The following is a 108,667-nucleotide window of genomic DNA, read 5'->3' on the forward strand; positions in this document are numbered from 1 at the left end:
CCCAGGATTTTTGGGGCCGCTGCGCAGCCCAGCGGGAGCAAGCTCCCTCGCCACAGCAAGCTGCCTCACCACAGCAAGCTCCCTCACCACTAGGAAGCCTTGCAGCAGGTCAGGCCGGTGGCTGGGTCTGGAGCATCGACGGGCGCTGACTCACCTCGGCATACCAGGCAGCCAGTCGTGGATGGCTCGACCGCCACTGCATGTCCGGGTGGCGGAAATCCAGATAAGCCAGCGCACAGGCCACGCTGATTGCAGCCACGTCAAACGGCCCGGCCAGTTCGGCGATGGCGTCCTGTTCCAGCATGTCGAGCGCGCGGCGGATCTTGTCGCGCTGGCCTTCCAGCCACAGGTCCCAGTGTTTTTCCACCGGGCGCATGGCAGTTTCATAACGCACCAGCACGGCGGCATCCATGATCCCGTCGGCCGTCGAGGCCAGGGTCAGGCGGCGCCAGCGAGCCGGGCCGTCGCGGGGGATCAGCGGCGTGCCGGTATGTTGGTAGTCGAGGTAATCGAGGATCACCCGGCTGTCATGCAGTGCATTGCCGTCGGCCAGGCGCAGCGCGGGGATCTTGCCCAGCGCGTTGTCCAGGATCACATCGGCGTCGGGCGCGACCGGCGTCGGCACGCACGCATGCAAGGTCACGCGGTCCAGTTGGCCGGTCTCGTGCAACAGCACCCGTACTTTGCGCACAAACGGCGAGGCAGGGTTGTGGAACAACGTCATGCTGGGGGTGGACATGGGCATTCCTCGGAAAAGGGCAGCGCTAATCTATCTCAACGCTTGAGCAACGCCCAGCTGCCAATGACCGCTGGAATGCCCAGCCCGACCCAGCTCAACGAATCCCACAACCCGTCCCCCAGCAACGCCGCAAACAACCCGGCCGCGCTCAGCAGCCCGATGGCCAGCGGAATGCCGAAGACCTTCCAGAAACTCGACTGTCTCGGCTTCATGACTTGCCCGCCTTGCGCCGCACCCGCCACAGGTACACGCCGCTGCCCAGGACGATGATGGTCAGCACGTCCAGCACCGCCCAGAGGATCTTCATCGGCATGCCGCCGTAGTCACCGAAGTGCAGCGGCTGGGACATGCCCATGGCGTCCATGTACCACGGGCGTTCGGCGATGGCGGTGACCTGCAGGTTGCTGGCGTCGATCAACACGGGTGTCAGCAGGTGCGACGTCAGGTGGGTGCTGCCTTTCATGAACACCGCGTAGTGATGCTCGCTGGAAAAGCGCGTGCCGGGGAACGCGATAAAGTCCGGCTCCATGCTCGGCGCGGCCTTGGCGGCAATCGTCAGCAGGTCGGTGGCGGGCGCACGCAAGGTCAGCGGCGGGGCGTTCCTGTAGGGTTCGATCATCGCGCTGAGGCTGTCGGTGCGCCAGGCGGCGATGATCAGGTCGGCGCAGGCGCTGATCACGCCGGTTACGCCGACCACCAAGGCCCAGGTCAGGGTCACCACGCCGATCAGGTTGTGCAGGTCGAGCCAGCGCAGGCGCGTGGACTTGTCCTGGCGCACCGTGGCGAACTTCAACCGGCGCATGAACGGCAGGTACAACACCGTGCCGGAGATGATCGCCAGCACAAACAGAATGCCCATGAACGCCAGCAGCAACTTGCCCGGCAGCCCGGCGAACATGTCGACGTGCAGGCGCAGCAGGAACATCGTCAGCCCGCCGTTGGCCGCGGGTGTTTCCACGGCCTCGCCGGTGCGGGCGTCGAGCATGAAGGTGTGGGAGGCGTTGGGTTCGGTGCCGGCGGTGGCGGCCATGATTGCGATCACGCCGTTCTTGTCGTCTTCGTCCCAGGCCAGGTATTGCATGGCTTCGCCGGGGCGATGGGCCTGGGCCTTGGCCACCAGCTGTTCGAGGTTCAACTGTGGGGTGTCGGCGGGCATCTGTGCCAGCTCGGGCTCGTTGCCCAGCAGGTGATCGATCTCGTGGTGGAAGATCAACGGCAGGCCGGTGAGGGCGAGCAGCAGCAGGAATACGGTGCAGACGAGGCTGGTCCAGGTGTGGATGAAGGACCAGCGGCGGATGGTTTTGCTTTTCATTTTCTAGCCTTCAGACACACCGAAGCCGCCCATGGGGCGGCCTGGTTGTTAGCTCAGTCGATTACCACTGGTAGGTGGCACTGGCGACTACGCTGCGTTGGTCGCCGTAGTAGCAGTAGGACGCATCACAGGTGGAAATGTAGTCCTTGTCGAACAGGTTGGTGGCGTTGAGTTTCACCGATGCGCCTTTGAGGCTGTTGTCCAGGCGGCCGAGGTCGTAGTGCACGGAGGCGTCGAACACGGTGTAGGCGTTGGCCTTGCCCAGCCAGGTATTGCCCTGGTCTCCATAGGTGTTGCCGGTGTAACGGGCGCCCGCGCCAATGCCGAAACCGTCGAGCACGCCGGCGTGCCAGGTGTAGTCGGTCCACAGGGACGCTTGCTGGTTGGGCATCAGTTGCAGGCGGTTGCCTTTGTATTGGCCTTTTTGTACTTCGGATTTGGCCAGGGTGTAAGCGGCGATCACCTTGAGGTTCTCGGTCACATCAGACACCGCTTCAAGCTCCAGGCCCTTGACCTTCACTTCGCCGGTCTGGTTGGTGATCGACTGGCCACCGGCCCCGAAGCTGGTAACCAGCACGTTCTTTTGGGTCAGGTCATACACCGCAGCACTCAGCAGGGTATTTGAGCCGGGCGGCTGATACTTGACCCCCATTTCCCATTGCTTGCCTTCAGTGGGTTTGTACGACTCGGTCGGCGAGACGCTGGCGTTGCTCGCGGGCTGGAACGACTCGGCGTAGGAGAGGTACGGAACGAAGCCCGAATCGAACACGTAACTCAGCGCAGCGTTACCGCTGAAATTCTTGCTGCGGTCGGTATTGGTCGCGTCGTTCTTGTTGAAGTACGTGGTGCCTTGGTGCACCCAGTCTTCACGGCCACCGAGGGTCAGGCGCCACTTGTCCAGGGCCATCTGGTCCTGGGCGTAGAGGCCAGTCTGGATGGTTTTCTGGTTGTAGTCGTAATAAGCGGTGGAGCGCGCCGGGCGCACCACCGGCTGGGTGTTGACCGGGTTGTAGAGGTTGACCGTCCCGCCGTCACCGAAGATCGACAGGTACGAGGTGTCGGTGCGCTGATGGTCCAGGCCGAGCAGCACGGTGTGGGTGATGTCGCCGGTGGCGAAGTCAGCCTGAAAATTGTTGTCGACGGCGAACTGGCCGATGTTTTCGTCCACATTGGTCGACGAGCGGCTGGTGTTGCCCTCGGCATCAATGGTCGAGAAACCGTAGGACCCCACGGTCAATTGCTGGAAGGACAACTCCGATTTGGTGTAGCGCAGGTTCTGCTTGAACTGCCAGGTATCGTTGAAGCGATGCTCAAAGGCATAGCCCAGCGCGTAGTAGGTGCGGTCGTAGTACTCGTAGTCGGGATCGCCCAGGTTCTTGTGATGAGACACGTCGCCCAGCGGCGATTTGATCTTGGTGCCGACAATCGGCAGGAACTGGCTGGTGGCGCCGGTATCGTCACGAGTGAACTGCGACAGGAAAGTCAGCTTGGTGTCGGTATCAATATTCCAGGTCAGGCTGGGGGCGATGTTGTAGCGCTTGTTGTCGATGTGATCGACCTGGGTACCGGCATCGCGCACTACACCGCTGAGGCCGTAGAGAAATTTACCTTCATCATCAATCTTGCCGGTGCTGGCGAAGTTGATCTGACGATAGTTGTCGCTGCCGTACTGCACCTGAATGGCGTTGCTCGATTCAGCGCTTGGGCGGCGGCTGACCATGTCCAGCAGGCCGCCCGGTGGCGTCTGGCCGTAGACCGACGAGGCCGGGCCACGCAGCAGGGCGAGGCGGTCGAGGTTCCAGGTTTCCGCCTTCGGGTTGGCGTACACGCCGCGCGGTAGTGGCAGGCCGTCGAGGAATTGCGTGGGTTCGAAGCCGCGCACACGCATCCAGTCGTAGCGGGTGTCGCTGCCGTAGCTGGCGGACACGATGCCGGGCATGTACTTCACGGCGTCATCCAGGTTCTGGACGTTGCGGTCCTGCATTTGCTGACGGGTGGCGACAGAAATCGAGCGCGGGGCTTCCACCAGCGCGGTATCGGTCTTGGTGCCGGCGGCGGTGCGAGACGCCAGGTATCCATCAACCGGCCCCCAGGCACTTTCCGCATCGGCTTGCCCGGTAATACTGGTCTCCGGCAACGCCACAACCCCATCCGGAATCGCTACCAGGCTGAACGTGCCTGCACTGCTCTGCTCCAGTTGCAGCCCGGTCCCACGCAACGCCTCGCGCAACGCGCCCTGTGCATCGAATTGGCCCTTCACCGGTGCGGAAGTCTTACCCGACGCCAACCCAGGATTCAGCGTCAGCGCCAAACCCGCCTGGCTGGCGATCTGGTTCAGCGTGGTGGCCAATGGTGCTGCCGGCAGGTTGTAGGCGCGCACGCTGGAGGCCTGTTCGGCGGCAATCAGCTGGGTGCTGGCCAGCGGGGCGCTGAGGGCTATGGCCACGGCTAACAGGCTGGGGCGCAACAAGGTGTCTAGCGTGCGGGACATACGGCGGCTCCTGAATGGAAATATTTCTCAATTGCCTATGTGCCGAACGAGATGCAAAAAGTGATAGGGCCCAATGAAAATAATTTCTATTTGGGTCCGCATCGGTGGCTCCAGGCGCTATTTCCCGTAGCAGCTGTCGAGCCTGAGCGAGGCTGCGTTGGCAGCGCTGCCGAACCTTCGCCTGGCATCGCACTGAGTCGCGCCCGACGCAGCCTCGCTTAGGCTCGACAGCTGCTACGTGGCTATTGCGTGGGCGGCTTGGCCTTTACGGTGACCCACCACGGTGTGTGCTGCTCGATTTGCACCGGCAAGGTCGGCAGCAACGCGTTCAGCGCCAGGTTGGTGTCGTGCAGCGGGAAGCTGCCGGTGATCCGCAGGTCGGCCACCTGTTTATCCACACCCAGGTACCCGCTGCGGTAGCGGCTCAGTTCCTCAACCACATCGCCGAGGCGGGCGTTGTCCACCACCAGCATGCCGCGGGTCCAGGCGTCGGTGCCGGGGTTTACGGCCAGCATCGGGCCGAGGCCGTCGCGGCGCATCAGCACTTGCTGGCCTTCCTTGAAGACCTGCTCCTGGTGCAGCGCCTCGGGCTGCGCGCCGACGGCAGACTGCAACACGCTCAGGCGCGTGCCGTCGTCTTCGCGCTTGACGATAAACCGCGTGCCCAGGGCCCGCAGGCTGCCTTCGCGGGTTTCGACAAAAAACGGGCGGGCGTCGTTGTGGCCGGTCTCGACGAGGATCTCGCCTTCCTGCAACACGATCAGCCGGCGTTTCTCGTCGAAGCGTACGTCGATGGCGCTGTGGGTATTGAGGTTGATCACCGTGCCGTCGGCCAGCTTCAGGGTGCGCTGTTCGCCGGTGGCGGTGCGCTGGTCGGCCAGCCAATAGTTGAGCGGCAGGTAGCGCTGGCCGGCGAACAACACCAGGCCGCACACCAGCACCACACTGGCCAGGCCGCTGCCGAGCTTGCGCACACGGCGGCGAATGCCTTCGCGGGACTGCAACAGCGCCGCCCGGGCCGGGCCCGAGGCCGCGCTGAAACGCTGATCGAGCATCCCCAACTGGCGCCAGGCCCGGGCATGTTCTTCATCGCTGGCCAGCCATTTGGCGAACTCTTCCTGCTCCACGGCGCTGCCGTCGCCCGAATCGAGGGACAGTTGCCAGGCAATGGCCGCGTCGAGCACCCGTGCCGACACCGGCCTGGAACTGACCGGGCTCACAGCGGCTCGCCATACAGGGCGATGTAGCACTGGCGAATGCCCTGGGCCAGGTACTGCCGCACGCGGGGCACGGAAACCCCCAGGCGCTGGGCGATTTCGGCGTGGCCCAGGCCATCGAGGCGGTTATAGAGGAAGGCCGCACGGGCTTTGCTGGAGAGTTTGCCCAACAAGCGGTCGATGGCCTTGAGGTCTTCGAGGATCAGTTGCTGATCTTCCGGGGACGGGTGTTCGCTTTCCGGGATCAGCATCAGTTCGGTGAGGTAGGCCTGTTCCAGCGCGGCGCGGCGGAAGTAATCGAACAGCAGGCCCTTGGCGATGGCCACCAGGAAGGCCCGGGGCTCGCGGGGTTCGCGCAGTTCTTCACGGCCCAGCAGGCGCATGAAGGTGTCCTGGCTCAGGTCTTCGGCACGGCTGGGGCAGGCCACGTTGCGTCGCAGCCACGCCAACAGCCAGCTGCGATGGTCGCGGTACAACGCGCCAACAAGCTCACTGTGGGGACTTTGGATTGACGACAAGGCGACACCGATCGGAAAGTTTAAACTAACGAGAATTATTCGCGATTGTGGCAGAGGCGTCGTACGGGTGCAATTGGCGTTGGTCGGGTGGCGGCGTAATGACATCTTTTATGATGATGCAGCTTGTTGTGGCGAGGGAGCTTGCTCCCGCTCGGCTGCGCAGCGGCCGCAATCCAGGCTATGCATTCACTCAGTAGGAGAGCGGTCGGCTGGTTTTGGGGGCGCTTCGCACCCCAGCGGGAGCAAGCTCCCTCACCACGATTATAAGGAGGGGGCCTGTTTGCGACGTTTCCATTGACCAAGGCGCTCCTGCAAGGCCTTGGGGCTGTCGATCTGCTGCTGCCGGGCCCGGTTGAACAGAATCAACATCAACTCTGCCGTCGCCAACGCATCTGCACTCGCATGGTGACGCTCGCCCACCTGCAGTTTGAAATGCCCGATCCAGTCATCCAGCCCGGCCTCGCGGATGTTCGCGTCGGGGCACAGCAGCGGGGCGATGTCGGCCACGTCCAGGAATGGGTGGTTCAGGCGATAGCCCAGGCTGTCCTTGAGGGCCCGGCACAGCATGTGTTGATCGAAGGGCGCATGGAACGCCAGCAACGGGCTGTCGCCGACAAACTCCATAAAGTCCATCAACGCTTCAGCCGGATCACTGCCCGCGGCAATGGCGCTGGGGCCTAGGCCGTGGATCAGCACGCTGGGGCTGAGCTTGGTCTCGGCCCGGTGCAGGGTGCGTTCGAACAGTTGGGAGAAGTCCACCGCGCCGTCCTCGATCACCACGGCGCCAATCGACAACACCAGGTCGCGATTGAGGTTCAGGCCGCTGGTTTCCAGGTCCACCACCACCCAGCGCTGGGCCCGTAGCGATCCGCCTGCCAGTTCCCGTGGCTTGGGCAGTTGCTCGACACGCCGCTGTTGCGCCGCGTCCAGGCCCGGTTTGGCTTTGCGCAACCAGCCAAACAAACTCACAGCTGATACCGCAGGGTCAGGCTGCTTTGCAGGCGTTGGGCCTGGCGCAGGGATTCGCGCAGGATGCGGCGGTCGAGGTGGTTGAGGCTGTCGGGGTCGACGCGGTTGGAGTAGGGCAGGTTCTCGCGGGTTTGCAGTTGGTGCTGCTGCATGCGGGTTTGCTGGATGAAGTGGTAGGCCTCTTCGTAGGCCGCACCGTCGAGACGTTCGATGACTTCCCTGGCCACCAGTTGGCGCAGGCGCTCCAGGGTGTTGTTGGCGTGGATGCCATTGGCCAGGGCCAGCAGCCGGGCACCGTCGACAAAGGGCGTGAGGCCTTGCACCTTGAGGTCGAGTGTCGCCTTGTCGGCGCCTTTGCGTGTCAGCACGAAATCCCGGAAACGCCCCACCGGCGGGCGCTGGCGCAACGCGTTCTCGGCCAGCATGCGCTGGAACAGGCGGTTGTCTGCGACTTGATCGAGAATGCCCTGGCGCAATTGCTCGCACCCTTGTTCGTCGCCCCACACCACCCGCAAATCGAAATAGATGCTCGAGCCCAGCAGATTCTCCGGCGTGGCCTCACGAATAAACCCGGCAAACCGGCGCGCCCATTCGGCCCGGGACAGGCACAGCTCCGGGTTGCCGGCCATGATGTTGCCCTTGCACAGGGTAAAGCCGCACAGCGCCAGGCTCTGGTTGATCTGTTGCGCCAGGGGCAGCAGGCGGCCACGAATCTCGGCAGCCTCGGCGGCGTCTTTGGCTTCAAACAGAATGCCGTTGTCCTGGTCGGTATACAGCGTTTGCTCGCGGCGGCCTTCGCTGCCGAAGCACAGCCAGCTGAACGGCACGCCGGGGTCACCCTTGTCAGCCAGGGTCAGCTCGATGACGCGGCACACGGTGTGGTCGTTGAGCAAGGTGATGATGTGGGTGATCTGGGTGGACGACGCCCCGTGGGCCAACATGCGTTCCACCAGCTGGCCGATCTCCCCACGGATCGCCACCAGGTTGTCCACCCGTGGCGCATTGCGGATGGTGCGGGCCAGGTGCACCAGGTCGACCCGTTGCAGGGAAAACAGGTCACGTTCGGACACCACCCCACACAGGCGCTGATCCTTGACCAGGCACACGTGGGCAATATGCCGTTCGGTCATGGCAATCGCAGCATCAAAGGCACTGTGGTCCGGCGTGAGGAAGAACGGCGCCTGGGTCATGTGACGCTCAATGCCCTGGCTGAAATCGCTGGTGCCGTCGGCCACCACCTGGCGCAGGTCCCGCAGGGTGAAAATCCCCAGGGGTGCCTTGTGCTCATCGACGATCACGATGCTGCCCACTTGCTGCTCGTGCATCTGCGTGACCGCTTCGCGCAGCGGCGTCAGCGGGCTGCAGGTCACCGGGTGACGCATGGCCAACTCGCCCAGGCGAGTGTTGAGCGAATACTGGGTGCCGAGGGTTTCCACGGCTTTTTGCTGGACCTGCTGGTTGACCTGATCCAGCAGGCTGCTCACCCCGCGCAGGGCAAAGTCGCGAAACGCGCTGGAAAGGGCGAACAGCTTGATAAAGGCCGGCTTGTTCAGTTGCAGGCAGAAGGTGTCTTCGGCGGCTTTGTGCTCGGTGCGGGTCGCCCGCTCGCCCAGCAGCGCCGCCAGCGGGAAACATTCACCGGTGGTGATTTCAAAGGTGGTTTCTGCTGAATCCGGTCGCTCGCCCACCACGCGGCCCTGCTTGACGATGTAAAAGTGTTCCACCGGCCCGCCCGAGGGCTTGAGGATGCTCTCGCCGGGGCCGTAGAAGCGCAATTGGCACTGCTCTACCAGAAAAGCCAGGTGGGCGTTTTCCATCTGGTTGAACGGCGGGAAACGTTGCAGGAATTGCAGGGTGCCGTGGATGTTCTGCAACACAGCGGTTTTCCCCGCTTGTGTGAAAGCATCAGCTTTACTCATACCTATGACCGCAGTTTTTTTGTCGTTATCGTGCCTCATGGTCGACTCCTGCGCTGCGGGTGCCCATTGGACGTAAGTCTAGGTAGCGAATTGCCCTCAACTACTAGGGAAAAACCTTACATGAATATCGTCCAAACCCCGTAGAACGCCCACTAGGCAAACTTTCCGACGAAGTGCACATTGTTCGCCCTTCCGGCGATGTCTGACTTCTGTGCTGGGAGATTGATTAGAACTGCCGAGAAACGTATGTCCGACCACGATATTTTGAGTGATGCCGAGCGCGAGGCCCTGAGCGCTGTTATGCAGGAGCCGGATTTGCCGCCACAACGTGTACTGATCGTGGATGACGACAAGGACGCGCGCGAACTGCTGGCGGAAATTCTTGGCCTGGACGGCATTCGCTGCATGACCGCCGACAGCGGCGAGGCGGCGTGGGACTTGTTGAGCTCCAGCAGCTCCATCGGCTTGCTGATCACCGACCTGCGCATGACGCCGAGCAACGGGCTGCAATTGATTCGCCAGGTACGGCAGTCTACTCGGGCGGCGTTGCCGATCATCATCATGTCGGGGGACGCTGAAGCGCCGGACGTGATTGATGCGATGCATTTGAGCGTGGTGGATTTTTTGCTCAAGCCGATTGATAGCGTGAAGCTGGCGAAGATGGTGAAGCGGGAGTTGGGGATGGTGCAGTAACGGATCCTCTCGATGATGAGCCAGGCACCGAACCGAGTCGCGCCCGACGCAGCCTCGCTGGCGCTCGACAGCTGCTACGAGATGCAAAAAAAGCCCTGATCATTTATTGATCAGGGCTTTTTCGTTTTCAGCGTTTAGTTACAAGCCATTCTTGGCCTTGAACTCCCGACGCCGACGGTGCAACACCGGCTCGGTATAACCATTGGGCTGCTTGGTCCCTTCAATCACCAACTCCACCGCCGCCTGGAACGCGATGTTGCTGTCGAAATCCGGTGCCAGCGGACGGTACAGCGCGTCCCCGGCGTTCTGGCGGTCTACCACCGGCGCCATGCGCTTGAGGCTTTCCATCACCTGGGCTTCATTGACGATGCCATGGCGCAACCAGTTGGCGATGTGCTGGCTGGAGATACGCAGGGTGGCGCGGTCTTCCATCAGGCCGACGTCGTTGATGTCCGGCACTTTCGAGCAACCCACGCCCTGGTCGATCCAGCGCACCACGTAACCGAGGATGCCCTGGGCGTTGTTGTCCAGTTCGTTGCGGATTTCTTCGTCAGACCAATCGGTATTTTGGGCCAGGGGAATGGTCAGGATGTCGTCCACCGAAGCGCGCTCGCGCTTGGCCAGTTCGGCCTGGCGGGCGAAGACGTCAACCTTGTGGTAATGCAGCGCGTGCAGCGCAGCCGCCGTCGGCGACGGAACCCACGCCGTGTTGGCGCCGGCCAGCGGGTGAGCAATCTTCTGCTCCAGCATGGCGGCCATCAGGTCGGGCATCGCCCACATGCCTTTACCGATTTGCGCGCGACCTTGCAGGCCGGTGCTCAAGCCGATATCGACGTTCCAGTTTTCGTAGGCGCCGATCCATTTTTCAGCCTTCATCGCGGCCTTGCGCACCATCGCGCCGGCTTCCATGGAGGTGTGGATTTCGTCGCCGGTACGGTCGAGGAAGCCGGTGTTGATAAACACCACGCGCTCGCTGGCCGCCTGGATGCAGGCCTTGAGGTTGACCGTGGTGCGGCGTTCCTCGTCCATGATCCCGACTTTGAGGGTGTTGCGCGGCAGCTTCAGCACGTCTTCGATGCGGCCGAACAGCTCGTTGGTGAACGCGGCTTCTTCCGGGCCGTGCATCTTCGGTTTAACGATGTAGACCGAACCGGTGCGGCTGTTCTTGCGGCTGGTGTTGCCGTTGAGGCTGTGAATCGCCGACAGGCTGGTGAGCAGGCCGTCGAGAATGCCTTCCGGCACTTCGTTGCCGTCTTTGTCGAGAATCGCGTCGATGGTCATCAAGTGGCCAACGTTGCGCACGAACAGCAGCGAACGACCGTGCAGGGTCACCTCCTTACCGTCGGCACCGGTGTAAACGCGGTCGGCGTTCATGGTACGGGTAAAGGTCTTGCCACCCTTGGCGACTTCTTCCGACAGGTCGCCCTTCATCAGGCCGAGCCAGTTGCGGTAGATCACCACTTTGTCATCGGCATCGACGGCGGCGACGGAGTCTTCGCAGTCCATGATGGTGGTCAGGGCGGCTTCCATCAGCACGTCCTTCACGCCGGCGGCATCGGTCTGGCCGACCGGGGTGCTGGCGTCGATCTGGATTTCGAAGTGCAGGCCGTTGTGCTTGAGCAGAACTGCGGTCGGCTTGGCGGCATCGCCGTGATAGCCGATCAACTGTGCATCGCTGCGCAGGCCGCTGTTGCTGCCGCCTTTAAGGCTGACCACGAGCTTGCCGTCGACGATCTTGTAGCCGGTGGAATCCACATGGCTGCCGGCAGCCAGTGGCGCGGCTTCGTCGAGGAAGGCGCGGGCGAAGGCAATGACCTTGTCGCCACGGACCTTGTTGTAGCCTTTACCCTTTTCGGCACCGTCGGCTTCGCTGATGGCGTCGGTGCCATACAGCGCGTCATACAGCGAGCCCCAACGTGCATTCGAGGCGTTGAGGGCGAAACGGGCGTTCATCACCGGCACCACTAGTTGCGGGCCGGCCATGTGGGCAATTTCTTCGTCGACGTTTTGGGTCGATGCCTGGAAATCCGCGGCTTCTGGCAGCAGGTATCCGATATCTTGAAGGAAGGCTTTGTAGGCCACCGCGTCGTGGGCCTGGCCGGCGTGTGCCTGGTGCCAGGTGTCGATCCGCGCTTGAAAATCGTCGCGTTTGGCGAGTAGGGCTTTGTTCTTCGGCGCCAGGTCGTGGATGACCTTGTCGGCACCGGCCCAGAACTGGTCGGCGGTGATGCCGGTACCAGGAATGGCTTCGTTGTTCACGAAGTCGAACAGGACTTTGGCGACCTGCAGGCCACCGACTTGAACGTGTTCAGTCATTGCTTGCCTCACTCTGCGGAGCTTATGCGCTTTTCAGCTTTTCAATTTACCAATGAAGCCTCTGGCCATGTAAACCGCGAACACGCCGCACCAGTACATGCCGTTGAAGGCGGCTGGGCGGGCTGCGTCGCGGTGCGTGGTTGCCTTGGCAGACATCGACCTAACGTTATGTAGTGCGCGATTGGGCATACTACATGATGAGTTGCGGTTGTGAAAATTAGACTAAATACGTCGTTTAGCGACCCACTTTGGTCGTACGGTCACAGTGGGGTACAGGATGTTCTCAAAAAACTATTGGATTGTTCCAGATAAATATAAAAATGGTACACGATTTGTTTTCGTGCCTACCTGAGTCCACCTTGGTAGGTGCGAGGGGAACGCCGGGTTCCTACCTGATTTTCATAAGAAGAGGACGACACCATGGACCATCTCGTACTGACTGTCATCGCCCCGGATAAACCCGGCGTGGTTGAACGCATCGCCCAATGCATCGCCTCACACGGCGGCAACTGGCTGGAAAGCCGCATGGCGCACATGGCCGGGCAGTTTGCCGGGATCTTGCGCGTGAGCGTGCCGGCGGAAAATCGTCTGGATCTGATTGGGGCGCTGGAGGACTTGTCCACCCATGGCATTCGCGTGCTGCTGGGGGAAAGCAGTTCGGTGGCGGCCAGCGAGTCGCAACCGATCGCGATGACGCTGGTGGGCAATGACCGGCCGGGGATTGTCCGTGACATCACCGCGCTGCTGAGCAAGCAGGGCGTCAACCTGGAGCGCTTGATCACCGACGTGCGCCCTGCGCCCATGAGCAGTGACCCGCTGTTCCACGCCGAGGCGCTGCTGGCGGTGCCATTGACGCTGCCGTTGGAGACCTTGCAGGCCGCCCTGGAAACCCTGGCGGATGACTTGATGGTGGAACTGGAGCTACGCAGCGAGGAATAGTTGCCCACAAGGTTATGCATGGAAATCTTGCATGGGCCTGTGGATAACCTGTAGAGACCCGCGTCCAGCCCAAGCGGGCCGTGGTTCTTCGCCGGCTGGCTAAAAAACGAACAGTTTCAAGGGCTTGTGCACAAACGCCGGGGATCAGGCTGTGGATAACCTTGGGGTTAATGCCTGCAAGCCACGCCGGCTGTGGCTTGCAGAGGTTTGTACGTTATTTGATCAGCTTTTGCGCACGGTCAGCCAGGCGTCGAGGCTGTAAACCACCAGGCCGGCCCAGATAAAGCAGAAGGCGATCAAAGTGGCGGGCGCCAGGTGTTCGTTGAACAGTAGCACGGCCTCCAGCAGCACCAGGGTGGGCGCCACGTATTGCAGGAAGCCCAGGGCGGTGTAGGGCAAATGCCGCGCGGCGGCGTTGAAACATACCAGCGGGATCAGCGTCACCGGGCCTGCGGCCACCAGCCACCAGGCTTCGGAAGTGCTCCAGAACTCCATCTGTGCGCTGTGGGCGGACGGGTTGAACAGCAGCCACGCGATGGCAATCGGCACCAGCATCCAGGTTTCCACCACCAGCCCGGGCAGCGCCTTGACCGGCGCCTGCTTGCGGATCAAGCCGTAGAAACCAAAGGTGGCCGCCAGTACCAGGGACACCCACGGCAAGCTGCCGACCTGCCACACCTGTTGCGCCACACCCAATGCCGCCAGGCCCACGGCCACCCATTGCAGGCGGCGCAGGCGCTCGCCCAGGATCACCATGCCCAGCAGCACGTTCACCAGCGGGTTGATGTAGTAACCCAGGCTGGCCTCCAGCATGCGGCCGCTGTTCACCGACCACACATAGGTCAGCCAGTTACCTGCGATCAAGGTACCGCTCAGGGCCAGGATCGCCAGGCGCTTGGGGTTGTCCCGCAGTTCCTGGAACCAGCCGGGGTGCTTCCAGACCATCAGCAGCAAACTGCCGAACAGCGCCGACCACAGCACGCGGTTGACGATGATTTCTGCGGCGGGAACGCTGGCGATGGCTTTGAAATACAGCGGGAACAGGCCCCAGATGACGTAGGCGCTCAGGCCCAATATGTACCCGCGACGCGGGTTGGCGGCTTGCATGCAGAATCCTTGCTTAGGCAGCTAACAAAGCCGCGATTGTAAGGATATTTGTCAGCCAGTGGGATCTGCTTTTCTGTAGGAGCTGGCTTGCCGGCGATGCAGGCGCCTCGGTTCTGCAGGAATACCGAGGTGATGCTATCGCGGGCAAGCCCGGCTCCTACAAGGGTGGTGGTGTGGGTTAGAACAGTTTCAAGGGTTCTTCATTGAGCGCCGACAACTGCTCGCGCAGCGCCAGCACCTGGTCGCCCCAATAACGTTCGCTGCCAAACCACGGGAAGCTGTGGGGGAACGCCGGGTCGTCCCAGCGGCGTGCAAGCCAGGCGCTGTAGTGCATCAGGCGCAGGGCCCGCAGTGGTTCGATCAACGCCAGTTCGCGCGGGTCGAAGTCGTGGAACTCCTGGTAGCCGTCCATCAATTCCGACAGTTGCCCCAGGCATTCCTGACGGTCACCGGCGAGCATCATCCACAGGTCCTGAACGGCGGGGCCCATGCGGCAGTCGTCGAGGTCGACGATGTGGAACATCTCGTCGCGGCACATCATGTTGCCGGGGTGGCAATCGCCGTGCATGCGGATGTTCTTGTGGGGCGTGGCTTTGTAGACCTCTTCCACCCGCTTGAGCAGGTCGCGGGCCACGGACTCGTAGGCCGGCAGCAGGCTTTTGGGAATGAAATTACCTTCCAGCAGGGTGTTCAGGGAGTCGTGACCGAAGTTCTTCACGCCCAGGGCTTCGCGGTGTTCGAAGGGGCGGGTGGAGCCGACCGCGTGCAAACGGCCGAGCAGTTGGCCCAGGCGATACAACTGGTCGAGGTTGCCCGGCTCCGGCGCGCGGCCACCGCGGCGCGGGAACAGGGTGAAGCGGAAGCCGGCGTGTTCGAACAGGCTTTCGCCGTTGTGAATCATCGGCGCCACCACGGGCACTTCGCACTCGGCCAATTCGAAGGTGAAGCTGTGTTCTTCGAGGATCGCTTCGTTGGTCCAGCGCTGGGGCCGGTAGAACTTGGCGATCAGGGGCTCTGAGTCTTCGATGCCGACCTGGTAGACACGGTTTTCGTAGCTGTTGAGCGCGAGGATGCGGGCGTCGCTGAGGAAACCGATGCTTTCGACAGCGTCGAGCACCAGATCAGGGGTCAGTGTTTCAAACGGGTGTGCCATGCGAACTCCTGCGCGCAGCAGGGCGCCGCGTCCGGCCGGGTATGGTAACGCACCGGGGTCGAGATAGGTGGTGGCTGATAGTCCGCTATCGCGGGCAAGCCCGGCTCCCACAGTAATACTCGGTCAACTGTGGGAGCCGGGCTTGCCCGCGATGAGGCCCTGTCAGGCGCCGACGATCCCGCCATCATCCCGACGAATCGCCATCACCGATGAGCGTGGCTTGCCATTCGGCAGATGTTCCGGCCAGGTCGAGCCACCGGTTTCCCCCGGATGCTGAATCCCTACAAACAGGGTTTTCTGGTCTGGCGAGAAGCTGATCCCGGTCACTTCACAGGCCACCGGCCCTACCATGAACCGGCGAATTTCCCCGGTCGCCGGGTCGGCGCACAGCATCTGGTTGTTGCCCATGCCGGCAAAGTCGCCGCCGTTGCTGTAGTCGCCATCGGTGAGGATCCACAACCGCCCGGCCTTGTCGAAGCCCAGGCCGTCCGGGCTGTTGAACATGTTCTGCGGGTTGATGTTGGATGAGCCGCCCTTGGGCGTCCCGGCGTGCACGGTCGGATTGCCGGCCACCACGAACAAATCCCAACTGAAGTCCGGCGCGCCATGGTCGTTGGCATTGGCCTTCCAGCGCAGGATCTGCCCGTAGACGTTCTTCTCCCGCGGGTTCGGGCCGCCCACCGGCTGGCCGTCTTCGCCGCGCTTGGCGTTGTTGGTCAGGGTGCAATACACCTGGCCGTCGGCAGGGCTGACCACGATCCATTCCGGGCGGTCCATGCGGGTGGCTTTCACCACGCTGGCCGCCAGGCGTGCGTGGATCAGCACTTCGGCCTGGCTGGCGAAACCGCTGTTGACGTCGATGCCGTTCTTGCCGTAGGTCAGTTCGACCCATTGGCCCTGGCCCTTGGGATGGTCGGCATTGCCGTCGCCCGCGTCGAAGATCGCCACGTACAAGGTGCCGTGGTCCAGCAGGTCCTTGTTGGCCTTGGGGCTCTTGTGGTTGATCTTGTCGCGGCTGATGAACTTGTAGATGAACTCGCCGCGCTCGTCGTCGCCCATGTACACCACGGCGCGGCCGTCGCGGGTTTGCGCCAGGGCAGCGTTTTCGTGCTTGAAGCGGCCCAAGGCGGTGCGCTTGACCGGCGTGGATTGCGGGTCGAACGGGTCGATTTCCACCACCCAGCCATGGCGGTTGAGTTCGTTGGGGTTCTTGGCCATGTCGAAGCGCGGGTCATGCGGGTGCCAGTGGATGTCTTTGCTGGCGGCCACCACACCGTAGCGTTTCTGCCCGGCGTCGAAGGTTTGTTGCGGGTTGCTGCTGCCGAAGCAGTCGGTGAAGTTTTCTTCGCAGGTGAGATAGGTGCCCCACGGCGTCTTCCCGTTGGCGCAGTTCTGGAAGGTGCCGAGGACTTTCTTGCCGGTTTTGTCGGCACTGGTTTTCAGCCAGGCATGGCCCGCCGCAGGCCCGCCAAAGCGGATCGGCGAGTTGCCGTGGATGCGTCGGTTGTATTTCGAGTCCTGGACGAACTGCCAGGTATCACCTTTGCGCCGCACTTCGATCACCGACACGCCTTCGCTGGCCTGGGCCTTGCGCACGTCTTCGGTCGATTGCGGCGCGCCGCCGTGGGCGTAGAGGTAGCGGTAGTTGGTGTATTCGTTGTTGATCGCCATCAGCGCGCGGTTCTCGTCACCGGGGAAGGCGAACAGGCTCATGCCGTCGTTGTTGTCGCCGAACTGCTGTTCCTGGGCCTTGGCGGTGCCGTTGCCGCTGGGGTCGAAGGCCGGCGCGTTCTTGTGCAGCGGCTGGCCCCAACTGATCAGCACCGAGGCGCTGTAGCCGGGCGGCAGGGTGATGGCGTCGCTGGTGGCTGAGGCGATGCTGGCGAAACCCAGCAATGGGCTGTTGGAGGCGGCGTTCACGGCCAGGGCGCTGCGGGTCAGCAGGTTGCCGCCGAGGAACATCGCCGCACCGCACAGGGCGCCGGCGCCGATAAAACGCCGACGGGTGAGGCCGACCATCTGTTCCAGGTCGGTGGCTTGGTTTTCTTCTAATAGGCTCATTTCAGGCTCCCTGCGGGTTTTTGCAGACACCTTAGGGAGCGGTCGTGACGAAATTGTTGCAGTTTGAAGCGCTACACCGGGGTGCCTAGCAGCACGTTGCTGGGGGAGAACTGCACCTTCACCGGGTGGCCTTCGGCGGCATTCATCTGCGCAAGCGCCTCGGGCCGGGCCAGGGCACACAAAACCTGGCCGTTGGGCAGGGTGATACGCACCTCGCTGGGACCATCCTCGGCGTCGAGAATGGCCTCGATTTTCCCTTCCAGGCAATTGTGTCCAGGTGTTGCTGGCTGCGAGACGGCCAGCACTTCAAGCCAGCCGGCCTTGATCAGGGCGACGACTTCCGTGCCGATCTCCAGCTCCAGGCGCAACGTGCTGTCGTGGGTAATCTGCGCCTCCAGGCTCAACCCGGCGGCCAGTTCCAGGCGAATCAGATCGTTGCGGCCGTGGCTGTCGATGGCAATCACCCGGCCGTGCAATTGGTTGCGTGCGCTGGTGCGCAGCATCAGGCGGCCCAGCAGGTTGAAGTCGCTGGCGTCTTCGGCGGAGTCCAGCACCTGGGCTTGCAGCACCTGCAGGCGCTGGTAAAGGCGCAATACCCGTTCGCCTTCGGACGTCAGCTTGGCGCCGCCGCCGCCCTTACCGCCCACGCTGCGTTCTACCAGGGGCTTTTGCGCCAGGTTGTTCAGCTCGTCGATGGCGTCCCACGCGGCCTTGTAGCTCAAGCCCGCGCTTTTTGCGGCGCGGGTGATGGAGCCCTGTTCGGCAATGTGTTGCAGCAACGCAATGCGCTGGGGGCGACGGACGATGTGTTGGCTCAAGAGGGTTGGCAGGGACATGGCTACACGCTTCGATGGAATGCGCAGACGTTGCGGGCAGGGCGCTCCCGAGTCAAGTCATGTGCCCGGCTTGGGCGTGCGCGCCAGGCAATACACGTCGACTTGCCGGGCGCCGGCGTCCATCAGCAATCGGGCGAGGCTGTTGGCGGTGGCGCCGGTGGTAAGCACGTCGTCGATCAGCGCCAGGTGCCGGCCTTTGACTTGGGCACCTTCTGCCAGGGCGAAGGCCTGGAGCAGGTTGCGCTGGCGGGTTTTGGCGTCCAGATCCTGCTGCGCCACGGTTTCATGAGGCCGTAACAGCAGGTGCTCATCGTAAGGGATATTCAGGTAATTGCTCAGCCAGCGGGCGAGCATCGCCGCCTGGTTGAAACCCCGTTCCCGCAGGCGTTTGCGGGCCAAAGGCACGGGCAGCAGGCAGTCGGGGCGCATGAGTTCGGCATCGTCATAACGGTGTTGCAGAAATTGCCCCAGCAGATGCGCGAGCAAATGCCCCAGCGGCCAGCGGGCCTGATGCTTGAAACGGCTGATCAGGCTGTCGACGGGAAAGCTGTAAGTCCAGGGCGCAACCACGTGTTTAAACGCCGGCGGTCGCTTCAGGCATTGGCCGCACACCAGGCCCGCCATGGGCAACGGCAGCGCGCACACTTCGCAGTGGTCCATCAGCCAGGGCAGCTCGGTTTCGCAGACGTTGCAGACAGGATGGGCGGTTTCGCTGAGTTCATCGCAGACCAGACAGGTCTGGTTGCTTTTTAACCAGATGTAAACCTCGTGTTTGTTATCAAGTTGACAGTGCATGAATCTTCCTTAAATATGCCGAGCATCCGTGTCGTGCCTGTGGGTATTACTCCCCGCAGGGCTTGCCAAAGCATAATCAAGGAATCGCCCATGAGCGCCAGCATCACTGCCAACCTGCGTCACGATTGGTCTTTAGCCGAAGTCAAAGCGCTGTTTGTGCAGCCCTTCAATGACCTGTTGTTCCAGGCGCAGACCGTGCACCGCGCGCATTTCGACGCCAACCGCGTCCAGGTTTCCACGCTGCTGTCGATCAAGACCGGCGCCTGCCCGGAAGATTGCAAATATTGTCCGCAGTCGGGCCACTACAACACGGGCCTGGAAAAAGAAAAGCTGATGGAAGTGCAGAAGGTCCTCGAAGAGGCCGCCCGCGCCAAGGCCATCGGTTCGACCCGTTTCTGCATGGGCGCCGCCTGGAAGCATCCGTCGGCCAAAGACATGCCCTACGTGCTGGAGATGGTCAAAGGCGTGAAAGCCATGGGCCTGGAAACCTGCATGACCCTCGGCCGCCTCGACCAGGACCAGACCGAAGCCCTGGCCCAGGCCGGCCTCGACTACTACAACCACAACCTCGACACCTCGCCGGAGTTCTACGGTTCGATCATCACCACCCGCACCTACGGCGAGCGCCTGCAAACCCTGGCGTACGTGCGTGATTCGGGGATGAAGATCTGCTCCGGCGGCATCCTCGGCATGGGCGAGTCCCTGGACGATCGCGCCAACCTGCTGATCCAGCTGGCCAACCTGCCGGAGCATCCGGAATCGGTGCCGATCAACATGCTGGTGAAAGTGGTGGGTACGCCGCTGGAAAACGCCGAAGACATCGACCCGTTCGACTTCATCCGCATGCTGGCGGTGGCGCGCATCCTGATGCCGCAGTCCCATGTGCGGCTGTCGGCCGGGCGTGAGGCGATGAACGAGCAGATGCAGGCCCTGGCGTTTTTTGCCGGTGCCAACTCGATTTTCTACGGCGACAAACTGCTGACCACCGCCAACCCGCAGGCGGATAAAGACATGCAGTTGTTCTCGCGCCTGGGCATCTTGCCGGAGGCCCGTGAAGAGCACGCCGATGAAGTGCACCAGGCGGCGATCGAGCAGGCGCTGGTAGAACAGAAAAGTAGCGAGCAGTTCTACAACGCGGCTGTTTAAGCCATATCTCTTGTCGAAGTGCGGTCCAGTGTGGGAGCTGGCTTGCCTGCGATAGCGGTCTGTCAGGCACATTGATGCTGAAAGTGCCGCCGTCATCGCAGGCAAGCCAGCTCCCACAGGGTTGAGCGCTAATCGAGGTCTGCATGTCTTTCGATCTCGCCGCGCGTCTTGCGGCCCGTCGTGCCGAGCACCTGTACCGTCAACGTCCACTGCTGCAGAGCCCTCAAGGCCCTGAAGTGGTGGTCGATGGCCAGCCGTTACTGGCGTTCTGCAACAACGATTACCTGGGCCTGGCCAATCACCCGCAAGTGATTGAAGCCTGGCGCGCGGGCGCGGCACGCTGGGGTGTGGGCGGTGGCGCTTCACACCTGGTGATCGGCCACAGCACGCCGCACCATGAACTGGAAGAAGCCCTGGCCGACCTGACCGGCCGCCCGCGGGCGCTGCTGTTCACCACCGGTTACATGGCCAACCTCGGCGCGGTCACGGCGCTGGTGGGGCAGGGCGATACGGTGCTGGAAGACCGTCTCAACCACGCTTCGTTGCTGGATGCCGGTTTGCTCTCGGGAGCGCGCTTTAATCGTTATCTGCACAACGACGCGGCCAGCCTGGCCAAGCGCCTGGAGAAGGCCACCGGCAATACGCTGGTAGTGACCGATGGCGTGTTCAGCATGGACGGCGACCTGGCCGACCTGCCGGAGCTGGCCCGTGAAACCCGGGCCCGGGGCGCGTGGCTGATGGTGGATGACGCCCATGGCTTCGGGCCTCTGGGCGCCAATGGTGGCGGGATCGTCGAGCATTTTGGCTTGAGTCAGGAAGACGTGCCGGTATTGGTGGGCACCCTGGGCAAGGCCTTCGGTACTGCCGGGGCATTTGTGGCGGGTAGTGAGGAACTGATCGAAAGCCTGATCCAGTTTGCCCGCCCGTATATCTACACCACCAGCCAACCGCCGGCGTTGGCCTGCGCCACGCTGAAAAGCCTGGAACTGCTGCGCACCGAGCATTGGCGGCGGGAGCATCTCAAGGGGTTGATCCGCCAGTTCCGCCAAGGCGCCGAGCAGATCGGCCTGGAGCTGATGGACAGTTTCACGCCGATCCAGCCGATCATGATTGGCGACAGCGCCCGTGCCGTGCGTTTGTCGCAGATGCTCCGTGAGCGCGGGCTGATGGTGACGGCGATCCGCCCGCCAACCGTGCCCGCCGGCAGCGCCCGCCTGCGGGTGACCCTGACGGCGGCCCACAGCGAAGCCCAGGTGCAGCTATTGTTAAACGCATTGGAAGAGTGTTTCCGCTTGTTAGGCCAGGAGCCCGACCATGCGTGATCGACTGATACTGCTGCCCGGCTGGGGCCTTGGCGTGTCGCCGCTGGAACCGCTGGCGGCGGCGCTGCAAGGGCTGGATGAACACCTGCGGGTGCATATCGAACCCTTGCCGGTGCTGGCTTCCGGCGACCTCGACGAATGGCTGGACGAGCTGGACGCCAGCCTGCCGGACAACGTTTGGCTGGGTGGCTGGTCCCTCGGCGGGATGCTGGCTTCTGAGCTTGCAGCGCGCCGCGGCGATCGTTGCTGTGGCCTGGTGACCCTGGCCAGCAATCCGTGTTTTGTCGCCCATGACGGCTGGCCGAGCGCAATGCCCGGCGAAACCTTCGATGCGTTTCTCGCCGGGTGCAATGCCGATTCCCAGGTCACGCTCAAGCGCTTCGGCCTGCTGTGTGCCAAGGGCGCGGAAGACCCTCGCGGGCTGGCGCGCTTGTTGGTCAGTGGAGCGCCGAATACGCCTTCTCCGGTCCTGATGAATGGCCTTGAATTACTCGCTCAATTGGATACCCGTGAGGCGTTGCTGGCCTTTCGTGGCCCACAGTTGCACCTGTTTGCCGGCATGGACGGCCTGGTGCCCGCCGAGGCGGCCAGCGACTTGCTGACGTTGCTGCCCGATGTTGAAATCGGCCTGATTGAACAGGCCGGTCACGCTTTTCTACTGGAGGACCCCCACGGTGTGGCGGGGGCCATCCAGGCTTTTTTGCATGAGTGCGGTGATGACTGATTTATCCCTTCCGGTGCTGCCGGGCGGCTTGCCAGACAAGCGCCAGGTAGCGGCCTCCTTTTCCCGCGCAGCCGCCAGTTACGACAGCGTTGCCGAGTTGCAGCGTACGGTGGGCAGTGAGCTGCTGCGACGTGTGCCGGCAGATATCTCGCCGCAACGCTGGCTGGACCTGGGCTGCGGCACGGGTTATTTCAGTCGTGTGCTGGGCCAGTCATTTCCGGACACCCAAGGCGTGGCCCTGGATATTGCCGAAGGCATGCTCAACCACGCCCGGCCGTTGGGTGGTGCGCAACATTTTATCGCTGGCGATGCCGAGCGCTTGCCGTTGCAGGACGCCAGTTGCGGGCTGATCTATTCGAGCCTTGCTGTGCAGTGGTGTTCGGACTTTGCCGCCGTACTCAGCGAGGCGCGGCGGGTGTTGCAGCCTGGCGGCGTGCTGGCGTTTGCCAGCCTGTGCGTGGGTACGCTGGATGAGTTGCGCGAAAGCTGGCGTGCGGCGGATGGCATGGTCCACGTCAATCGCTTCCGGCCATTCAGTGCTTACCAGCAACTTTGCGCCGCCAGTGGCTTGCGGGTGCGCAGCCTGGAGCAGCGTCCCCACGTGCTGCATTACCCCGACGTGCGCAGCCTGACCCACGAATTGAAAGCCTTGGGTGCACACAATCTGAACCCGGGGCGCCCCGGAGGCTTGACGGGCCGGGCGCGGATTGTTGCACTGGTGCAAGCCTACGAGCAGTTCCGCCAGGCCCAGGGCCTGCCGGCAACTTATCAAGTGGTGTACGCCGTCCTGGAGAAACCTCTATGAGTGCCGCTTACTTCATCACGGGGACCGACACCGACGTCGGCAAGACCACCATCGCCGCGGGCCTGCTGCATGCCGCGCGTCAAGCCGGCAAAAGCACGGCGGCGGGCAAGCCGGTGGCCTCGGGCTGCCAACTGACGCCCAAGGGGCTGCGCAATTCGGATGCCCTGGCGTTGCTGGCCGAGTGTTCTTTGCCCTTGACCTATGCCGAGGTCAACCCGGTGGCGTTCGAGCCGGCCATCGCACCGCATCTGGCGGCCCGTGAAGCCGGAGTGGCGCTGACGGTGCAGTCGTTGCTCAAACCCATGCAGCATATTCTGGCCAAGCAGGCCGACTTCACCCTGATTGAAGGTGCGGGCGGCTGGCGTGTGCCCTTGGCGGATCAGGACAACCTGTCGGACCTGGCCCAGGCGCTGAAGCTGCCGGTGATCCTGGTGGTGGGCGTGCGGCTGGGTTGCATCAGCCACGCGCTGCTGACCGCCGAAGCCATCGCCCGGGACGGTTTGCCGTTGGCAGGTTGGGTGGCGAATATCATCGACCCCAAGACCTCTCGTCTGGAAGAAAACCTCGCCACCCTGGCTGAACGGCTGCCCGCGCCATGCCTGGGCAGGGTGCCAAAGCTCAAGCATCCCGGCGCTGAAGCGGTGGCGGAGTACTTGCAACTGGACCTGCTTGACTAGTTTTGCCTATCAATAAGGCATTATGCCATTAGTGTTTTTGACGGGCGTTTTGCCGGTATGTCTGCTTCAATAACGGTTCACGATTCTCTTATAGGCAGGTTCACGCCATGGAAATCTCTGGTAGCAGTGCGTTTTACTCGGGGCTGAGCGCGATTCAGACCGGGCAGAACCGTGTCGACCAGGCCGCCGGCAAGATTGCCAGCGCCGCCACTACCCAGCCTTCGGATGCGCAGAACGATCGCTTGCGTGCAGCCGATGCCAATCAGGCGTCGAACTCGGCCAGCAATATGGTCGAGATGGCCCAAGGCAAGTTCCAGGTCGAACTGGGCGCCAAAGTCGCCAAGGCTTCCGACGAAATGCTCGGCACGTTGATCGATACCTACGCCTGAATGTTGCGCTCTCCAGCTTCTCTGTAGGAGCTGGCTTGCCTGCGATAGCATCACCTCAGCCATCCTGATACACCGCGGCGCCTGCATCGCAGGCAAGCCAGCTCCCACATTGATCTCCATCTCCCTCAGGTTTTGAATCTTCATGCGGCATTTCGCTGCAGGCCTTGCCGTGCCTGACGTTGACCCACGTCATGACAAACGGCATTTGCGCGACGCTTGACAAGGATTGGTCGTAAACGTATGTTTCAAACAACTGTTTGACCGCCATAACACATCCACGCGGTTGTTCATCCCAGATACATCAGCAGAGGTTTATCGCTATGCCTGACTACAAGGCCCCCTTGCGTGATATTCGCTTCGTTCGTGACGAACTGCTTGGCTATGAAGCGCACTATCAGAGCCTGCCGGCTTGCCAGGACGCTACCCCGGACATGGTTGACGCCATTCTCGAAGAAGGCGCCAAGTTCTGTGAGCAGGTACTGGCACCGCTGAACCGCGTGGGTGACATCGAAGGTTGCACCTGGAGCGAGTCAGGCGTTAAGACCCCTACCGGTTTCAAAGAAGCCTACAAACAATTCGTTGAAGGCGGCTGGCCAAGCCTGGCCCACGACGTGGCGCACGGTGGCCAAGGCTTGCCGGAGTCCCTGGGCCTGGCAGTCAGCGAAATGGTCGGCGAAGCCAACTGGTCGTGGGGCATGTACCCGGGCCTGTCCCATGGCGCGATGAACACCATTTCCGAGCACGGCACTCCCGAGCAGCAAGAGGCTTACCTGACCAAACTGGTGTCGGGCGAGTGGACCGGCACCATGTGCCTGACCGAGCCGCACTGCGGCACCGATCTGGGCATGCTGCGCACCAAGGCCGAACCTCAGGCTGATGGTTCCTACAAGGTTTCCGGCACCAAGATCTTCATCTCGGCCGGTGAACACGACATGGCCGACAACATCGTCCACATCGTGCTGGCCCGCCTGCCGGACGCACCGGCTGGCACCAAAGGCATTTCGCTGTTTATCGTTCCCAAGTTCGTACCGAACGCCGACGGTTCGATTGGCGAGCGCAACGCGGTGTCCTGCGGTTCCCTGGAACACAAGATGGGTATCCACGGCAACGCCACCTGCGTGATGAACTTCGACGCGGCCACCGGTTTCCTGATCGGCCCGGCGAACAAAGGCCTGAACTGCATGTTCACCTTTATGAACACCGCTCGCCTGGGTACCGCGCTGCAAGGCCTGTCCCACGCTGAAATCGGCTTCCAGGGCGGCCTGAAATATGCCCGTGACCGCTTGCAAATGCGCTCCCTGACTGGCCCGAAAGCGCCGGACAAGGCCGCCGACCCGATCATCGTGCACCCTGACGTGCGCCGCATGCTGCTGACCATGAAAGCCTTCGCCGAAGGCAACCGCGCGATGGTGTACTTCACCGCCAAGCAGGTTGACGTGGTCAAGTACGGCACCGACGACGAAGCCAAGAAACAGGCTGACGCACTGCTGGCCTTCATGACCCCGATCGCCAAGGCGTTCATGACCGAAGTCGGTTTTGAATCCGCCAACCACGGCGTGCAAATCTACGGCGGCCACGGCTTCATCGCCGAGTGGGGCATGGAGCAGAACGTTCGCGACAGCCGCATTTCGATGCTGTACGAAGGCACCACCGGCATCCAGGCCCTCGACCTGCTGGGCCGTAAAGTGCTGATGACTCAAGGCGAAGCGCTGAAGGGCTTCACCAAGATCGTCCACAAGTTCTGCCAGGCCAACGAAGGCAATGCAGCCGTGCAAGAGTTTGTTGCACCGCTGGCTGCACTGAACAAAGAGTGGGGCGAGTTGACCATGAAGGTCGGCATGGCAGCCATGAAAGACCGTGAAGAAGTCGGTGCCGCTTCGGTGGATTACCTGATGTACTCCGGTTATGCCTGCCTGGCCTACTTCTGGGCCGACATGGCCCGCCTGGCCGCCGAGAAATTGGCTGCGGGCACTACCGAAGAAGGCTTCTACACCGCCAAGCTGCAGACCGCGCGCTTCTACTTCCAGCGCATCCTGCCGCGCACCCGCACCCACGTTGCAACCATGCTGTCGGGCGCCAACAACCTGATGGACATGAAAGAAGAGAACTTCGACCTGGGCTACTAAGCCTCGGCGAGTTCATTTAAAAAGCCGCCGCTTCTTCGGGAGCGGCGGTTTTTTTATGCGCGATAAAAAACCACATCGCAGCACTCAGGGATTGCGCCGCGCGGCCGTTAAAGTGATGGCAATGTGATACGCATCACATCGAATGTGCTTAACTGTGATCAGTGAAGGCACTGTGCCATCTTTTTTAGTGGGTCGGAGCTTTACCCTTGTCTCGCGCGTCTGCTGTACGTTTCAGTCATTTTTTACCTTCACTGCTGTTGTTGCTGGCGGGGCTGTCGGCTGCGTACGTGAAGGATCTCAATGTGTTCTTCACTTCACTGTTCAACGTGCTGCCAACCCTGGTTTTGCTGTTGGGCGGCTCGTACTGCGCGGTCTACCGCAGGCAGCGCGAGCTGTTCCTGATGATCACGGTGTACGTCGTCTATTTCCTGCTGGACACCCAGACCGATTACTACCGCGACCACGGCCGTGTTCGTGAAGACGCCGCCGTGGTCTTCCATCTGTGTTGCCTGTTGTTGCCGCTGCTGTTCAGCATCTATGCGCTCTGGCAGGAAAAAACCCACCTGTTTCGCGACTTTGTCGCACGGTGCGCGGTGCTGTTTGCGGTGGGCTGCGTGGCGCTCGCCCTTGAACAAAGTTTCCCACAGGCCTTGTTGAGCTGGCTCGCCGAGATTCGCTGGCCTGCCTTGCATGGCCGTTGGATGAGCCTGATCCAGCTGTCGTATCCGATGTTCCTGATCGGCTTTGTCACCCTGGCCGCGCAGTACTGGTACCAGCCCAGGCCGCTGCACGCCGCGCAACTGGTGGGGCTGCTTGGGTTGTTCTGGATGTTGCCGCAAACGTTCATCCTGCCGTTTACCCTGAACATCATGTGCAGCCAGGTGATGCTGATGATTGCTGCCGGTGTGGCCCACGAGGCCTATCAAATGGCCTTCCGTGATGAGCTGACCGGGCTGCCCGGCCGCCGCGCGCTCAACGAGCGCATGCAGCGCCTGGGGCGCAACTACGTACTGGCCATGAGCGACGTCGATCACTTCAAACGCTTCAACGATACCCACGGCCATGATGTGGGCGATCAGGTACTGCGCCTGGTGGCCAGCAAGCTGTCCAAGGTCAATGGCGGTGGCCGGGCCTACCGCTACGGCGGTGAAGAGTTTGCCGTGGTGTTTGCCGGCAAGACCCTGGATGAATGCCTGCCGCACCTGGAAGAGATCCGCGAAATCATCGCCAACTACGACATCAAGCTGCGTAACCTGGACCGTCCCCAGGACGACCAGCAAGGTCGCCAGCGTCGCACGGGCAGTGGAGCGTCCAGCGTGTCGGTGACCGTCAGCATCGGCGTGGCCGAGCGCCAGGCCGAGCAGCGCAGCCCTGAAGAGGTGCTCAAGTCTGCCGACCAGGCGCTTTACAGCGCCAAGGGCGCCGGGCGTAACTGCGTGGTGGCCTCCGGGCAAACCCGCCGGGGCGCGGTACGGGAAAGCGCTGCCGGTTGAGTGATGGCGCTGTATTCAGCGGCCCTACAATGATTGTCCGGCGGGCCCTGCGGCAGTAGGTTGAAGGCATCTGCTGCCGGAGACATTGCCATGCCTGACTACAAAGCTCCCCTGCGCGACATGCGCTTTCTGATCGATCACGTCTTTGATTTCCACGGCCACTACGCGGCACTCGGGGCGAACGACGCCAGCCCGGACATGGTCGGCGCGATCCTCGAAGAAGGCGCCAGGTTCTGCGAAAACGTGCTGTCGCCGTTGAACCGCTCCGGTGATGAAGAAGGCTGCCATTTCGACAACGGTATGGTGACCACGCCCAAGGGCTTCAAGGAAGCCTTCGCCCAGTACGTGGAGGGCGGCTGGCACGGTCTGGCGGCAGACCCGGCCTACGGCGGGCAAGGTTTGCCGCTGTCCCTGGGCCTGATGCTGGCCGAGATGATTGCCTCCAGCAACACGTCCTGGGGCATGTACCCGGGCCTGACCCACGGCGCGATGTCGGCGATCCATGCCCACGGCACCGAAGAACAGAAAAACACCTACCTGAGCAAGCTCACGGCAGGCCAGTGGACCGGCACCATGTGCCTGACCGAAGCCCATTGCGGCACTGACCTGGGGCTGATCAAGACCCGCGCCGTGCCTCAGGCTGACGGCAGCTATGCGGTCACCGGCAGCAAGATTTTCATCTCGGCCGGCGAGCACGACATGAGTGAAAACATCATCCACCTGGTGTTGGCCAAGCTGCCGGATGCGCCGGCCGGGACCAAGGGGATTTCGCTGTTTATCGTGCCCAAGTTCCACGCCGACTCAGGTGAGCGCAACGAGGTGAGCTGTGGTTCCATCGAGCACAAGATGGGCATCAAGGCTTCGGCCACCTGTGTGCTGAACTTCGACGGCGCCCGGGGCTTCCTGATCGGTGAGGCAAACAAGGGTCTCAATTGCATGTTCACCATGATGAACCATGCGCGGCTGGGCACCGGCATGCAGGGCCTTTGCCTGGGTGAGGCAAGTTTCCAGGGCGCGATCAAGTACGCCAACGACCGCTTGCAGATGCGCTCGCTGACCGGTGCCAAGGCACCCGAAAAGGCGGCTGACCCGATCATCGTGCACCCCGACGTACGGCGCATGCTGTTGACCATGAAGGCCTTCAACGAAGGTAACCGGGCGTTGACCTATTTCTCCGCACAGTTGCTCGATACGGCGCACCTGAGCAGCGACGAAGGCCAACGCCAGGAAGCCGAAGACCTGCTGGCGTTCCTTACGCCGATCTGCAAGGCCTTCATGACCGAAACCGGGCTGGAGGTGACCAACCATGGCATGCAGGTATTCGGTGGTCATGGCTTTATTCGTGAATGGGGCATGGAGCAGTTGGTGCGCGATTGCCGGATTGCGCCGATCTATGAGGGCACCAACGGGATTCAGGCTTTGGATTTGCTGGGGCGCAAGGTGCTCGGCAGCCAGGGCAAGCTGTTGCGGGGCTTTACCAAAATCGTCCACAAATTCTGCGCAGCCAACGCCGAACATCCACAGCTCAGGGCCCATGTGGCTCAGCTCAACGAGTTGAATCAGCAGTGGGGCGACCTGACGATGAAGGTCGGCATGGCCGCCATGAAAAATCCCGACGAAGTCGGTGCTGCCGCGCTGGATTACCTGATGTACAGCGGTTACATAATCCTCGCTTACCTGTGGTTGCGCATGGCGCTGGTGGCACAAGAACAGTTGGAAAGCGGCAGCGGTGATGCCGATTACGCCCGAGGCAAGCTGGCCACCTGCGAGTTCTATTTCAAGCGCCTGCTGCCACGCACGGCAGCCCATCGGGCGGCCGTAGAGGCGGGCAGCGAATGCCTGATGAGTCTGCCGGCGGAGCTGTTTGCGCTTTAATGACCGTAAAATACTTGTTGGTCACAAGCAGACCCTATGTGTCACAAAAGTTGTTCGGTTACACTCGGGGTCTGTAAAACCGACCCCACCCGAATAACGTTAAAGTTCTCACGAGGTTTGCCATGGCTGACTACAAAGCGCCGCTGCGCGATATGCGCTTCGTCCTCAACGAAGTTTTTGAGGTCGCCAAACTCTGGGCCCAACTGCCCGCGCTGGCGGAGACCGTCGACGCAGAGACCGTTGAGGCAATCCTCGAAGAAGCCGGCAAAGTCACCTCCAAGACCGTCGCCCCGCTCAGCCGCGGCGGCGACGAAGAAGGCTGCCGCTGGGAGAATGGCGCGGTCTTCACCCCGGCGGGCTTCAAGGCCGCCTACACAACCTACGCCGAAGGCGGTTGGGTAGGTGTCGGTGGCGATCCGGCCTACGGTGGCATGGGCATGCCCAAGGCGGTGTCGGCCCAGGTTGAAGAGATGATCAACTCCTCGGGCCTGGCCTTCGGCCTGTACCCGATGCTGACCTCCGGCGCCTGCGTGTCGATCAACACCCACGCCAGCGAAGAACTCAAAGCCACTTACCTGCCGAATATGTACTCCGGCGTGTGGGCCGGTTCCATGTGTCTGACCGAGCCCCATGCGGGCACCGACCTGGGGATTATCCGCACCAAGGCTGAGCCTCAGGCAGACGGTTCCTACAAGGTCAGTGGTACCAAGATCTTCATCACCGGTGGCGAGCACGACCTCACCGACAACATTATCCACCTGGTGCTGGCCAAGCTGCCGGACGCGCCGGCGGGTCCCAAAGGGATCTCGCTGTTCCTGGTGCCCAAGTTCATGGTCAATGCCGATGGCAGCCTGGGCGCGCGCAACCCGGTGACCTGTGGCTCCATCGAACACAAGATGGGTATCCAGGCCTCCGCGACCTGCGTGATGAACTTCGACGAAGCGGTGGGTTACCTGGTGGGCGAGCCCAACCGTGGCCTGGCGGCGATGTTCACCATGATGAACTACGAGCGCCTGGGCGTTGGCATTCAGGGCCTGGCCTCCGGCGAGCGCTCTTATCAGAACGCTATCGAATATGCCCGCGACCGCCTGCAAAGCCGTTCGCCAACCGGTCCGAAAGCCAAGGACAAAGTGGCCGACCCGATCATCGTCCACCCGGACGTGCGGCGCATGCTGCTGACCATGAAAGCCTCGAACGAAGGTGGCCGCGCATTCTCTACCTACGTCGCGATGCAGTTGGATACCGCCAAGTTCAGCGAAGACGCCACCGCCCGCAAACGCGCGGACGACCTGGTGGCCCTGCTGACCCCGGTTGCCAAGGCGTTCCTGACCGACCTGGGCCTGGAAACCACCGTACACGGCCAGCAGATTTTCGGCGGCCATGGCTACATTCGCGAGTGGGGCCAGGAGCAACTGGTGCGTGATGTGCGCATCACCCAGATCTACGAAGGCACCAACGGCATTCAGGCCCTGGACCTGGTGGGACGCAAGATCGTCGGCAGCGGCGGGGCGTTCTACCAGCTGTTCGCCGACGAGATCCGCCATTTCACCCGCACTGCTGGATCCGAACTGGCCGAGTTCACCAAGCCGCTGGACGCGGCGGTGGATGACCTGGACGAGCTGACCGCCTGGCTGCTGGACCGCGCCAAGTCCAACCCGAATGAAATCGGCGCGGCGTCGGTGGAGTACCTGCATGCCTTCGGCTACATGGCCTATGCCTACATGTGGGCCCTGATGGCCAAGGCAGCCTTGGGCAAAGAGGCCCAGGAAGACTTCTACGCCAGCAAACTGGGCACCGCACGTTTCTACTTTGCCCGCTTGTTGCCACGGATCGCGTCACTGAGTGCTTCGGTAAAAGCCGGTAGCGAATCGCTGTTTTTGCTGGATGAGGCCCAGTTCTAAGGGCCAGGAGGGCGTGTAAGCATTCTCTTACATGACGTGCTGCTAATCGTCCTCTATCGCCATATTGGATCCACGGATAATCTACTTCACATGGACGTCGCGCAGGAAGCGCAAAGCAACAACACGGACACGTAGGATTCTGCCAGGAAGGCGGAGTGAAATGGATGTCAGGGAAACAGTCTGCAAAGCCCCGCTTCGGCGGGGTTTTCTTTTGCCTGCGAAAAAGTCAGACAGGCGCGTTCATCACGTCTTCCAGCAGCGTGCGCAACAATTCCAGCGTCGCCTGCTGACGCTGCACATCCCGGCACACCAACCCCACTTTCAACGGCACCCGTGGTTCGCTCAACGGTTTCCACAGCAACGCCTTGCTGTTGTGTTCGTCCTGCGACCGCCCGGGCAGCACTGTCGCGAGCTTGGTGTGGGGCAGGCTGTCGAGAATCCCCACCATCGTATTCAACTCTGCCTGCACTTGCGGGCGCCGGCCCAGGTTGGCCAGTTGACCTTGCCATATCTGGCGCACTTGAAACTCTTCCCCCAGCAGCAACATCGGCAACTCAGCCGCTTGCTTCAAGGAGACTTTCTTGAATTCCCGCAGCGGGTGATCAGACGGGATGACCACCTTCAGTTCATCTTCGTACAGCAGCACGCCGTGCAATCCCGGCTGGCGCGGCGGCAGGTAGCTGATGCCGATGTCGAGGGAGCCGTTGAGCAGCCGGCGTTCGATTTCCATGCCGGTCAACTCGTAGATCTGCACCACCAGATGCGGCTGGGCCTTGCGCACCCGTTCGAGCATCTGCGGCACCAGGCTGGTGTGCACGGTTTGCAGCACACCGATGGCCAAGGTGCGCAACGCCTGGCCCTTGAAGTTGCGCAGCGCTTCTACGGCATGCTGCATGCCGTCGAGCAGGGGCAGGGCATGGTTGTACAAAGTGTGGGCCGCGAGGGTCGGCAGCAGGCGCTTGCTGCTGCGTTCGAACAGGCTCACATCGAGGTTCTGCTCGAGCTGGCGAATCTGCTGCGACAAGGCCGGTTGGGAGATCGACAGGCGCTCTGCAGCCCGCCCGACGTGGCCTTCTTCATACACCGCGACGAAATAACGCAGTTGCTTGAAATCCATAAGTAACGCTTATCGAAAAAGCTGGAAAATCGAAATGGCCGAGTGCCCCCGAGACGCCTAGTCTAGCGCCTATTCACAGGGCTTACAGGGCCGGAAAGTGCGATGAGTAGTGTTTATGTTGACGGCGTTTGCATAGGCAGGGCAAAAAACCTCGGTCATGGGTTGCTCGGTGATATCGACCAAGGTGTGATTGCCAGCGGGGTTCATCCATGAACCTGTTCAACCTGCGTCGCCCGGTCCCCAGTCTGGATGATCTGATTCTCGACGCGAAAACCCCGACACTGCGCGACGACCTTTCCAGCGACTGCTTGATGCCCAGCGTGGCCCGGCCGCCCCAGGTGTTCGTGCGCGGCCAGGGTTCCTGGCTGTGGGACAGCGAAGACCGCGCCTATCTCGACTTCAATCAGGGCGGCGGCGCCAACAGTCTGGGCCACAGCCCGCAGGTATTGGCCAAGGCATTGGCCGATCAGGCCCAGTCACTGATCAATCCCGGCCACGGCCTGCACAACCGCGGTCAACTGAACCTCGCCGACCGCCTGTGCCATCGCACCGGCAGCGACCAGGCCTACCTGCTCAACAGCGGCGCCGAAGCCTGCGAAGCGGCGATCAAGCTGGCGCGCAAATGGGGCCAGCTGCATCGCGGTGGTGCCTATCGCATCATCACCGCCAGCAACGGTTGCCATGGCCGCAGCTTTGCCGCGATGTCGGCTTCGGCCGCCGTCAGTGAAAACCGCTTCGAGCCGCAACTGCCGGGTTTCAGTCACGTACCGTTTAACGACCTGCCGGCACTGCATGCGGCGGTGGATGCACAAACCGTGGCGATTATGCTGGAGCCGATCCAGAACGATGCCGGCGTAATTCCCGCGACCGAGCATTACCTCAAGGGCGTCGAGCGCCTGTGCCGCGAGCTGGGGATACTGCTGATCCTCGATGAAGTGCAAACCGGCACCGGCCGTTGCGGCACCTTACTCGCCGAACAGCACTATGGCGTGCGCGCCGACATCATCACCCTGGGCAAAGGCCTGGGTGGCGGTGTGCCGCTGGCGGCGTTGCTGGCACGGGGCAAGGCGTGTTGTTTTGAGCTCGGTGAGCTGGACGGCACCCACCACGGCAATGCGCTGATGGCATCCGCTGGCGTGGCAGTGCTGGATACGGTGCTGAACCATGGATTTCTTGAGCACGTCTGCGAGGTCGGCGCGTATCTGGGCGAAGGGCTGGCACGTCTGGCGCACCGCTATGACCAGGGTGAACTGCGTGGCCAGGGCCTGCTGTGGGGGCTGACCCTGTCGGAAGATTCTGCAGATGCCGTGGTAAAGGCCGCGCTCAGTGAAGGACTGATCCTGAGTGCGCCACAACCCGACTGCCTGCGCTTCACCCCGGCGCTGACGTTGAGCAAAAGCAACGTCGACGAAATGCTCCTGCGCCTGGCGCGTGCCTTCTCCCGGGTGCGCACCGCACAGCTGCAATGCCGCAAGGGCATTGCCGTTTAACCCCTTATTTCCTGAACCGTCTCGCGGTATACGCGGCGCCTCCAGCCTGATTCTTTTGGCTGGGGGCGTTTTTTTGTCTGCGTAATTTTTGGATTGAAAAGGGTGCTTGAGCATCATTGGGAAAAATGGCTTTTTAGCGGACGTCGGCAAGGACTGCCGATTGGGCGTGAAGATTTTTATCATGCTCTATTTCTAATCTATACCACTGGGTGGTATGTTTTTGGGAAGGGATGCCTTATGAAGCTCAGGCTGTTCAAAACGCGGAATTTTGCCAACGCAGCCAGCAAGGCTTGGATATGTGATTCGGAATTGAGGGAGGCATTCAGCGAGATGCTTGGCGGCCAAGCCGATAATTTGCGCGGCGGTGTTTGGAAGAAGCGTCTGAATCAGAACCGACATCGTTCAATTGTCTTGGCCAAGGGTAGGCATTACTGGGTTTATCAATTGCTATTTGCCAAGCAGAACCAAAGCAATATCAGTCAAAGCGAACTGGTTTGGTTTCGGTCGCTGGCTAAGACCTATGAAGGTTTCAGCGAAGCACAGATTCAGCAGATGCTGGATCTCAGGGAGTTTGTGGAGATACATCATGACCAAGAAATATAAAAGTGAGGCGTTTGAGTCCATTCATCAATCCGCCGAAGCGCTTTATGCCATAGGCGCCATAAATAAAACGACTCTTCGTGGGTTCGACGAGGCATGCCTTGCGGATATCCCGGCACAAATCCCGGCTGAGCAAATCAAACAACTACGCGAGCGCAGCCACGTCAGCCAACCGGTGTTTGCGCGTTATTTGAACACCAGTGCCTCTACGGTGAAGCAATGGGAGTCAGGTGAGAAAAGGCCCGGCGGCATGGCGCTCAAGCTGTTGAGCATCGTGCAAAAGCACGGTTTGGAAATCCTGGCCTGAGGATGGCCCCGTGCCAGATCCCACTGAACCCTCACGAACGCCCAAGGTCGATTAGCTTGTACGGCTCACACGAGCCGATTTTCAGGAGCTGAACCCATGGATATCATTCGCATCATCATCGCCATTCTGCTGCCGCCACTGGGTGTGTTCCTGCAAGTGGGTTTCGCCGGCGCGTTCTGGCTGAATATTCTGCTGACCTTGTGCGGTTACATTCCGGGCATCGTGCACGCCGTGTATATCATCGCCAAACGTTAACAGGCCTCAGCCTTTCGCGATCAGCCGTGAGTTGCGCTCATTGCGAAAGGCCAGTTGCTCGATGGTCTGGGTGGCGTGCTCCGCTTCCTCGCGGGCCTGGAGGATCATCCCGTGATGCTCCGATTTGCTGCACACCGGGTCCGCATTGCTGGCGTCTCCGGTCAGCATGAACGCCTGGCAGCGGCAGCCACCGAAGTCCTTTTCCTTCTCGTCGCATGAACGGCATGGCTCGGGCATCCAGTCATAGCCGCGAAAGCGGTTGAAGCCGAACGAGTCGTACCAGATGTGCTGCATGCTGTGGTCGCGCACGTTGGGAAACTGCACCGGCATCTGTCGGGCGCCGTGGCACGGCAGCGCGGTTCCGTCCGGTGTCACCGTCAGAAAGATACTGCCCCAGCCATTCATGCAGGCTTTCGGGCGCTCCTCATAGTAATCCGGCGTGACAAAGATCAGCTTGCACGGATGGCCTTCGGCTTCGAGCTTGGCGCGGTATTCGTTGGTGATGCGTTCGGCGCGCACCAGCTGTTCCTGGGTCGGCAAGAGGCCGACCCGATTGAGCTGGGCCCAGCCGTAGAACTGGCAGGTGGCAAGCTCCACAAAGTCCGCTTCCAGCGCAATGCACAGCTCGATGATGCGGTCGATCTTGTCGATATTGTGCCGATGGGTAACGAAGTTCAGCACCATCTGGTAGCCATGGGCTTTCACCGCTCGGGCCATTTCCAGTTTCTGCGCGAAGGCTTTTTTCGAGCCGGCCAGCAGGTTGTTCACTTGCTCGTCGCTGGCCTGGAAGCTGATCTGGATGTGGTCCAGGCCCGCCTTCTTGAAGTCGCTGATCTTCTGCTCGGTGAGGCCGATGCCGGAGGTGATCAGGTTGGTGTAGAAACCCAGCTTGCGCGCCTCGGCGATCAGTTCGGCGAGGTCCTGGCGCACCAGCGGCTCACCGCCGGAAAACCCCAGCTGCGCAGCGCCCATTTCCCGGGCTTCGCGAAATACCTTGATCCACTGTTCGGTGCTCAGCTCTTTGCCCTGCTCGGCGAAATCCAGCGGATTGGAGCAATACGGGCATTGCAGCGGGCAGCGGTAGGTCAGCTCGGCGAGCAGCCATAGCGGCAGGCCGATTTCCGGCTTGGGTGGCAGATCAGGCAAGTTCGATCCAGTGCTGAGCACGGGCAACCTCCATGAATTGCTCGATGTCTTCACCGAGTTCGGGTACGCCCGGGAATTGCTGGTCCAGCTCGGCGATGATCGCGCTGACGTCGCGCTCGCCATCGATCAGGCCACCGATCAACGCGGCGCTGTCGTTGAGCTTGATCATGCCTTCCGGGTACAGCAGCACATGGCCTTTTTGCGCGGGTTCGTACTGGAAGCGATAGCCCTGGCGCCAGGTCGGTTTTTTGCTGCGATCGAAGCTCATAGGGTGATCCCCTTATGCCATACACGCTGATCAGTCACGCTGTGATACGGCGGGCGTTTCAGTTCGTAAGCCATGCTCATGGCATCGAGCATGCTCCAAAGAATGTCCAGTTTGAACTGGAGAATTTCCAGCATGCGCTCCTGGCCTTCGCGGGTGGTGTAGTGCTGCAGGGTGATGGCCAGACCATGCTCCACATCCCGGCGAGCCTGGCCCAGGCGGGTGCGGAAATACTCGTAGCCGGCCGGGTCGATCCATGGGTAATGCTGGGGCCAGCTGTCGAGGCGCGATTGGTGGATCTGTGGGGCGAACAGCTCAGTCAGCGAACTGCTGGCGGCTTCCTGCCAGCTGGCGCGGCGGGCGAAGTTGACGTAGGCGTCTACCGCAAATCGTACGCCGGGCAGTACCAATTCCTGGGAGCGCAGTTGGTCCGGGTCCAGTCCAACCGCCTGGCCCAGGCGCAGCCAGGCTTCGATGCCGCCGTCTTCGCCAGGGGCGCCGTCGTGATCCAGCAGGCGCTGGATCCACTCGCGACGGATTTCCCGGTCCGGGCAGTTGGCCAGGATCGCGGCGTCCTTGAGGGGAATGTTCACCTGATAATAAAAGCGGTTGGCGACCCAGCCCTGGATCTGCTCGCGGGTCGCGCGGCCTTCATACATCGCCACGTGATACGGGTGATGGATATGGTAGAAGGCGCCCTTGGCCCGCAGGGCCTGTTCGAACTCGGCGGTGGTCAGCGGTGTGTCAGTCATTTGGCTCGCTCCTACAATTCAATGCTCATGCCGTCGTACGCCACTTCCACATTGCGCCGCAGCAACTCGGCTCGCTCGGGCGAGTCCTCATCCAGGATCGGGTTGGTGTTGTTGATGTGGATAAGCACCTTGCGCTGCTTGGGCAACTGCTCCAGCACTTCCAGCATGCCGCCGGGGCCGTTTTGTGCCAGGTGGCCCATCTCGCGGCCGGTGCGGGTGCCCACGCCACGGCGCTGCATTTCGTCGTCGTCCCACATCGTGCCGTCCACCAGCAGGCAATCGCTGCCGGCCATGATCTCCAGCAACGGCCCGTCGACCTTGCCCAGGCCCGGCGCATAGAACAGCTTGCCGCCGGTGCGCAGGTCTTCGACGATCAGGCCGATGTTGTCGCCTGGGTGTGGGTCGAATCGGTGAGGCGAGTAGGGCGGCGCCGCGCTGCGCAGAGGCAATGGCGTGAAGCGCAGGTTGGGGCAGGCGGGGATCGTGAAGCTGGCGTCCAGCTCGATGCGGTTCCAGGCCAGGCCGCCGTTCCAGTGGGTCAGCATGGTGAACAGCGGGAAACCGGTGCTCAGGTCTTCATGGACCATGTCGGTGCACCACACCTGGTGCGGGCAGCCTTCGCGCAGGCTCAGCAGGCCGGTGGTGTGGTCGATCTGGCTGTCCATCAGGATGATTGCGCTGATGCCGGTATCCCGCAGGGCGCGGCCGGGTTGCATCGGAGCGAACCCTTGAAGCTGGGCGCGGATGTCTGGCGAGGCGTTGCACAGGACCCAGTTCACGCCGTCATCGGAAATCGCGATGGACGATTGGGTACGCGCCTCGGCCCGCAGGCTGCCATCGCGAAAACCCGCGCAGTTCACGCAGTTGCAGTTCCATTGCGGGAAACCACCGCCCGCGGCGGAACCTAGAATCTGGACAAACATGGCCGCTCCATTACACACAACTCAAAAATAAAAACGCCCCGGGCGAGCCGAGGCGTTGCATTGCGATACAAAGCCAATCAGCGGCTGGCAAAGTACATGGTGACTTCAAAGCCGATACGCAGATCAGTGTAAGCAGGTTTGGACCAGGTCATATTCTTACTCCTACGAAGGGATGGGACGTTTACTACCGAGTAATACATATAGTCCACCTCCGGGCGCAGATGTTCAGAGGTGTGCATATGAATGTTACGTACTTCTGCGAAAGATAGCGCTGTCCTGTGGGAAAAAGCCTTTTACCGTAGCGGCAATGATCAGGCTGATCACTGCCAGGGCGTCGGGAGGCGTGCGCCATTGGCCAGGCAACGCCAGCCGCCTGCAGCAGCATTGAGTTGCTGTGCAGCTCCCATTAAATCCTTGCGGGTGCGGGTCTGGATGAAATCTTGCAACTGCTGGATGTAATCCGACGGGTGGCCTGCCAAGTGCGCGTGCCAGAGCAGTTCAGCGGCTTGAGCTGTGGGGAGCGCGCCGAGGGAAAATTGCCGGGCCAGATCACCCGGCAGTTCGCTGGTGTTGATCAATTCGGGCAGCTGTTTCAGGAACGTTTGCAGGTGATCCAGAATTTGCGCCAGGGAAGCGGTGGGAGATTGCACCCCGAACAGCAGGCCGGTTTGTCCGTTGAATTGTCGGATGCCGCTGAATACCGCGTAGCCCAATTGCAGCTCGACACGCAGGCGCTGGTAGAACGGCGCTTGCATCAGGTGGGCGAGTAAACGCCAGCACGCCTCGTCGGCCAGGGATTGGCTGGGTGTAGGGCAGAACAGCAGCAACGCCGCGTCGCTGGAATCGGTACTCACCTCGTGCCACAGATGCTGGCCGCTGATGGATGGGCATTCGCTGACAGCCGTTTCCGGATGGCCTGGCAGTTTCGCCGCTGCACTTTTGATTGCGGTCTCGCAGGCGGCGGGGAGTCCGACGGCAAGCCCTTGCCAGCGAGCGGTCGGCCATCGGTCTTGCCCGGCAGTCTGGTTTACAGGTGGGACGCCGGCGTAATACTCGGGTAATGCCTTGAGTAATTCCCGGATCGCCATCGTCGGTGCGGTTGCGGGTGCCTGGGCTTGTTCGTCGAGCTGTGTCAGGCAGCGAGCGACTTCCTCCAGCACTGCGGGCATTGGCTCATGGAGCCCGACCATTTTCAGCTGCCAGTAATTGCCAGCCGCCTCGAAGGATAATTCGACGCCCGCCTGGCTGGCGTTCTCCCGCAGCCGTGGGAAAAGGTCTGCGCGCAGAGGCGAATCCAGTTGCCAACGCAGGTAAATCGCACCGTCGTCGGTGTCGCCTGGCAACGCCTGGCTGAAGTTCAACGCCGAGAGGTCCTTTCGTCCCCAGGAGCGATCCTGGGCGAAAGTGCGCAAGCCGCGATGTGCGCTGGTCTGCCCACGAATCAGTCCCGGGCGCTCTTCCTTGACGGCCGGGCGCAGGAACGGATTGCCGGGTGGCAGTTGCCAGGCGTGCCGGGACGGCTGCAGGTGCAGGGAGTCCAGCAAGGCCTTGAGGGACGCGGCGCCTTGGTCGGACAGGACTGGCTCGTTTTCCTGCCGGGCCATTGCCAGGGCTCCGCTGACCTGTTGTCTGCGGGCGAGCAGCAGGGCGTACTCTTCCCGTAGCGCTGTCCAATCGCTGTGTGCGAAAAAGCTCAGCCAGTCGTGCAACAGTTCTTCGATTGCTGCCGTCTGCTGTGCACCTTGGGCATCCAGAGTGAAGTCGATATCCAGCAGCATCTGGCCGTTGAACTGGTACAGCGCCGTTGCGCGAATGGCGCTGACCCATTGCCGCGCCTGCAACTCGGCGAGCAGCCCGCCGGGTGCCGAAGCGTTGAGCCACAAGCACAGGAAATCCAGCGCTTCAGGCGACGCGTCGCCTGTCACCACGTGGTGCCAGTGGTGTTCATCGGCATGTTGATAAGTGACATGGCTGCCAGCCATCAAGGCGGGTGCTGGTGCTTGTGCACGCAGTTGCCCCGGCTTGAGCATTTCACTGAATCGCTGTGCGATGGATTGCAGTTCCTCCAGCGGCTGAGGCCCGGCAAGGCTCAGGGTCATCTGCCCGGTCTGATAGAAGCCTTCATAAAAATCCCGCAACGCCTGCTGAAACGCCTCACGCTCTACCGGCAAACTATCCCGGTTGCCCGCGTGAAACGCCCGCAGCGGATGATCCGCCGCAACGCCTTGCAGTAACGCCTGCTGTTGTTGCGCCACGGCATCCTGCGACCAGGCAATGAACTCCGCCTGCAACACTTCGCGCTCGCGCAACTGATCTTCCAGGGCCAGGCGCGGATGGGCGAGCATATCCCCAAGGCGATCCAGCGCGGCATCAAATGCCGAAACAGGTACTTCAAAGAAAAAGTCGGTAGCACGTTCGCGGGTGCTGGCATTGACCTGTCCACCGTGGCGCTGCACGTAGGCCATCAGCCCTTCGCTTGCAGGAAACCGCTCGGTGCCCAGGAACAACAGATGCTCAAGGAAATGCGCCAGCCCCGGCCACGCCAAGGGCACATCGTGACTGCCCGCTGCAACGCGCAAGGCTGCCGCGCAGCGCTTCAAACGCGGTGCATGACGCAAGGAAACCCGCAGGCCGTTGGCCAGGGTCAATTGAAGGTGATGAGGGTGGGCCGGCGCAGGCATGAGCACTTCCGAAACGTAGGAAGTGCCTATGCTAGCGCAAACCTGCCGGATCAGTGCTTGTGCAACGCACCGTAAAGCTCCGGACGACGGTCCAGCAGGTAGCGGTTGGCCGCACGAGAGTCGACCATCAACTGTCGATCCAGGGTGCCGACAATCAACGCTTCATCGAGACCCGCCTGGGCGATCCGCTGGCCATCCGGCGCGGCGATGCTGCTCTGCCCGCAATACTGGATCTCGCCCTCCTGGCCGCAGTAATTGGCGTAGGCCACGTAACACTGGTTTTCAAAGGCCCGCGCCCGCACGGTGACATCGGCGACGAAATCGAACGGCACCATGTTGGCGGTCGGTACAAGGATCAACTCCGCACCGGCCAGCGCCAGGCGCCGGGTGTTCTCCGGGAATTCCAGGTCATAGCAAATCAGGAAACCCAGCTTCCAGCCGTTCAATTCCACCAGCGGAAAATCGTCGTCTCCAGCGCTGAACATCGAGTGGTCGAGGTCGCCAAACAGATGCGTCTTGCGGTAGTTGCACAAGCGCTGGCCGTTAGCGTCGATCAACTGTACGGCGTTGTAGATCTGCCCGTCGGCGCCGCGTTCCGGATAGCCGTAGAGGATCGCCACGCCTGAGTTTTTCGCCAAGGTGGCGATGGACTGCGCCGAGGGGCCGTCCTGGGCTTCAGCCAGCGCGCCGACCGCTTCCATGCCGATGTTATAGCCGGTGAGAAACATCTCCGGCAGCACCAGCAGGTCGGCGTCGTTGGCCTCTTGCGCCAACTGATGCAGGCGCTTGAGGTTGCCCGCCACATCCAGCGGCAAAGGCGGGCATTGATACAGGGCGACACGCATGGGCAACTCCTTATTCGGGCAGTGCAATCGGCCCGATTTCATCGAACACATCCCCCGGCCCCGGGTTCTGCGGGTGAGTGCTGCCACCGAAGTGAGTCATGATGCCCCACACCGCATTCAGCGAAGTTTGCACAGCGCCTTCAACCCAGGCAGGCGTCCAGGACACGTCGTCACCGGCGATAAAAATCCCGCGTTGTTCAGCCGGCATGTCCTTCTGCATGAAGTGCGCGTACATCCGCTGGTTGTAGCGATAGTGGCCCGGCAGCGCGCCCTTGAAGGCACCGAGGAAATGCGGGTCGGCTTCCCACGACACGGTGATCGGGTCGCCGATGATCCGCGCGGCGATGTCGACTCTCGGGTAGATCTTTTTCAACGCGTCGAGGGCCAGTTTCACGCGCTTCTCGATCGGCTGCGGAAGCATTTTCAAGGCGTCGCTCATCCACGAGTAGGACAGGCAAATCACACCCGGCTTGTCGTCGCCATTGTCGAACAGATAGGTGCCACGGGTCAGGCGATCGGTCAGCGTCATGCTCATCAAGTCGCGGCCGGTTTCCGGATCCTTGTCCTTCCAGAATGGCCGGTCGACCATCACGAAAGTCTTCGACGATTGCATGTAGCGGGTGCGGTCGAGGGCCATCCACATCTTTTGCGAGAACAGGGTTTCGTCGCACTCGATCTGGGTGGTCAGCAGCCAGCTCTGGCAGGTGGTCAGCACCGCGGCGTATTCGCGGGTGTCGCCGTAGTTGTCGGTGACGGCGAAACGGCCGTCGGGCGCGTGGGCAATGCGCTTGACCCCGGCCCGCGGCGCGCCGTGGTGCAGGGAGCTGAGGCTGGTGCCTTCGGGCCAGTGAGCGCAACGTTCCGGCACATGACGCCAGATGCCCATGGGCACCTGGGCGACGCCGCCGACCACTAGGTGTTGGTGATCGTCGCAGTTGGTCATCACCACGCGGAAGATTTCCAGCATCGAGTTGGGGAAGTCCGAGTCCCAGCCACCGGTGCCGAAGCCGACCTGGCCGAACACTTCGCGATGATGGAACGACAACTTGGCAAACGCCTTGGAGGTGGCGACGAAGTCGTAGAAGGTGCGGTCGTCCCACAACGGAACCAGGGTATTCCACAGCTCTTTAAGGCGCGGTACGTCACGGTCGCGGATGGCTTGCTGGATATCGGCGAACTGCGAGCCCGCTTCCAGTGCGTCGGCCCAGGCGTCAGCCACTTCCTGGAACAGTGCGGGAAGGTCGGCAAGTTTCTGTGCGTAGTGAGTCTGGCCTTCGAGGTCGATGACCGTGCTGCCGGAAGCGGGCGTCAGCGGGTTGGGAAACGGTTTGGTCTCCAGCCCGAGCTTGTCCACGTAGTGATAGAACGCAGTGGAGGACACCGGGAAGCGCATGCCGCCGAGTTCCGCGATGATGCCTTCGGCGCCTTCAAAGGCCTGGGAACGCAGGCGGCCACCCATTTTCGAGGCTTCATACACCACCGGTTTCAAGCCCAGCTTCATCAGCTCGTAGGCGGCCACCAGCCCGGCAATCCCGGCGCCGACGATCGCCACTTCGGCGCCGTGGTTGGCCGCCGGAATACTGCCCAGACCCGCCGGGTGCTCGATCCAGTCATCGAAGGCGAACGGGAAGTCCGGGCCAAAGATGGTGATCGGCTTTTTACCGGTGGCAGGGTGGCGGTTGGGCTTGCTGATGGTGCTGGAAGGAATGCTCATGGCTGACCTTGCTGGCGACTCGGCGGGGCGCGACCCGCTGAGTATAGGAAAAGATGGCAGCCATTCTAGGGAGCGTAGCGTTCGTTAATAAGACGCAATGTGTCGTCGGATTGAATTGTTTTTAGTCAGAGTGACGAAGTTGGTGGTCAGATTGGTTGCCCACGATCCAGTTTGTTACTAAGGATGATCGAGGTGGTGGTCTTCTCCACACCGTCGACGCTGCCGATCTGGTCCAGCAGTTGATCCAGCTGTTCCGGCGAATCGGTGCGCAACCAGGCCACGTAGTCGAACTCACCGCTCACCGCACACAGTTGCTGGACCTGCGCCATGGCGCTGATCCGACGCAACACTTCCTTGCCGGAGCGCGGTTGCACGGTAATCCCCACGTAGGCCTGTAAACCACCATCCACCACCCGCTGGCTGAGGCGCACGCCATAGCCGGTAATCACCTGGGTTTTTTCCAGGCGTGCCAGGCGCGAGGTGACGGTGGTGCGCGCGATGCCGAGTTGCCGGGCAAGCATGGCCACGCTTTCGCGGGCGTTGATCTGCAAAGCGGCGATCAACTGGCGATCGATTTCATCGAGGACGGGAGGGTGAGAGGCGGACAAGGTGTTCTCCGGCACGGGCATCAATGGGCAAGCATGTTACAGGCTCGTTCCCCTTGATGCTCGCGACGGCGCCGCGCTTAGTTGCGCAGGAACTGTTGGTAGTTTTCCGGGGTAACCAGTTGGGTCGGAACCCACACATCGCCTTGCAGGGCGGCGTGCTTGATCAGCATCAGCGCCGCGTCCACCGAGCCGGCACCGATGGCCACCGGGTCGCGGAATACGGTCACTGCCAACTGGCCTTTTTTCAGCGCCTGCAAACCGTCGGGCGTGCCGTCGATGCCGCCTACCAGAATGTCCTGGCGGCCAGTCTGGCGCAAAGCCATGGCGGCGCCGATGCCCATCTCGTCGTTGTTGGAGGCCACGGCGTTGATGGTCTGGCCCTTGGTCAGCCAGTCATTCATCAGGTCCATGCCTTTTTCCCGTTGCCAGTCGCCGGACTGCTCTTCAACGACTTTGATCTCGGGGTACTTGGCCAGCACATCCTTCACCCCGCTGGTGCGCTTGCCGGTATCGCTGTGGGCGAGGCGCCCGAGGATGATCGCCAGGTTGCCCTTGCCGCCCATCTTCTCGGCCAGGTACTCCATCTGCATCCGGCCGATGGCGCGCTCGTCGGTGCCGACGAAGACGACGCCCGGCGGGAAGCTTTCCACCTCTGGGCGGCTGTTCATGTACACCAGCGGGATACCGGCGGCGTTGGCTTTTTCGGTGATCTTGCGGGTGGCCGCGGTGTCGGCCGGGTTGACGATGATCGCGTCGACTTTCTGGCTGATAAAGCTTTCCACCTGGTTCAACTGGCGGACTACATCGCTGGCGGAATCTTCCACCTGCAGCTTGACTCCATCGGGCGAGGCCTTGGCCCGGTCCTGCATGGCCTGCACCAGGTAGGACACATAGTTATCGAACTGCCCGACCGATACCCCGATGCGCAATTCGGCATGGGCGGCGGTGGACAGCAGCAGGGCACAGGCACAGCCAAGCAGGCGCTTCATGGGAGTTTCCTTTTTATTGTTCTGGTGCGACAAAGATTCTGAAGTGGACATTATTGGAAATAAAATTCCACTTCAAGCGAGAGCTGAAATTTATTTTCGCCGCTGATCGAACACATTAGTTTGTGCCAGATTGTTAAAAGTAACTGTTTGGTACATTATTTCTCGTTGGGTATACAGGAAGGACGTTTGCGAGATGAATAACTTTGGGGCTGCCACCGGCAGCAGATGGTTGCTGGTTGGCCTGGGCCTGCTGATCGCCTTGATCGGCCTGGGCCTGGCGGGCGGTGGTGGTTACCTCGTGGCGCTGGGTGGCAGCTGGTATTTCCTGCTGATGGGCCTGGCGATGCTGGTCTCCGGCGTGCTGATCGCCAAGCGCCGGCCTCAGGGTGCATGGCTATACGCCGTGGCGTTGGTGCTGACCGCGATCTGGGCGGTGTGGGACACCGGGCTGGAATACTGGCCGTTGGTATCGCGGGTGCTGACCTTTGCCGTCATCGGCCTGGTGGTCGCGCTGATTTATCCACAGCTCGCCCGTGCGTCGGGCTCGACACCCGGGCGTGGCGCCTATGGTGTGGCCGGGCTGCTGGGCCTGGGCGTGGTCGCCACCCTGGCGTACATGTTTGTGCCGACCCACGTGGTCAAGGCCAGCAGTGAGCCTGCGGTGACGCCGGTGACACCTGGCACCGAGCAAAAGGACTGGGCCCACTGGGGCAACACCACCGCCGGCAACCGTTTTGCCGCGCTGGACCAGATCAACAAAGGCAACATCGACAAGTTGCAGGTGGCCTGGACCTTCCACACCGGCGACATCCCCGAGAGCAACGGCGCCGGCGCCGAAGACCAGAACACCCCGCTGCAGATCGGTGACAGCGTTTACGTGTGCACCGCCTACGGCAAAGTCTTCTCCCTGGATGCCGACACCGGCGCCCAGCGCTGGAAATTCGACCCCCAGGGCAGCGGCCCAAACTGGCAGCGTTGCCGGGGCTTGGGTTACTTCGACAGCAGCGTCAGCGAGCAACCCGCCAGCGCCAAAGCCTGTGTGAAACGTCTGTTCCTGCCGACCGGCGATGCCCGGTTGATTGCGCTCAATGCTGAGACCGGCGCGCCTTGCGAAGACTTCGGCGACCACGGCACCGTCGACCTGAAAACCGACATGGGCGAAGTGAAGCCCGGTTATTACCAGCAAACCTCGACACCCTTGGTGGCGGGCAATGTGGTGATCGTCGGCGGCCGTGTGGCAGACAACTTCTCCACCGGCGAACCGCCAGGCGTGGTGCGCGCTTTTGACGTGCACAGCGGCGAACTGGTGTGGGCCTGGGACCCGGGCAACCCGAACACCACCAAGCGTCCGCCCGCAGGCGAGACCTACACCCGTGGCACGCCGAACGTATGGTCGGCCATGTCCTACGACGCCAAGCTCGGCCTGGTCTACCTGCCCACCGGTAACGCCACCCCGGACTTCTTCGCCGGTGAACGTACTGCCTATGACGACAAGTGGAGCTCCTCCATCGTCGCCATCGACGTGAAGACCGGTCAGGTGCGCTGGCACTTCCAGACCACTCACCACGACCTGTGGGACTTCGACCTGCCGGCGCAACCGCTGCTCTACGATATTCCTGATGGTAACGGCGGCGTGCAGCCGGCCCTGGCTCAAGTCACCAAGCAAGGTGAAATCTTCCTGCTCAACCGCGAAACCGGCGTGCCGATCGCCCGGGTCGAAGAGCGTCCGGTGCCGCAGGGCAATGTGCCCGGCGAGCGCTATTCGCCGACCCAACCGTTCTCGGTGGACATGCCTTCGATCGGCAATCAGCAACTGACCGAATCCGACATGTGGGGCGCCACGCCGTTTGACCAACTGATGTGCCGCATCCAGTTCAAGGGCATGCGTCACCAGGGCGTCTATACGCCGCCAGGCCTGGACCGCGCGCTGCAGTTCCCGGGTTCGCTGGGCGGGATGAACTGGGGCAGCGTGTCGGTGGACCCGAACACCAACTACATGTTCGTCAACGACATGCGCCTGGGTTTGGCCAACTACATGATCCCGCGCGACAAGATCGCCGCCGGTGCCAGCGGCATCGAGATGGGTGCGGTGCCGCAGGCCGGCACGCCGTTTGGCGCCATGCGCGAGCGCTTCCTTTCGGCGGCGGGTATTCCGTGTCAGAAACCGCCGTTTGGCACCATGTCGGCCATCGACCTGAAAACCCACAAGCTGATGTGGCAAGTACCGGTGGGTACGGTTGAAGACACCGGGCCGCTGGGCATCCGCATGCACATGCCGATTCCGATTGGCATGCCGACTCTTGGCGCGTCGCTGGCGACCCAGTCTGGCCTGTTGTTCTTCGCCGGCACCCAGGACTTCTACCTGCGCGCGTTCGATACCGGCAACGGCAACGAAATCTGGAAGTCCCGTTTGCCTGTCGGTAGCCAATCGGGGCCGATGACCTACGTGTCGCCCAAGACGGGCACCCAGTACATCGTGCTCACCGCCGGCGGCGCGCGACAGTCGCCGGACCGCGGGGATTACGTGATTGCCTACGCGTTGCCCAAGAAATAGGGCGTGAAAAAGCCGCACGGATGTGCGGCTTTTTTTGGCATCTTAGCTCACGTCCGCCAGCAGGCACCGGGCAAAGAGTTGTGGCACCGGAAGGTTGCGCTGACTGTATCGGCTCAGCAGGATGATTTCCCGATAAAAGGTCAGCTCGCCCAGCGGGATCACGCGCACCTGCGGGGATCGGTCCAGCCATAGCCCGGCGTGGGGAACCAGTGAAACACCCAGCCCGCATTCGACCATCTTGACGAGGGCTTCTATCTCGTCCAGCTCCAGCGCAACCTGCACGTCCAACCGCTGATCCCGCAGAAAGCGGCTGACCAGCCGCCCGCCAAACGAAGCACGGTCGTAGCGCACATGGGGATGAGCGGCGAGCAGTTGCAGCGGGTCATCACCCTTGACCGTTTGCGGCACGATCAGCACAAACGGCTCCTTGCGCAGCACCTGCACGTGCAGCTCCTTGGGCAAATCAAAGGGCGGGCGAATGATGATCGCCGAGTCGAGTTCGCCTGCGTCCACCTGGCTGAGCAGCTCCAGGGAAACCCCCGGCACCAACTTACACTCCACCGTCGGCGCAGCATGTCGCAGGCGCACCAGGGCTTGCGGTAGCAGGCCGGTCTGGGCGGTGGTGATGGCACCGACTTTCAACTCGCCACGGTACTCATTGGCGTCCACCGGCACAGCCATGCGATTGAACGTCTCGAGAATTTCCTTGGCCAGCGGCAGCGCGCGGATGCCCGCCGCATTCAGCGTGGCCTGGCGCCCGGTGCGGTCGAACAGTTGCACGCCGAGTACCTGCTCCAACTGGCGGATCTGCGCGCTGACCGCCGACTGTGTCAGCCCGATATGCATGCCCGCTGCGGCGAAGGTGCCGTGTCGGGTAACCGCGATAAAGGTTTTCAGTTCTCGCAGCATGGGCGTCCCGATTGATCAAAATAATTTGAGCTCGCTGCGAAAACTATCGTCTTTCCATCGGTTACAGCAAGGCTAGACTCGGAAGGACTTAATACCCATAGAGGTTAGACCTGATGGCACTGGCTCCTTTTCACCTGGCAATTCCGGTATTCGACTTGGCGGCTGCGCGGCAGTTTTACGGTGAAGTGTTTGGCCTGGAGGAGGGGCGGGCCAGTGATCACTGGGTCGACTTCGATTTCTTCGGGCATCAACTGGTGATTCATGAACATCCGAAAACCGCTTCTCAAGAGGCGGCGCACACCAATGCGGTAGACGGCCACGATGTGCCGGTGCCGCATTTTGGTGTCGTGCTGAGTTGGGAGGATTGGCATGCCCTGGCGGAGCGGTTGCAGGCTCGGAATACCCGGTTTGTGCTGGAACCGCATATTCGCTTCAAGGGTCAGGTGGGTGAGCAGGCGACGTTGTTCCTGTTTGATCCGTGCGGCAATGCGCTGGAGTTCAAGGCGTTCAAGGATATTGGGCAGTTGTTTGCCAAGTGAGGGGCGTCGCCGAGGAGACGCCCGTCTGATTCTGAAGCCTAAGACGCTTTGCACACCTTCGCAGCGGCAGGGTCGTTCGGGATAAACGAATCCGGTGCGCCGGGCTTCAACACCACGTACCCGCGCCGCCACGGCTGATCGTCCACCAGATTCCAGCGATGGCCTGTACCGGTGTTGTCTTCGGCGACCAGCACTTCACCCGGATGCAGCGTGAACTTCTCACCGCCGCGGGTAACGAACGCCAGGGTGCCGGACAGCGTCATGACGTACTGGGGTTCTGGGTCGTTATGCCAACTGTAGGAAGAGTGCGCCGCTGTTTGCTTGAAGTGGATGGCGGTCACATCATTGCGCATGCTCTGGTCGATGGTGCCTTCCATTACGTGGGAGTTGTTGTCGGCGCCCGTGCACAGCTTGAATGCTTTGATGGTGTCAGCGGGGGCGGCGTGAGCGCAGCTTAAGGTGGCGAGGGTGATTGCGGCAGCGGCTGCGGCACGCAGGCCCAGGCGGTGGATTACAGGGCGCGGCGTACGTTTCTTCTGATGCATGGAGCAAGTTTCCCTCGTGTTGGATTGGCGGCGATTGGGAATCATGGTCTTCGCCGTAGCCGTTCGGGACAACTAACTAATGTTTCATTGCGGCACGCCAGAAACGACAAAGCCGCGCAGTGCGCGGCTTTCAAGATGGTGGGCCCAGTAGGACTCGAACCTACGACCAAGGGATTATGAGTCCCCTGCTCTAACCAACTGAGCTATAGGCCCTCAGTAGGCCGCGGATTATAGCGATGGTTTCTTCGCTGTGCCATCCGAAAAGTCCGAAACGCTCATACGAAGGAAGGTGGCGGCAAAAAGGTCCGGCGGCAGTGGCAGGCTGACGATGTAGCCTTGCATCTGTTCGCAGCCTTCAGCCGCCAGGAACGCTTGCTGGGCAGGCGTTTCCACGCCTTCGGCGATGATGGTGAATTGCATGCTGTGCCCCAAGGCAATAATGGCGCGCACGATGGCGGCATCGTGCGGGTCATCCGGCAGGCCGCGTACGAAGGACTGGTCGATCTTCAGGAAGTCCAGCGGCAGGCGTTTCAGGTAGCTGAGGGACGAATACCCGGTGCCGAAGTCATCAATGGCCAGTTGCACGCCCAAGCGCTTGAGTTGGTGCAGCACCTCCAGCGCTTCTTCGGCCTGGCTCATGATGAAGTTTTCGGTGATCTCCAGTTGCAGGCAGCCGGGCTCCAGGTGGTTGTCCCGCAGCAGTTGTTCGATGCGTGCCAGCAGGTTGGGGTGGCGCAGTTGCGCGCCGGCGAGGTTGACGGACAGCGGGCCGAAGTCATCAAAGACTTCTCTCCAGTCGTGCATTTGCCGGCACGCCTGGTCCAGTACCCAGTCACCAATTTGCAGGATCATGCCGTTCTCTTCGGCCAGGGCGATGAAGTGCTCGGGTGGCACTTCGCCGAAGGTGGGATGTAGCCAGCGAATCAGCGCTTCGGCGCCGATCAGTTGCTGGGTGTCCAGGCTCAGTTTCGGCTGGTAGTAGAGGCGCAATTCGTCGCGCTCAATCGCCCGGCGCAGTTCGTGTTCCAGGGCCACTCGTTCGTTGGCCTGGGCGGTCAGGTCCTGGGTGTAGCTTTCGACGCGGTTGCGGCCTTTGGCCTTGGAGCGGTACATGGCGGCGTCGGCGTTTTTGACCAGGGTGGCGACGTCGCCGCCGTCCCGTGGGTACAGGCTGGTGCCGATGCTGGCGCTGATAAAGAACTCATGCTCGCCCGCCTGGAACGGTGGGGTGAAGCAGGCCAGCAGTTTATTGGCCAGGTGTTCGGCGTCGCTGGCTTGTTGCAGGCCGGGCAACAGGATGATGAATTCGTCGCCGCCCAGGCGCGCCACGGTGTCGACGTCCCGCAGTTGGTCCTTGAGGCGTACCGCGATGTCCTTGAGCAGCAGGTCGCCAATCGGGTGGCCGAGGCTGTCGTTGATGTGTTTGAAGCGGTCGAGGTCGAGGAACAGCACAGCACCCTGGCTGCCGGTTTCCTGTTGATGGTTGAGGGCAGCCTGCAGGCGGCTTTCGAACAGGGTGCGGTTGGGCAGGCCGGTCAGCGGGTCGTGGTGGGCCTGGTAATCGAGGCGCGCCTGGGCGTGCTTGAGGCTGGAGATGTCGGCAAACACGGCGACAAAGTGGGTGATCGACTGCTCGCGGTTACGCACCGCGCTGATGGTCAGCCAACTGGGGTACAGCTCGCCGTTCTTGCGCCGGTTGGAGATCTCGCCTTGCCAGTGGCCGTTGGCCGTCAGTTGATGCCACATGGCCGCGTAGAAGGCGCTGTCGTGCAGGCCGGAGGCGAGCAGGCGCGGGGTTTGGCCGAGGGCTTCGACTTCGCTGTAGCCGGTGATCTCGCTGAAGGCGCGGTTCACGGCGCTGATGTTTTGCCGGATGTCGGTGATCAGTACGCCTTCGGCGGTGCTTTCGAATACGGTGGCGGCCTGTTGCAGTTTTTCCTGCATCAGTTGGCGCTCGGTGATGTCCCGGGCGATGGTCAGCATGCAGTCTTCGTCGCCGATGGGCAGTGGGCGGCTGGAGACTTCACAGAGGCGAATCTCGCCGTCGTTGCGGCGGATGTGGCAGACAAAGTCGCGGACGAATCCGTCCCGTTGCAGCAGTTCCAGCATGTCCTTGCGTTCGTTCAGGTCGACCCAGATGCCGAGGTCCAGGGTGGACTGATCCAGTGACATCACGCTGTTGAAGCCGGTTATGCGGCTGAAGCCTTCGTTGACCTCGATCAGCAAGCCGTCGCTTTGGCGGGACAGCAGCAGGCCATCGGGGGAGGCGTGGAAGGCCTTGGCGAATTTCTCTTCGGAGGTTTGCAGCCGCTGCTGGGTTTCTTTCAGTTGGGTGATATCACGCACCACCACCACCAGGGCTTCGGTGGTGTCGAGTTGAAACGGTTCGGCGGAAATCAGCCCGGTGAAGGCTTGGCCGTTACTGCGCAGGAAAGGCATTTCCAGGTTACGGATGCTGGTGGTCTGCACCCGTTGCAGAAGACCGGGGCCTACACCCTGGATGCCCCAGATATTCAGTTCGGTGGCGGTTTTTCCTACGACTTCTTCAGCGCTCAGGCCGATCTGATCCTCGAACGCCTTGTTGACCTCCATCAGGCAGCCGTCGGACAGCCGGGCAATCACCAGGATGTCCGGGCATTGCTGGAACACGGAGGCGAACTTCTGCTCCGAAAGCTGCAACGCTTCCTCGGTGCGCTTGGCTTCGCTGATGTCGATCATCAGGCCGCGCAGCACCGGTTCGTGGCCGTGTTCGATCAGGCTGACGATGTCTCGCACCCACAGGCAGCGGCCATCGGCGGTGATCACCCGGTAGTCGACACTGTGGTCGCGGTTGGCTCGGGTTTCTGCGTAGCAATAGGATTCTGTGCGGGTCAGGTCGGCGGGGTGAATGATGTTGCGCCAGAAGCCCGGGATCAGCCAATGGGCCCGCGGATAGCCCAGCAGTTCCTCGGCGTGGGGCGACACGTAGCTGTAGGTGAAATCGCTGATGCTGGCTTCCCAGGCGATCGCTGAAAGGCTCTCCACCAGGCCGCGATAATGGTATTCGCTGCTGCGCAGTTCCTGTTCGAGGGCTACACGGCGGGAAATTTCCGAACTGAGCCGGCGATTGATCCGGATAACCACGGCCAGCACGATGCTCAGCAACAGCACCGCCGGCAGCCCGTAGAGCAGTACATCGGTCCAGAGGGTGCGGTGGTCGATGACGTTGCCAACCCAGTGTTGCTGGATGGCTTCGGTCTCGGCCGGGCTGATGTCGGCCAGGACTTTGTCGAGGATGCCCACCAGCATCTTGTCGTCTTTGGGCACGCCCATGGCCAATTGATAGCGATAGGGCGTTTCGCCGCTGATGTACAGGCCTTCCAGCTTGAGTTGGCGCAGGCTCCACACGCTGGAAGCGAGGTCGCCGACCACGGCGTCGACCTTATCCGTGGCGAGGGCCTGCAGCGTTGCGCTGACGTTGGGCATGGCGACCAGGTTGAGGTCCGGGTGGTGAGTGCGCAGCAGTTCGTGGGGCGCATAGTTTTCCACCACGGCCACCTTTAACCCGTACAGGTCCTTGAGGCTGCGCGGTTGCGGGCCGCCTTCATGGGCGAGGATGACGATGGGGAAGTCGAGATACGGCCGGGTAAACGACAGGAAGCCCTGGCGTTCGGGGGTGGACATGATGCCCGGCAGCAGGTCGAGCTGGTTGTTGCGGGCCTGTTCCAGTACCGCGCTCCAGTTCACCGGCTCGATCAGTTTGATCCTGAGCCCGAGGCGGTCCTGCATCAGGCGCACGTAGTCTGCGGCCAGGCCTTGGTAACGACCTTCTTCATCGCGGTATTCAAAGGGCGGCCAGGACGCATCGACGCCCAGGCGCAGCTCTTGATGGTCCGCCAGCCAGCCACGCTCTTCATCGGTGAGAGTCAACGCGCCAGCCGTTGCGGTCCAGGTCAGCAGCGACAGCAGTAACACAGTCGGCAATCTGGGCATAACGGTCTCGTTATGGCACGGGGAATGTTTCGAGTGTAGACGGGCATTTCGGGGGAGGTGAGGCGGGGGGAATTTAAACTGTAGAAAGCAAAACCCCCGGCCTGGGCCGGGGGTTCTGTGATCACTCGTCGAGGAAGGAGCGCAAATGCTCGCTTCTCGTCGGGTGGCGCAGCTTGCGCAGCGCCTTGGCTTCGATCTGACGGATACGCTCACGGGTAACGTCGAACTGTTTACCGACTTCCTCAAGGGTGTGGTCGGTATTCATGTCGATGCCGAAGCGCATGCGCAGTACCTTGGCTTCACGGGCAGTGAGGCCGGACAGTACGTCGCGAGTGGCTTCTTTAAGGCTCTCAACGGTAGCAACATCGATTGGCGACTGCATGGTCGAGTCTTCGATGAAGTCACCCAGATGGGAGTCTTCGTCATCACCGATCGGGGTTTCCATGGAGATCGGCTCTTTAGCGATCTTCAATACCTTGCGGATTTTATCCTCAGGCATTTCCATGCGTTCGCCCAGCTCTTCCGGGGTCGGTTCGCGACCCATTTCCTGCAACATCTGCCGGGAAATACGGTTGAGCTTGTTGATCGTCTCGATCATGTGCACCGGAATACGGATGGTGCGGGCCTGGTCGGCGATCGAGCGAGTGATCGCCTGACGGATCCACCAGGTGGCATAAGTCGAGAACTTGTAGCCGCGACGGTATTCGAACTTGTCCACAGCCTTCATCAAGCCGATGTTGCCTTCCTGGATCAGATCGAGGAACTGCAGGCCACGGTTGGTGTACTTCTTGGCGATGGAGATCACCAGACGCAAGTTCGCTTCAACCATCTCCTTCTTCGCGCGGCGGGCCTTGGCCTCACCGATCGACATACGACGGTTGATGTCCTTGATCTCGGCAATCGTCAGACCGGTTTCGGTCTGCAATGCAGTCAGCTTCTGCTGGCAGCGAACGATGTCGGCCTGGAAGCGACCAATGGCTTCAGCGTATTTGCTTTTGCCTTTGGCCAGTGCGTCGGTCCAGCTTTCGTCGACTTCGTTGCCCGGGAACTGGCGCAGGAAGTCGGCACGCGGCATGCGCGCATCACGGACACAGAGCTGCATGATCGCACGCTCTTGTGCACGCAGACGCTCAAGGGCGCTACGAACCCGCTCAACCAGGCCTTCGAATTGCTTCGGTACCAGTTTGATCGGCATGAAGAGTTCAGCCAGGGCCAGCAGTTCAGCAGTTGCCTGCTTGCTGCCGCGACCGTGCTTCTTCAGGGCCTTGCGAGCCAGTTCCATCTGATCGGAGACCGCGCCAAAGCGCTGGGCTGCGATGATCGGATCCGGACCGCTTTCGACTTCTTCTTCGTCATCGGTGCTGGCTTCAGCTTCTTCATCGTCGGTGTCGTCGTCCGCTTTCGCAGCCTTGGCATCGATCGGTGGCGGAACTTCAGCCGCAGGTGGCGCAATGCCGTCGTCCGGGTCGATATAACCGCTCAGGACGTCGGACAGGCGGCCACCTTCGGTGGTGACGCGAGTGTACTCGGAGAGAATGTGGTCAACCGTGCCTGGGAAGTGCGCGATTGCGCCCATCACTTCACGGATGCCCTCTTCGATACGCTTGGCGATTTCGATTTCGCCTTCACGTGTCAGCAGCTCTACCGTACCCATTTCGCGCATATACATGCGCACAGGGTCAGTCGTGCGACCGATGTCGGTCTCGACCGCTGCCAACGCGGCGGCTGCTTCTTCAGCGGCTGCCTCGTCGGTATCGGCGTCGGCCAACATAAGGGCGTCCGCATCCGGAGCACTCTCGTGTACGGGGATCCCCATGTCATTAATCATGCGGATGATGTCTTCCACCTGCTCTGGATCTGAAATATCCTCAGGCAGGTGGTCGTTGACCTCTGCGTAAGTCAGATACTTCTGCTCACGACCAAGGGTGATCAACTCTTTGATACGAGACTGCTGTTGCGCTTTTCCGGACATAACACCCTATCCACTGAAGGTCTTGGCGGGCAAAAAACAAGCCGAGGATTATACCCGAGCTATGACCTCACACGCCAGCTGAGGTCGGGTTTGATGCGGAAACATTGCGACTTAAAAGGTCGCGCAGTTGATTTTTCTCTTCGGCGGTCAATTCACTCTGACGCGCTTTTCGAAGAAGTTGTTCCAGGTTTCGCTCGCGTTGACGAGCTACCAAGCTAGTAATGGTGTCGAAAAACTGTTGTTCAAGGTTATCGCCATCAATCAGCCATTCCTTTTCTGCCAATGCCTTCAGCAAGCGGCCCTGTTCGGTGCCGTGCCAGCGTGCAATCAGCTGGAATGAGTTTAGCTTAGGATTCTTCTGTACGGCTTCGAGCAGGGCCACCAACAGTTGTGTATTGGTGTGGTCTTCGGCCGCAAAGTGCCCCGCATCCTCGACTTTTTGTGCCAGTTGCGGGTGGTGCAATAACGTACGCAGGGCCGCCATGGTGGGCGGCTCTACTGCTGCTGGGACGCGTGGCCCGCGCGGTTCGTCACGGTCGCCGCCACGTTTGCCGTTTTTGTCCCAGGGTTTCTTGTCCCATTTCTTGCCGCCAGCGCCGGGTTTCTTCGGTGTCCACTCCTGCTGGGGCGTGTAGGCCTCCTGCGGTTGGTGGAAGTCGGAATAGTCCGGCATGGCGTCGTAATCCATGCCCGGGTCGTAGGCCGGCGGCGCCTCTTGCGGCGCGCTGCGCGCCAGCTGGCTGACGGCCTCGCCACTCAAACCGGTAATTTCCAGCAGGCGCTGACGCATCAGGGTCCGCAGGTTGGCGCCCGGGACCTTGTCGATCAGCGGCGCTGCGAGGGTGACCATATGGGCCTTGCCTTCGAGGGAGCGCGGGTCGGACTCTTCGGTCAGTTGCTGGAAAAAGTAATCGGCCAGCGGTTGTGCATGTTGGTTGATGCGCGCGCGGAACGCGTCGGTGCCTTCGGAGCGGACCAGGGTGTCCGGGTCTTCGCCTTCGGGCAGGAACAGGAAGCGTGCGCGCCGCCCGTCCTGCAGGCTCGACAGGGTCGACTCAAGAGCGCGCCAGGCAGCGTTGCGGCCGGCCTGGTCGCCGTCGAAGCAGAATAATACGTTGGGCACCACGCGAAACAGGCGCTTCAAGTGCTCTTCGCTGGTGGCAGTACCCAGGGTGGCTACGGCGTTGCGCAAGCCTTGCTGGGCCAGGGCGATCACGTCCATATAGCCTTCAACCACGATGATTTCATCGAGGTTGCGGTTGTTCTTGCGCGCTTCGAACAGGCCGTACAGCTCCTGGCCTTTGTGAAACACCGGGGTTTCCGGTGAGTTCAGGTATTTGGGTTTGTCGTCCCCCAGTACTCGGCCGCCGAAGGCAATGATGCGGCCGCGACTGTCGCGGATCGGGAACATCACGCGGTCGCGGAAGCGGTCATAGCGCTTGCCGGTCTCGGCGTTTTCCACCAGCAGGCCAGCGTCGATCATGGCTTTTTGCTGCAGGGTGTCGCTGCTCAGGTGTTTGTACAGATTGTCCCAGCCGGGCGGGGCGAAGCCGAGGCCGAAGTCGCGGGCGATTTCACCGGTCAGGCCGCGGCCCTTGAGGTAATCGACGGCGGCTTTGCGCTGCGGATGGCTTTTCAGTGCCTGGCGGTAAAAGTCGGCGGCGGCAGTGAGCAGCGGGTACAGCGGCGAATCGGTGGGTTGCCGCGGTTTGTGCGGGCGGCCACTTTCTTCGCGGGGGATTTCCATGCCGGCGGCTTTCGCCAGTTCCTCGACGGCCTGGGGGAAGTCCAGGTTGTCGTGGTCCATGATGAAGCCGAGGGCATTGCCGCCAGCGCCGCAGCCGAAGCAGTAGTAGAACTGCTTGTCGGGGCTGACGCTGAACGACGGAGTCTTTTCCTTGTGGAACGGGCAGCAGGCGGTGTAGTTCTTGCCGGCCTTTTTCATCTGCAGGCGCGAGCTGACAACATCGACGATGTCGGTGCGGTTCAGAAGGTCGTCAATAAAGCTCTGGGGAATTAGCCCGGCCATGGCGTTCTCGTCATCACTGCGTGTAAAAGAGGGCCCGCAAAGTGTTCAAGGCGCGCGTATCGTGCGGCTCGATAATCTGTCGTCTGCTTGGTCTGTCAGGAAGTGTATCTGCCGAACATTCACTGACGTTAGTTCCGATCAGTGCCCGGCGTAGAAATGTTGCCCGGGAGTCCGGTCTTGGCCATGTGGGGGCCTCGGAAGCTCGTCTGTGGGCGCAGCCGACCTGTTGATCGTCTGTTGAAAAATAAGTGTGCTCGTCAGTAGCCTTGTTAGGCTCGTCAGAAGAGACGTGCACCGCTGGCAAAAGAGCCAGTCCTGACGTGTGAAGCGGTTCGTTTCAGTCGCGTGTGCGGCGTCAACGGTGAAGCATCAAGCGATATCCGCAAATGCCAACAGCCCGGCTGAGGGCCGGGCTTGGCAGAAGCTTGCTACGAACGTCTGTGTATTAGTACAGACGAACGGCGCGGCGCTGCTCGCGCTGAACTTTCTTGGCGTGACGCTTAACAGCGGCTGCTGCTTTGCGCTTACGCTCAGAAGTTGGCTTCTCGTAAAATTCGCGGCTACGAACTTCAGCCAGAACACCGGCTTTTTCGCAGGAGCGCTTGAAACGACGCAGAGCTACGTCGAAGGGTTCGTTCTCTTTTACTTTGACGGCTGGCATCCAGAGCTACCTTCTTTCATTACCGGGAATCAACGTTCTCGTCGCAAAAAATTCGCGGCTGAGGTCGTCGGTTTTTAAGGGTTGCGGATGTTAACCCCTCATTGCCCGGAATGCAAAGCCTCTGATCGAAAACCGCTAGTCGGGAGGGGGAGCGGCGACTATTATGCGCGCCTTCGAATTCAGCCTCTACAAGGCGCAAACCCATGCTAGTTCTGGGATTAGAAACCTCGTGCGACGAAACCGGTGTCGCACTTTACGACAGTGAACGCGGGCTTTTGGCCGACGCACTGTTCAGTCAGATCGACCTGCATCGCGCCTATGGTGGCGTGGTGCCGGAGCTGGCCAGCCGTGATCATGTCAAACGCATGCTGCCTTTGATTCGCCAGGTGCTGGACGAGGCTGGCTGCGTGCCGACCGAGATCGACGCCATTGCCTACACCGCGGGCCCCGGATTGGTCGGAGCCCTGCTGGTTGGGGCCTCTTGCGCCCAGGCGCTGGCCTTTGCCTGGGGCATTCCGGCCCTCGGCGTGCACCACATGGAAGGCCATTTACTGGCGCCGATGCTGGAAGAAAACCCGCCACAGTTCCCGTTCGTCGCTTTGTTGGTTTCAGGTGGCCATACGCAGCTGGTTCAGGTCGATGGAATCGGTCAATACACGCTTCTGGGCGAAAGCCTGGACGATGCGGCCGGTGAAGCTTTTGACAAGACTGCGAAGATGATGGGCCTCAATTATCCAGGCGGCCCGGAAATCGCGCGGCTGGCGGAAAAAGGCATCCCGGGACGCTACACCTTCCCGCGCCCGATGTGCGATCGCCCTGGCCTGATGTTCAGCTTCAGCGGCCTGAAAACCTCTGCCCTGAACACCTGGCAGCAGAGCGTCAGCGCCGGAGACGACAGTGAGCAAGCCCGTTGCGACATCTCGCTGGCGTTCCAGCAGGCCGTGGTGGAGACTTTGACCATCAAGTGCAAGCGTGCCCTGAAGCAGGCGGGTATGAAGCGCCTGGTGATCGCCGGCGGCGTCAGCGCCAACAAGGCATTGCGCAGCTCACTGGAGAAAATGCTCGGCGACATGAAGGGCGATGTGTTTTATGCCCGTCCCGAATTCTGCACCGATAACGGCGCGATGATCGCCTATGCCGGCTGCCAGCGTTTGCAGGCCGGTCAGCATGAGAGCCTGGCCATCAGCGTGCAGGCACGTTGGCCGATGGAGCAACTGCCGCCGCTGTAATCGGCGAACGTGAGCCAGGTTCAGCGAGCGTATTTAAAAATGCCGTTCGCGCCCGGCAAACAGGTCGCGTAAATTGCCCCGGTGGCGCCAGACGATCAGCAGCGTAAGCACGCTCATCGGCACCAGCGCCGCCGGCTCCTGCCAGGCCAGCAATGGCAGGGTCAGGGGTGTGGCGATCAGTGCGGCCAGTGAGCTGGTGCGGGTCAGGTAGAACGTCAGCAGCCAGGCCAGGAGGGCCAGCAGCGCCGCCGGTGGGTAGATCCCCAGCAGCATGCCGGCTGCCGTCGCGACGCCCTTGCCGCCGCGAAAGCGGAAGTACAGCGGAAACAGATGGCCGAGCACGGCGCAGACGCCGATCCAGGCTTGCTGTTGCAGCGAAAGCCCGGCCAGGTCGGCGATCAGCACCGGCAGCAGGCCCTTGCAGACGTCGCCGAACAGCGTCAGTACGGCGAGTTTCTTGCCGGCCAGGCGCAACATATTGGTGGCGCCGGCATTGCCTGAGCCACTCATTCGCGGGTCGGGATTTCCCGTCAAGCGGCTGAGCAAAATGGCGAAGGACAGCGAGCCGAGCAGGTAGGCGAGAGTCGCCAGTAACCAAAACATGCTAACTATTCCGGGCGAGGACGCCCTGATTCTAACGGGGCATCGCGCCCTTGTCGTGCAGCGGAGAAGAGTGCTTGGACAGAGTGTTTATCGAAGGCCTGGAAGTCGACACCGTGATCGGGGCCTACGACTGGGAGCGCGGTATCCGGCAATGCCTGCGTCTGGACCTGAGCTTCGCCTGGGACAACCGCCCGGCCGCGGCCGGTGACGACCTGACCCTGGCTCTGGATTACGCCAGCGTGTCTGCCCGCATCCAGGTCTTTGCCGAGCAGGCACAATTCCAGCTGGTGGAAACCTTCGCCGAGCGCTTGGCCGAAGTATTGATGAGTGAATTCCAGATTCCCTGGCTGCACCTCAAACTGACCAAGCCCGGCGCCGTTCCGGCGGCCAAGGGCGTGGGCGTGGAGATCGAGCGCGGATGTCGCTAACTCAGGTTTACCTTGGTCTTGGCAGCAATATCGAGCGTGAGGCGCATTTGTGCGCCGGCCTTGATGCGCTCGCGGGTTTCCTGACGGATATGCACTGTTCGCCGGTGTTTGAAAGCCAGCCTGTGGGCATCAAGAGCGGGCCATTCTTCAATCTGGTGGTGTCGGCCTATACCGACCTGCCGTTGATGGAGCTGGACCGCCGACTGAAGTTCATCGAGGCCGACAATGGCCGCTACGCCCCGGATCGCAAGGGTTTGCCGCTGGACATCGACGTGCTGCTGTACGGCGAGCTGGTGGGTAACTTCGACGGGCTGGTCCTGCCCCGGGCCGAAATCCTGAAGAACGCGTTTGTGCTGTGGCCGCTGTCGTTGATGGCGCCGGAGCGTGTGCACCCCGAGGCGGGCAAGACATTTGCCGCGCTGTGGCGGGATGCACACATTGATCAGGTACTGGCGCCCGTTGCGTTCCAGTGGCGAGATCAGTCGCTGACGCCGGATTCGCTCTTATAGGCTTTCAACGCCTTGAGCCGTTCGCGTTTGAGCGCTTCACCCAATTCAGGGCCTTTGAAGCCTTGTTCCAGTAGCGGCGCGACGGCCACACCTCTGGCCGCCAGCGCTGCGCCGCGCAAATAATCCGCCTGTGGATAACTTCGCTGCTCAAGGCCCTTGCGGCCGCGGGCGTCCATCTCGCACGCCACCACAAACTCCTCGAAACGCTGCGGACGACGGTAAACGTCAAAGCTTTGCAGCAACTCCAGCAAGGTCGAGGGCCTCAGCTCCAGTGCGCGATGACCGTGGGTGTGGTATTCGCCCACCAGCAGCGCCAGTTCCTGGCAATCCCTTGGCACCTTGAAGCGCTCGTTCACCGCCTTGATCAGCTTCAAGCCGCGATGCTCATGGGCGATGTGCTGGGGTAACTTATCCACAGGCGTGAGGCCCTTGCCCAGGTCGTGCAGCAGGCAGGCCCAGCGCACGGTCAGCGGTTGGGCATGTAGGGCAGCCTGTTCCAGCACGCTCAGGGTGTGCACGCCGGTATCAATCTCGGGGTGGTGAGCTTCGGGCTGCGGTACGCCAAACAGGGCATCGATCTCCGGCATCAGGGTTTTCAGGGCGCCGCAATCGCGCAGTACCTGGATAAACACCTGTGGCTGATTTTCCATCAGGGCGCGGGAAATTTCCTTCCAGCTGCGCTCGGGTGTGAGGGCTTCCAGTTCGCCGGAGTTGCTGAGGTCGCGCATCAACTCGAGGGTTTCCGGTGCGACGGTGAAACCAAGGCTGGCGTAGCGTGCGGCGAAGCGTGCAACGCGCAGCACCCTGAGCGGATCTTCGGCAAACGCCGGTGAAACGTGACGCAGAACGCGCGCTTTCAGATCGCGCTGGCCGTGGTAAGGATCGGTCAGGTTGCCGTCATCATCTTCGGCCATGGCGTTGATGGTCAGGTCACGGCGGATCAGGTCTTCTTCCAGGGTGACTTCGGGGCTGGCGTGAAATACAAAGCCGCCATAACCCCGGCCGCTCTTGCGCTCTGTGCGGGCGAGGGCGTATTCGTCGCCGTTCTTTGGATCGAGGAACACGGGAAAGTCCGAGCCCACAGGCTTGTAGCCCAGGGCGAGCATTTCCTCAGTGGTAGCGCCAACTACGACGCGATCAATATCGGTAACGGGGATGCCCAGCAGGCGATCTCGTACCGCGCCACCGACTTTGTAGATTTGCATGAAAAAGCCTCCATTAGCGGCACAGGATAACGCCTGCGGCCCGCCAATGGAGGCTTTGCGATTTCACAGATGCACGACGGCCAGGTCGAGGCGACCGTAGTCGTTGTCGCTGTGTTCGTTGCGGGGCGGAACATGGTGGGTTTTCATCACCTGGTCGCCCTGCAGCGTTTCCAGGTGGATATCGAACCCCCAGAGCCGGTGCAGGTGCTTGAGAACCTCGTCAGTGGACTCTCCCAAGGGTTTGCGGTCGTGCTGCTGGTGGCGCAGGGTCAGCGAGCGATCGCCGCGTACGTCGATGCTGTAGATCTGCACGTTGGGTTCGCGGTTGCCCAGGTTGTACTGCGCCGCCAGGGTTTCGCGGATGGTGCGGTAACCTGGTTCGTCATGGATCGCTGGCACCAACAGGTCGTCCTTGAGGTCGTCGTCCATGATGCTGAACAGCTTGAGGTCACGAATCACCTGGGGCGACAGGTACTGCAGGATGAAGCTCTCATCCTTGAAGCTGCTCATGGCGAACTTGATGGTCGACAGCCAATCGCTGCCGGCAATGTCCGGGAACCAGCGGCGGTCTTCTTCGGTAGGGTGCTCGCACATGCGTCGGATATCCCGGTACATGGCAAAGCCCAGGGCGTACGGGTTGATGCCGCTGTAGTAAGGACTGTCGAAGCCCGGCTGGAAGACCACGCTGGTGTGGGACGTCAGGAACTCCATCATGAAGCCATCTGTAACCAAGCCTTCGTCGTACAGGTCGTTCATCAGGGTGTAGTGCCAGAACGTGGCCCAGCCCTCGTTCATCACCTGGGTCTGGCGTTGCGGGTAGAAATACTGGGCAATCTTGCGCACGATCCGCACGATTTCCCGCTGCCAGGGCTCCAGCAATGGCGCGTGTTTTTCGAGGAAGTACAGGATGTTTTCCTGAGGTTCGGCGGGGAAGCGCGCATTGTCCTTATCGCTGTTCTTGCCTGCGCGTTTGGGAATGGTGCGCCACAGGTCGTTGATCTGCTTTTGCAGATGCTCTTCACGATCCTTCTGGCGCAGGCGTTCTTCTTCGGCGGAGATCGGATAAGGGCGTTTGTAGCGGTCGACGCCGTAGTTCATCAGGGCATGGCAGGAGTCCAGCAGGTCTTCCACCGCATCGATGCCGTGGCGCTCCTCGCACTGCATGATGTACTGCTTGGCGAAGACCAGGTAATCGATGATCGAGCTGGCATCGGTCCAGGTGCGGAACAGGTAGTTACCCTTGAAGAAGCTGTTATGCCCGTAGCACGCGTGGGCCACCACCAGCGCCTGCATGCAGATGGTGTTTTCTTCCATCAGGTAGGCGATGCACGGATCGGAGTTGATGACGATTTCGTAGGCCAGGCCCATCTGGCCGCGGGTGTAGGACTTTTCGGTGCTGAGGAAGTGTTTGCCGTAGGACCAGTGGTGATAGCCCAGGGGCATACCCACGGACGCATAGGCGTCCATCATCTGTTCGGCCGTGATCACTTCGATCTGGTTGGGGTAGGTGTCCAGGGCATAACCCGCCGCGATGCGGCTGATTTCCCGGTCATAGGCCTGGATCAGTTCGAAGGTCCATTCGGACCCCGTGGATATGGGTTGGCGCTTATGCTCTTTGGCGGTCATGTCACTAACCTGCGCTGGAAGAGTTCACGGAAGACCGGATAGATATCGCCGGCCGAGACCAATTGTTGCTGGGCGAAGGTGTCAGCGAAGGCTTCGCTGATGCGCTCGTACTCAAACCACAGCGCCTGGTGTTCGCGCGGGGTGATTTCGACGTAGGTGTAGTACTGCACGAAGGGCATGATCTGGTTGATCAGGATGTCGCGGCAGATGGGTGAGTCGTCGTTCCAGTTGTCGCCGTCGGAGGCCTGGGCGGCGTAGATATTCCACTCGTTCGCCGGATAGCGCTCCGCCATGATTTCCTGCATCAGCTTCAAGGCGCTGGAAACGATGGTGCCGCCGGTTTCCCGCGAGTAGAAGAATTCTTCTTCATCGACTTCCCGGGCGCTGGTGTGGTGGCGGATGAAGACCACGTCGATCTTGTCGTAGTTACGCTTGAGGAACAGGTACAGCAGGATGAAGAAGCGCTTGGCGATGTCCTTCGTCGCCTGGGTCATGGAGCCGGACACGTCCATCAGGCAGAACATCACCGCCTTGGAACTGGGATTGGGTTGCTTGACCAGCAGGTTGTACTTCAGGTCGAAGGTGTCGAGAAACGGTACGCGATGAATCCGCGCGCTGAGTTTGGCGATTTCGGCCTCGATTTCCTGAATATCGCCGAAGTTGTCCGGCTCTTCGCGTTTCAGGCGTTCCAGTTCGGCCTTGGCGTCCCGCAGTTTTGCCCGGCTGCTGCCAGACAATGCGATTCGCCGCGCATGGGCCGAACGCAGGGTGCGGATGATGTTGATCCGTGACGGGTTGCCCTCGTTGCTGATCCCGGCGCGCACGGTCTTGAAGGTGTCGGTACCGGTCAGGTTGCGTTTGACCAGATTGGGCAGCTCCAGGTCTTCGAACATGAACTCCAGGAACTCTTCCTGGGTGATCTGGAACACAAACTCGTCCATGCCTTCGCCGGAGTTGCCGGCCTTGCCCGGGCCTTTGCCGCCCGCGCCGCCTTGGGGGCGCTGAATATGTTCGCCGCTGGTGAATTCCTTGTTGCCGGGGTGCACGACCGTCTGTTTGCCGCCCCGGCCGTGGTGCAGCACCGGTTCATCGATGTCACGGCCGGGAATGCTGATCTGTTCGCCATGCTCCATGTCGGTGATGGAACGGCGGCTGACGGCCTCTTCGACGGCCTTTTTGATGTGGTCACGGTAACGCCGCAGGAAACGCTGGCGGTTTACCGTGCTCTTGTTCTTGCCATTGAGACGTCGGTCGATCACATAGCTCATGTGGGAGCCCTCCGGGCAGCTTCAAGTTACAAGCTTCAAGCGGCAAGCTGGAAGCTTAAAGACAAGCGGTCGATTGCCAGGCTGTCCGGCGTACCGGGAGCCTGGCACTTCACGCTTGTCGCTGCCTTACTGCGATTTCCGGACCCGCAGGTACCACTCGGAGAGCAGCCGTACCTGTTTGTCGGTGTAGCCACGCTCGACCATTCGTGTGACGAAGTCGTTGTGTTTTTGCTGATCCTCCTTGCTGGCCTTGGCGTTGAAGCTGATGACCGGCAGCAGATCCTCGGTGTTGGAGAACATTTTCTTCTCGATGACGACCCGCAGCTTCTCGTAGCTGAGCCAGGTAGGGTTCTTGCCGTTGTTGTTGGCCCGGGCGCGCAGCACGAAGTTGACGATTTCGTTGCGGAAATCCTTCGGATTGCTGATGCCGGCGGGTTTTTCGATCTTTTCCAGTTCCTCGTTGAGGGCTACGCGGTTGAGGATTTCGCCGGTTTCCGGGTCGCGGTATTCCTGGTCCTGGATCCAGAAGTCTGCATAAAGCACGTAGCGGTCGAAAATGTTCTGGCCGTATTCGCTGTAGGACTCCAGGTACGCCGTCTGGATTTCCTTGCCGATGAACTCGATATAGCGCGGTGCCAGGTATTCCTTGAGGAATCGCAGGTAGCGCTCGCGGGTTTCGGCCTGGAATTGTTCCTGTTCGATCTGCTGTTCCAGCACGTAGAGCAGGTGCACCGGGTTGGCGGCGATTTCGTGGGGGTCGAAGTTGAAGACCTTGGACAGGATCTTGAACGCGAAACGTGTCGACAGGCCGTTCATACCCTCATCCACGCCCGCCGTGTCGCGGTATTCCTGGATCGACTTGGCTTTTGGATCGGTGTCCTTGAGGTTTTCGCCGTCGTACACACGCATCTTGGAGTAGATGTTGGAGTTCTCCGGCTCCTTGAGGCGCGACAGGACGGTGAACTGGGCCAGCATCTTCAGGGTGTCAGGCGCGCAGTGGGCCTTGGCCAGGGAGCTGTTGAACAGCAGTTTGTCGTAAATCTTGATTTCATCGCTGACCCGCAGGCAGTACGGCACCTTGACGATGTAGATCCGGTCGATGAAGGCTTCGTTGTTCTTGTTGTTGCGGAAGGTGTGCCACTCCGATTCGTTGGAGTGGGCCAGCAGGATCCCGGTAAACGGAATCGCCCCCAGGCCTTCGGTGCTGTTGTAGTTGCCTTCCTGGGTTGCCGTGAGCAGTGGGTGCAGCACTTTGATCGGTGCCTTGAACATCTCCACGAACTCCATCAGGCCCTGGTTGGCCCGGCACAGCGCGCCCGAGTAGCTGTAGGCGTCGGCGTCGTTCTGCGGGAATTCTTCGAGTTTGCGGATATCGACCTTGCCCACCAGCGCCGAGATGTCCTGGTTGTTCTCGTCACCCGGTTCGGTCTTGGCCACGGCAATCTGGTTGAGGATCGACGGATACAGCTTCACCACCCGGAACTGGCTGATGTCGCCGCCGAACTCGGCCAGGCGCTTGGTCGCCCAGGGCGACATGATGGTGTTGAGGTAGCGCCGTGGAATGCCGAAGTCTTCTTCGAGGATCGCGCCATCTTCCGTGGCGTTGAACAGCCCCAGGGGCGACTCGAACACCGGCGAGCCCTTGATGGCGTAGAACGGCACCTTCTCGATCAGCTGTTTGAGCTTCTCGGCCAGGGACGACTTGCCGCCGCCGACGGGACCGAGCAGGTAGAGGATTTGCTTCTTCTCTTCCAGGCCTTGGGCGGCATGGCGGAAGTACGAGACGATCTGGTCGATGCATTCTTCCATGCCGTGGAAGTCTTCAAAGGCCGGGTAGCGGCGGATCACCTTGTTCGAGAAAATCCGCGACAGTCGCGAATTGGCTGCGGTGTCTACCAACTCCGGCTCGCCGATCGCCAGTAGCAGGCGTTCAGCGGCAGACGCGTAGGCGCTGCGGTCCTTTTTGCACAGTTCGAGATACTCCTGAAGCGAGAGCTCTTCCTGGCGGGTGGACTCGAAGCGTTGTTGGAAGTGGCTAAAAATACTCATGACGTCGTCACCTCGCTCGATACGTGGAGCCGACGCCGGATCAATCAGTCGATGCTGGCAGTCATTGGTGGACACCAATGGCCGTTTTCCCCCCAGAACACCCTGAAACGCTACCGATGACCCGCACGCCGGTGTACCGGCTCTCCCCTGTTTTGGATGGCCTGCGCTTAAGGATAGTTCGGAATCAGGGAGGTCAAGGCGCGATACGAAATTAGTTTGGCCGCGCCGTTCGTCAGAAACGGCGCGAGGCCAAGCGTCACGCGGGATAGAGGGGTTTGAAAAAAATTATTGCGCGTCGCCTGCGGCAATTTCTGCAGGATAGGTCGTACGCCACAGCTCAAAGCCGCCGTCCAGGCTATAGACGTCGGAGAAGCCCTGGCTCACCAGATAGGCCGCCGCGCTTTGGCTGGAGTTGCCGTGGTAGCACGCCACGATCACCGGCGCGTCGAGGTCGGCGGCGCGGATGAAGTCAGCGATGTTGTGGTTGTCCAGATGCTGGGCGCCACTGATGTGGCCGGCGATGTAGGTCGGCTGGTCGCGAATGTCGACAACCACTGCGCCTTGTTCGCGCAGGGCCTGGGCTTGTTCTGGAGGAATACGTTTGAATTCAGTCATGGCGGGCTCCTTTGGCCTGTATGAAAGCGCGGCTCAGCGCTTTGCCGCGGCCTGCAGTTGTTCGGGAATGGGGGCTTCGCACTGGCAGCTCATACGCTCGCCGGTGTCGATGTTCATCAGTGTCATGGCGCCGCCCCACACGCAGCCGGTGTCGAGGGCGAACACGCCGGGTTCATCACATTTGCCTTCCAGGGCTGCCCAGTGACCGAAGATGATCTTCGTGTCACGGGTCTTGCGCTCCTTGTGGGCGAACCAGGGTTTGTAGCCGGGCAGGGCGGTTTCGGCGCCTTCCTTGCTCTTGAGGTCCAGCTTGCCTTCGGCGGTGCAGAAGCGCATGCGGGTGAAGTAGTTGGTGATCACCCGCAGGCGGGCGACCCCAGTGAGTTCGTTGTCCCACTTCACGGGATCGTTGCCGTACATGCCATCCAGATAAGCAGTGTAGAGGTTGTCATCGGCCAGGGCGGCCTCGACTTCACTCGCGCACTTGAGCGCCTTCTTCAGCGTCCACTGGGGTGGAATGCCGGCATGCACCAGCGCGATGTCGCGGCTTTCATCATAGTGCATGATTTTTTGCCGGCGCAGCCAGTCAAGCAACTCGGTACGGTCGGGCGCTTCGAGGATTTCCCGCAGGGTGTCGCCCTTTTTCAGGCGCTCGATGTTATGGCCGGCCGCCAGCAGGTGCAGGTCATGGTTGCCCAGCACACACACCAGGGAATCGCGCATGCCATAAAGGAAGCGCAGGGTTTCCAGGGATTGCGGGCCACGGTTGACCAGGTCGCCCACCAGCCACAGGCGATCCTTGGCCGGGTCGAAGGCCACACGCTCGAGCAGGCACTTGAGCGGTTCCAGGCAGCCTTGCAGGTCGCCGACGGCGTACGTCGTCATCAGTGCAGGGCTCCGGGCACCGCGAGGCGGAACGGGGCGATGATGGCGTCGAAGTGTTTACCATCGTCGGCGAGCATCTGGTAGCTGCCTTGCATGTTGCCCACGCGGGAGGTCATGACCGTGCCACTGCTGTAGGTGTGGCTCTTGCCGGGGGCGATCAGCGGCTGTTGGCCAACCACGCCGGCGCCGCGCACTTCCTCGACCTGGCCGTCACCGTCGGTGATGACCCAGTGGCGCGACAGCAGCTTGGCAGGCAGTTCACCGTTGTTTTGCACGGTAATGGTGTAGGCGAACGCAAAACGGTTCTGCTCGGGTTGCGATTGTTCCGCCAGAAAGCGGGTGACGACGCTGACGTCGATCTGATAGCGAGGATCGGACATGCAAGAGGCCTTAAAAGCAAAAGCGGGGGAACAGCGGATGCCGGTCAGTCTAGGCCAACTGATGGGCACTAGGCCAGACATGCTGTCTGGCCGTGCCCGACTCTGCTTTATTCAGCCGCAGGCGCTGGCTGAATGGCGAGCTGATCAGCCAGGCGCACGAAGGCGGCCAGGTCCAGTTGCTCGGGGCGCAGGCTGCCGTCGACGCCGGCGGCTTCGATTTCGGCGTTGCTGAGCAAGGCCTTGAGCGTATTGCGCAGGGTCTTGCGGCGTTGGTTGAACGCTTCACGCACCACGCGCTCCAGCAATTTGTGATCTTTGGCCGGGTGTGGCAACACTGCGTGAGGCACCAGGCGCACGATGGCGGAGTCGACCTTCGGCGGTGGGTTGAACGCGCCCGGGCCGACGTTGAACAGGTGCTCTACGCGGCAGTGGTACTGAACCATGATCGACAGGCGACCCCAGTCACCGCCGCCAGGACCGGCTGCCAAACGCTCGACCACTTCCTTTTGCAGCATGAAGTGCATGTCGCGGATGATGCCGGCGTTGTTCAGCAGGTGAAAAATCAGCGGGGTGGAGATGTTGTACGGCAGGTTGCCGACCACACGCAGGCTGTTGGGCGCGGCGTTGAGGCTGTTGAAGTCGAACTTCAGTGCATCGCCCTGGTGCAGGTTGAAGTTGGGCATGCCGGCGAACTGCTGGTTGAGGATCGGGATCAGGTCCTTGTCCAACTCAACCACGTCCAGCTGCCCGCCACTCTTCAGCAGGCCTTGGGTCAGTGCGCCCTGGCCCGGGCCGATTTCCAGCAGGCGGTCTTCGGGCTTGGCATGGATGGAGCGCAGGATGCGATCGATCACGCCAGCGTCGTGCAGGAAGTTTTGCCCGAAGCGCTTGCGCGCCCGGTGTTGGTAATGCTCGGTCATATACGGGTCTCGGCCATCTGATAGGCGGTTTCCAGGGCCACGTGCAGGCTGCCGGTATCGATCTTGCCGCTGCCGGCGAGGTCCAGGGCGGTGCCATGGTCGACGGAAGTGCGGATGATCGGCAGGCCCAGTGTCACGTTGACTGCGGCGCCGAAGCCTTTGTACTTCAGCACGGGCAGCCCCTGGTCATGGTACATCGCCAGCACTGCATCGCAGTGCTCCAGATATTTGGGGGTAAACAGAGTGTCGGCAGGCAATGGGCCGCGCAGGTCCATGCCCTCAAGGCGCAGACGCTCCAGGGTTGGTTCAATGATGTCGATTTCTTCATGGCCCAGGTGGCCACCTTCACCGGCGTGGGGGTTTAGCCCGCAGACCAGGATTCGTGGTTGGGCGATGCCGAATTTTTGTTGCAGGTCGGCGTACAGGATGCGCGTGACGCGCTCCAGGCGCTCGGGGGTGATGGCGTCGGCAATCTCCCGCAGGGGCAGGTGAGTGGTCACCAGCGCCACTCGCAGGTCGCCCGTTGCCAGCATCATCACTACTTGTTCGGTGTGGGTCAGCTCAGCCAGGAATTCGGTATGGCCGGAAAAGGCGATCCCCGATTCGTTGATCACGCCCTTGTGCACGGGGGCGGTGATCATTCCGGCGAAATCCCCGTCGATGCAGCCTTGGCCGGCCCGGGTCAGGGTTTCCAGAACAAAGGCGGCATTGGCTTTGTCCAGTTGCCCGGCGACCACCTTGGCCGCCAGCGGGGTATCCCATACGTACAGGCTGTTGGCCGGTGCCGGAAGGTCAGGCCAGTTGCCCGGGCCCACCTGCAGCAGATCGACAACCACACCCAGCTGCGCGGCCCGCTCAATGAGCAGGTCGCGGCTGGTAATGGCAATCAGGGGGTGTGGCTGGGGTTGCGAGGCGAGCAGCAGGCACAGGTCAGGACCAATGCCGGCCGGCTCGCCGGGTGTCAACGCGAAACGCTTGGGTTTCACTGAGGTGCCTGGTCGGTGCCTGTTTGGTCGGCGCCTGGCAGCTTGTTCTCTACGTAGGCTTCGTCACGGATCTGACGCAACCAGGTTTGCAGCTCTTCGTCGTATTTGCGGTTACGCAGTACGGTGAGGGCTTGTTGCTCGCGGGCCTGGGCAGTGTTGTCAGTGGCACGGCGGCCAAGGACTTCCAGCACGTGCCAGCCGTATTGGGTCTTGAATGGCTTGGACAGTACGCCTTGCGGGGTCTTGGCCATCACGTCCTGGAACTCTGGAACCAGTGCTTTCGGATCGATCCAGTTCAGATCGCCGCCGTTAAGCGCCGAGCCCGGGTCTTCGGAATAGCTCTTGGCCAGTTCGCCGAAGTCTTCGCCCGCTTCGATGCGGTCATAGAGCTTCTGGGCCAGTTCCTTGGTCTGTGCTTCGGTACGGATCTCGCTTGGCTTGACCAGAATGTGACGAACGTGAACTTCGTCCTTCATCTGGGCTTCTTCGCCGCCGCGCTTGCCGAGCAACTTGAGGATGATGAAGCCGCCAGGGGTACGGGCAGGCTGGGTGATGCCGCCCACTTCCATGGCGCTCAGCTCGCGGTCGAACGGTGGTGGCAGTTGCGCGGCTTTACGCCAGCCCATGTCACCGCCTTCGAGGGCGTTGTCGCTGCCGGACTGGGCAATGGCCATCTGGGCAAAGTCAGCGCCTTGCTTGAGACGGTCATAGATAGCCTGGGTTTTCGCCGCCGCAGCATTCAGCTGTTCAGCGTTGGCGCTGTCTGGCGTAGGGATCAGGATGTTGGCCAGGTGCAGTTCTTCGGAAAGCTGCATCTTGCCAAGGTCGGAGGCCAGGAAGTTCTTCACTTCCTGCTCGGACACCTGAACCCGTTCGGCCACGCGGCGCTGACGCACACGGCTGATGATCATTTCGCGGCGGATCTGGTCACGGGCGTCCTCATAGGACAGGCCGTCGTGAGCCAGTGCGGCGCGGAACTGATCAACACTCATGTTGTTGCGCTGGGCGATGGTGCCGACAGCCTGGTTCAATTCTTCGTCGCTGATCCGGATACCGGAGCGATCGCCGATCTGCAGTTGCAGGTTTTCAACGATCAGGCGCTCGAGCACCTGCTGGTCCAGCACGCTGGTCGGCGGCACGCCGCCCCCACGCTTGGCGATGGTTTGCTGAACTTCCTTGACCCGTTGGTCCAGTTGGCTCTGCATGATCACGTCGTTATCGACGATGGCCACTACCTTGTCCAGCGGTTGGACCGCCGCGTGAGCAGCGGCAGTACCCAGGAACAGCGCGCCCAGCATCAGCGGGCGCAGACAATCAGAAAGCTTGGTCTTCACGTTCACGATAACCTTCAATGCCTTTGTCGAGGAAGCTCTCTACCTTGGCGCCGGTCAGGCCGCCGAGTCCTTTAAGGACGATCTGGAAGAAGAGCCCGTGGTCACCCTTTTCGTTCAGCGGGGCGATCTGGCTGTATTCGTCGTTGGAAACCCAGTAACGGTTGATGACGCGCAGTTTCCAGCAGCAGTTGTCGTACTCGAAACCACCGAAGGCTTCCAGGGTACGGTTACGGGCATAGTCATACTGCCAGCGGGTGATCAGGTTCCACTGGGGAACGATCGGCCACATCATCGAGAAGTCGTGTTGCTGGATTTTGTAGTAATCCTTCACGAAGTTCGGTTGACCTTCGGTGCCGTAGTCGCCACCGAACTGCCATTTGCCGGTCAACTGGTTGTACACGACCTGGTCGTTGCGATAGCGATAGCCAACGTTGATAACCTTGTTCGGGTTGTCTTCCGGCTGGTAGTGGAACATTGCGCTGCCGGAGCGTGGGCTGTGGGTGGTGGTGTCCCAGTTGTAGTCGGCGGTGGCGCGCCAATCGCGGTTGAAACGGAACGAGTAGTCCAGGGCGATTGGGGAGACATTTTCGTGCGCGTCGTCGCGGGTCGCTGCGTCGATGCCTGGCAATTGAACTTCGCGGTCCTTGAAGTACACAGCCTGGCCGATGCTGACACGTTGACGTTCAAAGCCGTTGTCTTGAATCCAACGGCTTGTCAGGCCAAAGGACAGCTTGTTTTCATCGCCGATGCGGTCGCCGCCCACGAAGCGGTTATCGCGGAATAGCGAGGCGTAGTTGAACGTGGTTTCGCCAGAGTCGAATACCGGAATGTCTTCCTGGTTCTTATATGGAACGTAGAGGTAGAACATGCGCGGTTCGAGGGTTTGACGATAGTTGTCACCGAACAGCTGGGTGTTGCGGTCGAAATACAGGCCGGTGTCCAAGCTGGCAATGGGTATCGCACGGTCCTGCGAGCTTTTGAATGTGCCGCCCACATAAGGGTTGGCTGCAGTTGCCGCGGCTTGCGCTGCAACAATCTGGTCCTTACCCGTGCTATCCAGATCAAGATCGTATTTGGTGTAAACGTACTTCAACTTCGGCGTAACAAAACCGTAGGTCCAGTTCATCGGGTATTCGACGGCTGGCGCAGCAGTCAGGCGGTCACCGTTTGCACGGGTCAGACCTGTTACGTAAGTGTCCAGGCGAGGCGACACCAGGCCGTTTTCATCGGTAAAGGTGCCTTTCTCAAGATCCCGATCAAAGCGTACTGCCTCGGTCTCGTAAGTGAAGTTCAACCCACCTGGATGGTACGGCAGCGCACCATTGAAGGTGATCTGCGGCAGCCGGTCGTACGGAGTGATCTGGGAGATCGTCGCCAACTGGTAAGCCTGCAGGTTCAGCCGCGCCTGGTAGGTATCGCCACGATAGGTCACGGAACCCTGCTGGTTCACGTAGTCCTGGCTCTTGATCCCTTCCTGATAGGACTTCAAGTCCTGGAAGTAATAAGGATCGCTGATATTGGTGTAGTCGACCTGGGTCAGTACACGCGTATCCAGCCCACCCTTGTGCTGCCAGTTGAGCATGTAGCGGGTTTTTTCGTAATCGGTCTGGCCTTTACGCTCGCTGCTGTCGTCGTTCAGGTACGCGCCGCCGAACTGTCCTTCGCTGGACTTGGTGAGGTAGCGGAATTCGCCTTCCATCAACAGGCCGCGCTTGGTCATGTATTGCGGATACAACGTGGCATCGTAGTTCGGCGCCAGGTTGAAGTAGTACGGCGTAACCAGCGTAAAGCCCGTCTCGCCACCGGTGCTGAAGCTCGGCGGCAGGAAGCCGGATTGACGACGGTTGTCGATCGGGAAATAGATGTACGGGGTGTAAAGGATCGGAATGTCCTTCACGCGCAACGTCACGTTGGTCGCGGTACCGAAACCGGTGGCCGGGTTGAGCGTGATGTTGTTGCCCTTGAGCTGCCAGGCGTTGCTGTTCGGCTCACAGGTGGTGTACGTACCGTCCTTGAGACGGATGATCGCGTTCTCGGCACGCTTGGCGTACAGCGCGTTGCCGCGGATGCGCGATTTGTGCATCACGTATTCGGCGTTGTCGACCTTGGCCGCGCCGGTGTCCAACTGGACTTCAGCGTGGTCGCCCACCAGCAGGGCGCCGTTGTCGCGCAGACGGACGTTGCCGTTCAGCTCGCCACGGTTCTCGGCCTGGTACAGGTTGGCCTCGTCGGCCTCGACCTGCATGCTGCCCTGGCGCATGACGACGTCACCGGCCAGGGAGGCGATCTGTTGATCCTGCTCGTAACGAGAGGCTTTGGCACCGATGAAGGTCGGCGCGTCGCTCTTGTTCGTCTTGTCGTTCATGCCAGGACGAATCGGCTCGATGTACGCGCCGGAGCAATACGGGCCGGTCTCGGCCAGTTGCGCAGCGGTGAGCTTCTCGCGTGGGACCCAGTCCAGATGGCTGTAGTCGGCGCTGCGCGAACGCAGGCCCCGGCCCTTGGCTTCGGTGACCAGCGTGGTCTGTGGCACGGCCTCGGCAGTACCGCCGGACTCGCCTTGCGGCGTGCCATTGGCGGAGGTGACGGCACTGCCGTCATGCACCGGGCGCGGTGGCAACGGGGCTGCGGCCGTCTTCGGCGCGCAATCCCAGGCACCCGAAGCAGAGACTGAGCAGTCATACTGTTCCGCGGCGACCACGAATGAGGTGGCGAAAGGTTGCATGGCCAGCAGACTGCCGGTTACCAGCAACGGAAATTTTCTACGAAACGCGGGGGATTTCAATGCCATCTTATTAGTCCGGGCTTCCTGCGTGCCATCTGCCCGCGGTGTGGGCCGCACGCCTCTCGATGGTCTGAAAAAGATGCGTGATAATAAAGCATGACCCGCTTGACGGCTAGCGCCGTCGGAGACCCTTGTAATGCCCGACCAAGATCTACGTTTGCAACAGCTGCAAGTCTGGCTTGATGAGCAATTGCCTCGCCTTTTTACCGCCCAGGGCTGGGGCGTCGTACCCCCGGCCACGTTGACTGCGGCCAGCAGTGACGCGAGTTTCAGGCGTTACTTCCGTTGGGAGGGAGGAGGTCGCAGTTTCGTCGTAATGGACGCTCCACCCCCCCAGGAAAACTGCAAACCTTTCGTCGATATCGCTCATTTGCTCGAACAATCGGGAATAAATGTTCCGAAAATTTATGCGCAAGATCTGCTTCGCGGCTTTCTTTTGCTGAACGACCTGGGGAAAAAAACCTATCTGGACGTAATTGACGAGCAAAATGCCGATCAATTGTTCGCCGATGCCATCGACGCATTGCTGGCTTTTCAGCAATTGCCGATGGAAGCGCCGTTGCCCAGCTATGACGTCGCTCTGTTACGTCGCGAGCTGGAATTGTTTCCGCAATGGTACGTGAGCCGGGAGCTGGGCATCGAGTTCGACGCCCGGCAACTTGCCCTGTGGCAGCGCGTCAGCGAGCACCTGATCGACAGCGCCCTGGCCCAGCCCAAGGTGTTGGTGCACCGCGACTACATGCCGCGCAACCTGATGATCAGCGAGCCGAACCCCGGCGTGCTGGATTTCCAGGATGCGGTCTACGGCCCGGTGACCTACGACATCACCTGCCTGTTCAAGGATGCGTTCCTCAGTTGGCCCAAGGCCCGCGTACGGGAATGGCAGCGCGGTTACTGGCAGCGTGCCGGCGCGTTGGGTATTCCGGTGCAGGTGGACTTCGAAGAATTCCTGCGGGCCAGCGACCTGATGGGCGTGCAGCGCCATCTCAAGGTGATCGGCATTTTCGCGCGCATCTGCCATCGAGATGGCAAGCCACGCTACCTGGCCGACGTGCCGCGCTTCTTTGCTTATATAGAGGCGGTGCTCGCAGACCGGCCAGAGTTGAGCGAACTGGGTGAGTTGCTGGCAAGCCTGCGTATCGAGGCGGCCGTATGAAAGCCATGATCCTGGCCGCCGGCAAAGGTGAGCGGATGCGTCCGCTGACCCTGCACACACCCAAGCCGCTGATCCAGGCTGGCGGCAAGCGCCTGATCGAATATCACCTTGAGGCGCTGGCGAAAGCCGGCTTCACCGATATCGTCATCAACCATGCCTGGCTCGGCCAGCAGATCGAAGGCTACCTGGGCGACGGCTCCCAGTATGGCGTCCGCATCCAGTACTCGGCCGAAGGCGAGCCGCTGGAAACCGGCGGCGGGATTTTCAAGGCGTTGCCGCTGCTGGGGGACGAACCGTTCCTGGTGGTCAATGGCGATATCTGGACCGACTACGACTTCGCCAGCCTTGATCGGCCGTTGAACGGCCTGGCTCACCTGGTGATGGTGGACAATCCGGCGCATCACCCGTCCGGCGGTGACTTCTACATAAAGGACGGCGCGCTTCATGATGCAGCCCCCGATGCCGATAACCTGACCTTCAGTGGCATTTCCGTGCTCGACCCGAAGTTGTTCGCGGGTTGCAGTGCGGGTGCCTTCAAGCTGGCGCCGCTGTTGCGTGACGCCATGGCCAAAGGGTTGGTGACGGGGGAGCACATGAGCGGACGCTGGATCGATGTCGGGACGGTGGAGCGCCTGGCGCAAGTCGAAACCCTGCTGACAGCGGGGCACTAGGATGTTGTGGCCAGGGACTCTGATCGGAGCCGGGGCGGGCTTTGCCATTGCCAGCATTCCGGGGGCCATGTTGGGCGCGCTGCTGGGCCAGGCGCTTGATCGGCGCCTGGAGCTGCAAAGCTGGGCGCAACTGCGCGAGCGTCTTGGCGGTCGGACGGCGTTGCGCAATGACGAACTGCTGTTCGTGTTGCTTGGCCGCCTGGCCAAGAGCAACGGCCGGGTGGTGGACGGGCATATCCAGCAGGCGCGCCAGGAAATGCGTTCGCTGGACATGGCCGAGCCGGCCCAGCGCCGTGCGATTGCCGCGTTCAATCGCGGCAAGTCCGGCTCGGACCGGGTGCGCAGTTATTTGGGCGTGCTCAAGGCTCAGCCCCATGCGGCGGAAGGTGTGCTGCGTGCCTGTTGGCGCATGGCCTGGGCGGACGGCAAGGCCAGTACGGCCGAGCGCGAGTTGATTGAACAATGGGGCAAGTGGCTGGGTTGGACCGTGCAGCAGATCCAGGCGCTGGCGGCTGACTATGAGCCTGAGCGCAAGCCGCTGGCCAATCGTGGCGGGGCGTATCAGGAGGCGCTGCGGATTCTGGGGGTGACTTCCACCACCGAGCCGTCAGTGATCAAGCGTGCGTACCGCCGCCTGCTCAGCCGGCACCACCCGGACAAGATTGCCGGCAGTGGTGCCAGCCCGGCCCAAGTGCGCGAGGCGACTGAAAGAACCCGGGAGTTGCATAACGCCTATGCGTTGATTCGCGAGCGGCGGGACTTTCGCTAACTGTGGAATCTGGCTTGCCTGCGATGCGGGCAACTCGGTCTCACCGATGCGCCGAGGTGATGCCATCGCAGGCAAGCCAGCTCCCACAGTTGATCTTCATCAGCTTCAAAAGCTGCGCTCAACTCCCGCTGGCCTGTGGGCTCAACCAACCGCGAACCCGCCGGTAAAGTTGCTCCTGTCCGGCGGGGCTGTTGTCGGGGAACGCCTTCAGGGACACCTGCTTGTAGTTGTCATTCTTCAAGCGCTTGCTGGCCTGGGAACGTTCCAGGGCTGTTTTGCGCGCCTGCCCGTCGTCCTGATAGAACAGGTCCGCCGTCGCCAGCTTCAGTTTGGGGGCCAGTTGTTGCAGGTCCGGTTCACGGCCCGCCGGCGTTTGCGCGGCAACCATGACGAATTTCTGCACCTGCGCCGGTTGTTTTTCACTCAGGTAACGTGCCGCCCACCAGGCGCCGGTGCCGTGACCAAGCAACACAATGCTGCGGGCGTTCTGGGTCTGGGCGAAGGCGAGGGCGGCATCAATGCGCGCGAAGATTCGCGAGGCGTCAGTCTTGTCTTGTTCGTCGCTGCCGGGAACCACGGCCGGGTCGGTGCCCTCGGCTTCGGCGCTGGCGGCTTGTTCCACGGGTTTGGCGACAGTGCTGGCGTCTTTGCTGCTGGTGTCCACGGCGGCTTTGGGCGATTCGATGACCCGTGGCGGCAAGGTGTCGAGGGTCAGGTCCGGCAGTGACAAACTGAGAGTGCCCCACGCCGCGTCCGGCAATTTCTGGCGCAATGGCCCGATTGCTTGAGGCCAGTCAGCACTTTCGCCGTTGCCCGGGACGATAATCACCACGCCTTCCGGTTCACCCGTGTTGGCCGGTTTCCACAGGGCGAGGAAAGAGTCGCTGCCCGCCTGCAATTGTTGCTGCTCCTGTTGCGGGATTTGCCGCTCCAGGGCGTTGGCTTCTTCCTGGCTGCGCTCCGGCAAAGGCTGGCGCACCACCGGTTTTTCCGGGGCGGGAGCGGGAGTGTCGGCGGCCTCGACACAAAAGGCGCTGGTAAACAGCAGCGACAGGCACAATGCTGGCAGTGCCGAGCGGTGGAGAAGTGGCATCGTTGATTTCCGGCCAGAAGTGATTCCGGCAGCCTAATGGGTTGGTCAGTATTTGTCAGTGCTATGAGACGTGGATCATGGGTTTTCGCTTCCTGCTGGTTATCGGCTGTTTATGCTTTCCCTTGATCGCGGGCGCGGTGCCTGCGCCTGCTACTCACCCGGCGCAGTTGGATGCCGGCCAGCGTGAATGGCTGGGCCAGCACCCGGACCTGCGGGTCGGCCTGGTGTTGCAGGCGCCTTACGCCCAATACGATCGGCGCTTGCAGCGGCTGTCCGGAGCCAACGTCGAATTGATGCAGTGGCTGGCCAAGGCGCTGAATATCGAGCTGACCTGGCGCAACTTCCCCAATCAGGAGCAACTGGAGGCGGCGGTGCGTGACGGTGAGGTCGACCTCGCTCCCGGCCTGCTGCAAACCCCCGCCGGCTTGCGTTTGTGGCTGTTCTCCGACCCGTACATGCGCGTGCCCCAGCACATCGTCGGTATCCGCGACGGAGGCGCGGCGGTGGACCTGGAAAAGCTCGACGACCAATCCCGCGTCGCCGTGCGCATGCCCAGCGCGGTCGCGGATTACCTGCGCAGCACCTACCCGAGTCTCAACCTGCAGGGCGTGCCCATGGAGCGCCAGGCCCTGCAATTGCTGGTGAGCCAGCAAGCGCGGTATGCGGTGGTGGATGAAGCGCAATTGAGTCGGTTGTCGGGTGAAACCGAGTTCGCTGGCCTCGCCGTGGTGGGCGATATCGGCCTGCCGCAATTGCTGCGGGTGGCGACGCGGCGCGACTGGCCCGAACTGGCCGACATCGTGCAAAGCGCCTTGCGCACGATCCCCGCCCGGGATCTGGACCAACTGCACACACGCTGGCTGCAACCCAAATACCCGCGGGTAACCGAGTCGCCAGGCTTCTGGCAAAACCTCACAGTGCTTCTGGGCCTGCTGTTGCTGGCCAGCCTGGCCGTGGTGTTCTGGCAACGCCGCCAGCAACGCGGCCTGGAGCACAACCTGTTGGCCGCCCGGGAAGAAAGCGCCGCCCGCGCCGCCGGTGCCGAAGCCTTGCGCCTGACCCAGTTCTCCATCGACCAAAGCACCGTCGGCATCCTGTGGGTCAATTGGGACAGCCATGTGCGCTACGCCAACCTCGCGGCAGAAACCATGCTGGGCTACGCCCCCGGCGCTCTGATCGAGCGGCCGCTGATCGAGTTCGACCCGACGCTGACCATGGACCGCTGGCTCAACCTGTGGAAACGCGCCCGGGCCAGCGAAGACGGGCCGCAGAGCTTTGCTACCAATTGCCTGCGCGCCGACGGCAGTGTGTTGCCGGCGGATGTGTCACTGAGTTTCCTGCGGTTTGCCGACGGCGAGTATCTGGTGGTTTACCTCAACGACGTCACTGAGCGGCGCCGGGCGCTCGCGGCCTTGCAGGAAAGTGAAGCGCGCCTGCAAGGGATTGCCGCCAACGTACCGGGGCTGGTGTTTCGCCTGGAGCGCTTGCCGTTAAGCGATGACATCGAGTTCGCCTATATCAGCCAGGGCAGCGAGAGCCTGGTGGGCTACTCCCCGGCCGTCCTCGGTCACCGGGACATGGGCATCCGCAACCTGGTGCATCCCGAGGATCGGGCCAGCTACCACCGCACCCAGGACCAGGCCACTGACACAGAAAGCAACTGGACATGGCAAGGTCGCCTGCTGACGCGTACGGGTGAGCAACGTTGGACCGAGATCAAGGCGGTCAGCCGTCGCCTTGCGGATGGCGTGGTGGTGTGGGACGGGATTGTCTGGGACATCAGCGAGAGCAAGCGCATCGAGCTGGAACTGGACGCCTCCCGCGCGCAACTGCGGGAATTGTCCGCCCACCTGGAAACCGTGCGCGAGGAAGAGAAGGCCCGCATCGCCCGGGAAGTGCACGATGAGCTGGGGCAAATGCTCACCGTGCTCAAGCTGGAAACCTCGATGTGCGAGCTGACCTACGCACAATTGGACCCCGGCCTGCACGAGCGGCTGAACAGCATGAAGCGCCTGATCGCCCAACTGTTCCAACTGGTGCGGGACGTGGCCACGGCCTTGCGCCCGCCGATTCTCGACGCCGGGATTGCCTCGGCCATCGAATGGCAGGCCCGGCGCTTCGAAGCCCGTACCCAGATTCCCTGCCTCGTGCAGGTGCCGGACAACCTGCCGGCCCTGAGCGACGCCAAGGCCATCGGCCTGTTCCGCATCCTGCAGGAGGCGCTGACCAATGTGATGCGCCATGCCCAGGCGCATACTGTCGAACTGACACTGGTGGTGGAGGGCGCGCATCTGCGGCTGACCATCAGCGACGATGGCACCGGTTTCGTCCAGGCCCCCGGGCGTCCGGTGTCGTTTGGCCTGGTAGGCATGCGCGAGCGGGTGCTGATCATGGGCGGGCAATTGAGCCTGGGCAGTGAATTGGGCGAAGGCACCACCCTGAGCGTGACGGTGCCGCTGGATTGATAACCAAAAGAAGAGGACATCCACTGTGATCCGTGTACTGGTAGCCGAAGACCACACCATCGTTCGCGAAGGCATCAAGCAACTGATCGGCCTGGCCAAGGACCTGCTGGTGGTGGGCGAGGCGAGCAATGGCGAGCAATTGCTGGAAACCCTGCGCCATGTGCCCTGCGAAGTGGTGTTGCTGGACATCTCGATGCCCGGCGTCAACGGTCTGGAAGCCATCCCGCGGATTCGTGCGCTGAACAATCCCCCGGCGATCCTGGTGCTGTCGATGCACGATGAAGCGCAAATGGCCGCCCGTGCGCTGAAGGTCGGTGCTGCCGGTTATGCCACCAAGGACAGCGACCCGGCGCTGCTGCTGACGGCGATTCGCAAGGTCGCGGCGGGCGGACGGTACATCGACCCGGACCTGGCAGACCGCATGGTCTTCGAAGTCGGCCTGACCGATTCCCGGCCATTGCACTCGTTGTTGTCGGAGCGCGAGTTCTCGGTATTCGAGCGCCTGGCCCAGGGCGCCAACGTCAACGACATCGCCCAGCAGTTGGCGCTGAGCAGCAAGACCATCAGCACTCACAAAGCGCGCCTGATGCAAAAGCTCAACATCACCTCCCTGGCGGAACTGGTGAAGTACGCGATGGAGCACAAGCTTCTATAGCCGCTTATCCATTTGCGACCACCCGCAAGCCCTGGCAGACCCATTCCTGCCACCTGTAGCGCTCGCACTGTTCTATGCCCGCCATCCGTGTAGGGCGATCCCTACCCCAAACCTTCCATCCTGCTGATGCCAATCTCTCCGGGCCCCCGATTTGCGGGGCTTCGCGGTAGGACTACGCTTGTTCCATGGCAGTCCAAAACAAAAAGGTGCGGGTATGAGCGAGGTGGATTCAAATGATGTGCTGGTCAGCTTCCGTGGCGTGCAAAAGAGCTACGACGGCGAGAACCTGATCGTCAAAGACCTCAACCTGGAAATTCGCAAGGGCGAGTTCCTGACCTTGCTCGGGCCGTCCGGGTCGGGCAAGACCACCAGCCTGATGATGCTCGCCGGTTTTGAAACCCCCACCGCTGGCGAGATCCAGTTGGCCGGCCGCTCCATCAACAACGTGCCGCCCCACAAGCGCGACATCGGCATGGTGTTCCAGAACTACGCGCTGTTCCCGCACATGACCGTCTCCGAGAACCTGGCGTTTCCGCTCTCGGTGCGCGGCCTGAGCAAGACCGACATCAGCGAGCGCGTAAAGCGTGTGCTGAGCATGGTGCAGCTCGATGCATTCGCCCAGCGCTACCCGGCGCAACTCTCCGGCGGCCAGCAACAGCGGGTTGCCCTGGCCCGTGCATTGGTGTTCGAGCCACAGCTGGTGCTGATGGACGAACCCCTCGGTGCCCTCGACAAGCAACTGCGCGAACACATGCAGATGGAGATCAAGCACCTGCATCAACGCCTCGGCGTCACCGTGGTGTACGTGACCCACGACCAGGGCGAAGCGCTGACCATGTCCGACCGGGTGGCGGTATTCCACCAGGGCGAGATCCAGCAGATCGCCGCACCGCGCACCCTGTACGAAGAGCCGAAAAACACCTTCGTCGCCAACTTCATCGGCGAGAACAACCGCCTCAATGGCCGCCTGCACAGCCACACCGGCGACCGCTGCGTGGTCGAGCTGGCGCGCGGCGAGAAGGTCGAGGCGCTGGCGGTGAACGTCGGCCAGGTCGGCGGCCCGGTGACTCTGTCGGTGCGCCCCGAGCGTGTCAGCCTCAATGGCTCAAGCGAGAGTTGCGTCAACCGCTTCTCCGGGCGGGTGGCCGAATTCATCTACCTGGGCGACCACGTGCGCGTGCGCCTGGAAGTCTGCGGCAAGTCCGATTTTTTTGTGAAACAACCGATCGCCGAGCTGGACACAGCCCTGGCGGTCGGCGACGTGGTACCGATTGGCTGGCAAGTCGAGCACGTTCGCGCACTCGACCCACTTCTAGAGGCGAATTGATCGCCCCCTTGCTTCACCAACCTCGCACGTGGAGAGAACAACAATGTTGAGATCCCTGAAATATTCGGCCCTGGCGTTGAGCTTGATGGGCGCGACACAGGCCATGGCAGGCCCTGATTTGACGGTCGTGTCCTTCGGTGGCGCGAACAAGGCGGCGCAGGTCAAGGCCTTCTACGCCCCGTGGGAAAGCGCGGGCAACGGCAAGATCGTCGCCGGCGAGTACAACGGTGAAATGGCCAAGGTCAAGGCGATGGTCGACACCAAGAGCGTGTCCTGGGACCTGGTGGAAGTCGAGTCGCCGGAACTGTCCCGTGGCTGTGACGAAGACATGTTCGAACCCCTGGACCCGAAACTGTTCGGCAACCCGGGCGATTACGTCAAAGGCGCGATCCAGCCGTGCGGCGTGGGCTTCTTTGTGTGGTCCACCGTGCTGGCCTACAACGCCGACAAACTGAAAGCACCACCAGGCGGCTGGGCAGATTTCTGGGACACCAAGAAATTCCCGGGCAAACGCGGCCTGCGCAAGGGCGCCAAGTACACCCTGGAATTCGCCTTGATGGCGGACGGCGTGGCACCTGCGGATGTGTACAAAGTGCTGGCCGGCAAAGATGGCCAGGACCGCGCGTTCAAGAAACTCGATGAGCTCAAGCCGTTCATCCAGTGGTGGGAAGCGGGCGCCCAGCCGCCGCAGTACCTCGCCTCGGGTGACGTGGTGATGAGTTCTGCCTACAACGGCCGGATCGCGGCCGTGCAGAAGGAAAGCAACCTGAAAGTGGTGTGGAACGGCGGGATCTACGATTTCGACGCCTGGGCCATTCCAAAAGGCCTGGCGAAAGACCGTGCCGACGCGGCGAAGAAATTCATCGCCTTCTCGGTACAGCCGCAGCAGCAGAAGACCTACTCGGAAAACATCGCCTACGGCCCGGCCAATACCCAGGCGGTACCGTTGCTGGCCAAGGACATCTTGAAGGACATGCCGACCACACCGGAAAACATCGCCAACCAGGTGCAGATCGACGTGAGCTTCTGGGCGGATAACGGCGAGCAACTGGAGCAGCGCTTTAACGCGTGGGCGGCCAAGTAACTCGCTACACCGCCTGACCTTTTGTGGGAACAGGTTTGTGTGGGAGCTGGCTTGCCTGCGATCGCATCACCGCGGTGCAACTGATACACCGAGGTGCCTGCATCGCGGGCAAGCCCGGCTCCCACACACGCCGGTTTCCACATGAGATTTGCTGCGTTTGGCAGATTGCATTCATTTTCAAGTTCCGGAGTTCGCCATGGCCCTCGCCATTCCCAGCCCCACCCTGAAACAGCGCCTGGCGCGTGCCGAGCGGCTCAACCGCTGGAAGGCCCAGGCCTTGATCGCGCCGCTGGTGGTGTTTTTGCTGCTGGTGTTTTTGGTGCCGATTGTGGCGCTGCTGTACAAAAGCGTCGGCAACCCGGAAGTGGTGGGCGGCCTGCCGCGCACGGTGGTGGCGGTGACGGCCTGGGACGGTCGTGGCCTGCCCGGCGAGCCGGTGTACCAGGCCATCAGCGAAGACCTGGGCGAAGCCCGGAAAAACTCGACCCTGGGCGATCTGTCAAAACGCTTGAACATGGAACTGGCGGGCTATCGCAGCCTGCTGACGAAAACCGCGCGGGCGCTGCCGTTTACCGAAGCGCCTGCCTCCTATAAAGAAGCGCTGGAAAACCTCGACGAACGCTGGGGCGACCCGGCGTACTGGCAGGCGATCCGGCGCAACACCAGTAGCCTCACGCCGTACTACTTGCTGGCCGCCGTCGATCACCGTATCGACGACCTCGGCGAAATCGCCCCGGCCACCCCGGACCAGGCGATCTACCTCGATATCTTCGCCCGCACCTTCTGGATGGGCCTGGTGATCACCGTGTGCTGCCTGCTGCTGGCCTACCCGCTGGCGTACCTGCTGGCCAACTTGCCGGCGCGGCAAAGCAACCTGCTGATGATCCTGGTGCTGCTGCCGTTCTGGACCTCGGTGCTGGTGCGGGTGGCCGCATGGATTGTGTTGCTGCAGTCCGGCGGCCTGATCAACAGCGCGCTGATGGGCATGGGCCTGATCGATAAACCGGTGGAGTTGGTGTTCAACCGGCTGGGGGTCTACATCTCGATGGTGCACATCCTGCTGCCGTTCATGATTTTGCCGATCTACAGCGTGATGAAAGGCATCTCGCCCACCTACATGCGGGCGGCGATTTCCCTGGGCTGCCACCCGTTCGCCAGCTTCTGGCGCGTGTACTTCCCGCAGACCTACGCGGGCGTCGGCGCCGGCTGCCTGTTGGTGTTCATTTTGGCGATCGGCTACTACATCACCCCGGCGTTGCTGGGCAGCCCGAACGACCAGATGGTCAGCTACTTCGTGGCCTTCTACACCAACACCAGCATCAACTGGGGCATGGCCACGGCCCTGGGCGGTTTGCTGCTGCTGGCCACCGTGGTGCTGTACCTGATCTACAACTGGCTGGTAGGCGCCAGCCGCCTGCGCCTGAGTTAAGGAGACCGATGCGATGCTGAGCCCTTATATGTCGCCCGTGGAACGGGTCTGGTTCTACAGCTTGCGGATTCTCTGCGGCCTGATCCTGTTGTTCCTGATCCTGCCGGTGCTGGTGATCATCCCGTTGTCGTTCAACAGTGGAAGTTTCCTGGTGTATCCGCTGCAAGGTTTCTCGCTGCACTGGTACCAGGACTTCTTCGGCTCCGCGGAATGGATGCGCGCCCTCAAGAACAGCATCATCGTTGCCCCGGCGGCCACGGTGCTGGCGATGGTGTTCGGCACGCTGGCGGCGATTGGCCTGACCCGCGGGCATTTCCCCGGCAAGGCGCTGGTGATGGCCCTGGTGATTTCGCCGATGGTGGTGCCGGTGGTAATCATCGGCGTGGCCAGTTACCTGTTTTTCGCGCCGCTGGGCCTGGGCAACAGCTTCTTCTCGCTGATCGTGGTGCACGCGGTGTTGGGTGTGCCGTTTGTGATCATCACCGTGTCGGCGACCCTGCAAGGGTTTAACCACAACCTGGTGCGGGCGGCGGCGAGCCTGGGTGCGTCACCGCTGACGGCGTTTCGTCGGGTGACCTTGCCGCTGATTGCGCCGGGGGTGATCTCCGGGGCGCTGTTTGCCTTTGCCACCTCGTTTGATGAAGTGGTGGTGACGCTGTTTCTCGCCGGGCCCGAGCAAGCGACCTTGCCCCGGCAGATGTTCAGCGGCATCCGTGAAAACCTCAGCCCGACCATCGCGGCGGCGGCGACCTTACTGATCGCCTTCTCGGTGGTGCTGTTGCTGACCCTGGAATGGCTGCGCGGGCGCAGCGAGAAACTGCGCACCGCACAGGTCTAAAGACCGAGTCGCGATCAAATGTGGGAGCAGGCTTGTGTGGGAGCTGGCTTGCCTGCGATAGCATCACCGCAGTGTGACTGATACACCGAGGTGCTTGCATCGCGGGCAAGCCCGGCTCCCACACAAGCCTGCTCCCACAGGGAACGTACCATTCACCCCATGAATGGCAGACAACCTCAAATCCCAAGCTACTCTTGTGCCAGCCCATAACTGATAAGAGGCCGCGCACATGAGTACTTCCTCATTCAAGATCGCCCACAAACTGCTTACCGGCCCAGGCGCCATCGAGCAACTGGCCGCCGAGCTGACGCGGCTGGATGTCGACAACCCGCTGATTGTCACCGACGCGGCGCTGGTCAAGTCCGGCACCGTGGCGCTGGCGCTGGAACATCTGGGCGAACGGACCTACGAAATCTTTGACCGCGTGCTGCCCGACCCGGAAATCGCCATCGTCGAGGACTGCATGCGCGTCTACCGCGAAGGCGGGCATGACGGCCTGATTGGCGTCGGCGGCGGCAGTGCCATCGACATCGCCAAGAGCGTGGCAGCCTACGCCGGTTACCACGGCGCCCTGGCCGACCTGTTCGGCGTGGACCAGGTGCCGCGCAAAGGCCCGCCGCTGATCGCGATTCCCACCACCGCCGGCACCGGTTCGGAGGTGACCAATGTGGCGATTCTGTCGGACAAGGTCGCGCAATTGAAAAAAGGCATCGTCAGCGACTACCTGCTGCCGGACGTGGCCCTGATCAGCCCGCAAATGACCCTGACCTGCCCCCGCAGCGTCACCGCCGCCAGTGGCGTGGACGCGCTGGTGCACGCCATCGAATCCTACCTGTCGCTGAATGCCTCGCCGATCACCGATGCGCTGGCACTGGGTGCGATCAAACTGATCGCCAAGGCTTTGCCCAAGGCCTACGCCAACCCGGCGAACCTGCAGGCCCGTGACGATATGGCCACCGCCAGCCTGATGGCCGGCATGGCGTTCGGCAATGCCGGCGTCGGTGCAGTGCATGCGTTGGCGTATCCGCTGGGCGGGCGCTTCAACATCGCCCATGGCGTGAGCAATGCCTTGCTGCTGCCCTACGTGATGCACTGGAACAAGCTGGCGTGCGTGGAGCGCATGCAGGAGATTGCCCAGGCCATGGGCGTAAATGTGACGGGTCTGAGTGCGGTGGATGCCGCCGACCAGGCCGTGGATGCGATGACGCGACTGTGTGCCGCAGTGGAGATCCCGTCCGGCCTGCGCAGCTTCGGTGTGCCCGAGGAGGCGATCCCGGCGATGGCGGTAGAGGCGGCGGGGATCGAGCGCCTGATGCGCAACAATCCACGCAAGCTCAGCGCGGCGGATATCGAGAAAATCTACCGGGCGGCGTTCTAACCATTGAGCGAGGTCACGGTGCGCGCGGCAAAGCATGAGGTATACAATGCGCGCCATCGTGATTTAGCTCAAAAAAGGTGCGTCATGCAGCCCTTCGTCATTGCTCCATCGATTCTCTCCGCCGACTTCGCCCGCCTGGGTGAGGAAGTGGACAACGTGTTGGCCGCCGGTGCCGACTTCGTTCACTTCGATGTCATGGACAACCACTATGTGCCGAACCTGACCATTGGTCCGATGGTCTGCGCCGCCCTGCGCAAGTACGGTGTGACTGCGCCTATCGACGCACACTTGATGGTTAGCCCGGTAGACCGCATCGTCGGTGACTTCATCGAAGCCGGCGCGACCTACATCACCTTCCACCCGGAAGCCACGCTGCACGTGGACCGCACCCTGCAGTTGATCCGTGAGGGTGGTTGCAAGGCCGGCCTGGTGTTCAACCCGGCCACCCCGCTGAGTGTGCTCGAGTACGTGATGGACAAGGTCGACATGGTGCTGCTGATGAGCGTCAACCCGGGCTTCGGCGGGCAGAAGTTCATCCCTGGCACCCTCAACAAGCTGCGTGAAGCGCGGGCGCTGATCGATGCGTCGGGCCGGGATATCCGCCTGGAGATCGACGGTGGCGTCAACGTCAACAACATCCGCGAAATCGCGGCGGCCGGTGCCGACACCTTTGTCGCCGGCTCGGCAATCTTCAATGCCCCGGACTATCAGGAAGTGATCGCCAAGATGCGTGCAGAACTGGCGCTGGCGCGTCCATGAGTGGCTTTGAGCAGTTGTTCCCCGGCAAACTGCCACGGCTGGTGATGTTCGATCTGGACGGTACGTTGATCGATTCGGTGCCGGACCTGGCAGCGGCGGTGGACCAGATGCTGCTCAAGCTCGGGCGCAAGCCGGCGGGTGTCGAGTCGGTGCGCGAGTGGGTCGGCAACGGTGTGCAGATGCTGGTGCGCCGGGCCCTGGCCAACAACATCGATGCCGAGGGCGTGGACGAGGTGGAAGCCGAGCACGCCCTTGAGCTGTTCAACGTGGCCTATGAAAACGGCCACGAGTTGACCGTGGTCTACCCCGGCGTGCGCGACACCTTGAAGTGGCTGCACAAGCAGGGCGTGGAAATGGCCCTGATCACCAACAAGCCGGAGCGCTTCGTCGCGCCGCTGCTGGACCAGATGAAGATCGGCCGTTATTTCCGCTGGATCATCGGTGGCGATACCTTGCCGCAGAAGAAGCCGGACCCGGCGGCACTGTTCTTCGTGATGAAAATGGCCAATATCCCGGCGTCCCAATCGCTGTTTGTCGGCGATTCGCGCAGCGATGTGCTGGCGGCGAAGGCGGCGGGGGTCAAGTGCGTGGCCTTGAGTTACGGCTACAACCATGGCCGGCCGATCGCCGAAGAATCCCCGGCGCTGGTGATTGATGACCTGCGGCTGTTAATCCCAGGTTGCTTGGGAGCGGGCGCTGAGATAACGTTGCCCGACGCTGTTCCATCCCCTTCTGGAAATCCCATCGTGGTGGTCACTCGCAAACTCTGGATGAAAGTCATCAAGGCCCTGGCCCGCTGGCGTTGGCGCGCCTGACTGATCCTGGCCGCGCTGCGGCACGTTTGCACACCTGACCGTTAGACCCTCATGCCACGAGGCACCTCATGATCCGCGAAGAATTCCTGCGTTTGGCCGCTGCCGGCTACAACCGTATCCCCATGGCCTGCGAAACCCTGGCCGACTTCGACACCCCGCTGTCGATCTACCTGAAACTGGCCGACGAGCCCAACTCCTATCTGCTGGAGTCGGTGCAGGGCGGCGAGAAGTGGGGCCGTTATTCGATCATCGGCCTGCCGTGCCGCACGGTGCTGCGTGTACATGATCACCATGTCAGCATCACCCTGGACGGCGTCGAGATCGAAAGCCACGACGTTGAAGACCCGCTGGCCTTCGTCGAAGACTTCAAGGCGCGCTACAACGTGCCGACCATCGCCGGCCTGCCGCGCTTCAACGGCGGCCTGGTGGGCTACTTCGGCTACGACTGCGTGCGCTACGTGGAAAAACGCCTGGGCAAATGCCCGAACCCAGATCCGTTGGGCGTGCCGGACATTCTGCTGATGGTCTCCGACGCGGTGGTGGTGTTCGACAACCTCGCCGGCAAGATGCACGCGATTGTGTTGGCGGATCCTTCCCAGGCCGATGCGTTCGAGCAAGGCCAGGCCAGCCTGGAAGCGCTGCTGGAAAAACTGCGCCAGCCGATCACTCCGCGTCGCGGCCTGGACCTCAGCCGTCCGCCGGCGGCCGATCCGATCTTTCGTTCAAGCTTTACCCAGGATGACTACGAGCGTGCCGTCGATACCATCAAGGAATACATCCTTGCCGGTGACTGCATGCAGGTGGTGCCGTCGCAACGCATGTCCATCGACTTCAAGGCCGCGCCGATTGATTTGTACCGGGCGCTGCGCTGCTTCAACCCGACGCCGTACATGTACTTCTTCAACTTTGGCGACTTCCACGTGGTGGGCAGTTCGCCGGAAGTGCTGGTGCGGGTCGAAGACAACCTGATCACCGTGCGCCCGATTGCCGGCACGCGCCCTCGCGGCGCGACTGAAGAGGCTGACCTGGCGCTGGAGCAGGACCTGCTGAGCGATGATAAGGAAATCGCCGAGCACTTGATGCTGATCGACCTGGGCCGCAATGACACTGGGCGTGTCTCGGAAATCGGTTCGGTGAGGCTCACCGAGAAGATGGTGATCGAGCGTTATTCCAACGTGATGCACATCGTGTCCAACGTCACCGGCGAGCTGAAGGCCGGGTTGACCGCGATGGATGCGCTGCGGGCGATCCTGCCGGCGGGCACCTTGTCGGGTGCGCCGAAGATTCGTGCGATGGAAATCATCGACGAACTGGAGCCGGTCAAGCGTGGTGTGTATGGCGGTGCGGTGGGGTATTTCGCCTGGAACGGCAACATGGACACCGCCATCGCGATCCGTACGGCGGTGATCAAGGACGGCGAACTGCATGTGCAGGCGGGCGGTGGGATTGTGGCCGACTCGGTGCCGGCCCTGGAGTGGGAAGAGACGCTGAACAAGCGCCGGGCGATGTTCCGGGCTGTGGCGCTGGCTGAGCAAACGCCGCAGGGCTGACTGCTGATCTCGATCCAAATGTGGGAGCCGGGCTTGCCCGCGATGGCGGTGTGACAGTCGATAGATTAGTTGACTGATCTACCGCTATCGCAGGCAAGCCAGCTCCCACAGTTGTTTTGTGGGGGATGTTAGATCGGCTCAGAAATCCAGGCTCACCCCGACACTCAGCCCTTGCTGGGTAAAGTTGTCATCCTTTCTCACGTTATAGGCCGCGTTCAGCGCAAGGTCCTTGGTCACCTTGTGGGTAATCCCCAGGTTCAAGCGATCCGAATTGCTGCGTGGCGTGTAGCCGTCCAGTTTGAAATCAATCCCCGGCACGCTGTTGAGAGACATGCCCACTCGCTGCGTATCGTTTTCAAACTCGTGCTCGTGGGCCACTTCGCCAAACACCAGGGTTTGCGGGGTGAAGCGGTAGTTGGCTTGTAATCCGATTCCCAGGCGCTTGGAGTCGCGCTGTTGGTCATCAAAGGTCAGCGCGGTAGAACGGGCATCTTTCTCCGAATAACCATTCACCTCGACCCGCGAATAGTCAGCGCTGATAAAGGGCGAGAAATGCCATTCGCTGTTCGGCTCGGCGATGTCGTACCCAACCCGTGCGCTCAATGCCCATAGCCAGCCGTCAGTGTCGCCTTTCTCGGTGCCTTCGCTGACGCCCAGGGCGAACTTGCGCTTGAGGTTGTCGAAGTCCAGTTTGCCACCGGTCAACGCAGCGTCAGCCCACCAATGATCTTCCTGATACTGGGCGAACGCGGTGCCCATATAACTGTTGAGCTTGTAGTCCGAATCGCTGGCGCCGGCTTCAAGACTCTGGCGATAGAAGCCTGCTGCCACACCCACTCGCCACTCGTCATTGAGCCTGTAGCTGCCACCGATGTTCAGGTTATAGCCGCTGCCGTCACCGCTGGCCGAGCTGTTCTGATCATCGAAGTCCAGGTGCTGGCCGCCAGCGTCGACGATCGCCCGCCATTGGCCTACGGCCTGCCAGCTACCAGAGTCGGCTTGCCATTGGTTGCGCAATGAATCCTGATGCGCGCGCAAGGTGCCTTGGGCCATTTCCGGAAGCAGGGTGATTTCCCAGGGGGCTGCCAGCAGCGAATACGCGTAGTCGGCGATCAGTACCTGGCCGGCCTCGGTCGGGTGGACGGTGTCGTTGTAAATCAGCTTGGTCGGGTCCGGATTGGTGCCGCCGACGCCATACACCGGATTCCTGCAGGTGGTGCCGCTGAAGCAGGTCTGGTTGAGATTCTGGTCGGTGGCAAAGCCAAAGCGCCCGGGGTCGGCGAAGGTTTCCTTGAGCAGCAACGGAATGTTCAGCGGGATGATCTGTGCGTCTATTTGTGACAGGCGCTGGACCAATGTCTGGTTGAAGACGCCGGCCAGGGCGCTGACGGTGCCTTGGAGCGGCGTGCCATTGACGGCCGGTGTAAGGCCCAGGTCCGGCAGCATCCACACCATCACATAACGGGCTCCAGCCTGTTGCAGGGCCTGGGCGCTGTTGGCCAGGCGCCCGGCTGCGGCCGAAGCCTGATCGGGGCTGAGTACCAGGCCGTCGAGGAAGTCATTACCGCCGCCGGAGAGAAAGTACAACGCGTTGGGGTCGGCTCGGCCGCCCGTTGATGCGAGGTAGCCGGGGCGTGTACGCAACACTTGCCCGGTGTCGCTATCGGTGACGGTGGAGTTACCGGTGATGGCATCGTAGATTTGCTGGGTGGTGTAGCCGCCGACGGCCCAGTTATTGCCGTCTGCCTGGCCCAGCGCGGCGCGCTCCGGGGAGGTGGAGGCATTCAGGTCGCCCGGGGCAACCCCCAGCTTGCCGCCCAATAACGTCGAGGAGATCAGCGAAGTGCTTTCGCCGCTGCCGTCAAAGTATTGCGGGCCGGTGCGGTTGGTGAAGCGATAGGTTGAGCCGGGGGCGCCAGGGTCTGCGAAAGTCCCGGCATCAGCCAGGCTGTCGCCGAACACGATCATGGTCGAGTAGGGCGATGGTGCGGCGAACGCCTGGGAGCAAGCCAGAGTTAACAGGCAGCCGACGAGTGGGGCGAAGTAGGGCTTTTTGGTCATGAGTCCGTCCATGATTTTATTTTTTTGTCTGCACTATGACTGTAGCGACCTCCCAAGGGTTCTGAAAAAATTGACGCCAATTATCGGGCAGGCAGTTTCCCCCGTATTTGCGGCGCCATATTGCACCGCTGGCGAGGCTACGTTACTGTGCTTGGACGTATGAATGAGACCCTCCCCGTGTTGATCATCAGCAAACTCTTGATGCGAGTAGTCAAGGCACACGCCCGTTGGCGTTGGCGCGCCTAACTTTTCTCTACCGGCCACGCCGGACCTGTACCGATTTGCCTTCTTCACCCTTTGTTCGACGCCCCTTGCCGGCCAACCCCGGCAACCTGAAAGTGCGTCTGGCAGCGGGTCACTCCCTTGGAAGGCCGTCATTAGAAGTCAGTGAATTCAAGAGGTTTTAACCCACATGTTGCTGATGATTGATAACTACGACTCCTTTACCTACAACGTTGTGCAGTACCTTGGCGAGCTCGGCGCCGAGGTCAAGGTGGTGCGCAATGACGAACTGACCGTGGCGCAAATCGCCGCGTTGAACCCAGAACGCATCGTCGTTTCCCCAGGCCCGTGCACCCCGACCGAAGCGGGTATTTCCCTGGAAGCCATCAAGTTCTTCGCCGGCAAGTTGCCGATCCTGGGCGTGTGCCTGGGCCATCAGTCCATCGGCCAGGCATTCGGCGGCGACGTGGTTCGCGCCCGCCAGGTGATGCACGGCAAGACCAGCCCGGTGTTCCATAAGGACCAGGGCGTATTCCACGGTTTGAACCTGCCGGTGACGGTCACCCGCTACCACTCTCTGGTGGTCAAGCGTGAAACCCTGCCCGATTGCCTTGAGCTGACGGCCTGGACCCAACTGGAAGACGGCTCCGTCGACGAGATCATGGGCCTGCGTCACAAGACATTGAACGTGGAAGGGGTGCAATTTCACCCGGAATCGATTTTGACCGAGCAGGGCTACGAGCTGTTCGCTAACTTTCTCAAGCAGAGCGGCGGCACGCGCTAAGGACTTTTCATGGATATCAAGACTGCCCTGAGCCGTATCGTCGGCCATCTGGACCTGAGCACCGCTGAAATGAGCGATGTGATGCGCGAGATCATGACCGGTCAATGCACCGACGCACAGATTGGCGCGTTCATGATGGCAATGCGCATGAAGAGTGAGAGCATCGACGAAATCGTCGGCGCCGTGTCGGTGATGCGCGAGCTGGCCGACAAGGTCGAGCTCAAGACCCTCGACGGTGTGGTCGACGTGGTCGGCACCGGCGGCGACGGTGCGAATATCTTCAACGTGTCGACGGCCTCTTCCTTCGTGGTGGCAGCTGCCGGCTGTACCGTGGCCAAGCACGGTAACCGTGCGGTGTCGGGTAAAAGCGGCAGCGCCGACTTGCTGGAAGCAGCAGGCATCTACCTGAACCTGACCCCGGTACAAGTGGCGCGTTGCATTGATAACGTCGGTATCGGCTTTATGTTTGCCCAGTCCCATCACGGGGCTATGAAACACGCCGCCGGCCCGCGTAAAGATCTGGGCTTGCGCACCCTGTTCAACATGCTCGGCCCGCTTACGAATCCGGCCGGCGTGAAGCATCAGGTGGTGGGCGTGTTCAGCCAGGCGTTGTGCCGGCCATTGGCCGAAGTGTTGCAGCGCCTGGGCAGCAAGCACGTGCTGGTGGTGCATTCCAAGGACGGCCTGGACGAATTCAGCCTGGCAGCACCGACCTTCGTGGCGGAGTTGAAGGACGACCAGGTCACCGAGTATTGGGTCGAGCCTGAAGATCTCGGCATGAAAAGCCAGAGCCTGCACGGCCTGGCGGTGGAAAGCCCGGCGGCCTCCCTTGAATTGATTCGCGATGCCCTTGGGCGTCGCAAGACTGAAAACGGCCAGAAAGCCGCAGAAATGATTGTGCTCAACGCCGGTGCGGCGCTGTATGCCGCAGATCACGCCTACAGTCTTAAAGAGGGCGTCGCCCTCGCTCATGATGCGTTGCACACCGGGCTGGCGCGTGAAAAGCTCGAAGAACTGGGTGCGTTTACTGCGGTGTTCAAAGTGGAGAATGAAGGATGAGTGTTCCGACCGTTCTGGAAAAAATCCTCGCCCGCAAGGCAGAGGAAGTCGCCGAGCGCCGTGCCCGTGTCAGCCTGGCCGAGCTGGAAGGCCTGGCGAAAAGCGCTGATGCGCCCCGCGGTTTTGCCAATGCGCTGATCAAGCAGGCCAAGGACAAGCAGCCGGCCGTCATCGCTGAAATCAAAAAAGCTTCGCCGAGCAAGGGCGTGATTCGCGAGATCTTCGTCCCTGAAGACATTGCCAAGAGCTATGAGAAGGGCGGCGCCACGTGCCTTTCGGTGCTGACCGATATCGACTATTTCCAGGGTTCCGACCTGTACCTGCAGCAAGCCCGCGCGGCGTGCTCGCTGCCGGTGATCCGCAAGGATTTCATGGTTGACCCGTACCAGATCATCGAAGCCCGTGCGCTGGGCGCCGATTGCGTGCTGCTGATCGTCTCCGCACTGGATGACGTGAAGATGGCCGAACTGGCTGCCGTGGCCAAAAGCGTCGGCCTCGACGTGCTGGTTGAAGTGCATGACGGTGATGAGCTGGAGCGCGCGCTGAAAACCCTCGACACACCGTTGGTGGGCGTCAACAACCGCAACCTGCACACCTTTGAAGTCAGCCTGGAAAATACCCTGGACCTGTTGCCGCGTATCCCGCGTGACCGGTTGGTGATTACCGAAAGCGGCATCGTCAATCGTGCGGATGTGGAGCTGATGGAAATCAGCGGCGTGTATTCGTTCCTGGTGGGCGAAACCTTCATGCGCGCCGAGAACCCGGGGGCTGAACTGCAGCGCCTGTTCTTCCCGGAACGTGGCGTCGCCGTCAGCGGCTCGACCCTGGATTGATGATGACCCAGCCGGTGGCGATGACGGTCGAGGCCGGCCTTAAGGCCGAGCAGGATTTGCTCGCCGCGGTCTGCGCGGATGAGCAGCCGTTCGGCCTGTTGTTCTGGCAACCGAATGACCAGGCGTTGGTGATGCCCCGTCGCCTGAGCCGGCTTCCGGCATTCGAGACGGCCAGCCAGGTGTCGGCCGACGCCGGTTGGCCGGTGCTGTTGCGGGAAACCGGCGGCGAGCCGGTTCCGCAATCGGCGGCCACGGTCAACATCGCGCTGGTCTATGCGCCGCCGCGCAGTGAAGGTGACCAGGGCCGCATCGAAACCGGTTACCAGCGTTTGTGCCAACCGATTTGCGATCTGCTGATCGAGTTGGGTGGCAATGCCTCGGTGGGCGAGATTGACGGTGCGTTTTGCGACGGTCGCTATAACGTCAACCTCGATGGCCGCAAAATGGTCGGTACCGCCCAACGCTGGCGCCAAAGTGGCGGGCGCCCGGTGGGATTGGTGCACGGTGCGTTACTGCTGGATGACGATCGCGTCGAGCTGATCGCTGCGGTCAATCGCTTCAATCAAGCGTGTGGCCTGGAACAGCGGGTGCGCGCCGAAAGCCACATTGCCTTGCACGAAGCCTTCGCTGCGCCTGACGCGATTGCCCGGCTCGATGCGTTGTACCGGCAGATGTTGGCGAGCTTCCTGCCGGTTTAGCGAGTGCCGTACACCACCATGGTCTTGCCTTTGACATGGACCAGGTTGCGTTCTTCCAGGTCCTTGAGCACCCGGCCTACCATTTCCCTTGAGCAACCCACGATCCGGCCGATTTCCTGGCGGGTGATCTTGATCTGCATCCCGTCGGGATGGGTCATGGCGTCCGGTTGCTTGCACAGTTCCAGCAGGCAGCGGGCGACCCGGCCGGTGACGTCAAAGAACGCCAGGTCGCCGACTTTGCGCGTGGTGTCGCGCAGGCGCTGGGCGATCTGCCCGCTCAGGGCATACAGAATGTCGGGATCCTGCTGGGCCAATTCGCGAAACTTCGCATAGCTGATCTCGGCGACTTCGCATTCGACCTTGGCCCGCACCCAGGCACTGCGCTGCTGTTCCTTGCCGGCTTGTTCGAAAAGTCCGAGTTCGCCGAAGAAATCACCGGTATTGAGGTAGGCGATGATCATTTCGCGGCCATCGTCATCCTCGATCAGGATGGTGACTGAGCCTTTGATAATGAAGAACAGGGATTCCGAGCGCTCGCCCGCGCAGATGATGTTGTGCTTGGCCGGATGACGCCGGCGCTGACAATGCATCAGCAGTTTGTCGAGGTTCTTGATTTTGGGTGTGGGAGTAATAGCAACCATGGTTGTATCCCGAAAAGACTGCACGGTGTTGTTGAGCTTGTTTTTTTATCCAGCGCGATCAACGGCTAAGCTACATCATCCAATGGATGGCAATGCGCCATTGATTTGGCGCCAGCTTAACAGACACATTCTGACTACATTAGGGAATTTACCCGGCAAACCCTGCTGTTGATCGCTTTCATGGGAAACTCTGCCGCCCCAAAACCCTGTGCTAAGCTGGCGACCCTTTTTTAGCAGTGGAGTCTGGGCGATGAAGGCACGCATCCAATGGGCGGGCGAAGCCATGTTCCTCGGTGAGTCGGGCAGTGGCCACGTGGTGGTCATGGATGGCCCGCCGGAGGCCGGTGGCCGCAACCTGGGCGTACGCCCGATGGAAATGCTCCTGCTCGGTGTAGGCGGTTGCAGCAATTTCGACGTGGTCAGCATCTTGAAGAAGTCCCGACAGGCGGTGGAAAGCTGCGAAGCGTTCCTGGAAGCCGAGCGTGCCACCGAAGACCCGAAGGTGTTTACCAAGATCCACATGCATTTCGTGGTCAAGGGCCGGTCGTTGAAAGAAGCCCAGGTCAAGCGTGCCATTGAGCTGTCGGCCGAGAAGTACTGCTCGGCCTCGATCATGCTGGGCGCTGCGGGCGTTGCCATTACTCATGACTACGAGATCATTGAGTTGGGCTGATTCCTCAATCAGCAGGCAAAAAGAAAGGGCGCTAAAAAGCGCCCTTTCTGGTTTTTTGTAGGAGCAAGCTTGCTCGCGATGGGCGTTAACGATAACGCGGACATCCTGAATGAATGCGGTGCTCTTGCGTTTTTCGCGAGCAAGCTCGCTCCTACAGGGCCGGCCTCAGATGCGGTAAGTGCTCTTGGTCATGACCTTGGCCAGCAGGCTCATGCCGAATTTCACCGGTGCCGGGAAGCGGAAGCCGCCGGCGTCCAGCGCGCTTTCGGCGTGATGCTCTTCATCTATGCGCATCTGCTCAAGAATCGCCCGGGATTTTTCGTCCTCGGCCGGCAGTTGCTCAAGGTGTTCGTTGAGGTGCTTGCACACCTGATGCTCGGTGGCGGCCACAAAACCCAGGCTGACTTTGTCGCTGATCAACCCGGCCACTGCTCCAATGCCAAACGACAGGCCGTAGAACAGCGGGTTCAGCACGCTGGGATGGCTGTTCAACTGGCGGATGCGTTGTTCGCACCAGGCCAAATGGTCAATTTCTTCTTCGGCGGCATGTTCCATTGCGGCGCGCACTTGCGGCAGCTTGGCGGTCAGGGCCTGGCCCTGGTACAGCGCCTGGGCACAGACTTCACCGGTATGGTTGATGCGCATCAGGCCGGCGACGTGACGGGTGTCGCTCTCGCTCATTTGCGCTTCGGGCTGCACGATGGCGGGCGACGGGCGGTGCGGTTGGCCGCTGAATGGCAGCAGCGTGCGCATGGCCGTATCGGCTTGCAGCAACAGACGGTCAATCGGCGAGTAGTGACGTTGGGTAGTCATGCTGACCTCCGGGAAGAATCTCGGCGGCCAGTTTACCGCAAGAGAGGGTGAAGCGTTTGCGCTGGGTCAAATTGCTTGTGTGGCGAGGGAGCTTGCTCCCGCTGGAGTGCGCAGCGCTCCCGGTTTTATGCGGCCGCTACGCGACCGAGCGGGAGCAAGCTCCCTCGCCACTGGTGGTGCTCAACCCGGCGGCCAGTTCATCTGGCGCTGACCCAGAACATGCATATGGATGTGATAAACAGTCTGCCCGCCATCTTCATTGCAGTTCATCACCACACGGAAGCCCTTTTCGCAGCCTTGTTCAACGGCCAGGCGTTGGGCGGTGAACAGGATATGCCCGGCCAGCGCCTTGTCTTCCTCGGTGAGGTCGTTAAGGGTGCGGATCGGCTTTTTCGGAATCACCAGGAAATGCACGGGTGCCATTGGCGCGATGTCGTGGAAGGCCAGGACCTGGTCATCTTCGTAGATGATTCTCGCGGGTATTTCTCTGTTGATGATCTTGGTGAACAGAGTATCCACAGCTGTTTCTCCATTGTGAAAGTGCAAGGTGAGTGTACTCAGCGGGTCAGCGCGGGCAATAGGCCTTGTTGATGGCGCCGGCAATCTTGCGCGTCAGCCAGCGCGGGCTGAAGCGCGGGCTTAACGCCAGCCAGCGATTACGCCGGCCGGGAATGATGATGGCTTTGTTCTTGGCCAGGGCGCGCACGGTGTAGAGCGCAACTTCCTCCGGGCTCATCAGCTGTTGGCTGCGGTCCAGTTTGGCAGTGTCCATTTGTGCGGTGCCGAAGAACGCGGTACGGGTCGGGCCGGGGCAGAGGACGGAAACCTTGATGCCACAGGTTTTGAGTTCTTCGCGCAAGCCTTCGGAAAAGTGCAGCACGTAGGCCTTGCTGGCGTAGTAGGTGCTCATCCAGGGGCCCGGCTGGAAGGCGGCAACCGATGCGACGTTGAGAATCTGCCCACCGCCGTGCAGGGCCATCGCATTGCCGAGAGCGTGGCACATGCGGGTCAGGGCCAGGATGTTGACTTCCATCAGGTCCTGCTCGGTCATCCAGTCCTGTGCCAGGAACGGGCCGCTGGTGCCGATGCCGGCGCAGTTGACCAGCAGGTCGATCTGCCGTTCGCCCTCCTCAAGCTCCAGCAGGAACCCGGACAGGCGCAAGGGCTCGCCCAGGTCGCAGGCGCGGAACAGCACCTCGACGCCAAAGCGTTGGGTCAATTCGATTGCAATGCTTTCCAACTGATCACGCTGGCGGGCCACCAGAATCAAGCTGCGGCCGCGACGGGCCAGTGCTTCGGCCAAGGCCAGGCCGATGCCGCTGGAGGCACCGGTGATCAGAGCGTAACGGGTCATGCGTTTCTCCATCGCAACGCTACCGGGCCTGTGACAGAGGCGTCACAGGCGTCGGGCGTTTTTCACTGTTGCGTAGAGTCTACAGGTTCGGCTGTGTCGTCAGCACTTTGCACATCGACTTCATCGACGGCGGTGGCCTGGTCGCTGTCGTCATCGGAATTGATGGAGCTGCTTTCGTAGCTGGCGCCTACGTCGCTTTCCAGTTGGTCCAGGTAGCCGCTCATGCCCACCAGCACCGCGCCGGCAAAGATCAGCGGAATGAATGCCAGCCACAGGGCAGACAGGACTTTCACCGCGGTAGAGTTGCGCGGCGGTGGCGCGCCGTACTGGTTGGCGCCGGTATTGCCCGGGAGAACCATCAGCAGAATCGGGAAGATGCTGCCTACGAACGGCACCAGGTGCAGGAACCACAGCCAGCCGGACCAACCCAGGTCATGCAGGCGCTGTACGGTGATCTGCACGCTGACCCACACGGCGGCCACGAGTAGGGCGATCCCGACCAGGAAGCCAATGACCATGGCAATCGTCGGAGACACCGCAGCGATGCCCAGCCCGACAGTAAAGAACGCGCCCGAGACGAGCAGCATCACCACGCTCAATACCAGTGTCCACGCCAGGAAGCGCAAGCGCCCGATACGGCCGTTGACGGTGAATACTTTAAGGGTGGAAAACTCCGGCAGGTTCTCGCCTACGGCGGCCCGGGGCGGGGCGTAAGGTGATGCGGCGGGGGTTGTGTAATCGGTCGAGCTGCCGGAGCCCGTTTCGTGGGTTTCGGCAAGGCTGAAGGCGACGGGCTGCTCTTCTTCTATGCGCGCATCGACACCGGCATTTTTCAGCGCTTGCAGGTAGGTTTCGGCATCGGCGCGGGAAAGGTCGCGTTTCAGGGCGACAGGGCGGCCGGTGAAGAGTTTTTCGATCGCATCGACCTCGCTTTTGAACAGCTCGGCGAGGTTCAGCTTGGCGGTGGTGCTCTCGACGCCCGGGAGCAATGCGCCATCAAACACAATCTTGAAACGGTTGTCGCTCATGCGGGCATCCTTGTCACTGGAATAGGGGAGGCCTGCTTCGATCAGCAGGCTTTACATCGCGGATCAGCGTGGCCAGCGTTCAGGCAATTGTGCCGCGTGTTCGAGCGCCTTGCGGTATTCGGCATCCAGGCGGGCCACGAGTTCATCGACACTGGGCAAATCATCTATCTCACCGACGCCCTGGCCGGCAGACCATACGGTCTTCCAGGCTTTGGCCTCGTCGTTGAGTGGCTTGAGCTTGGAGCCGAAATTGACTTCGCCCTTGCCTTGCAGCGCAGCGAGGTCGAAACCGGCGTTTTCCAGGCTCTGGCGCATGAAGCTTGCGGGCACACCGGAGACGGCTGGAGTGTGCACGATGTCGGCGGCGCGCGATGTGAGCAGCATCTCTTTATAAGCATCCGGGGCGTGGCTTTCGGTGGTGCCGATAAAACGGGTGCCGAAATAGGCCAGGTCGGCGCCGAGTAGTTGTGCCGCGAGGATTTCGTGGCCGTGGTTGAGGCAGCCGGCGAGTAGCAGGGTCTTGTCGAAGAACTGACGAATCTCTGCAATCAGCGAAAACGGGCTCCAGGTACCGGCGTGGCCACCGGCGCCCGCCGCGACGGCGATCAGGCCGTCGACGCCGGCTTCAGCGGCTTTCTCGGCATGGCGCCGGGTGGTGACGTCGTGGAATACCAGGCCGCCGTAGCTGTGCACGGCGTCCACCAATTCTTTCACCGCGCCCAGGCTGGTGATGACGATCGGCACCTTGTGTTCGACGCAGATCGCCAGGTCAGCTTCCACACGCGGGTTGCTGTTGTGCACGATCAGGTTGACCGCATAGGGCGCCGGCTTGTCCAGCAGCGCCAGGCCCGCTTCGATCTCTTCCAGCCACGCCTTGAAACCGCTGCTTTCGCGCTGGTTGAGCGCCGGGAAACTCCCGACGATCCCGTTGCGGCAGCAGGCCAGTACCAGTTGCGGGTTGGAAATCAGAAACATCGGCGCAGCCACTACAGGCAGGCGCAGATTTTGTTCGAGCGAAGCGGGCAGCGACATTGGAAGTACCCCGAGTAATAGAAATTAGAACGGTTTGACCACGACCAAAATTACGATAGCCAGCAATATCAGAACTGGCACTTCATTGAACCAGCGATAAAAGACATGGCTGCGGGTGTTTTCGCCACGGGCAAAACGTTTTACCTGTGCGCCGCACATGTGGTGGTAGCCGATCAGCAGTACTACCAGGGTCAACTTGGCGTGGATCCAGGCGCCGGATTGAAAGATGGCGGGGTTGAGGTAGATCAGCCAGCCACCGAACACCAGGCTGGCAATCATTGCCGGGCCCATGATGCCGCGGTACAGCTTGCGCTCCATGACGCTGAAGCGTTCCTTGCTGACGGTGTCCTCGCTTTGAGCGTGGTAGACGAACAGGCGCGGAAGGTAGAACAGCCCGGCAAACCAGCAGACGATGCTGATGATATGGAAGGCTTTGACCCATAGATAAAGCATTTTTAGTTATTCCCAGGTTCACGGTAGCTGAAGATAGTAGTGGCTCAAGCGTCTACACGTCACGTTGACGGTTGTCGCAGGACGATACGGACCCTATTATCGACGGCTTTCCAGTGGGTTCGTTGAGGGCAGGTTTATGGTCAAGGTCGGTATCGTCGGCGGCACGGGTTACACCGGTGTCGAATTGCTGCGTTTGTTGGCTCAGCATCCGCAAGCTGAGGTGGTGGTGATCACTTCCCGATCCGAGGCCGGCCTGGCTGTGGCCGACATGTACCCGAACCTGCGAGGCCACTATGACGGCCTGGCGTTCAGCGTTCCGGACATCAAGACCCTGGGCGCGTGTGATGTGGTGTTCTTCGCCACGCCCCACGGTGTGGCCCACGCCCTGGCGGGCGAGTTGCTGGCCGCTGGTACGAAGGTGATCGACTTGTCGGCAGACTTCCGCCTGCAGGACGCCGATGAGTGGGCCAAGTGGTACGGCCAGCCTCACGGCGCGCCGGAGTTACTGGAAGAGGCGGTGTATGGCCTGCCGGAAGTCAATCGTGAGCAGATCAAGCAAGCACGTCTGATCGCCGTGCCGGGTTGCTATCCGACCGCCACGCAGTTGGGTTTCCTGCCATTGCTGGAGGCCGGGTTGGCGGATGCATCGCGCCTGATTGCTGACTGCAAGTCGGGTGTCAGTGGTGCGGGTCGGGGTGCAGCGGTAGGTTCGCTGTACTCCGAGACGTCGGAAAGCATGAAAGCCTATGCAGTCAAAGGCCATCGCCACTTGCCGGAAATTCGCCAGGGGCTGCGTCGCGCGGCGGGTAAGGATGTCGGCCTGACGTTTGTGCCGCACCTGACGCCGATGATTCGCGGGATCCACTCAACGCTGTATGCAACGGTCGTCGATCGCTCGGTGGATCTGCAGGCGCTGTTTGAAAAGCGCTATTCCAATGAACCGTTCGTCGACGTGATGCCGGCGGGCAGCCACCCGGAAACCCGCAGCGTGCGTGGTGCCAACGTGTGCCGTATTGCAGTGCACCGCCCACAGGATGGTGACCTGGTGGTGGTGTTGTCGGTGATCGATAACCTGGTGAAGGGTGCTTCGGGCCAGGCGGTGCAGAACATGAACATCCTGTTTGGCCTGGACGAGAAGCTGGGCCTGTCCCACGCGGGCATGCTGCCGTAAGTTTTCTGCTGTTGCGCAAAGGCCCGTTGATCGGGCCTTTCGTGTTTTTAATGGCCGCTGCGCAGATTGATATACCGTAACAATAGTTGACCGCTTTTCTAGGAGAAGCGGATAATGCCCGCCATCACGCATATGGCGGCGCTACGCCGGGAGATTATCAGCATGAGCGTTGAATCCTTCACCCCCACGGCTTTGCAATTCACCCACGGTGCCGCGCACAAGGTGAAGAGCCTGGTCGATGAAGAGGGTAATGATCGCTTGAAGCTGCGCGTATTTGTTACGGGCGGCGGTTGTTCAGGGTTTCAGTACGGTTTCACCTTCGATGAAGACGTGGCCGATGACGACACCATCGTTGAGCGCGAGGGCGTAAGCCTGGTCGTGGATCCGATGAGCTTCCAGTACCTGGCAGGAGCCGAGGTGGATTATCAGGAAGGTCTGGAAGGTTCGCGCTTCGTGATCAAGAACCCGAATGCAACCACCACGTGTGGTTGCGGGTCTTCGTTCTCGATCTGATCGACAGCGGATGTGAAAACGCCGCTTGGCCTTGATAGGGCCAAGCGGCGTTTTGCTGTGTGGGGTTCAGGCGGGGTAGATCGCGCCGAGTACGCGAAGCCCGCGGGCGCCGGTGACGCTGGGGCGGTTGGCGGCGATGCCTTCGAGGCAGCAATGGGCCAGCCAGGCGAAGGCCATGGCCTCGACCCAGTCCGGGTCTACGCCGTAGGTGGCGGTGCTGCTCACTTGAGTGGCGGGCAGCAAGGTGCTCAGGCGGTTCATCAAGGTTGCGTTGTGGGCGCCACCGCCGCAGACCAGCAGGGTTTCGGTCTGTGGTTGGGCGGTTTTCAGGGATTCGACGATGGTCAGGGCGGTGAGCTCAAGCAGCGTGGCTTGCACGTCCTGAGCTGCGAATGGCGGTAACCGGCCCAAGTGATGTTCCAGCCATCCCAGGTTGAAGACTTCGCGCCCAGTGCTTTTTGGCCCTTTGGTCACGAAGAATGGGTCGCCGAGTAATGCCTGGAGTAGCTGTGGCTCAACGTTTCCGCCGGCTGCCCACTGGCCATCGCGGTCAAAGTTCTCGCCGCGTTGCTGCAGGATCCAGGCATCGAGCAGGACATTCCCCGGGCCGCAGTCAAAGCCGGCGACCGGTTTGCCAGTCTCGATCAAGCTGAGATTACTGAAGCCGCCGACGTTCAGCACGGCGCGGTTGCCCGTACGCTCGCCAAACAATGCCTCATGAAAGGCGGGCACCAGCGGAGCGCCTTGCCCGCCGGCGGCGACATCGCGGCTGCGGAAGTCACTGACGACGGTGATTCCGGTCAACTCGGTGAGCAGCGCCGGGTTGCCGATCTGTACGGTAAAGCCCCGTGCAGGTTCGTGGCGAATGGTTTGCCCGTGACTGCCAATCGCACGAATGTCCTGGGCTTTGAGTTTCTGCTGATCCAGCAGGGCATGAATACCCTGGGCGGCGAGTGTCACCCAGTTATGCTGGGCGATTGCCGAACGGGCAATCTCGTCCGGGCCGCTGGCGCAAAGGCCAAGCAGCTCGGAACGCAGGGATTCAGGCATGGGGATGTAGTGGGTGGCGATCAGCTTGATCGCCGGCGCCTGCTCGATCAGCGCAATGTCCAGGCCATCAAGGCTGGTCCCGGACATCACACCTATATAGAGCGACATGGCTTAGCGTTTCGCCGAGGCCAGGAGAGTGGAGCGCTCCTGATCCATGCGGGCCATCAGTGGCTGGCTCTGCTGCAGGAAGCGTGCGCGCTCGGCCTTGGCGATTGGATCGGCCATTGGCAGCTTCTGGCCCAGTGGGTCGACGTGCACGCCGTTGACCTGGAACTCGTAGTGCAGGTGCGGGCCGGTAGACAGGCCGGTGGTGCCGATGTAGCCGATCACCTGGCCTTGCTTGACGTTACTGCCCGTCTGCACACCTTTGGCAAAACCTTGCATATGGCCATACAGCGTACGGTACGTGTTGCCGTGTTGGATGATCACGGTGTTGCCATAGCCACCACGGCGACCGGCGAGCAATACCTTGCCGTCACCGGCAGCCTTGATTGGCGTACCACGTGGCGCGGCGTAGTCGACGCCTTTGTGTGCGCGAATTTTGTTCAGAATTGGATGCTTGCGACCCATCGAGAAACGCGAGCTAATACGGGCGAAGTCAACCGGAGTACGGATGAAAGCCTTGCGCATGCTGTTGCCGTCGGCGGTGTAGTAGCTGCTGTTGCCTTGTTTGTTGGTGTAGCGCACTGCGGTGTAGGTCTTGCCACGGTTGGTGAACCGCGCCGAAAGGATGTTGCCAGTGCCTACGACCTTTCCGTTGGCGACCTTCTGCTCGTAGATCACGTCGAATTCGTCACCCTGGCGAATGTCCTGGGCGAAGTCGATGTCGTAGCCAAACACGCTGGCCATATCCATGGTCATGCTGTGGGACAAACCGGCGCGGGCGGCGGATTGCGACAAAGAGCTGTTGATCACTCCGTGTACATACGCAGAGCGCATGACTGGCTTGGTAGTGACTCGATTGAACGCAAAGCCCTTGGCGCCCTTGGTCAGCGTGATGCTTTCCAGGTCGCTGACGCTACTGTGCAGGTTGTTCAACTGGCCGTCGGGGGTGAACTCGAATTCAAGCTTCTGGCCGTGCTTGAGCTGGGTGAACTGCTTGGCCTGCTTGTCGCTTGCCAGTACATCGTTAACTGTCGCGGCGGGAAGGCCGACCTTTTCGAACAGGGTCGACAGGGTGTCGCCTTTGGCAACAATGACTTCCCGGTGTAGCGGGTTCTTCGGTGCTTCTACCGCCGGCGTGGCCTGTGCGGTCTCTTGGGTGTCTTCGGCGCTGTTTTCGATCTGGGCAAACGGCGATTCTGCGGCGCCATTTGTGGCTTGTAGTGCGTCGGAAGCGTCTTGATCTTGTGTCAGTTGCTCAACCGGACTTTCAAGGTCAAGGCTCAGTGTCGTTCGTTTGGCTTCTACATCGCTGGAAGGGAATACCAGGAGTGCCAGGCTCAGAAGGGCGGCGATCCCACTTGCGGCGAGCAGGTGGGTCTTCGGGTAAAGCGGCGGCGCTTTAGACGGTTCTGTGGTCATAAGTAATTTTGACTTTGAAAAGATGAATTGGAAAAGATGAATGACATGATGAAGATGAAATAACTGTATAAAATATAACCAAATCATCTGTGGTGCAAGCTTGCGAACGCTAGGCTTGCTGAACGGTGTCCGTGCGCAGGGCAAAACTTGTAATTAGTCCCTGATCTTGTATGGTTGGTTCCCTTTTGAATCTGAGCCTTGCGGGTCTGTTATGAAGTCGGTTGAAGAGCAGCTAGCGCTGATCAAACGTGGTGCGGAAGAACTGTTGGTTGAAGCTGAGCTGATCGAAAAGCTCAAGCGTGGCCAGCCCCTGCGTATTAAGGCTGGCTTTGATCCGACGGCGCCGGATCTGCACCTTGGGCATACCGTGCTTATTAATAAGCTGCGTCAGTTCCAGGAGCTGGGGCATCAGGTGATCTTCCTTATAGGTGACTTCACCGGGATGATCGGCGATCCGAGCGGCAAGAGCGCGACGCGTCCGCCGCTGACTCGTGAGCAGGTTCTCGATAACGCCGAGACCTACAAGACCCAGGTCTTCAAGATTCTTGATCCGGCCAAGACCGAGGTGGCGTTCAACTCCACCTGGATGGATCAGATGGGGCCCGCGGACTTCATTCGTCTGACGTCCCAGTACACCGTTGCTCGCATGCTTGAGCGCGATGACTTCGACAAGCGCTACTCCACCAATCAGCCGATCGCTATCCATGAGTTCCTGTACCCGCTGGTTCAGGGGTATGACTCGGTGGCGTTGCGTGCCGATGTCGAGTTGGGCGGTACCGATCAGAAGTTCAACCTGCTGATGGGGCGTGAGCTGCAGCGTGCGTATGGGCAAGAAGCTCAATGCATTCTGACCATGCCGTTGCTGGAGGGGTTGGATGGCGTCAAGAAGATGTCCAAGTCTCTGGGTAACTATGTAGGTATCCAGGAAGCGCCGGGTGTGATGTACGGCAAGCTCGTCTCGATTCCTGATGCGCTGATGTGGCGTTACTTCGAGCTGTTGAGCTTCCGCTCGATGGATGAGATCAATGCATTGCGTGCCGATGTAGAGGCGGGTGCGAATCCGCGGGACGTGAAGATCAAGCTCGCTGAAGAGATCGTGGCGCGTTTCCATGGCGAAGAGGCTGCTGCCAGTGCTCATCGTGCTGCGGGTAACCGTATGAAGGATGGCGAGCTGCCGGATGATTTGCCTGAGATCGAATTGACTGCTGGCGAGGCAATGCCAATCGCTGCTGTCCTTAATAAGGCGGGCCTGGTGAAGAACTCGGCAGTGGCGCGCGACCTTCTGGGTTCCGGTGGTGTGCGTATAGATGGTGAGGTTGTCGATCGCACCTTTATATACGAGCTGGGCGCGACCCACGTTTGCCAGGCCGGCAAGAAGGCATTTGCGCGTATTACGCTTAAATCCGAATAAACCTGAAATTAACTGTTGACGGCGTTTTATATCTGTCTATAATTCGCCCCACTTCCGGCGCAGTCGAAACGGAAAACTCCTTGGTAAACAAAGAGTTATGTAGGTTTCGGCAGCGAGTTGCTTCAGGTCATCGAAGCCGG

97 protein-coding genes and 1 tRNA gene are annotated in these 108,667 nt (G+C 61.3%); 42 read left to right on the forward strand and 56 right to left on the reverse strand.

Features of this window, described 5'->3' with window-relative positions; genetic code table 11:
• Positions 1-109 precede the first annotated feature (109 nt).
• The 8 genes from HX875_RS10960 to HX875_RS10995 all read right to left on the reverse strand — a co-directional run bounded on the left by HX875_RS10960 (position 110) and on the right by HX875_RS10995 (position 9,165).
• Entirely contained in the window at positions 110-739 is a 630-nt protein-coding gene (locus tag HX875_RS10960) for a glutathione S-transferase (protein ID WP_177043203.1), read from the reverse strand.
• A 35-nt stretch (positions 740-774) separates the two neighbouring features.
• Positions 775-951, reverse strand: coding sequence for a hypothetical protein (locus HX875_RS10965; protein WP_010167463.1), 177 nt, complete (start codon positions 949-951; stop codon positions 775-777).
• Positions 948-2,051: a PepSY-associated TM helix domain-containing protein gene (locus HX875_RS10970; protein WP_177043204.1), complete on the reverse strand. Its 1,104-nt coding sequence runs from the start codon at positions 2,049-2,051 to the stop codon at positions 948-950. Before HX875_RS10970 ends, HX875_RS10965 begins: the two co-directional genes overlap by 4 nt.
• A gap of 61 nt (positions 2,052-2,112) precedes the next feature.
• The gene (locus HX875_RS10975) at positions 2,113-4,542 is read right to left on the reverse strand and encodes a TonB-dependent siderophore receptor (RefSeq protein ID WP_177043205.1); all 2,430 of its coding nucleotides are present in this window, start codon (positions 4,540-4,542) and stop codon (positions 2,113-2,115) included.
• 242 nt (positions 4,543-4,784) lie between these two features.
• The gene (locus HX875_RS10980) at positions 4,785-5,762 is read right to left on the reverse strand and encodes a FecR domain-containing protein (RefSeq protein WP_177043206.1); all 978 of its coding nucleotides are present in this window, start codon (positions 5,760-5,762) and stop codon (positions 4,785-4,787) included.
• Positions 5,759-6,277, reverse strand: coding sequence for an RNA polymerase sigma factor (locus tag HX875_RS10985; RefSeq protein WP_177043207.1), 519 nt, complete (start codon positions 6,275-6,277; stop codon positions 5,759-5,761). Before HX875_RS10985 ends, HX875_RS10980 begins: the two co-directional genes overlap by 4 nt.
• A gap of 261 nt (positions 6,278-6,538) precedes the next feature.
• Entirely contained in the window at positions 6,539-7,246 is a 708-nt protein-coding gene (locus HX875_RS10990) for a 3'-5' exonuclease (RefSeq protein ID WP_177043208.1), read from the reverse strand.
• On the reverse strand, positions 7,243-9,165 hold the full coding sequence (locus tag HX875_RS10995; RefSeq protein ID WP_177043209.1) for a putative nucleotidyltransferase substrate binding domain-containing protein: 1,923 nt from the start codon (positions 9,163-9,165) through the stop codon (positions 7,243-7,245). The genes HX875_RS10990 and HX875_RS10995 overlap by 4 nt, the downstream gene beginning before the upstream one ends.
• A gap of 246 nt (positions 9,166-9,411) precedes the next feature.
• On the opposite strand from HX875_RS10995, the gene HX875_RS11000 reads away from it, so the two are divergent.
• Positions 9,412-9,858: a response regulator gene (locus HX875_RS11000; protein ID WP_177043210.1), complete on the forward strand. Its 447-nt coding sequence runs from the start codon at positions 9,412-9,414 to the stop codon at positions 9,856-9,858.
• Positions 9,859-9,996: 138 nt separating this feature from the next.
• Here the strand turns inward: HX875_RS11000 and HX875_RS11005 are convergent, their stop codons facing one another.
• On the reverse strand, positions 9,997-12,174 hold the full coding sequence (locus tag HX875_RS11005; protein ID WP_177043211.1) for a malate synthase G: 2,178 nt from the start codon (positions 12,172-12,174) through the stop codon (positions 9,997-9,999).
• A gap of 420 nt (positions 12,175-12,594) precedes the next feature.
• Here HX875_RS11005 and HX875_RS11010 point away from each other — a divergent pair, with 420 nt between their 5' ends.
• The gene (locus HX875_RS11010) at positions 12,595-13,113 is read left to right on the forward strand and encodes a glycine cleavage system protein R (protein WP_177043212.1); all 519 of its coding nucleotides are present in this window, start codon (positions 12,595-12,597) and stop codon (positions 13,111-13,113) included.
• Positions 13,114-13,335: 222 nt separating this feature from the next.
• On the opposite strand, the gene rarD is transcribed toward HX875_RS11010, so the two are convergent.
• From rarD to HX875_RS11035, 5 genes are all read right to left on the reverse strand, one after another.
• Entirely contained in the window at positions 13,336-14,220 is an 885-nt protein-coding gene (gene rarD, locus HX875_RS11015; protein ID WP_177043213.1) for an EamA family transporter RarD, read from the reverse strand.
• Positions 14,221-14,398: 178 nt separating this feature from the next.
• Complete coding sequence (locus tag HX875_RS11020; RefSeq protein WP_177043214.1) at positions 14,399-15,373, reverse strand: serine/threonine protein kinase; 975 nt, start codon at positions 15,371-15,373, stop codon at positions 14,399-14,401.
• A gap of 162 nt (positions 15,374-15,535) precedes the next feature.
• Positions 15,536-17,434, reverse strand: coding sequence for a PhoX family protein (locus HX875_RS11025; RefSeq protein WP_177043215.1), 1,899 nt, complete (start codon positions 17,432-17,434; stop codon positions 15,536-15,538).
• A gap of 71 nt (positions 17,435-17,505) precedes the next feature.
• Positions 17,506-18,270 carry a TOBE domain-containing protein gene (locus tag HX875_RS11030; RefSeq protein ID WP_177043216.1) on the reverse strand — a complete coding sequence of 255 codons (765 nt, stop codon included), beginning with the start codon at positions 18,268-18,270 and terminating at the stop codon, positions 17,506-17,508.
• 57 nt (positions 18,271-18,327) lie between these two features.
• A complete protein-coding gene (locus HX875_RS11035) occupies positions 18,328-19,065 on the reverse strand; it encodes a ComF family protein (protein WP_177043217.1) in 738 nt (245 codons plus the stop codon).
• A gap of 90 nt (positions 19,066-19,155) precedes the next feature.
• Here HX875_RS11035 and bioB point away from each other — a divergent pair, with 90 nt between their 5' ends.
• From bioB to HX875_RS11065, 6 genes are all read left to right on the forward strand, one after another.
• Positions 19,156-20,211 (forward strand): biotin synthase BioB, encoded by a 1,056-nt coding sequence (bioB, locus tag HX875_RS11040; RefSeq protein WP_177043218.1) that lies wholly within the window; start codon positions 19,156-19,158, stop codon positions 20,209-20,211.
• Between the two features lie 143 nt (positions 20,212-20,354).
• Positions 20,355-21,533 carry an 8-amino-7-oxononanoate synthase gene (gene bioF / locus HX875_RS11045; protein ID WP_177043219.1) on the forward strand — a complete coding sequence of 393 codons (1,179 nt, stop codon included), beginning with the start codon at positions 20,355-20,357 and terminating at the stop codon, positions 21,531-21,533.
• Positions 21,526-22,257 (forward strand): alpha/beta fold hydrolase, encoded by a 732-nt coding sequence (locus tag HX875_RS11050; protein ID WP_177043220.1) that lies wholly within the window; start codon positions 21,526-21,528, stop codon positions 22,255-22,257. Before bioF ends, HX875_RS11050 begins: the two co-directional genes overlap by 8 nt.
• Complete coding sequence (gene bioC / locus HX875_RS11055; RefSeq protein WP_177043221.1) at positions 22,250-23,062, forward strand: malonyl-ACP O-methyltransferase BioC; 813 nt, start codon at positions 22,250-22,252, stop codon at positions 23,060-23,062. The genes HX875_RS11050 and bioC overlap by 8 nt, the downstream gene beginning before the upstream one ends.
• Complete coding sequence (bioD, locus tag HX875_RS11060; protein WP_177043222.1) at positions 23,059-23,739, forward strand: dethiobiotin synthase; 681 nt, start codon at positions 23,059-23,061, stop codon at positions 23,737-23,739. The genes bioC and bioD overlap by 4 nt, the downstream gene beginning before the upstream one ends.
• A 107-nt stretch (positions 23,740-23,846) precedes the next feature.
• Positions 23,847-24,128, forward strand: coding sequence for a pyrroloquinoline quinone biosynthesis protein PqqE (locus HX875_RS11065; protein WP_177043223.1), 282 nt, complete (start codon positions 23,847-23,849; stop codon positions 24,126-24,128).
• Between the two features lie 55 nt (positions 24,129-24,183).
• Here the strand turns inward: HX875_RS11065 and HX875_RS11070 are convergent, their stop codons facing one another.
• The gene (locus HX875_RS11070; protein WP_177043224.1) at positions 24,184-24,396 is read right to left on the reverse strand and encodes a hypothetical protein; all 213 of its coding nucleotides are present in this window, start codon (positions 24,394-24,396) and stop codon (positions 24,184-24,186) included.
• A 52-nt stretch (positions 24,397-24,448) separates the two neighbouring features.
• Here HX875_RS11070 and HX875_RS11075 point away from each other — a divergent pair, with 52 nt between their 5' ends.
• The 4 genes from HX875_RS11075 to HX875_RS11090 all read left to right on the forward strand — a co-directional run bounded on the left by HX875_RS11075 (position 24,449) and on the right by HX875_RS11090 (position 31,523).
• Positions 24,449-26,254 carry a phenylacyl-CoA dehydrogenase gene (locus HX875_RS11075; protein ID WP_177043225.1) on the forward strand — a complete coding sequence of 602 codons (1,806 nt, stop codon included), beginning with the start codon at positions 24,449-24,451 and terminating at the stop codon, positions 26,252-26,254.
• Between the two features lie 206 nt (positions 26,255-26,460).
• On the forward strand, positions 26,461-27,747 hold the full coding sequence (locus tag HX875_RS11080) for a GGDEF domain-containing protein (RefSeq protein ID WP_177043226.1): 1,287 nt from the start codon (positions 26,461-26,463) through the stop codon (positions 27,745-27,747).
• A 90-nt stretch (positions 27,748-27,837) separates the two neighbouring features.
• The gene (locus tag HX875_RS11085; RefSeq protein ID WP_177043227.1) at positions 27,838-29,622 is read left to right on the forward strand and encodes an acyl-CoA dehydrogenase C-terminal domain-containing protein; all 1,785 of its coding nucleotides are present in this window, start codon (positions 27,838-27,840) and stop codon (positions 29,620-29,622) included.
• A gap of 122 nt (positions 29,623-29,744) precedes the next feature.
• Entirely contained in the window at positions 29,745-31,523 is a 1,779-nt protein-coding gene (locus tag HX875_RS11090; RefSeq protein WP_177043228.1) for an acyl-CoA dehydrogenase C-terminal domain-containing protein, read from the forward strand.
• A 226-nt stretch (positions 31,524-31,749) separates the two neighbouring features.
• On the opposite strand, the gene HX875_RS11095 is transcribed toward HX875_RS11090, so the two are convergent.
• On the reverse strand, positions 31,750-32,640 hold the full coding sequence (locus HX875_RS11095; RefSeq protein WP_177043229.1) for a LysR family transcriptional regulator: 891 nt from the start codon (positions 32,638-32,640) through the stop codon (positions 31,750-31,752).
• Between the two features lie 209 nt (positions 32,641-32,849).
• Here HX875_RS11095 and HX875_RS11100 point away from each other — a divergent pair, with 209 nt between their 5' ends.
• The 4 genes from HX875_RS11100 (at position 32,850) to HX875_RS11115 (ending at position 35,292) form a co-directional block, all read left to right on the forward strand.
• A complete protein-coding gene (locus tag HX875_RS11100) occupies positions 32,850-34,130 on the forward strand; it encodes an aspartate aminotransferase family protein (protein WP_177043230.1) in 1,281 nt (426 codons plus the stop codon).
• A gap of 237 nt (positions 34,131-34,367) precedes the next feature.
• Positions 34,368-34,733, forward strand: a complete 366-nt coding sequence (locus HX875_RS11105; protein ID WP_177043231.1) for a type II toxin-antitoxin system RelE/ParE family toxin — start codon at positions 34,368-34,370, stop codon at positions 34,731-34,733.
• Positions 34,717-35,037 (forward strand): helix-turn-helix domain-containing protein, encoded by a 321-nt coding sequence (locus tag HX875_RS11110; protein ID WP_177043232.1) that lies wholly within the window; start codon positions 34,717-34,719, stop codon positions 35,035-35,037. Before HX875_RS11105 ends, HX875_RS11110 begins: the two co-directional genes overlap by 17 nt.
• Positions 35,038-35,133: 96 nt before the next feature.
• Positions 35,134-35,292, forward strand: coding sequence for a YqaE/Pmp3 family membrane protein (locus HX875_RS11115; protein ID WP_003211049.1), 159 nt, complete (start codon positions 35,134-35,136; stop codon positions 35,290-35,292).
• Between the two features lie 6 nt (positions 35,293-35,298).
• On the opposite strand, the gene pqqE is transcribed toward HX875_RS11115, so the two are convergent.
• The 10 genes from pqqE to HX875_RS11165 form a co-directional block, all read right to left on the reverse strand.
• Positions 35,299-36,438 (reverse strand): pyrroloquinoline quinone biosynthesis protein PqqE, encoded by a 1,140-nt coding sequence (pqqE, locus tag HX875_RS11120; RefSeq protein WP_177043233.1) that lies wholly within the window; start codon positions 36,436-36,438, stop codon positions 35,299-35,301.
• A complete protein-coding gene (pqqD, locus tag HX875_RS11125; protein WP_177043234.1) occupies positions 36,431-36,706 on the reverse strand; it encodes a pyrroloquinoline quinone biosynthesis peptide chaperone PqqD in 276 nt (91 codons plus the stop codon). Before pqqD ends, pqqE begins: the two co-directional genes overlap by 8 nt.
• On the reverse strand, positions 36,703-37,455 hold the full coding sequence (pqqC, locus tag HX875_RS11130; RefSeq protein WP_003211042.1) for a pyrroloquinoline-quinone synthase PqqC: 753 nt from the start codon (positions 37,453-37,455) through the stop codon (positions 36,703-36,705). Before pqqC ends, pqqD begins: the two co-directional genes overlap by 4 nt.
• An 11-nt stretch (positions 37,456-37,466) precedes the next feature.
• A complete protein-coding gene (gene pqqB / locus HX875_RS11135; protein WP_010167410.1) occupies positions 37,467-38,378 on the reverse strand; it encodes a pyrroloquinoline quinone biosynthesis protein PqqB in 912 nt (303 codons plus the stop codon).
• Positions 38,379-38,455: 77 nt separating this feature from the next.
• The gene (gene pqqA / locus HX875_RS11140; RefSeq protein WP_003194766.1) at positions 38,456-38,530 is read right to left on the reverse strand and encodes a pyrroloquinoline quinone precursor peptide PqqA; all 75 of its coding nucleotides are present in this window, start codon (positions 38,528-38,530) and stop codon (positions 38,456-38,458) included.
• 168 nt (positions 38,531-38,698) lie between these two features.
• Entirely contained in the window at positions 38,699-41,059 is a 2,361-nt protein-coding gene (pqqF, locus tag HX875_RS11145; RefSeq protein WP_177043235.1) for a pyrroloquinoline quinone biosynthesis protein PqqF, read from the reverse strand.
• A 50-nt stretch (positions 41,060-41,109) separates the two neighbouring features.
• Positions 41,110-41,904, reverse strand: coding sequence for a carbon-nitrogen hydrolase family protein (locus HX875_RS11150; RefSeq protein WP_177043236.1), 795 nt, complete (start codon positions 41,902-41,904; stop codon positions 41,110-41,112).
• A gap of 10 nt (positions 41,905-41,914) precedes the next feature.
• Positions 41,915-43,597 carry a flavin monoamine oxidase family protein gene (locus tag HX875_RS11155; protein ID WP_177043278.1) on the reverse strand — a complete coding sequence of 561 codons (1,683 nt, stop codon included), beginning with the start codon at positions 43,595-43,597 and terminating at the stop codon, positions 41,915-41,917.
• Positions 43,598-43,764: 167 nt separating this feature from the next.
• Positions 43,765-44,247: an Lrp/AsnC family transcriptional regulator gene (locus tag HX875_RS11160; RefSeq protein ID WP_177043237.1), complete on the reverse strand. Its 483-nt coding sequence runs from the start codon at positions 44,245-44,247 to the stop codon at positions 43,765-43,767.
• Between the two features lie 56 nt (positions 44,248-44,303).
• A complete protein-coding gene (locus tag HX875_RS11165; protein ID WP_177043238.1) occupies positions 44,304-45,215 on the reverse strand; it encodes a sugar ABC transporter substrate-binding protein in 912 nt (303 codons plus the stop codon).
• Positions 45,216-45,408: 193 nt separating this feature from the next.
• Here HX875_RS11165 and HX875_RS11170 point away from each other — a divergent pair, with 193 nt between their 5' ends.
• On the forward strand, positions 45,409-47,769 hold the full coding sequence (locus HX875_RS11170) for a glucose/quinate/shikimate family membrane-bound PQQ-dependent dehydrogenase (RefSeq protein ID WP_177043239.1): 2,361 nt from the start codon (positions 45,409-45,411) through the stop codon (positions 47,767-47,769).
• 42 nt (positions 47,770-47,811) lie between these two features.
• On the opposite strand, the gene HX875_RS11175 is transcribed toward HX875_RS11170, so the two are convergent.
• Positions 47,812-48,678: a LysR family transcriptional regulator gene (locus HX875_RS11175; RefSeq protein WP_177043240.1), complete on the reverse strand. Its 867-nt coding sequence runs from the start codon at positions 48,676-48,678 to the stop codon at positions 47,812-47,814.
• Between the two features lie 113 nt (positions 48,679-48,791).
• On the opposite strand from HX875_RS11175, the gene HX875_RS11180 reads away from it, so the two are divergent.
• On the forward strand, positions 48,792-49,217 hold the full coding sequence (locus HX875_RS11180; protein ID WP_177043241.1) for a VOC family protein: 426 nt from the start codon (positions 48,792-48,794) through the stop codon (positions 49,215-49,217).
• 38 nt (positions 49,218-49,255) lie between these two features.
• Here the strand turns inward: HX875_RS11180 and HX875_RS11185 are convergent, their stop codons facing one another.
• From HX875_RS11185 to rpsU, 6 genes are all read right to left on the reverse strand, one after another.
• On the reverse strand, positions 49,256-49,762 hold the full coding sequence (locus HX875_RS11185; protein ID WP_177043242.1) for a hypothetical protein: 507 nt from the start codon (positions 49,760-49,762) through the stop codon (positions 49,256-49,258).
• Positions 49,763-49,898: 136 nt separating this feature from the next.
• A tRNA-Ile gene (locus tag HX875_RS11190) sits at positions 49,899-49,975 on the reverse strand.
• A 15-nt stretch (positions 49,976-49,990) separates the two neighbouring features.
• Entirely contained in the window at positions 49,991-53,734 is a 3,744-nt protein-coding gene (locus tag HX875_RS11195; protein ID WP_177043243.1) for a bifunctional diguanylate cyclase/phosphodiesterase, read from the reverse strand.
• A 121-nt stretch (positions 53,735-53,855) separates the two neighbouring features.
• Positions 53,856-55,706 carry an RNA polymerase sigma factor RpoD gene (gene rpoD, locus HX875_RS11200; protein ID WP_063026748.1) on the reverse strand — a complete coding sequence of 617 codons (1,851 nt, stop codon included), beginning with the start codon at positions 55,704-55,706 and terminating at the stop codon, positions 53,856-53,858.
• Between the two features lie 67 nt (positions 55,707-55,773).
• Positions 55,774-57,735, reverse strand: a complete 1,962-nt coding sequence (dnaG, locus tag HX875_RS11205) for a DNA primase (RefSeq protein WP_003211012.1) — start codon at positions 57,733-57,735, stop codon at positions 55,774-55,776.
• A 445-nt stretch (positions 57,736-58,180) separates the two neighbouring features.
• Positions 58,181-58,396 carry a 30S ribosomal protein S21 gene (rpsU, locus tag HX875_RS11210; protein ID WP_002551877.1) on the reverse strand — a complete coding sequence of 72 codons (216 nt, stop codon included), beginning with the start codon at positions 58,394-58,396 and terminating at the stop codon, positions 58,181-58,183.
• A 203-nt stretch (positions 58,397-58,599) separates the two neighbouring features.
• On the opposite strand from rpsU, the gene tsaD reads away from it, so the two are divergent.
• Positions 58,600-59,625 carry a tRNA (adenosine(37)-N6)-threonylcarbamoyltransferase complex transferase subunit TsaD gene (gene tsaD / locus HX875_RS11215; protein ID WP_010167287.1) on the forward strand — a complete coding sequence of 342 codons (1,026 nt, stop codon included), beginning with the start codon at positions 58,600-58,602 and terminating at the stop codon, positions 59,623-59,625.
• A gap of 33 nt (positions 59,626-59,658) precedes the next feature.
• Here the strand turns inward: tsaD and plsY are convergent, their stop codons facing one another.
• Entirely contained in the window at positions 59,659-60,228 is a 570-nt protein-coding gene (plsY, locus tag HX875_RS11220) for a glycerol-3-phosphate 1-O-acyltransferase PlsY (protein ID WP_177043244.1), read from the reverse strand.
• A 74-nt stretch (positions 60,229-60,302) separates the two neighbouring features.
• On the opposite strand from plsY, the gene folB reads away from it, so the two are divergent.
• Together folB and folK are read left to right on the forward strand one after the other, a co-directional pair.
• Complete coding sequence (folB, locus tag HX875_RS11225; RefSeq protein WP_177043245.1) at positions 60,303-60,656, forward strand: dihydroneopterin aldolase; 354 nt, start codon at positions 60,303-60,305, stop codon at positions 60,654-60,656.
• A complete protein-coding gene (gene folK / locus HX875_RS11230) occupies positions 60,647-61,165 on the forward strand; it encodes a 2-amino-4-hydroxy-6-hydroxymethyldihydropteridine diphosphokinase (protein WP_177043246.1) in 519 nt (172 codons plus the stop codon). The genes folB and folK overlap by 10 nt, the downstream gene beginning before the upstream one ends.
• Here the strand turns inward: folK and HX875_RS11235 are convergent.
• From HX875_RS11235 to HX875_RS11285, 11 genes are all read right to left on the reverse strand, one after another.
• Positions 61,135-62,370, reverse strand: a complete 1,236-nt coding sequence (locus HX875_RS11235; protein ID WP_177043247.1) for a multifunctional CCA addition/repair protein — start codon at positions 62,368-62,370, stop codon at positions 61,135-61,137. The genes folK and HX875_RS11235 overlap by 31 nt on opposite strands.
• Positions 62,371-62,433: 63 nt before the next feature.
• Positions 62,434-63,996, reverse strand: coding sequence for a SpoVR family protein (locus HX875_RS11240; protein ID WP_177043248.1), 1,563 nt, complete (start codon positions 63,994-63,996; stop codon positions 62,434-62,436).
• Complete coding sequence (locus tag HX875_RS11245; protein ID WP_003211000.1) at positions 63,993-65,264, reverse strand: YeaH/YhbH family protein; 1,272 nt, start codon at positions 65,262-65,264, stop codon at positions 63,993-63,995. Before HX875_RS11245 ends, HX875_RS11240 begins: the two co-directional genes overlap by 4 nt.
• A 126-nt stretch (positions 65,265-65,390) precedes the next feature.
• Positions 65,391-67,313, reverse strand: a complete 1,923-nt coding sequence (locus HX875_RS11250; protein ID WP_003210999.1) for a PrkA family serine protein kinase — start codon at positions 67,311-67,313, stop codon at positions 65,391-65,393.
• 285 nt (positions 67,314-67,598) lie between these two features.
• Positions 67,599-67,928 carry a thiosulfate sulfurtransferase GlpE gene (glpE, locus tag HX875_RS11255; RefSeq protein ID WP_088423358.1) on the reverse strand — a complete coding sequence of 110 codons (330 nt, stop codon included), beginning with the start codon at positions 67,926-67,928 and terminating at the stop codon, positions 67,599-67,601.
• Between the two features lie 33 nt (positions 67,929-67,961).
• Positions 67,962-68,813: a symmetrical bis(5'-nucleosyl)-tetraphosphatase gene (locus HX875_RS11260; RefSeq protein WP_177043249.1), complete on the reverse strand. Its 852-nt coding sequence runs from the start codon at positions 68,811-68,813 to the stop codon at positions 67,962-67,964.
• Positions 68,813-69,193 carry a Co2+/Mg2+ efflux protein ApaG gene (apaG, locus tag HX875_RS11265; RefSeq protein WP_003210996.1) on the reverse strand — a complete coding sequence of 127 codons (381 nt, stop codon included), beginning with the start codon at positions 69,191-69,193 and terminating at the stop codon, positions 68,813-68,815. Before apaG ends, HX875_RS11260 begins: the two co-directional genes overlap by 1 nt.
• 107 nt (positions 69,194-69,300) lie before the next feature.
• Positions 69,301-70,113 carry a 16S rRNA (adenine(1518)-N(6)/adenine(1519)-N(6))-dimethyltransferase RsmA gene (gene rsmA / locus HX875_RS11270; RefSeq protein WP_169386994.1) on the reverse strand — a complete coding sequence of 271 codons (813 nt, stop codon included), beginning with the start codon at positions 70,111-70,113 and terminating at the stop codon, positions 69,301-69,303.
• Entirely contained in the window at positions 70,110-71,099 is a 990-nt protein-coding gene (gene pdxA, locus HX875_RS11275) for a 4-hydroxythreonine-4-phosphate dehydrogenase PdxA (protein WP_177043250.1), read from the reverse strand. The genes rsmA and pdxA overlap by 4 nt, the downstream gene beginning before the upstream one ends.
• Entirely contained in the window at positions 71,096-72,433 is a 1,338-nt protein-coding gene (locus HX875_RS11280) for a peptidylprolyl isomerase (protein WP_371132015.1), read from the reverse strand. Before HX875_RS11280 ends, pdxA begins: the two co-directional genes overlap by 4 nt.
• Positions 72,414-75,224: an LPS-assembly protein LptD gene (locus tag HX875_RS11285; protein WP_177043252.1), complete on the reverse strand. Its 2,811-nt coding sequence runs from the start codon at positions 75,222-75,224 to the stop codon at positions 72,414-72,416. Before HX875_RS11285 ends, HX875_RS11280 begins: the two co-directional genes overlap by 20 nt.
• A gap of 130 nt (positions 75,225-75,354) precedes the next feature.
• Here HX875_RS11285 and HX875_RS11290 point away from each other — a divergent pair, with 130 nt between their 5' ends.
• Genes HX875_RS11290 through HX875_RS11300 form a run of 3 tightly spaced genes read left to right on the forward strand, consistent with a single transcriptional unit; the run spans position 75,355 to position 77,814 of the window.
• Positions 75,355-76,374, forward strand: coding sequence for an aminoglycoside phosphotransferase family protein (locus HX875_RS11290; RefSeq protein ID WP_177043253.1), 1,020 nt, complete (start codon positions 75,355-75,357; stop codon positions 76,372-76,374).
• Positions 76,371-77,045: an N-acetylmuramate alpha-1-phosphate uridylyltransferase MurU gene (gene murU / locus HX875_RS11295; RefSeq protein WP_177043254.1), complete on the forward strand. Its 675-nt coding sequence runs from the start codon at positions 76,371-76,373 to the stop codon at positions 77,043-77,045. The genes HX875_RS11290 and murU overlap by 4 nt, the downstream gene beginning before the upstream one ends.
• A 1-nt stretch (position 77,046) precedes the next feature.
• Positions 77,047-77,814 carry a TerB family tellurite resistance protein gene (locus HX875_RS11300; protein ID WP_177043255.1) on the forward strand — a complete coding sequence of 256 codons (768 nt, stop codon included), beginning with the start codon at positions 77,047-77,049 and terminating at the stop codon, positions 77,812-77,814.
• 118 nt (positions 77,815-77,932) lie between these two features.
• Here the strand turns inward: HX875_RS11300 and HX875_RS11305 are convergent, their stop codons facing one another.
• A complete protein-coding gene (locus tag HX875_RS11305) occupies positions 77,933-78,907 on the reverse strand; it encodes an alpha/beta hydrolase family protein (protein ID WP_177043256.1) in 975 nt (324 codons plus the stop codon).
• Positions 78,908-78,984: 77 nt separating this feature from the next.
• Here HX875_RS11305 and HX875_RS11310 point away from each other — a divergent pair, with 77 nt between their 5' ends.
• The 10 genes from HX875_RS11310 (at position 78,985) to trpE (ending at position 91,207) form a co-directional block, all read left to right on the forward strand.
• Positions 78,985-81,372, forward strand: a complete 2,388-nt coding sequence (locus HX875_RS11310) for a PAS domain-containing sensor histidine kinase (RefSeq protein ID WP_177043257.1) — start codon at positions 78,985-78,987, stop codon at positions 81,370-81,372.
• A gap of 25 nt (positions 81,373-81,397) precedes the next feature.
• Complete coding sequence (locus HX875_RS11315; RefSeq protein WP_003210977.1) at positions 81,398-82,027, forward strand: response regulator; 630 nt, start codon at positions 81,398-81,400, stop codon at positions 82,025-82,027.
• Positions 82,028-82,241: 214 nt separating this feature from the next.
• The gene (locus HX875_RS11320) at positions 82,242-83,354 is read left to right on the forward strand and encodes an ABC transporter ATP-binding protein (RefSeq protein ID WP_063026781.1); all 1,113 of its coding nucleotides are present in this window, start codon (positions 82,242-82,244) and stop codon (positions 83,352-83,354) included.
• 43 nt (positions 83,355-83,397) lie between these two features.
• The gene (locus HX875_RS11325) at positions 83,398-84,438 is read left to right on the forward strand and encodes an ABC transporter substrate-binding protein (protein WP_177043258.1); all 1,041 of its coding nucleotides are present in this window, start codon (positions 83,398-83,400) and stop codon (positions 84,436-84,438) included.
• Positions 84,439-84,634: 196 nt separating this feature from the next.
• The gene (locus tag HX875_RS11330; protein WP_003210972.1) at positions 84,635-85,867 is read left to right on the forward strand and encodes an ABC transporter permease; all 1,233 of its coding nucleotides are present in this window, start codon (positions 84,635-84,637) and stop codon (positions 85,865-85,867) included.
• A 13-nt stretch (positions 85,868-85,880) separates the two neighbouring features.
• Positions 85,881-86,705: an ABC transporter permease gene (locus HX875_RS11335; protein ID WP_003210970.1), complete on the forward strand. Its 825-nt coding sequence runs from the start codon at positions 85,881-85,883 to the stop codon at positions 86,703-86,705.
• A gap of 229 nt (positions 86,706-86,934) precedes the next feature.
• Positions 86,935-88,083, forward strand: a complete 1,149-nt coding sequence (locus tag HX875_RS11340) for an iron-containing alcohol dehydrogenase (RefSeq protein ID WP_177043259.1) — start codon at positions 86,935-86,937, stop codon at positions 88,081-88,083.
• Positions 88,084-88,167: 84 nt separating this feature from the next.
• The gene (gene rpe / locus HX875_RS11345; protein WP_008434441.1) at positions 88,168-88,842 is read left to right on the forward strand and encodes a ribulose-phosphate 3-epimerase; all 675 of its coding nucleotides are present in this window, start codon (positions 88,168-88,170) and stop codon (positions 88,840-88,842) included.
• On the forward strand, positions 88,839-89,657 hold the full coding sequence (locus HX875_RS11350) for a phosphoglycolate phosphatase (protein WP_177043260.1): 819 nt from the start codon (positions 88,839-88,841) through the stop codon (positions 89,655-89,657). Before rpe ends, HX875_RS11350 begins: the two co-directional genes overlap by 4 nt.
• Positions 89,658-89,725: 68 nt before the next feature.
• The gene (trpE, locus tag HX875_RS11355) at positions 89,726-91,207 is read left to right on the forward strand and encodes an anthranilate synthase component I (protein ID WP_177043261.1); all 1,482 of its coding nucleotides are present in this window, start codon (positions 89,726-89,728) and stop codon (positions 91,205-91,207) included.
• Between the two features lie 138 nt (positions 91,208-91,345).
• Here the strand turns inward: trpE and estP are convergent, their stop codons facing one another.
• Positions 91,346-93,268 (reverse strand): esterase EstP, encoded by a 1,923-nt coding sequence (gene estP, locus HX875_RS11360; protein WP_177043262.1) that lies wholly within the window; start codon positions 93,266-93,268, stop codon positions 91,346-91,348.
• 412 nt (positions 93,269-93,680) lie between these two features.
• Between estP and HX875_RS11365 the strand changes: the two genes are divergently transcribed.
• Genes HX875_RS11365 through HX875_RS11380 form a run of 4 tightly spaced genes read left to right on the forward strand, consistent with a single transcriptional unit; the run spans position 93,681 to position 96,864 of the window.
• Entirely contained in the window at positions 93,681-94,274 is a 594-nt protein-coding gene (locus tag HX875_RS11365) for an aminodeoxychorismate/anthranilate synthase component II (protein WP_177043263.1), read from the forward strand.
• Between the two features lie 9 nt (positions 94,275-94,283).
• The gene (gene trpD, locus HX875_RS11370; protein ID WP_017476335.1) at positions 94,284-95,333 is read left to right on the forward strand and encodes an anthranilate phosphoribosyltransferase; all 1,050 of its coding nucleotides are present in this window, start codon (positions 94,284-94,286) and stop codon (positions 95,331-95,333) included.
• Positions 95,330-96,166: an indole-3-glycerol phosphate synthase TrpC gene (gene trpC / locus HX875_RS11375; RefSeq protein ID WP_177043264.1), complete on the forward strand. Its 837-nt coding sequence runs from the start codon at positions 95,330-95,332 to the stop codon at positions 96,164-96,166. Before trpD ends, trpC begins: the two co-directional genes overlap by 4 nt.
• Complete coding sequence (locus tag HX875_RS11380; protein WP_177043265.1) at positions 96,166-96,864, forward strand: lipoate--protein ligase family protein; 699 nt, start codon at positions 96,166-96,168, stop codon at positions 96,862-96,864. Before trpC ends, HX875_RS11380 begins: the two co-directional genes overlap by 1 nt.
• Here HX875_RS11380 and crp read toward each other — a convergent pair.
• Entirely contained in the window at positions 96,861-97,505 is a 645-nt protein-coding gene (gene crp, locus HX875_RS11385) for a cAMP-activated global transcriptional regulator CRP (RefSeq protein ID WP_010167230.1), read from the reverse strand. The two genes, HX875_RS11380 and crp, sit on opposite strands and share 4 nt — an antisense overlap.
• Before the next feature lie 250 nt (positions 97,506-97,755).
• On the opposite strand from crp, the gene HX875_RS11390 reads away from it, so the two are divergent.
• On the forward strand, positions 97,756-98,178 hold the full coding sequence (locus tag HX875_RS11390) for an OsmC family protein (protein ID WP_177043266.1): 423 nt from the start codon (positions 97,756-97,758) through the stop codon (positions 98,176-98,178).
• A gap of 165 nt (positions 98,179-98,343) precedes the next feature.
• Here HX875_RS11390 and coq7 read toward each other — a convergent pair whose 3' ends face one another.
• The 6 genes from coq7 to hemJ form a co-directional block, all read right to left on the reverse strand.
• Complete coding sequence (gene coq7, locus HX875_RS11395) at positions 98,344-98,991, reverse strand: 2-polyprenyl-3-methyl-6-methoxy-1,4-benzoquinone monooxygenase (RefSeq protein WP_177043267.1); 648 nt, start codon at positions 98,989-98,991, stop codon at positions 98,344-98,346.
• Between the two features lie 180 nt (positions 98,992-99,171).
• Entirely contained in the window at positions 99,172-99,510 is a 339-nt protein-coding gene (locus HX875_RS11400; protein WP_010167221.1) for a histidine triad nucleotide-binding protein, read from the reverse strand.
• Between the two features lie 46 nt (positions 99,511-99,556).
• Entirely contained in the window at positions 99,557-100,345 is a 789-nt protein-coding gene (locus HX875_RS11405; protein ID WP_177043268.1) for an SDR family NAD(P)-dependent oxidoreductase, read from the reverse strand.
• Between the two features lie 62 nt (positions 100,346-100,407).
• Complete coding sequence (locus HX875_RS11410) at positions 100,408-101,373, reverse strand: DUF805 domain-containing protein (protein WP_177043269.1); 966 nt, start codon at positions 101,371-101,373, stop codon at positions 100,408-100,410.
• Between the two features lie 63 nt (positions 101,374-101,436).
• Positions 101,437-102,405, reverse strand: coding sequence for an NAD(P)H-dependent flavin oxidoreductase (locus HX875_RS11415; protein WP_177043270.1), 969 nt, complete (start codon positions 102,403-102,405; stop codon positions 101,437-101,439).
• Between the two features lie 24 nt (positions 102,406-102,429).
• Positions 102,430-102,858: a protoporphyrinogen oxidase HemJ gene (gene hemJ / locus HX875_RS11420; RefSeq protein ID WP_177043271.1), complete on the reverse strand. Its 429-nt coding sequence runs from the start codon at positions 102,856-102,858 to the stop codon at positions 102,430-102,432.
• Positions 102,859-102,994: 136 nt separating this feature from the next.
• On the opposite strand from hemJ, the gene argC reads away from it, so the two are divergent.
• Together argC and erpA are read left to right on the forward strand one after the other, a co-directional pair.
• On the forward strand, positions 102,995-104,029 hold the full coding sequence (gene argC / locus HX875_RS11425; RefSeq protein ID WP_177043272.1) for an N-acetyl-gamma-glutamyl-phosphate reductase: 1,035 nt from the start codon (positions 102,995-102,997) through the stop codon (positions 104,027-104,029).
• Between the two features lie 162 nt (positions 104,030-104,191).
• Positions 104,192-104,542 carry an iron-sulfur cluster insertion protein ErpA gene (erpA, locus tag HX875_RS11430; RefSeq protein WP_003176443.1) on the forward strand — a complete coding sequence of 117 codons (351 nt, stop codon included), beginning with the start codon at positions 104,192-104,194 and terminating at the stop codon, positions 104,540-104,542.
• 66 nt (positions 104,543-104,608) lie between these two features.
• Here erpA and HX875_RS11435 read toward each other — a convergent pair whose 3' ends face one another.
• Positions 104,609-105,700, reverse strand: coding sequence for an anhydro-N-acetylmuramic acid kinase (locus HX875_RS11435; RefSeq protein WP_177043273.1), 1,092 nt, complete (start codon positions 105,698-105,700; stop codon positions 104,609-104,611).
• A 3-nt stretch (positions 105,701-105,703) separates the two neighbouring features.
• Entirely contained in the window at positions 105,704-107,116 is a 1,413-nt protein-coding gene (locus tag HX875_RS11440) for a peptidoglycan DD-metalloendopeptidase family protein (protein ID WP_177043274.1), read from the reverse strand.
• A gap of 211 nt (positions 107,117-107,327) precedes the next feature.
• Between HX875_RS11440 and tyrS the strand changes: the two genes are divergently transcribed.
• On the forward strand, positions 107,328-108,527 hold the full coding sequence (tyrS, locus tag HX875_RS11445) for a tyrosine--tRNA ligase (protein WP_076962201.1): 1,200 nt from the start codon (positions 107,328-107,330) through the stop codon (positions 108,525-108,527).
• Positions 108,528-108,667: the final 140 nt, after the last annotated feature.

It is taken from the genome of Pseudomonas yamanorum, assembly GCF_013386765.1.
Lineage (GTDB): Bacteria > Pseudomonadota > Gammaproteobacteria > Pseudomonadales > Pseudomonadaceae > Aquipseudomonas > Aquipseudomonas yamanorum_A.

Coding starts and splice junctions, on each gene's coding strand:
- erpA (WP_003176443.1), top strand. CDS start 104,192: ATGAGCGTTGAATCCTTCACCCCCACGGCTTTGCAATTCACCCACGGT.
- HX875_RS11410 (WP_177043269.1), bottom strand. CDS start 101,373: ATGAGCGACAACCGTTTCAAGATTGTGTTTGATGGCGCATTGCTCCCG.
- HX875_RS10965 (WP_010167463.1), bottom strand. CDS start 951: ATGAAGCCGAGACAGTCGAGTTTCTGGAAGGTCTTCGGCATTCCGCTG.
- HX875_RS11250 (WP_003210999.1), bottom strand. CDS start 67,313: ATGAGTATTTTTAGCCACTTCCAACAACGCTTCGAGTCCACCCGCCAG.
- glpE (WP_088423358.1), bottom strand. CDS start 67,928: ATGACTGAATTCAAACGTATTCCTCCAGAACAAGCCCAGGCCCTGCGC.
- HX875_RS11330 (WP_003210972.1), top strand. CDS start 84,635: ATGGCCCTCGCCATTCCCAGCCCCACCCTGAAACAGCGCCTGGCGCGT.
- HX875_RS11035 (WP_177043217.1), bottom strand. CDS start 19,065: ATGCACTGTCAACTTGATAACAAACACGAGGTTTACATCTGGTTAAAA.
- HX875_RS11300 (WP_177043255.1), top strand. CDS start 77,047: ATGTTGTGGCCAGGGACTCTGATCGGAGCCGGGGCGGGCTTTGCCATT.
- HX875_RS11170 (WP_177043239.1), top strand. CDS start 45,409: ATGAATAACTTTGGGGCTGCCACCGGCAGCAGATGGTTGCTGGTTGGC.
- HX875_RS10995 (WP_177043209.1), bottom strand. CDS start 9,165: ATGAGTAAAGCTGATGCTTTCACACAAGCGGGGAAAACCGCTGTGTTG.
- pqqB (WP_010167410.1), bottom strand. CDS start 38,378: ATGTTTGTCCAGATTCTAGGTTCCGCCGCGGGCGGTGGTTTCCCGCAA.
- HX875_RS11005 (WP_177043211.1), bottom strand. CDS start 12,174: ATGACTGAACACGTTCAAGTCGGTGGCCTGCAGGTCGCCAAAGTCCTG.
- pqqD (WP_177043234.1), bottom strand. CDS start 36,706: ATGAGCTTCGATCGCAGCAAAAAACCGACCTGGCGCCAGGGCTATCGC.
- trpC (WP_177043264.1), top strand. CDS start 95,330: ATGAGTGTTCCGACCGTTCTGGAAAAAATCCTCGCCCGCAAGGCAGAG.
- HX875_RS11165 (WP_177043238.1), bottom strand. CDS start 45,215: ATGAAGCGCCTGCTTGGCTGTGCCTGTGCCCTGCTGCTGTCCACCGCC.
- coq7 (WP_177043267.1), bottom strand. CDS start 98,991: ATGACTACCCAACGTCACTACTCGCCGATTGACCGTCTGTTGCTGCAA.
- rpoD (WP_063026748.1), bottom strand. CDS start 55,706: ATGTCCGGAAAAGCGCAACAGCAGTCTCGTATCAAAGAGTTGATCACC.
- folK (WP_177043246.1), top strand. CDS start 60,647: ATGTCGCTAACTCAGGTTTACCTTGGTCTTGGCAGCAATATCGAGCGT.
- HX875_RS11260 (WP_177043249.1), bottom strand. CDS start 68,813: ATGACGACGTACGCCGTCGGCGACCTGCAAGGCTGCCTGGAACCGCTC.
- hemJ (WP_177043271.1), bottom strand. CDS start 102,858: ATGCTTTATCTATGGGTCAAAGCCTTCCATATCATCAGCATCGTCTGC.
- HX875_RS10960 (WP_177043203.1), bottom strand. CDS start 739: ATGTCCACCCCCAGCATGACGTTGTTCCACAACCCTGCCTCGCCGTTT.
- HX875_RS11050 (WP_177043220.1), top strand. CDS start 21,526: ATGCGTGATCGACTGATACTGCTGCCCGGCTGGGGCCTTGGCGTGTCG.
- bioF (WP_177043219.1), top strand. CDS start 20,355: ATGTCTTTCGATCTCGCCGCGCGTCTTGCGGCCCGTCGTGCCGAGCAC.
- HX875_RS11110 (WP_177043232.1), top strand. CDS start 34,717: ATGACCAAGAAATATAAAAGTGAGGCGTTTGAGTCCATTCATCAATCC.
- HX875_RS11095 (WP_177043229.1), bottom strand. CDS start 32,640: ATGGATTTCAAGCAACTGCGTTATTTCGTCGCGGTGTATGAAGAAGGC.
- trpD (WP_017476335.1), top strand. CDS start 94,284: ATGGATATCAAGACTGCCCTGAGCCGTATCGTCGGCCATCTGGACCTG.
- HX875_RS11115 (WP_003211049.1), top strand. CDS start 35,134: ATGGATATCATTCGCATCATCATCGCCATTCTGCTGCCGCCACTGGGT.
- HX875_RS11440 (WP_177043274.1), bottom strand. CDS start 107,116: ATGACCACAGAACCGTCTAAAGCGCCGCCGCTTTACCCGAAGACCCAC.
- HX875_RS11025 (WP_177043215.1), bottom strand. CDS start 17,434: ATGAGCCTATTAGAAGAAAACCAAGCCACCGACCTGGAACAGATGGTC.
- HX875_RS11240 (WP_177043248.1), bottom strand. CDS start 63,996: ATGACCGCCAAAGAGCATAAGCGCCAACCCATATCCACGGGGTCCGAA.
- HX875_RS11150 (WP_177043236.1), bottom strand. CDS start 41,904: ATGCGTGTCGCCCTGTATCAATGCCCGCCTTTGCCGCTGGATGTGGCG.
- tyrS (WP_076962201.1), top strand. CDS start 107,328: ATGAAGTCGGTTGAAGAGCAGCTAGCGCTGATCAAACGTGGTGCGGAA.
- HX875_RS11415 (WP_177043270.1), bottom strand. CDS start 102,405: ATGTCGCTGCCCGCTTCGCTCGAACAAAATCTGCGCCTGCCTGTAGTG.
- HX875_RS11020 (WP_177043214.1), bottom strand. CDS start 15,373: ATGGCACACCCGTTTGAAACACTGACCCCTGATCTGGTGCTCGACGCT.
- crp (WP_010167230.1), bottom strand. CDS start 97,505: ATGGTTGCTATTACTCCCACACCCAAAATCAAGAACCTCGACAAACTG.
- HX875_RS11380 (WP_177043265.1), top strand. CDS start 96,166: ATGATGACCCAGCCGGTGGCGATGACGGTCGAGGCCGGCCTTAAGGCC.
- dnaG (WP_003211012.1), bottom strand. CDS start 57,735: ATGGCCGGGCTAATTCCCCAGAGCTTTATTGACGACCTTCTGAACCGC.
- HX875_RS11310 (WP_177043257.1), top strand. CDS start 78,985: ATGGGTTTTCGCTTCCTGCTGGTTATCGGCTGTTTATGCTTTCCCTTG.
- HX875_RS11435 (WP_177043273.1), bottom strand. CDS start 105,700: ATGTCGCTCTATATAGGTGTGATGTCCGGGACCAGCCTTGATGGCCTG.
- HX875_RS11235 (WP_177043247.1), bottom strand. CDS start 62,370: ATGCAAATCTACAAAGTCGGTGGCGCGGTACGAGATCGCCTGCTGGGC.
- HX875_RS11195 (WP_177043243.1), bottom strand. CDS start 53,734: ATGCCCAGATTGCCGACTGTGTTACTGCTGTCGCTGCTGACCTGGACC.
- HX875_RS11085 (WP_177043227.1), top strand. CDS start 27,838: ATGCCTGACTACAAAGCTCCCCTGCGCGACATGCGCTTTCTGATCGAT.
- HX875_RS11175 (WP_177043240.1), bottom strand. CDS start 48,678: ATGCTGCGAGAACTGAAAACCTTTATCGCGGTTACCCGACACGGCACC.
- HX875_RS11100 (WP_177043230.1), top strand. CDS start 32,850: ATGAACCTGTTCAACCTGCGTCGCCCGGTCCCCAGTCTGGATGATCTG.
- HX875_RS11305 (WP_177043256.1), bottom strand. CDS start 78,907: ATGCCACTTCTCCACCGCTCGGCACTGCCAGCATTGTGCCTGTCGCTG.
- tsaD (WP_010167287.1), top strand. CDS start 58,600: ATGCTAGTTCTGGGATTAGAAACCTCGTGCGACGAAACCGGTGTCGCA.
- HX875_RS11030 (WP_177043216.1), bottom strand. CDS start 18,270: ATGTCCCTGCCAACCCTCTTGAGCCAACACATCGTCCGTCGCCCCCAG.
- HX875_RS11285 (WP_177043252.1), bottom strand. CDS start 75,224: ATGGCATTGAAATCCCCCGCGTTTCGTAGAAAATTTCCGTTGCTGGTA.
- HX875_RS11090 (WP_177043228.1), top strand. CDS start 29,745: ATGGCTGACTACAAAGCGCCGCTGCGCGATATGCGCTTCGTCCTCAAC.
- HX875_RS11010 (WP_177043212.1), top strand. CDS start 12,595: ATGGACCATCTCGTACTGACTGTCATCGCCCCGGATAAACCCGGCGTG.
- HX875_RS11390 (WP_177043266.1), top strand. CDS start 97,756: ATGAAGGCACGCATCCAATGGGCGGGCGAAGCCATGTTCCTCGGTGAG.
- HX875_RS10970 (WP_177043204.1), bottom strand. CDS start 2,051: ATGAAAAGCAAAACCATCCGCCGCTGGTCCTTCATCCACACCTGGACC.
- rpsU (WP_002551877.1), bottom strand. CDS start 58,396: ATGCCAGCCGTCAAAGTAAAAGAGAACGAACCCTTCGACGTAGCTCTG.
- HX875_RS10975 (WP_177043205.1), bottom strand. CDS start 4,542: ATGTCCCGCACGCTAGACACCTTGTTGCGCCCCAGCCTGTTAGCCGTG.
- estP (WP_177043262.1), bottom strand. CDS start 93,268: ATGACCAAAAAGCCCTACTTCGCCCCACTCGTCGGCTGCCTGTTAACT.
- HX875_RS11350 (WP_177043260.1), top strand. CDS start 88,839: ATGAGTGGCTTTGAGCAGTTGTTCCCCGGCAAACTGCCACGGCTGGTG.
- argC (WP_177043272.1), top strand. CDS start 102,995: ATGGTCAAGGTCGGTATCGTCGGCGGCACGGGTTACACCGGTGTCGAA.
- bioB (WP_177043218.1), top strand. CDS start 19,156: ATGAGCGCCAGCATCACTGCCAACCTGCGTCACGATTGGTCTTTAGCC.
- bioC (WP_177043221.1), top strand. CDS start 22,250: ATGACTGATTTATCCCTTCCGGTGCTGCCGGGCGGCTTGCCAGACAAG.
- HX875_RS11290 (WP_177043253.1), top strand. CDS start 75,355: ATGCCCGACCAAGATCTACGTTTGCAACAGCTGCAAGTCTGGCTTGAT.
- rsmA (WP_169386994.1), bottom strand. CDS start 70,113: ATGACCGAGCATTACCAACACCGGGCGCGCAAGCGCTTCGGGCAAAAC.
- HX875_RS11105 (WP_177043231.1), top strand. CDS start 34,368: ATGAAGCTCAGGCTGTTCAAAACGCGGAATTTTGCCAACGCAGCCAGC.
- HX875_RS11000 (WP_177043210.1), top strand. CDS start 9,412: ATGTCCGACCACGATATTTTGAGTGATGCCGAGCGCGAGGCCCTGAGC.
- HX875_RS11325 (WP_177043258.1), top strand. CDS start 83,398: ATGTTGAGATCCCTGAAATATTCGGCCCTGGCGTTGAGCTTGATGGGC.
- apaG (WP_003210996.1), bottom strand. CDS start 69,193: ATGTCCGATCCTCGCTATCAGATCGACGTCAGCGTCGTCACCCGCTTT.
- HX875_RS11365 (WP_177043263.1), top strand. CDS start 93,681: ATGTTGCTGATGATTGATAACTACGACTCCTTTACCTACAACGTTGTG.
- HX875_RS11320 (WP_063026781.1), top strand. CDS start 82,242: ATGAGCGAGGTGGATTCAAATGATGTGCTGGTCAGCTTCCGTGGCGTG.
- trpE (WP_177043261.1), top strand. CDS start 89,726: ATGATCCGCGAAGAATTCCTGCGTTTGGCCGCTGCCGGCTACAACCGT.
- plsY (WP_177043244.1), bottom strand. CDS start 60,228: ATGTTTTGGTTACTGGCGACTCTCGCCTACCTGCTCGGCTCGCTGTCC.
- HX875_RS11065 (WP_177043223.1), top strand. CDS start 23,847: ATGGAAATCTCTGGTAGCAGTGCGTTTTACTCGGGGCTGAGCGCGATT.
- HX875_RS11340 (WP_177043259.1), top strand. CDS start 86,935: ATGAGTACTTCCTCATTCAAGATCGCCCACAAACTGCTTACCGGCCCA.
- pqqC (WP_003211042.1), bottom strand. CDS start 37,455: ATGACTGACACACCGCTGACCACCGCCGAGTTCGAACAGGCCCTGCGG.
- bioD (WP_177043222.1), top strand. CDS start 23,059: ATGAGTGCCGCTTACTTCATCACGGGGACCGACACCGACGTCGGCAAG.
- HX875_RS11405 (WP_177043268.1), bottom strand. CDS start 100,345: ATGACCCGTTACGCTCTGATCACCGGTGCCTCCAGCGGCATCGGCCTG.
- HX875_RS11075 (WP_177043225.1), top strand. CDS start 24,449: ATGCCTGACTACAAGGCCCCCTTGCGTGATATTCGCTTCGTTCGTGAC.
- HX875_RS11160 (WP_177043237.1), bottom strand. CDS start 44,247: ATGCCCGTGCCGGAGAACACCTTGTCCGCCTCTCACCCTCCCGTCCTC.
- HX875_RS11180 (WP_177043241.1), top strand. CDS start 48,792: ATGGCACTGGCTCCTTTTCACCTGGCAATTCCGGTATTCGACTTGGCG.
- rarD (WP_177043213.1), bottom strand. CDS start 14,220: ATGCAAGCCGCCAACCCGCGTCGCGGGTACATATTGGGCCTGAGCGCC.
- murU (WP_177043254.1), top strand. CDS start 76,371: ATGAAAGCCATGATCCTGGCCGCCGGCAAAGGTGAGCGGATGCGTCCG.
- HX875_RS11185 (WP_177043242.1), bottom strand. CDS start 49,762: ATGCATCAGAAGAAACGTACGCCGCGCCCTGTAATCCACCGCCTGGGC.
- HX875_RS11245 (WP_003211000.1), bottom strand. CDS start 65,264: ATGAGCTATGTGATCGACCGACGTCTCAATGGCAAGAACAAGAGCACG.
- HX875_RS11335 (WP_003210970.1), top strand. CDS start 85,881: ATGCTGAGCCCTTATATGTCGCCCGTGGAACGGGTCTGGTTCTACAGC.
- pqqF (WP_177043235.1), bottom strand. CDS start 41,059: ATGCCTGCGCCGGCCCACCCTCATCACCTTCAATTGACCCTGGCCAAC.
- HX875_RS11070 (WP_177043224.1), bottom strand. CDS start 24,396: ATGGCGGTCAAACAGTTGTTTGAAACATACGTTTACGACCAATCCTTG.
- rpe (WP_008434441.1), top strand. CDS start 88,168: ATGCAGCCCTTCGTCATTGCTCCATCGATTCTCTCCGCCGACTTCGCC.